This window comes from Streptomyces sp. NPDC058239, assembly GCF_042882185.1.
In the GTDB taxonomy this organism is placed as follows: Bacteria; Actinomycetota; Actinomycetes; order Streptomycetales; family Streptomycetaceae; genus Streptomyces.
Genome location: NZ_JBHVWS010000005.1, coordinates 177,305 through 292,647, shown reverse-complemented (window position 1 = coordinate 292,647; position 115,343 = coordinate 177,305). Strand labels below are relative to the sequence as shown.

The 115,343-nt window shown below is 69.8% G+C and carries 91 protein-coding genes and 3 pseudogenes (2 of these 94 running past the window's edge); 51 read left to right on the top strand and 43 right to left on the bottom strand.

Features of this window, described 5'->3' with window-relative positions:
- Together ACFVYE_RS09975 and ACFVYE_RS09970 are read right to left on the bottom strand one after the other, a co-directional pair.
- Positions 1-3,018: the 5' portion of a LamG-like jellyroll fold domain-containing protein gene (locus tag ACFVYE_RS09975; RefSeq protein WP_389604938.1), read on the bottom strand. Its footprint begins 264 nt before the window's first position; only the first 3,018 of its 3,282 coding nucleotides appear in the window; the start codon lies at positions 3,016-3,018; its stop codon lies off the left edge, out of view.
- A gap of 199 nt (positions 3,019-3,217) precedes the next feature.
- Positions 3,218-5,659 (bottom strand): GH92 family glycosyl hydrolase, encoded by a 2,442-nt coding sequence (locus ACFVYE_RS09970; RefSeq protein WP_389604936.1) that lies wholly within the window; start codon positions 5,657-5,659, stop codon positions 3,218-3,220.
- Positions 5,660-5,850: 191 nt separating this feature from the next.
- Here ACFVYE_RS09970 and ACFVYE_RS09965 point away from each other — a divergent pair, with 191 nt between their 5' ends.
- Positions 5,851-6,105 (top strand): hypothetical protein, encoded by a 255-nt coding sequence (locus tag ACFVYE_RS09965; RefSeq protein WP_383978032.1) that lies wholly within the window; start codon positions 5,851-5,853, stop codon positions 6,103-6,105.
- A gap of 106 nt (positions 6,106-6,211) precedes the next feature.
- Here ACFVYE_RS09965 and ACFVYE_RS09960 read toward each other — a convergent pair whose 3' ends face one another.
- The 10 genes from ACFVYE_RS09960 to ACFVYE_RS09915 all read right to left on the bottom strand — a co-directional run bounded on the left by ACFVYE_RS09960 (position 6,212) and on the right by ACFVYE_RS09915 (position 20,924).
- Positions 6,212-7,309, bottom strand: a complete 1,098-nt coding sequence (locus tag ACFVYE_RS09960; protein WP_383978029.1) for an NADH:flavin oxidoreductase/NADH oxidase — start codon at positions 7,307-7,309, stop codon at positions 6,212-6,214.
- A gap of 175 nt (positions 7,310-7,484) precedes the next feature.
- Complete coding sequence (locus tag ACFVYE_RS09955) at positions 7,485-7,865, bottom strand: hypothetical protein (RefSeq protein ID WP_383963599.1); 381 nt, start codon at positions 7,863-7,865, stop codon at positions 7,485-7,487.
- 28 nt (positions 7,866-7,893) lie between these two features.
- Positions 7,894-11,076, bottom strand: coding sequence for a glycosyl hydrolase 115 family protein (locus tag ACFVYE_RS09950; protein WP_389604933.1), 3,183 nt, complete (start codon positions 11,074-11,076; stop codon positions 7,894-7,896).
- Positions 11,077-11,169: 93 nt separating this feature from the next.
- Positions 11,170-12,705, bottom strand: coding sequence for a sodium:solute symporter family protein (locus tag ACFVYE_RS09945; RefSeq protein WP_383963594.1), 1,536 nt, complete (start codon positions 12,703-12,705; stop codon positions 11,170-11,172).
- Between the two features lie 61 nt (positions 12,706-12,766).
- Positions 12,767-14,035, bottom strand: a complete 1,269-nt coding sequence (locus ACFVYE_RS09940; protein ID WP_383963592.1) for a glucarate dehydratase family protein — start codon at positions 14,033-14,035, stop codon at positions 12,767-12,769.
- Between the two features lie 37 nt (positions 14,036-14,072).
- Positions 14,073-15,173: an endo-1,4-beta-xylanase gene (locus ACFVYE_RS09935; protein WP_383963589.1), complete on the bottom strand. Its 1,101-nt coding sequence runs from the start codon at positions 15,171-15,173 to the stop codon at positions 14,073-14,075.
- A 203-nt stretch (positions 15,174-15,376) separates the two neighbouring features.
- Positions 15,377-17,794 (bottom strand): glycoside hydrolase family 3 N-terminal domain-containing protein, encoded by a 2,418-nt coding sequence (locus ACFVYE_RS09930; RefSeq protein ID WP_383963586.1) that lies wholly within the window; start codon positions 17,792-17,794, stop codon positions 15,377-15,379.
- A 52-nt stretch (positions 17,795-17,846) separates the two neighbouring features.
- Complete coding sequence (locus ACFVYE_RS09925) at positions 17,847-18,740, bottom strand: carbohydrate ABC transporter permease (protein WP_383963583.1); 894 nt, start codon at positions 18,738-18,740, stop codon at positions 17,847-17,849.
- A 4-nt stretch (positions 18,741-18,744) separates the two neighbouring features.
- Entirely contained in the window at positions 18,745-19,674 is a 930-nt protein-coding gene (locus ACFVYE_RS09920) for a carbohydrate ABC transporter permease (protein ID WP_383963580.1), read from the bottom strand.
- Positions 19,675-19,676: 2 nt separating this feature from the next.
- On the bottom strand, positions 19,677-20,924 hold the full coding sequence (locus ACFVYE_RS09915) for an extracellular solute-binding protein (protein ID WP_383963614.1): 1,248 nt from the start codon (positions 20,922-20,924) through the stop codon (positions 19,677-19,679).
- A gap of 213 nt (positions 20,925-21,137) precedes the next feature.
- Between ACFVYE_RS09915 and ACFVYE_RS09910 the strand changes: the two genes are divergently transcribed.
- Positions 21,138-22,196: a LacI family DNA-binding transcriptional regulator gene (locus tag ACFVYE_RS09910; RefSeq protein ID WP_383963577.1), complete on the top strand. Its 1,059-nt coding sequence runs from the start codon at positions 21,138-21,140 to the stop codon at positions 22,194-22,196.
- An 87-nt stretch (positions 22,197-22,283) separates the two neighbouring features.
- On the top strand, positions 22,284-22,826 hold the full coding sequence (locus ACFVYE_RS09905) for a GNAT family N-acetyltransferase (RefSeq protein ID WP_389604929.1): 543 nt from the start codon (positions 22,284-22,286) through the stop codon (positions 22,824-22,826).
- Here the strand turns inward: ACFVYE_RS09905 and ACFVYE_RS09900 are convergent.
- Positions 22,814-23,530, bottom strand: coding sequence for a cupin domain-containing protein (locus ACFVYE_RS09900; protein ID WP_383963571.1), 717 nt, complete (start codon positions 23,528-23,530; stop codon positions 22,814-22,816). The genes ACFVYE_RS09905 and ACFVYE_RS09900 overlap by 13 nt on opposite strands.
- 183 nt (positions 23,531-23,713) lie before the next feature.
- On the opposite strand from ACFVYE_RS09900, the gene ACFVYE_RS09895 reads away from it, so the two are divergent.
- A complete protein-coding gene (locus tag ACFVYE_RS09895) occupies positions 23,714-24,802 on the top strand; it encodes a WD40/YVTN/BNR-like repeat-containing protein (RefSeq protein WP_383963568.1) in 1,089 nt (362 codons plus the stop codon).
- A 123-nt stretch (positions 24,803-24,925) separates the two neighbouring features.
- On the opposite strand, the gene ACFVYE_RS09890 is transcribed toward ACFVYE_RS09895, so the two are convergent.
- Complete coding sequence (locus tag ACFVYE_RS09890) at positions 24,926-25,852, bottom strand: formylglycine-generating enzyme family protein (protein WP_389604926.1); 927 nt, start codon at positions 25,850-25,852, stop codon at positions 24,926-24,928.
- A 56-nt stretch (positions 25,853-25,908) separates the two neighbouring features.
- On the opposite strand from ACFVYE_RS09890, the gene ACFVYE_RS09885 reads away from it, so the two are divergent.
- The 3 genes from ACFVYE_RS09885 to ACFVYE_RS09875 all read left to right on the top strand — a co-directional run bounded on the left by ACFVYE_RS09885 (position 25,909) and on the right by ACFVYE_RS09875 (position 29,639).
- Complete coding sequence (locus ACFVYE_RS09885) at positions 25,909-26,469, top strand: PadR family transcriptional regulator (RefSeq protein WP_389604924.1); 561 nt, start codon at positions 25,909-25,911, stop codon at positions 26,467-26,469.
- Positions 26,466-28,229 (top strand): sulfatase, encoded by a 1,764-nt coding sequence (locus ACFVYE_RS09880; protein ID WP_383963559.1) that lies wholly within the window; start codon positions 26,466-26,468, stop codon positions 28,227-28,229. Before ACFVYE_RS09885 ends, ACFVYE_RS09880 begins: the two co-directional genes overlap by 4 nt.
- Positions 28,230-28,319: 90 nt before the next feature.
- Entirely contained in the window at positions 28,320-29,639 is a 1,320-nt protein-coding gene (locus tag ACFVYE_RS09875; RefSeq protein ID WP_389604922.1) for an MFS transporter, read from the top strand.
- A 157-nt stretch (positions 29,640-29,796) separates the two neighbouring features.
- On the opposite strand, the gene ACFVYE_RS09870 is transcribed toward ACFVYE_RS09875, so the two are convergent.
- Positions 29,797-30,474 carry a uracil-DNA glycosylase gene (locus tag ACFVYE_RS09870; protein WP_383963552.1) on the bottom strand — a complete coding sequence of 226 codons (678 nt, stop codon included), beginning with the start codon at positions 30,472-30,474 and terminating at the stop codon, positions 29,797-29,799.
- Positions 30,475-30,690: 216 nt separating this feature from the next.
- Here ACFVYE_RS09870 and ACFVYE_RS09865 point away from each other — a divergent pair, with 216 nt between their 5' ends.
- Together ACFVYE_RS09865 and ACFVYE_RS09860 are read left to right on the top strand one after the other, a co-directional pair.
- Positions 30,691-31,746, top strand: a complete 1,056-nt coding sequence (locus tag ACFVYE_RS09865) for an N-acetylglucosamine kinase (RefSeq protein WP_389604919.1) — start codon at positions 30,691-30,693, stop codon at positions 31,744-31,746.
- 119 nt (positions 31,747-31,865) lie between these two features.
- The gene (locus ACFVYE_RS09860; RefSeq protein WP_383963547.1) at positions 31,866-32,789 is read left to right on the top strand and encodes a sirohydrochlorin chelatase; all 924 of its coding nucleotides are present in this window, start codon (positions 31,866-31,868) and stop codon (positions 32,787-32,789) included.
- A 98-nt stretch (positions 32,790-32,887) separates the two neighbouring features.
- Here the strand turns inward: ACFVYE_RS09860 and ACFVYE_RS09855 are convergent, their stop codons facing one another.
- The 5 genes from ACFVYE_RS09855 to ACFVYE_RS09835 all read right to left on the bottom strand — a co-directional run bounded on the left by ACFVYE_RS09855 (position 32,888) and on the right by ACFVYE_RS09835 (position 39,324).
- On the bottom strand, positions 32,888-33,958 hold the full coding sequence (locus ACFVYE_RS09855) for a lactonase family protein (RefSeq protein ID WP_383963613.1): 1,071 nt from the start codon (positions 33,956-33,958) through the stop codon (positions 32,888-32,890).
- 145 nt (positions 33,959-34,103) lie between these two features.
- Entirely contained in the window at positions 34,104-35,606 is a 1,503-nt protein-coding gene (locus tag ACFVYE_RS09850; RefSeq protein WP_383963544.1) for an FUSC family protein, read from the bottom strand.
- Between the two features lie 278 nt (positions 35,607-35,884).
- Positions 35,885-37,165: a sensor histidine kinase gene (locus ACFVYE_RS09845; protein WP_383963610.1), complete on the bottom strand. Its 1,281-nt coding sequence runs from the start codon at positions 37,163-37,165 to the stop codon at positions 35,885-35,887.
- Between the two features lie 25 nt (positions 37,166-37,190).
- Positions 37,191-38,354, bottom strand: coding sequence for an acyltransferase (locus tag ACFVYE_RS09840; protein ID WP_383963541.1), 1,164 nt, complete (start codon positions 38,352-38,354; stop codon positions 37,191-37,193).
- The gene (locus ACFVYE_RS09835) at positions 38,347-39,324 is read right to left on the bottom strand and encodes an alpha/beta hydrolase (RefSeq protein WP_389604916.1); all 978 of its coding nucleotides are present in this window, start codon (positions 39,322-39,324) and stop codon (positions 38,347-38,349) included. Before ACFVYE_RS09835 ends, ACFVYE_RS09840 begins: the two co-directional genes overlap by 8 nt.
- Before the next feature lie 229 nt (positions 39,325-39,553).
- Between ACFVYE_RS09835 and ACFVYE_RS09830 the strand changes: the two genes are divergently transcribed.
- Complete coding sequence (locus ACFVYE_RS09830) at positions 39,554-40,039, top strand: Lrp/AsnC family transcriptional regulator (protein ID WP_383963535.1); 486 nt, start codon at positions 39,554-39,556, stop codon at positions 40,037-40,039.
- A gap of 25 nt (positions 40,040-40,064) precedes the next feature.
- The gene (locus ACFVYE_RS09825; RefSeq protein ID WP_383963532.1) at positions 40,065-40,796 is read left to right on the top strand and encodes an HAD family hydrolase; all 732 of its coding nucleotides are present in this window, start codon (positions 40,065-40,067) and stop codon (positions 40,794-40,796) included.
- Here ACFVYE_RS09825 and ACFVYE_RS09820 read toward each other — a convergent pair.
- Positions 40,714-42,393, bottom strand: coding sequence for an AMP-binding protein (locus ACFVYE_RS09820; RefSeq protein ID WP_389604914.1), 1,680 nt, complete (start codon positions 42,391-42,393; stop codon positions 40,714-40,716). The two genes, ACFVYE_RS09825 and ACFVYE_RS09820, sit on opposite strands and share 83 nt — an antisense overlap.
- 128 nt (positions 42,394-42,521) lie before the next feature.
- Here ACFVYE_RS09820 and ACFVYE_RS09815 point away from each other — a divergent pair, with 128 nt between their 5' ends.
- From ACFVYE_RS09815 to ACFVYE_RS09800, 4 genes are all read left to right on the top strand, one after another.
- Entirely contained in the window at positions 42,522-45,107 is a 2,586-nt protein-coding gene (locus tag ACFVYE_RS09815) for a carboxyl transferase domain-containing protein (protein WP_389604912.1), read from the top strand.
- A gap of 140 nt (positions 45,108-45,247) precedes the next feature.
- Positions 45,248-46,432 (top strand): serine/threonine-protein kinase, encoded by a 1,185-nt coding sequence (locus ACFVYE_RS09810; RefSeq protein WP_383963608.1) that lies wholly within the window; start codon positions 45,248-45,250, stop codon positions 46,430-46,432.
- A gap of 146 nt (positions 46,433-46,578) precedes the next feature.
- Positions 46,579-47,142 carry a hypothetical protein gene (locus ACFVYE_RS09805; protein ID WP_383963520.1) on the top strand — a complete coding sequence of 188 codons (564 nt, stop codon included), beginning with the start codon at positions 46,579-46,581 and terminating at the stop codon, positions 47,140-47,142.
- Positions 47,143-47,393: 251 nt separating this feature from the next.
- Positions 47,394-50,873, top strand: coding sequence for a M28 family peptidase (locus tag ACFVYE_RS09800; protein ID WP_389604951.1), 3,480 nt, complete (start codon positions 47,394-47,396; stop codon positions 50,871-50,873).
- A 55-nt stretch (positions 50,874-50,928) separates the two neighbouring features.
- Here ACFVYE_RS09800 and ACFVYE_RS09795 read toward each other — a convergent pair whose 3' ends face one another.
- Entirely contained in the window at positions 50,929-52,374 is a 1,446-nt protein-coding gene (locus ACFVYE_RS09795; RefSeq protein ID WP_383963517.1) for a helix-turn-helix domain-containing protein, read from the bottom strand.
- A gap of 195 nt (positions 52,375-52,569) precedes the next feature.
- Here ACFVYE_RS09795 and ACFVYE_RS09790 point away from each other — a divergent pair, with 195 nt between their 5' ends.
- The 6 genes from ACFVYE_RS09790 to ACFVYE_RS09765 all read left to right on the top strand — a co-directional run bounded on the left by ACFVYE_RS09790 (position 52,570) and on the right by ACFVYE_RS09765 (position 57,495).
- A complete protein-coding gene (locus ACFVYE_RS09790) occupies positions 52,570-52,719 on the top strand; it encodes a hypothetical protein (RefSeq protein ID WP_383963514.1) in 150 nt (49 codons plus the stop codon).
- Between the two features lie 248 nt (positions 52,720-52,967).
- Positions 52,968-53,123, top strand: a complete 156-nt coding sequence (locus tag ACFVYE_RS09785) for a hypothetical protein (protein WP_383963511.1) — start codon at positions 52,968-52,970, stop codon at positions 53,121-53,123.
- Between the two features lie 188 nt (positions 53,124-53,311).
- Entirely contained in the window at positions 53,312-53,989 is a 678-nt protein-coding gene (locus ACFVYE_RS09780) for a DedA family protein (protein WP_383963509.1), read from the top strand.
- A gap of 173 nt (positions 53,990-54,162) precedes the next feature.
- Positions 54,163-55,299, top strand: a complete 1,137-nt coding sequence (locus ACFVYE_RS09775; protein ID WP_383963506.1) for a sensor histidine kinase — start codon at positions 54,163-54,165, stop codon at positions 55,297-55,299.
- Positions 55,299-55,934, top strand: coding sequence for a response regulator (locus tag ACFVYE_RS09770; RefSeq protein ID WP_383963602.1), 636 nt, complete (start codon positions 55,299-55,301; stop codon positions 55,932-55,934). The genes ACFVYE_RS09775 and ACFVYE_RS09770 overlap by 1 nt, the downstream gene beginning before the upstream one ends.
- 232 nt (positions 55,935-56,166) lie before the next feature.
- The gene (locus tag ACFVYE_RS09765; RefSeq protein ID WP_389604908.1) at positions 56,167-57,495 is read left to right on the top strand and encodes a geranylgeranyl reductase family protein; all 1,329 of its coding nucleotides are present in this window, start codon (positions 56,167-56,169) and stop codon (positions 57,493-57,495) included.
- 76 nt (positions 57,496-57,571) lie between these two features.
- Here ACFVYE_RS09765 and ACFVYE_RS09760 read toward each other — a convergent pair whose 3' ends face one another.
- From ACFVYE_RS09760 to ACFVYE_RS09750, 3 genes are all read right to left on the bottom strand, one after another.
- Positions 57,572-59,062 carry an esterase gene (locus ACFVYE_RS09760; RefSeq protein WP_389604906.1) on the bottom strand — a complete coding sequence of 497 codons (1,491 nt, stop codon included), beginning with the start codon at positions 59,060-59,062 and terminating at the stop codon, positions 57,572-57,574.
- Positions 59,063-59,333: 271 nt separating this feature from the next.
- Positions 59,334-59,531, bottom strand: coding sequence for a hypothetical protein (locus ACFVYE_RS09755; RefSeq protein ID WP_383963497.1), 198 nt, complete (start codon positions 59,529-59,531; stop codon positions 59,334-59,336).
- A gap of 28 nt (positions 59,532-59,559) precedes the next feature.
- Positions 59,560-60,321, bottom strand: a complete 762-nt coding sequence (locus ACFVYE_RS09750; RefSeq protein WP_383963494.1) for a LysR family substrate-binding domain-containing protein — start codon at positions 60,319-60,321, stop codon at positions 59,560-59,562.
- 58 nt (positions 60,322-60,379) lie between these two features.
- Between ACFVYE_RS09750 and ACFVYE_RS09745 the strand changes: the two genes are divergently transcribed.
- The 3 genes from ACFVYE_RS09745 to ACFVYE_RS09735 all read left to right on the top strand — a co-directional run bounded on the left by ACFVYE_RS09745 (position 60,380) and on the right by ACFVYE_RS09735 (position 63,353).
- On the top strand, positions 60,380-60,784 hold the full coding sequence (locus ACFVYE_RS09745) for a DUF5997 family protein (protein ID WP_383963491.1): 405 nt from the start codon (positions 60,380-60,382) through the stop codon (positions 60,782-60,784).
- A 638-nt stretch (positions 60,785-61,422) separates the two neighbouring features.
- On the top strand, positions 61,423-62,076 hold the full coding sequence (locus ACFVYE_RS09740; RefSeq protein WP_383963487.1) for a GntR family transcriptional regulator: 654 nt from the start codon (positions 61,423-61,425) through the stop codon (positions 62,074-62,076).
- Between the two features lie 89 nt (positions 62,077-62,165).
- Positions 62,166-63,353: an amidohydrolase gene (locus ACFVYE_RS09735; protein ID WP_389604903.1), complete on the top strand. Its 1,188-nt coding sequence runs from the start codon at positions 62,166-62,168 to the stop codon at positions 63,351-63,353.
- 222 nt (positions 63,354-63,575) lie between these two features.
- Here ACFVYE_RS09735 and ACFVYE_RS09730 read toward each other — a convergent pair whose 3' ends face one another.
- The 4 genes from ACFVYE_RS09730 to ACFVYE_RS09715 form a co-directional block, all read right to left on the bottom strand.
- On the bottom strand, positions 63,576-64,382 hold the full coding sequence (locus ACFVYE_RS09730) for a thioesterase II family protein (protein ID WP_383963481.1): 807 nt from the start codon (positions 64,380-64,382) through the stop codon (positions 63,576-63,578).
- 380 nt (positions 64,383-64,762) lie between these two features.
- Positions 64,763-65,917, bottom strand: coding sequence for a glycosyltransferase family 4 protein (locus ACFVYE_RS09725; protein WP_383978425.1), 1,155 nt, complete (start codon positions 65,915-65,917; stop codon positions 64,763-64,765).
- Between the two features lie 16 nt (positions 65,918-65,933).
- Positions 65,934-66,617 (bottom strand): FkbM family methyltransferase, encoded by a 684-nt coding sequence (locus tag ACFVYE_RS09720; protein WP_389604900.1) that lies wholly within the window; start codon positions 66,615-66,617, stop codon positions 65,934-65,936.
- A gap of 602 nt (positions 66,618-67,219) precedes the next feature.
- Positions 67,220-67,891, bottom strand: a complete 672-nt coding sequence (locus tag ACFVYE_RS09715; protein WP_383978430.1) for a response regulator — start codon at positions 67,889-67,891, stop codon at positions 67,220-67,222.
- A 710-nt stretch (positions 67,892-68,601) separates the two neighbouring features.
- On the opposite strand from ACFVYE_RS09715, the gene ACFVYE_RS09710 reads away from it, so the two are divergent.
- Positions 68,602-69,429, top strand: coding sequence for a serine/threonine-protein kinase (locus tag ACFVYE_RS09710; protein WP_389604898.1), 828 nt, complete (start codon positions 68,602-68,604; stop codon positions 69,427-69,429).
- A gap of 135 nt (positions 69,430-69,564) precedes the next feature.
- On the opposite strand, the gene ACFVYE_RS09705 is transcribed toward ACFVYE_RS09710, so the two are convergent.
- Entirely contained in the window at positions 69,565-69,918 is a 354-nt protein-coding gene (locus ACFVYE_RS09705; protein WP_389604896.1) for a hypothetical protein, read from the bottom strand.
- A 271-nt stretch (positions 69,919-70,189) separates the two neighbouring features.
- On the opposite strand from ACFVYE_RS09705, the pseudogene ACFVYE_RS09700 reads away from it, so the two are divergent.
- Positions 70,190-70,360 (top strand): annotated as a pseudogene (locus tag ACFVYE_RS09700) (transposase); the annotation flags it as partial.
- On the opposite strand, the gene ACFVYE_RS09695 reads toward ACFVYE_RS09700, so the two are convergent.
- Together ACFVYE_RS09695 and ACFVYE_RS09690 are read right to left on the bottom strand one after the other, a co-directional pair.
- Positions 70,333-70,404 (bottom strand): hypothetical protein, encoded by a 72-nt coding sequence (locus ACFVYE_RS09695; protein WP_389604949.1) that lies wholly within the window; start codon positions 70,402-70,404, stop codon positions 70,333-70,335. The pseudogene ACFVYE_RS09700 and the gene ACFVYE_RS09695 overlap by 28 nt on opposite strands.
- Positions 70,405-70,414: 10 nt before the next feature.
- Positions 70,415-70,768 (bottom strand): annotated as a pseudogene (locus tag ACFVYE_RS09690) (hypothetical protein); the annotation flags it as partial.
- Here ACFVYE_RS09690 and ACFVYE_RS09685 point away from each other — a divergent pair.
- The 3 genes from ACFVYE_RS09685 to ACFVYE_RS09675 all read left to right on the top strand — a co-directional run bounded on the left by ACFVYE_RS09685 (position 70,725) and on the right by ACFVYE_RS09675 (position 72,872).
- Complete coding sequence (locus ACFVYE_RS09685; RefSeq protein WP_389604894.1) at positions 70,725-71,126, top strand: hypothetical protein; 402 nt, start codon at positions 70,725-70,727, stop codon at positions 71,124-71,126. The pseudogene ACFVYE_RS09690 and the gene ACFVYE_RS09685 sit on opposite strands and share 44 nt — an antisense overlap.
- Before the next feature lie 193 nt (positions 71,127-71,319).
- Positions 71,320-71,844: an SMI1/KNR4 family protein gene (locus tag ACFVYE_RS09680; RefSeq protein ID WP_389604892.1), complete on the top strand. Its 525-nt coding sequence runs from the start codon at positions 71,320-71,322 to the stop codon at positions 71,842-71,844.
- A gap of 113 nt (positions 71,845-71,957) precedes the next feature.
- Positions 71,958-72,872 carry a tetratricopeptide repeat protein gene (locus tag ACFVYE_RS09675; RefSeq protein ID WP_383961395.1) on the top strand — a complete coding sequence of 305 codons (915 nt, stop codon included), beginning with the start codon at positions 71,958-71,960 and terminating at the stop codon, positions 72,870-72,872.
- A gap of 161 nt (positions 72,873-73,033) precedes the next feature.
- Here ACFVYE_RS09675 and ACFVYE_RS09670 read toward each other — a convergent pair whose 3' ends face one another.
- The 4 genes from ACFVYE_RS09670 to ACFVYE_RS09655 form a co-directional block, all read right to left on the bottom strand.
- The gene (locus ACFVYE_RS09670) at positions 73,034-76,570 is read right to left on the bottom strand and encodes an indolepyruvate ferredoxin oxidoreductase family protein (protein WP_383961397.1); all 3,537 of its coding nucleotides are present in this window, start codon (positions 76,568-76,570) and stop codon (positions 73,034-73,036) included.
- A 372-nt stretch (positions 76,571-76,942) separates the two neighbouring features.
- Entirely contained in the window at positions 76,943-78,619 is a 1,677-nt protein-coding gene (locus ACFVYE_RS09665; RefSeq protein WP_389604889.1) for an FAD-dependent monooxygenase, read from the bottom strand.
- Positions 78,616-79,131, bottom strand: coding sequence for a VOC family protein (locus ACFVYE_RS09660; protein WP_389604887.1), 516 nt, complete (start codon positions 79,129-79,131; stop codon positions 78,616-78,618). The genes ACFVYE_RS09665 and ACFVYE_RS09660 overlap by 4 nt, the downstream gene beginning before the upstream one ends.
- Before the next feature lie 97 nt (positions 79,132-79,228).
- Positions 79,229-79,795: a TetR/AcrR family transcriptional regulator gene (locus ACFVYE_RS09655; RefSeq protein WP_383961406.1), complete on the bottom strand. Its 567-nt coding sequence runs from the start codon at positions 79,793-79,795 to the stop codon at positions 79,229-79,231.
- A gap of 147 nt (positions 79,796-79,942) precedes the next feature.
- Between ACFVYE_RS09655 and ACFVYE_RS09650 the strand changes: the two genes are divergently transcribed.
- The gene (locus tag ACFVYE_RS09650; RefSeq protein ID WP_389604884.1) at positions 79,943-80,833 is read left to right on the top strand and encodes a fumarylacetoacetate hydrolase family protein; all 891 of its coding nucleotides are present in this window, start codon (positions 79,943-79,945) and stop codon (positions 80,831-80,833) included.
- Positions 80,834-80,974: 141 nt separating this feature from the next.
- Here ACFVYE_RS09650 and ACFVYE_RS09645 read toward each other — a convergent pair whose 3' ends face one another.
- Positions 80,975-81,940, bottom strand: coding sequence for an aldo/keto reductase (locus tag ACFVYE_RS09645; RefSeq protein ID WP_383961538.1), 966 nt, complete (start codon positions 81,938-81,940; stop codon positions 80,975-80,977).
- Positions 81,941-82,228: 288 nt separating this feature from the next.
- Here ACFVYE_RS09645 and ACFVYE_RS09640 point away from each other — a divergent pair, with 288 nt between their 5' ends.
- From ACFVYE_RS09640 to ACFVYE_RS09620, 5 genes and pseudogenes are all read left to right on the top strand, one after another.
- A complete protein-coding gene (locus ACFVYE_RS09640) occupies positions 82,229-83,698 on the top strand; it encodes an aldehyde dehydrogenase family protein (protein ID WP_383961412.1) in 1,470 nt (489 codons plus the stop codon).
- 55 nt (positions 83,699-83,753) lie between these two features.
- Positions 83,754-85,325: an APC family permease gene (locus ACFVYE_RS09635; RefSeq protein WP_383961415.1), complete on the top strand. Its 1,572-nt coding sequence runs from the start codon at positions 83,754-83,756 to the stop codon at positions 85,323-85,325.
- Between the two features lie 17 nt (positions 85,326-85,342).
- Positions 85,343-86,896, top strand: a complete 1,554-nt coding sequence (locus ACFVYE_RS09630) for a GMC family oxidoreductase (RefSeq protein WP_383961418.1) — start codon at positions 85,343-85,345, stop codon at positions 86,894-86,896.
- Positions 86,897-86,908: 12 nt separating this feature from the next.
- Positions 86,909-87,532, top strand: a pseudogene (locus tag ACFVYE_RS09625) (hypothetical protein); the annotation flags it as partial.
- A gap of 101 nt (positions 87,533-87,633) precedes the next feature.
- Entirely contained in the window at positions 87,634-88,002 is a 369-nt protein-coding gene (locus tag ACFVYE_RS09620) for a peptidoglycan-binding protein (protein WP_383961421.1), read from the top strand.
- Here ACFVYE_RS09620 and ACFVYE_RS09615 read toward each other — a convergent pair.
- The 3 genes from ACFVYE_RS09615 to ACFVYE_RS09605 form a co-directional block, all read right to left on the bottom strand.
- On the bottom strand, positions 87,968-89,845 hold the full coding sequence (locus tag ACFVYE_RS09615; RefSeq protein WP_389604881.1) for a transketolase: 1,878 nt from the start codon (positions 89,843-89,845) through the stop codon (positions 87,968-87,970). The two genes, ACFVYE_RS09620 and ACFVYE_RS09615, sit on opposite strands and share 35 nt — an antisense overlap.
- A 146-nt stretch (positions 89,846-89,991) precedes the next feature.
- Positions 89,992-90,747, bottom strand: coding sequence for a dienelactone hydrolase family protein (locus ACFVYE_RS09610; protein WP_389604879.1), 756 nt, complete (start codon positions 90,745-90,747; stop codon positions 89,992-89,994).
- A 199-nt stretch (positions 90,748-90,946) separates the two neighbouring features.
- The gene (locus ACFVYE_RS09605; protein ID WP_389604877.1) at positions 90,947-91,321 is read right to left on the bottom strand and encodes a DNA glycosylase AlkZ-like family protein; all 375 of its coding nucleotides are present in this window, start codon (positions 91,319-91,321) and stop codon (positions 90,947-90,949) included.
- 152 nt (positions 91,322-91,473) lie between these two features.
- Here ACFVYE_RS09605 and ACFVYE_RS09600 point away from each other — a divergent pair, with 152 nt between their 5' ends.
- The 6 genes from ACFVYE_RS09600 to ACFVYE_RS09575 all read left to right on the top strand — a co-directional run bounded on the left by ACFVYE_RS09600 (position 91,474) and on the right by ACFVYE_RS09575 (position 99,942).
- Complete coding sequence (locus ACFVYE_RS09600; protein WP_383961433.1) at positions 91,474-91,872, top strand: DUF6221 family protein; 399 nt, start codon at positions 91,474-91,476, stop codon at positions 91,870-91,872.
- A 253-nt stretch (positions 91,873-92,125) separates the two neighbouring features.
- Positions 92,126-93,397 (top strand): FAD-dependent oxidoreductase, encoded by a 1,272-nt coding sequence (locus tag ACFVYE_RS09595; protein WP_383961436.1) that lies wholly within the window; start codon positions 92,126-92,128, stop codon positions 93,395-93,397.
- A gap of 222 nt (positions 93,398-93,619) precedes the next feature.
- Positions 93,620-94,339, top strand: a complete 720-nt coding sequence (locus tag ACFVYE_RS09590; RefSeq protein WP_383961439.1) for an SDR family oxidoreductase — start codon at positions 93,620-93,622, stop codon at positions 94,337-94,339.
- 172 nt (positions 94,340-94,511) lie between these two features.
- Complete coding sequence (locus ACFVYE_RS09585) at positions 94,512-96,581, top strand: DUF4139 domain-containing protein (protein WP_389604874.1); 2,070 nt, start codon at positions 94,512-94,514, stop codon at positions 96,579-96,581.
- An 8-nt stretch (positions 96,582-96,589) separates the two neighbouring features.
- Positions 96,590-98,152: a DUF4139 domain-containing protein gene (locus tag ACFVYE_RS09580; RefSeq protein WP_383961445.1), complete on the top strand. Its 1,563-nt coding sequence runs from the start codon at positions 96,590-96,592 to the stop codon at positions 98,150-98,152.
- A 1,049-nt stretch (positions 98,153-99,201) separates the two neighbouring features.
- Positions 99,202-99,942, top strand: coding sequence for a class I SAM-dependent DNA methyltransferase (locus ACFVYE_RS09575; RefSeq protein WP_383961447.1), 741 nt, complete (start codon positions 99,202-99,204; stop codon positions 99,940-99,942).
- Positions 99,943-100,155: 213 nt separating this feature from the next.
- Here ACFVYE_RS09575 and ACFVYE_RS09570 read toward each other — a convergent pair whose 3' ends face one another.
- Positions 100,156-100,575 (bottom strand): secondary thiamine-phosphate synthase enzyme YjbQ, encoded by a 420-nt coding sequence (locus tag ACFVYE_RS09570; protein ID WP_383961450.1) that lies wholly within the window; start codon positions 100,573-100,575, stop codon positions 100,156-100,158.
- Positions 100,576-100,667: 92 nt separating this feature from the next.
- Here ACFVYE_RS09570 and ACFVYE_RS09565 point away from each other — a divergent pair, with 92 nt between their 5' ends.
- The 6 genes from ACFVYE_RS09565 to ACFVYE_RS09540 all read left to right on the top strand — a co-directional run bounded on the left by ACFVYE_RS09565 (position 100,668) and on the right by ACFVYE_RS09540 (position 106,157).
- Complete coding sequence (locus tag ACFVYE_RS09565; protein WP_350692898.1) at positions 100,668-100,751, top strand: putative leader peptide; 84 nt, start codon at positions 100,668-100,670, stop codon at positions 100,749-100,751.
- Positions 100,752-100,959: 208 nt separating this feature from the next.
- Positions 100,960-101,853, top strand: a complete 894-nt coding sequence (locus tag ACFVYE_RS09560) for an ABC transporter permease (protein ID WP_389604871.1) — start codon at positions 100,960-100,962, stop codon at positions 101,851-101,853.
- The gene (locus tag ACFVYE_RS09555; protein ID WP_383961456.1) at positions 101,826-102,596 is read left to right on the top strand and encodes an ABC transporter ATP-binding protein; all 771 of its coding nucleotides are present in this window, start codon (positions 101,826-101,828) and stop codon (positions 102,594-102,596) included. Before ACFVYE_RS09560 ends, ACFVYE_RS09555 begins: the two co-directional genes overlap by 28 nt.
- A gap of 53 nt (positions 102,597-102,649) precedes the next feature.
- Positions 102,650-103,678: an ABC transporter substrate-binding protein gene (locus tag ACFVYE_RS09550; RefSeq protein ID WP_383961459.1), complete on the top strand. Its 1,029-nt coding sequence runs from the start codon at positions 102,650-102,652 to the stop codon at positions 103,676-103,678.
- Positions 103,675-104,883: an LLM class flavin-dependent oxidoreductase gene (locus ACFVYE_RS09545; RefSeq protein ID WP_383961462.1), complete on the top strand. Its 1,209-nt coding sequence runs from the start codon at positions 103,675-103,677 to the stop codon at positions 104,881-104,883. The genes ACFVYE_RS09550 and ACFVYE_RS09545 overlap by 4 nt, the downstream gene beginning before the upstream one ends.
- A 131-nt stretch (positions 104,884-105,014) precedes the next feature.
- Positions 105,015-106,157 carry an NAD(P)-binding domain-containing protein gene (locus ACFVYE_RS09540; RefSeq protein WP_389604946.1) on the top strand — a complete coding sequence of 381 codons (1,143 nt, stop codon included), beginning with the start codon at positions 105,015-105,017 and terminating at the stop codon, positions 106,155-106,157.
- Between the two features lie 12 nt (positions 106,158-106,169).
- Here the strand turns inward: ACFVYE_RS09540 and mltG are convergent, their stop codons facing one another.
- Both mltG and ACFVYE_RS09530 read right to left on the bottom strand, forming a co-directional pair.
- On the bottom strand, positions 106,170-107,018 hold the full coding sequence (mltG, locus tag ACFVYE_RS09535; RefSeq protein ID WP_383961465.1) for an endolytic transglycosylase MltG: 849 nt from the start codon (positions 107,016-107,018) through the stop codon (positions 106,170-106,172).
- Positions 107,019-107,401: 383 nt separating this feature from the next.
- Entirely contained in the window at positions 107,402-109,207 is a 1,806-nt protein-coding gene (locus ACFVYE_RS09530; RefSeq protein WP_383961468.1) for an ABC transporter ATP-binding protein, read from the bottom strand.
- A 144-nt stretch (positions 109,208-109,351) separates the two neighbouring features.
- On the opposite strand from ACFVYE_RS09530, the gene ACFVYE_RS09525 reads away from it, so the two are divergent.
- The 4 genes from ACFVYE_RS09525 to ACFVYE_RS09510 form a co-directional block, all read left to right on the top strand.
- Positions 109,352-109,795, top strand: a complete 444-nt coding sequence (locus tag ACFVYE_RS09525; RefSeq protein ID WP_383961471.1) for a MarR family winged helix-turn-helix transcriptional regulator — start codon at positions 109,352-109,354, stop codon at positions 109,793-109,795.
- Between the two features lie 92 nt (positions 109,796-109,887).
- Positions 109,888-112,839 (top strand): FAD-binding and (Fe-S)-binding domain-containing protein, encoded by a 2,952-nt coding sequence (locus ACFVYE_RS09520; RefSeq protein ID WP_383961473.1) that lies wholly within the window; start codon positions 109,888-109,890, stop codon positions 112,837-112,839.
- 240 nt (positions 112,840-113,079) lie between these two features.
- A complete protein-coding gene (locus tag ACFVYE_RS09515) occupies positions 113,080-114,534 on the top strand; it encodes a Gfo/Idh/MocA family protein (RefSeq protein ID WP_383961476.1) in 1,455 nt (484 codons plus the stop codon).
- A 195-nt stretch (positions 114,535-114,729) separates the two neighbouring features.
- Positions 114,730-115,343, top strand: the start of a protein-coding gene (locus tag ACFVYE_RS09510) for an ABC transporter transmembrane domain-containing protein (RefSeq protein WP_383961478.1). It continues 1,297 nt past the right edge of the window; the window shows 614 of its 1,911 coding nt (coding positions 1-614); the start codon lies at positions 114,730-114,732; its stop codon lies off the right edge, out of view.

Sequence of the window (115,343 nt, the reverse complement as noted above, 5' to 3'; positions counted from 1 at the left end):
CTCCGCCCGGGCCCGGTGTCCGCCCGGCGTGCTGAACGCGAACGCGCCCTGCCCGTACTGGAGATAGAACGGATTCTCTGTGCGGCGGCCGTCCTGGCTGACCACGGTGGCGTAGTTGCCCGGGAGCGAGTGCATGGTGGCCCAGGCGGAGACCGTGTAGTTCTGGGTGGTGTCGACGACGGGGCCGCGGGTCTCGGCGTACTGTCCCTGGCCGTTGAACTCGAGCGCGGAGCCGTGTACGCCCGGCGTCCAGGTGGTGCCCTCGGTGAGGCTGAGCGCGCTGTGGTTGGGGCCCTGGTCGACGGCCGTGGTGCCCTTGCCCTCGTCGAGCCGCCAGTCGGCGCCGCCCTTCACCTGTTCACGGTCACCGGCGGCCGCACCGGCGGCGATGACCTGCTCATTGATCCGCCGCACCTTCTTCGGGTCGACCTTGATCTCGCGGCGGTCGTAGGTCCAGAGCCCGTTGAGTTCGTTCTCCAGGTCGGAGACCTGGGTGTACACGGAGCCGGACAGCTCGGCGCCCGCGGCCGCGAGGTAGTACGTGCGGGTGTTGTCGACGTATTTCGCCGTCAGGGCGTCCTTGTCGGCGACGCCGCTGTAGATGGCCGCGGGGGCGCCCGGCCACATGTGCCCGGGGGTACGGAGGGTGAAGCCGCCGTGCTCGCCGTCCATCGCGGCCCGGTCGTCCGGGAACGGTGCCTCACGGTTGAGGTAGTCGTGGTGGTCGATGATGTCGCCCTTGCCGGAATCACCCTTGGACGAGCAGCAGTTGACGCCACTGTGGGCGTTGACGACGCGGGACGGGTCGGCGGCCTTGACGGACTCGGCGATCTTCCCGGTCTCGGTGCGGTCCCACTCGCCCCAGCCCTCGTTGAAGACGATCCAGCCGCCGATCGAGGGCGAGTTGTGCAGCTGCTGCATCATCTGCTTGCCCTGGGTGAGGAAGGACTGCTGCCCCGCGGCATCGGTGATGTTGCTTGAGACGAAGTCCTGCCAGACCAGCAGGCCGAGCTTGTCGGCGTGGTAGTACCAGCGGGCCGACTCCACCTTGATGTGCTTGCGGACCGCGTTGAAGCCGAGCTCCTTCTGCGCCTTCAGGTCGAAGGTGAGTGCGGCGTCGCTGGGCTGGGTGTAGAGGCCGTCGGGCCAGAATCCCTGGTCCAGCATGGCGAGGGAGAAGAACGGCTTTCCGTTGAGTACGAGCTTCTGGTAGCCGCCGACCTTCTTGATCCCGATGGAGCGCATCCCGAAGTAGCTGTCGACGGTGTCCGTGGACCGGCCGTCCGTCAGGGTGACTTCCAGGTCGTAGAGGTAGGGGTCGTCCGGGGTCCACAGGTGCTGCTTCGCGACGGGCAGGCTCAGTGCGTGGTCGGCGGGGCCGGTCACCGTGCCGACGACATGGCCCTTGCGGTCGCGGGCGACGGCCTTGATCCGGGCGCCAGCCGACGCGTCGGCGGAGTTCACGGTCAGGGCGAGGCGGCCCTTGTCGATGTCGGGCGTGGTTGTCAGCGTGTCCACGGAGGCGGCGGCGACGGGCTCCATCCACACGGTCTGCCAGATGCCGGAGGACGCGGTGTAGACGATGCCGCCGGGGTTGCTCGACTGCTTGCCCATCGGCTGGTTCGGGCCGGTGGTGTCGGTGACGGCGACGACGATCTCCTGCGGGCCGCTGCCCTTGACGGCGTCGGTGATGTCGGCACTGAAGGAGGTGTAGCCGCCGGTGTGCTCGGCGACCTGCTTGCCGTTGACCCAGACCCGGGCCTGGTAATCGACTGCACCGAAGTTGAGTTTCAGCCGCTTTCCGTTACCGCTCTTGTGGCCGACGGCCCAGCTCTTCGGCACCTCGACCAACTTGCGGTAGAACATGTGGTCTTCATGGCGTTCGAGGCCGGACAGCTGGGACTCGACGGGGAACGGCACGATGATGCGCTCGTCGAGCGGCTTGCCGAAGACCGGCTGCTCGCCCGCCGCGGCACCTGCGAACTCCCAGGGCCCGTTGAGGTTCTTCCACTGGTCACGGACCTGTTGTGGACGGGGGTACTCGGGCAGCGGGTGGTTGCGGTCGAGCTTGTCGCCCCATGGAGTGGTCAGGCGGTGGGTGGACAGGTTCTTGGCCGTACGGCTGATCTGCGGGACCGCGGCGCCGCCTGCCCGGAGACCGCCCTCCCCGTCGTACGCGACCCTGACCTGCTGGTTCTTCTGGACGGGGGCGGCCAGAGTGACGATGAGGGCCTTGGGGTTGCCGGATGCCTTCGCTACCGACTTCACCGGCATCGGCGAGGTGTCGGCCTCGATCTTGAGGTGGTCCTTGACCTCGCCGAGATCGTCGATGCCGTCCTTGAAGGTCGCCTGCAGCCGCAGTCCGTCGTCGGCGACACTCAGCGCGACCGGGTAGACCTGGAAGTCGGCGGGCGGTGTGAATGCCGACTCGGGCACGATCTGTTTCTGGAGCTTCGCGCTGGACCAACGCAGGAACATGTTGGCGCCACCGGTGTCCTGGAACATCTCCAGCCGGAACTCATGGGGCTCCCCGGCGGTCAGCGCGACCGGCTTGCTGGTCTGCTCGACGTCCCAGTCGGGCAGCCAGTGGTCGATGACGGCCTTGCCGTCGATGTACAGCCTGAACCCGTTGTCGCCGCTCGCGGCGAACGTGTAGTCAGCGGTCTCGGGAGCCTCGATCCGGCCCGTCCAGCGAGCGGTCGTGTTCTCGGTACGCCCGGTCGTGGCCTCGAACGTGCCGGTGAGGCCGGGGAAGTTGATCTCCGGGTCGAGAGCCACGCCGCCGAACTCGGCGAAGTCACGGGCGCCCGGCGCGGACATGCGGAAGTACTCGCCCTTGAGCCCGTGTACATCGGTGGCCGGGTCGTCGGCCGCGAACGCGGTCGCGGTGGCGGCCGAAGCACGGGCGGGGGTAGCGGCCGAGGCCGGGACCAAGGTGGCCCCCAGTGGCATCAGCAGCGCGACGGCGCAGACCAGTGTTCTGAACAGTGCTCGGGGGCGGGATGGTTGTCGGTTCAAGGCGTCGTCCTCGTCGAGAGCAGGAGTGCCTCACACCTGTGAGGCGCAGCACACAATCGAACATTGAGCCACAACACCAAACACATAACAACGGTCATGCAGGCAGAATTTTCAACGATAGAAAGATGCTCCTGGCAGACAGACTCGCGCGGCATGCTCGTCTGTCTGCCGAGGACCGGAGTACCTCCGTCGCACGCTCCTACTGCGGCAGCCCCGAAGGCGCGGTGGCCCACGCAGTGTTGGGTTCCTCGGACAGCCGGTAGGCCATCGAGCCTCCTCGGGTGACCAGGTCCGCGTCCGTCCAGGACCGGTCGCTGGTACGGCCGTTGACCTTGACGGCATCGATGTACGGATGCGTGGCATCGGCGCCCGGGGCGCTGATCGTGATGTCCTTGCCGTGCGGCCGGCCGATCACCGCGTTCGGGAAGAGCGGGGCGCCCAGCAGCATCGTGGCGGTGCCCGGCGTCTGCGGATACAGGCCCAGCGCCGAGAAGACGTACCACGCGGACATGGTTCCCAGGTCGTCATTGCCGGGCAGGCCGCCGGGGCCCGTACCGTACACGGTGTCGAGGATCTGACGGACCGTCGCCTGCGTCTTCCACGGCTGCCCCAGGGCGTTGTAGAGCCACGGGGCGTGGATGCCGGGCTCGTTGGTCGGGTCGTAGCGCAGGGCGTCGCCGCCCTTCACCGACCATGATCCGTCGGGCTTGTGGAAGAAGCCGTCGAGCCGCTTCGCCGCGGTGTCCCGTCCGCCCATGGCCTCGGCCAGCCCCTGGACGTCCTGGGGGACCATCCAGGTGTACGTGGCACTGGTGCCCTGCGCGAAGCCGCGGTCGCTGCCCGGGTCGAACGGGGTCACCCATGAGCCGTCGAGGTTGCGCGCCTGGATGTAGCCGGTGGTCCCGGCGCCGTCGGTGGCCGCGGAGTTGAACACATTGCGCCACCAGCCTCCGCGCTCCTTGAAGGACTTGGCCTCGCCGTCGCGCCCGAGCAGTTCGGCCCAGCGGCCGAGCGCGGCGTCGGCCACCGCGTCCTCCAGCGTCTCTGCCGCGCCGCCCCAGCAGTGACACACGTCCTGGGGTGCGTAGTGCGACTTCAGGTACTGCGCCAGATTGGGCCGCTGGCCGGTGCACTGGCCGGGGCATCCCGCGTCCGAGAGTCCGTCGTCGACAGGGACGGTCGCCTGGCGGGCCAGCGATTCGTAGGCCCCTTCGTAGTCGAAGTTCCTCACGCCCATGGCGTAGAAGGTGGCCAGAGTGGCCGCCGTGGGGTCTCCGGTCATGACGTGCGTGGCACCGTTGATGTGCACCCAGCGATCCCACACCCCGCCGTTCTGCTGGGCGAAGTTGTACAGCGACTGGGCGAAGTCACCGGCGATCTCCGGCTTGAGCAGTGCGAGCAGCTGGATCTGGGCGCGGTACTGGTCCCACCCGGAGAAATTGCTGTACTGCGCCCCTTGCCCACGCTTCAACCGGTGCGGCGCGCCGTCCATGCCGGGGTAGCGGCCGTCGGTGTCGCTGATCAGGTTGGGCTGCATGAGGGAGTGGTAGAGCGCGGTGTAGAAGGTAGTGCGCTGTGCGGTGCTGCCGCCGCCGACGCGTACGGAACGCAGCTCGCGGTCCCAGGTACGGCCGGCCGCGGCCGCGACCTCGTCGACACCGGCGTGCGGGGCCACTTCCTCCTTGAGGTTGGCCTCCGCCCCGGCCTGACTGACGTACGAGATGCCGATGCGCATGTGGACATCGGTGCCGTCACCGGTGTCGAATCCGACCCAGCCGCCGGATCCCCGGCCGGCCCGGTCGGCGCCGGTGGCGTAGCCCTCGCCGCCGCTTCCCGTGGTCGCGCCCGGGGCGAGCGTGCCGTCCTTCCATGTACCGGTCGAGGTGAAGTCACGGTCGAAGGAGGCGCTGAAGTACAGCCGGTAATAGCTCTTGCGGTTGTTGGTGCCGCCATTGGCGCGGCGTCCGCAGAAGGCTCCGGTGAGGACCGAGCCGGTGACCTTGCGGTGCGCGGTGTCGATGGCGACCTGGGCATCCTCGCTGCCGTTGAGCGAGTTGGAGACGCGGAAGAGCAGGTTGGCGGGCTTACCGGCCGGGAAGCCGAAATCGGCCACGCCCGCGCGCCGGCTGACCGCCAGGTCTGCGGTGGCGCCGTTGTCCAGCCCGACGGTGTAACGGCCCGGTACGGCACGCTCGTTGTCGTGCGAGAAGTTGGCGGCGTAGACGGCGTCCTTGGTGTCGGCGGACGGCGACGAGGTGACGTCCCCGACGAACGGCATGATCGGTACGTCACCGGCGGCGCCCGGATTGCATCCGGCACCGTTGACATGGGTGAGGCTCAGTCCACGCAGCCGGGTGGTGCCGTAGTCGTAACCGTTGGCGGCGCCGGTGCTGGTCTGGTCCCCTCTGGTGCTCGTCGGCGACCAGCCGATCATGCCGTACGGGAGTGTGGCGCCCGGGTAGGTGTTGCCACCGTTCGAGGAGCCGATCAGCGGGTCGACGTAGGCGGTGGGATGTGTGACGAGGCCGGCGGTCGCCTCGGCGGCCGGGGGCATGATCGCGGCGGCGAGCGCGCCGGTGACGATCACGGCGGCCGTTCGCGCAGCGAAGCGCCTCGCCGCGGGCAACGGTCTGGGGGGCATGTCGCAGTACCTTCCGGGCAGTTGGACAACGTTGTCGAAGCTGAGGACCGGCTGGAACAACGTTGATCGATTCGCGGCCGAGAGTAGATGCCGACGACGTGGGAGGGAATGCTGCGAACGGCATACCTGGTGAATGAACGGTGAACGCAAGCAGTGGGCGGCCGCATTGCCGGCCGACATCCATATGCGCTGTGATCGACTACCGCGTCATCGCGGACGCCGCCGGGGCGGTCTCGGACTTCGATGCCGGTGCCACGACATGGCGGGAGGTGCTGATCGGCATCGACGACTCGGCGCTGGACACCGTGGGGCACAGCACCTACCCGCACGGCAGCGATCCGGAGGACCCGTTCATCGAAACGGTCTGGTGGGTCAATCGGGAACTGCTGTACCACGGAGTCGAGATCGCTCTGCTGCGCGACCCCTTCCGCGCCCGGCAGCGCTGACGGCGATGACGGCGCTCGCCTGGGGGCCAGAACCGTGGGCGGACGCACCCGGGCCCCACCGGATGTATGGCGGAGGCCCGGGTGCAGTGCCCTGCTGCGGCCGCCGTCAGACGGCGCGGAGGTACTGCTCCGGTGTGCGGATTTCACCGCCGAGTTCGCGGGCTGCGTGCTGGGCCCACGACGGGCTCCGCAGCAACTCGCGCCCGAGGAGGACCGCGTCCGCCCGGCCCTCTGTGATGATCTTCTCGGCCTGCTGCGGCTCGGTGATCAGGCCCACGGCCGCCACGGGGAGTGCGGTCTCCGCCTTGACCCGCTCGGCGAAGGGAACCTGGTAGCCCGGCCCGGTCTCGATGCGGGCGCGCGGGGCATTCCCACCGCTGGAGACGTCCAGCAGGTCGACGCCGTGGGCCTGGAGCTCCTTGGCCAGTCGTACGGTCTCGTCGACGGTCCAGCCCTCACGCTCGTCCTCGTCGTTCTCCGTGAGCCAGTCCGTCGCGGAGATCCGGAAGAGGACGGGCAGTTCCTCCGGCCAGACCTCCCGCACCGCGTCGACGACCTGCAGTGCGAAGCGGATGCGGTTCTCGAAGCTGCCGCCGTACTCGTCGTCACGCCGGTTGCTGTGCGGGGAGAGGAACTGCCCGACGAGGTATCCGTGGGCTCCGTGCACCTCGGCAACCTGGAAGCCCGCGTCGAGCGCGCGGCGGGCGGCCTCGCGGAACCGGCCGACGACGCCCTGGATCTCGTCCACGGTCAGCTCGTGCGGCACGGGGTGACCGTCGTCGAACGGCAGCGGGCTGGGGGCGACGGGCGTCCAGCCGTGCGCATCCGGCCCGACGGGACCGCCGCCCAGCCAGGGGGCAGCCGTCGACGCCTTGCGACCGGCATGGGCGAGCTGAATGCCGGGAACCGATCCCTGCCCCTTGATGAAGTCCGTGATCCGGCGGAAGGCGGCCACCTGAGTGTCGTTCCAGATGCCGAGGTCTGCCGGGCTGATCCGGCCCTCGGGGCTGACGGCCGTCGCCTCGGTGAGGATGAGTCCGGTGCCGCCGACGGCCCGCGCCGCGAGGTGGGCGAAGTGCCAGTCGGTCGCGACGCCCGCGTTCGGCCCCACAGGTTCGGCGCTGTACTGGCACATGGGCGCCATCCACACCCGGTTGGGAATGACGAGCGACCGCAGGGTGTAGGGCTCGAAGAGGGCACTCACATCGGACTCCGTTTCGACGGTGCGGAAGAATCGCTAGTACGATACATCTCGTACTACGACACCCGTCAAATTACGGCGTCTCTCGTACAAAGACGTGGACATGCGTGAGGCCCATTCCCGGTCCGTTTCCGACCCGGGAATGGGCCTCACGCGCCGCTGAGCGGCCGCATGCGGGCTATCCGCGACGCCTCAGTGTGATGTCGGCGTCCGCGTCGTAACCCTGGGTCCAGCTGCGCCCGGCGCCCGACTTCCAGGTGACGTAGGCGGTGGCCCCGTCGATCCTGACGGCTTCCACCGTCATGGCCCGGTCGCCGTCCCGAACGTCACCGCGGCGCAGCTCCTGCGCCGTGACGGTGACGGGCTCCGCCGACTGCGCGCTCTCCACCTCGTCCGCCGCACGGGCGAGAGCCGCGGCCAGTTCCCGGGACCGGGCAGGGGTGCAGATCAGTGAGAGCTCCCCCGCCGGACCCGCCACCCGGATCTCGATCCCCGCCCCAACGGGGGTCACGCCCAGGATCGCACCGTGTCCGTCGGCGTCCTCGATCTCACTCTTCATCGCTCTGCTCCCCTGCCCGTCCCATGGCTCACTTCAGCCGGAGACTCTCCTGCGGGCCCAGGTAGCTGGGCTTGAGGCCGCCGGTGTCGACCACCAGGTTCTGCAGCACCACCGTCGGGTCGACCATCCAGAATTTCAGCACATGCACACCGGCCCGGCCGATGTGGTGCACCGTACTGGTGACGTTGACGTTGTCGGAGGTGTTGCGGGCCCACTGGACGTTCATGGTGCCGTCGTCGGATCCCGTCACCGCAGTGACGTTCACGCTCTGCGGTGCGTCGTCGTCGAAGGAGACGGCGTACGTGAGGCCGTCGGAGGCCAGGGTGTTGTTACGGGGTGACAGGTAGGCGTGCACGGTGACCGGGCCGGTCGTGAACAGGGAGACCCGGTACTCCAGCCTCGGGCTGTTGCCGCCCGGGCTCTGGCGGGCGGCGGTGACCGGGAAGGGTTCCATGCCGGCGCCGGTCCGGCCGATGCCGGGGATGCGCTGCCAGGTGATCCCGCCGGCGCCGACGGAACGGGAGTAGTGGTCCGCCTCGATGGAGACGTATCCGTTGGCCTCGACGAACCCTTCGAGCTGCGAGCGCCGCTCCTTGGGGTGGTCGATCACGGCCTGGACGACGACCTGGTGGCCGTCCGGACCGCTGACCGTGATCGGCACCTCCGTCACACCCTTGGGCGCCCGTGACCAGTCGACGCGGAAGGTGATCCGGTCCTGCTTGTCGACCCGGCCCCTGACGCGGTCGGCGACGAGCCAGGAAGCCCCTGTCCGTATCCGGTAGTCGAACGGGGCGGCGCCCCGGTTGAACACCTCGATGTACTGCGCGGCCTGGCTCTGGTACGGGCTGAAGGCCGGCAGCACAGCCGGGGAGCTCTCCTTGGGCCACCACTTGTCCGAGCCGTCGACGGCCACGCCCATCTCGGCGCCGGCCGGGAGGTCGATGCGCTTGACCGCGGGGAACAGCACGTCCTTGATGGCGACATTGTTGAGCTCGGGCTGCTGCCAGGGGGCGTTCGGTCCGTAGCGGGCCACATCGCCGTAGTCGATGTGCGGCTGGGTCTGGAACCCCTGCCACTTCCCGTCGGCGACCTTCGTGTTGAAGCGGTCCGCCAGCGCCAGGTCGTCGGCGAGTCGGGCCTCGGCGGCGGCCGCCAGATCGTTGGTGAGGGCCCGGCCCTGCGCCGCGTAGTGCAGGTTCTTGAACTCGGCCTCACGCAGGGCGTAGAGGTTGGCGGTGGCCTGCACCTCGTAGCCGACCAGTTCGTACCAGGCGTCCTGGACGGAGGCGGGCAGCTTGCGGCTGATCCGTTCGGCGTCGGCCCCGAGCCGCTGCCACTCCTCGGTGACACGCTCCAGCTCGCGGTAGTCGGTCAGGCTGAACGGAGTGGCCTGGTCGTCGTAGACGATCGCCGACGCGTCCTTGGCGGGGTCCTTGGCCGGGTCGAGGGTGATCTTGCGGTTGAGCAGTTCGGGCTTGCGCCGGGACTGCAGCTGCGCGTACCTGCGGAGCACCTCGGCGATGTCCTCGGCCTGCTGCTCGCCGAAGTTCTGCCGGGCGTACTGCTCCTCCCACTCCGGCAGCCGGTCGAGGGTCCAGCGGTCGGGGTTCCAGGCGTACTCCAGGAAGAACTGCGTGGGCAGTTCGTTGCCCTTGAGGTCGCCGACGTTGGTGACCCAGAGGCCGTGGTTCCCGTAGGCGACGGACTGGTGGAGCTGGTCCCACATGTTGGGCAGCGAAGCGGTGTCCACCCACTTGTAGTTGCGGCCCACCCCGACGTAGTCGAAGTGGTAGTAGAGGCCGTAACCGCCGTCGCGCGCATCGTTCTTGAGGTCGGGGAGCTTACGGATGTTGGCCCAGTTGTCGTCGGTGAGGACGACGGTGACGTCGTCGGGCACCCGCAAGCCGCGGTCCCAGTACCGCTGGACCTCCTTGTAGAGGGTCCACACCTGCGGAATCGTGGTGACGTCCTTGCCGGAGACCTCGGCCAGTATCTGCCGCTGGGTGGCGATGATCTCGGTCATCAGCTCGATGCCGTCGCCGTCCGGCAGGCTGACATCGCCGTTGCCGCGCATGCCGAGGGTGACGACGCCCTCGAAGTCCTCGTCCTTCATCCGGCGGATGCCGTCGGCCCAGTACGCCTTGATCGCCTCGGCGTTGCGCCGGAAGGACCACTCGCCGGTGCCGCCGTAGGGGTCGTGACCGGGGGTGGTGATGTTGCCCGCGCCGTCCCGGACGGCGGCGACGGCGTGCCGGTTCCACTCCTCGATACCGCGCATCATCGGCGCCTCGTGCGAGGTGCCCATGACGACGCCGTACGCCTTCGCGGTGGCGTGGTTCTTCGGGTCGTCCTCGGCGAACGCGCGGCCCCAGACTGCCGGCCAGAGGTAGTTGGCCTTGAGGCGCAGCATCACTTCGAAGATCTTGGCGTAGAAGTCGGCGTTGAAGCCGCCCTCGAAGCCGGGGGCCTTGCCGGGGCCGAAGAACGCCGGTGCCCATGTGCCGAGCGCCGGGTTCTCGTCGTTGATGAAGAACCCGCGGTACTTCACCGCCGGGGTGCCCTGGGTGTGGCGGCCGGGCAGGACGTGCAGACCGTCCCGGTGTACGGGGGTGACGTCGTCCCACCAGTACCAGGGCGATACGCCGATCCCCCGGGAGACGTCGTACGTACCGTAGATCGTGCCGCGCTGGTCGCTACCCGCGATCACGAAGGCGCGGTCCACGCCGGGCAGCGGCTTCTCGACGACGGTCTGGAGGCTGGTCTCCCACTTGCCCTTGATACCGGAGACGTCGATCTTGCCCGCGGCGATCAGTCCGTCGATCAGCGGGCTGCGGCCGATGGTTCCGACGATGACGATCTCGCGGCCCTTCGGTGTCGCACCCCGCGAGAGAACGGGGCGGACACCGGTGACGCGCTCGATGTCGGCCTGGAGGTCACCGGCCACCCGGACGACGCCCGCGTGGTCCCGGTCGCTGACCAGGATCGGGGCCGCCGTGCCCGCTCTGAAGAGCGGGAAGCTGCCGGAGCGGGGCGTGAAGGAGATGTACGCGCCGGGGTCGGTCGGCAGTCCGGCCGTGCCCGGTGCGGCGGCCAGGGCCTCGGACGAGAGACCGAGCAGCGAGCCGAGAGGTGTTGCTGTCAGGGCGGTGAGCCCCAGTCCGAGCCCCAGAATCGATCTGCGGCTCGCGTGTTGCGGGAAGTGCCTGTCCATACTGCTCTCCCAGTTTTGTTCACACCCATGACAAATTGGACGGGTGTGCACCTTGACGAGTTGTCGGTAGGGGGTACGGGGTCCGGAGCCGCGTCAGTCGGAGGCGCCGGGCACGGCGGGCTGCGGTACCGCGGCAGCCGCCGGTTCGCTGTCGCCGCCGGGGGCGGGCGACACCGCGGCCACGATCGCGTCGGCCGTCGCGTCGGGCTCGGGGCTCAGCAGGCCGACCACCACGTACACCACCAGAGAGGTCACCAGCGGGGTCGCGATGATGGCGGTCTGGTCCGTGCTCTCCAGTACGAACTTCACCAGGACGTAGCCCAGCAGCCCGAGCGCCCAGGAGGACAGCGCGGCGCGCGGCCCGCACTTGCGGAAGACGGGCAGCAGACCGAGCAGCATCGGGATGGAGATCGGGCCCATCACGGCCGCGACCAGGCCGACGATGATGCCGAGCACACCGCCGAAGTGATCGGCCTCGATGGCGACGAGCATGCTCACGGTGATGAAGACGACCGTGCACACGCGGGCGATGAACAGTCCGGTCGCCGACGGCAGTTCCTTGGCGCGGCGCACGACCGCCGGGATGATGTCGCGGGTGACGACCGCGGAGACCGCGTTGGCGTCCGAGGAGGCCATGGCCATGGTGTGCGAGAACATTCCGGCGAGCGTCAGACCCACAAGTCCGGCCGGCAGGTACGACTCCGCCATCAGCGCGTAGACCTTCTGCGGTTCGGTGATGTCCGGCAGCAGCACGGCCGCGGCGACGGGCGGGAACAGCAGGACCGCCGGCCAGATCACGTACAGCAGCGCGGAGAGCCCGGCCGAACGGCGGGCGGCCTGCGGGGTGTCCGTGGCCATGTAGCGCTGGGCCAGGTTCCACATGCCGCCGTTGTACTCGAAGAGCTTCACGACGATGTACGCACCGAGGAAGGTTGCGGTGTAGGGGCCGACCAGCGGGTGGCCGTGGCCCTCGGGCAGCTTGTGCCAGATCGTGCCCAGACCGGATATGCCGTCGCCCAGACGGTCCAGCACCACCCAGACCATGGCGAGCGCCGCGATGCCCTGGATGATGAACTGGCCGAAGTCGGTGAGCGCATCGGCCCAGAGCCCGCCCACCGTGCAGTAGAGCAGGGTGACGACACCGGTGATCAGGATGCCGGCCGTCATCGACATGCCGGTGAACACATTGAGCAGTACGGCGACGGACGCCCACTTGGCGGCCACGTCGAACACCTTGAGCAGGGCGCCGCTCCAGGCGAGCGCCTGCTGGGTGGGAACGTTGTAGCGCTTGGCGAGATATTCGAGCGGCGAGGCGACCGCGTATCGCTGCCTCAGCCGGTTCCAGCGCGGTGCGAACAGCCAGGCGCCCACACCGGTGGCCAGCGCGAGCGGCAGGAACGCCCAGACGTAGACGGTGATGCCGACGCTGTACGCGATGGCCGCGTAGGCGACGAACACGGCGGCGCTGTAACCGGACATGTGGTGGGAGATGCCGGACAGCCACCAGGGCATCCGGCCGCCACCGGTGAAGTAGTCGCTCACATCACCGACGCGGCGGTGCGACCAGAGGCCGATGAGCAGCATCACCAGGAAATAGCCGCCGAGGGCGGCCCAGTCGAGCCAAGCCATGAATGCTCCTTGGAATGCTGTGATGCGCGGAGGTACTGCGGCGACCATGGGCCGCCGTCGCTCACCAGCGCGGAGTCTTCTTCTCGTAGTGGGGATCGATCCGCTGCATGTAGCCAGTGTCGTCCCGGTTGCGCAGACCGCAGCCGAGGTACTGCTCATGCAGGCGGGCGAGGGCGTCGCGGTCGAGTTCGACACCGAGCCCCGGCCCCTGCGGAACCCGCACGGCCCCGTCGGTGAACGTCAGCGCGCCCGGTTCCACGACTTCCTCGGTCTTCCACGGCCAGTGGGTGTCACAGGCGTAGGTGAGGTTCGGCGTGGCGGCCGCCAGATGGGTCATCGCGGCCAGGCTGATCCCCAGATGCGAGTTGGAGTGCATCGACAGCCCCATGGCGAAGTTGTCGCAGATGCCGGAGAGCAGCTTGGAGCGGTGCAGGCCGCCCCAGTAGTGGTGGTCGGAGAGCACCACCTGGACCGACCCCTGCTCGACGGCGGGGGCCAGATGCTCGAACGCGACCACGCACATGTTGGTGGCCAGCGGGATCGGCGTCTGCCGTGCCACCTGCGCCATGCCGTCCAGCTCGGGCGTCGGGTCCTCCAGGTACTCGAGGAAGCCCTCCAGTCGGCGGGCCACCTCGACCGAGGTCTCCACGCTCCATGCCGCGTTGGGGTCCAGTCGCAGCGGCACGTCGGGGAAGGCCTCGCGCAACGCCAGGACCGCCTCGACCTCCTCCTCGGGCGGCCGGACACCGCCCTTGAGTTTGATCGCGGTGAAGCCGTACTCGGAGATCATCCGGCGCGCCTGGGCGACGATGGCCTCCGGATCCAGTGCCGCACCCCAGTCGTCCGGCTCCTGTCCCGGGTGCGCGGCCCACTTGTAGAAGAGGTACGCGCTGAACGGCACGGATTCGCGTACCGCCCCGCCGAGCAGGTCGCTGACCGGGCGACCGGCAGCCTTGCCCTGGAGGTCCAGGCAGGCGACCTCGAAGGGGGAGAACACCCGGTCCACGGCGCTGCTGGTGGTGATCATCCCGGTCAGTCCGGAGCCGCCGACTCCGTTGTCCGAGGACAGGACTTCGGCGACCTTGCGGTGCATGGCACCGAGCGCGTACGCGTCCATTCCGACGAGGGCGTCCGCGGCTGCCCGCAGCCGGCGCAGATGCCCTTCGTCGGCGTAGGTCTCGCCGAGGCCGATGAGGCCCTCGCCGGTGTCGATCTCGACGATCGCACGCAGTGCGTACGGTTCGTGCACTCCGACCGCGTTGAGCAGCGCCGGGTCGCGGAAGGCGACCGGGGTGATCCTCACTGCGTGGATCCGGAGGCCGGCCGTCACCGCACTGCCTCCACTGTGCTGTTGATCATGGGCGCTTTCAGTCCCTGCCTGCGGCCAGCGTGAGGTCCTGGCTCATCGCGTTGTACGCGGCCTTGGCCTTGTAGTTCTCGTCGAGGATGTTCGCCGCACCCTCGCCCGTGAAGACGCCGGGAACCCAGGAGTACTTGTCGGTGAAGCCCCACACCGTGAAGTCGGTGCAGTGCTCGGTGAGCAGGCAGCCGCGCAGCAGTACGTCGTAGGCCTCCGCCTGCGCCTCCAGCTCGGTGTTGTCGGCGGGCATCGGGATGCGGACGTCCGCCTCGGTGATCGCGGTCTCCAGACCGAGGTCGTCGAAGCGCTTCATGTTGGTGGCGATGTCGTGCGGGGCGCTGTACTGGACGTCCAGGTGTCCCTGGATGCCGACGCCGTGAACCGGCACGTGCTCCTTGCGGAGCTGCGTGACGAGGTTGTAGAGGGCGGTGCTCTTCGCGTTGACGCCCTCGATGTTGTAGTCGTTGATGAAGAGCGTGGCCTTGGGGTCGGCCTGGTGCGCCCAGCGGAAGGCGTCGGCGATGTAGCCGGGGCCGAGCTTCTGCAGCCAGATGCTGTTGCGCAGGGTGCCGTCGTCGTTGAATGCCTCGTTGACGACGTCCCACTGCCAGATCTTGCCCTTGAAGTGGGTCACCTGGTCGGTGATGTGCTTGTGCAGGATCTCCCGCAGCTCATCGGCCGTGAAGTCGCCGTTGTTCAGCCAGGCGGGCAGCTGGCTGTGCCAGACCAGGGTGTGGCCCCGGACCAGCTGGCCGTTCTCCTTGGCGAAGTCCACCAGCTCGTCGGCGGGGGACCAGTTGTACGTGCCGCGCTGCGGTTCGACGGCCTCCCACTTCATGACGTTCTCCGGGGTGACCGAGGAGAACTCCCCCGCGGCCTTGGCCCGGTAGGGAGCGTCGGCGGCCAGCGCGGACATGTCGACGGCCGTCCCGATTCGCAGATCGGCCCGCTTGCCGAGGGCGCCGAGAGTCTTGGCCGCGGCGTCGCTCTTCGGCTTCGTGTGGTGGGCGGCGTTCTCGGGGGTGGCGCTGGCGGCGATGGTGAACGTGGAGACGAGCAGGGCTGCGGCGGCGGTGCCGACCACGAGCGCCTGGTTTGCCTTGCGCATGACAGGTCCTTTCGGTGGACGTGGTTTCCAGGGGGCCGGCCGCTCCCTGACGGAGAGGGCCGGCCCCTGACCGGGGTCGATGCGTGCGTTTCAAGAGGATGCGAAGTGGAGATTTCGAAAGTTTCGAGAACCTCCCAGCACAGCCGACAAGAAGGCCGAGATTCCGCGCGGGGAGGCTCTCGGAACGAGGGAAGGACGGTGCGTCAGTTCCCGGCCGTGGCCGGGGTCTGCACCGCCTCCTCGACAGCGGTTTCGCAGACCAGCCGGCGACGGTGATCGACCGTGCGCTCGGGGCCGGTGAGCCTCAGTCGTACCGTCTGCCGGATGTCGGAGACGGCACTCGATGTGGCGAGCCGCAGTTCCAGATCGCCTGGTTCGACGATCCGTCGGCCGCCGATGCCGGTGAAGGACACCAGATCGGCATGGAATTGGAAGCGGACCTTCCGGGCCTGCCCGGCGGCGAGCTCCACCCGGGCGTAGCCGATCAGCCGTGCCTGCGGGCGGGTGGTCTGGGCGACCGGGTCGTGGACGTAGAGCTGCACGATCTCGGCGCCTTCGCGGTCACCGGTGTTGCGGACGGTGACCTCGATCCCGGCGGAGCCGTCGGTGGGGATCTCGGCCGGAACGGGATCGCCGGGCTCCCAGGAGAAGGTGGTGTACGAGAGCCCGTGGCCGAATGGGTAGAGCGGTGTCGGGTCCAGGTTGCTGACCCCGTTCGCCAGGCCCAGCGGCGGCTGGAGGTAGGTCCACGGCTGGCCGCCCGGACCGTGCGGGACCCCGAGAGGCAGCCGTCCGGAGGGGTTGACCCGCCCGGAGAGCACACCGGCCAGCGCCGGACCGCCCTCCTCGCCGGGGAAGAACGCCTGCACGGTGGCGGCCGTCCGGTCGGCCCAGCGGCCCAGCGCGTACGGACGTCCTGTCAGCAGGATCAGGATCACCGGGGTTCCGGTGGCCAGCAGCGCGTCCAGCAGTTCGCCCTGGACACCTGGCAGGGAAAGGTCGGCGGCATCGCATCCCTCACCGGTGGTGCCGCGGCCGAAAAGGCCGGCCCGGTCGCCGAGCACGGCGACGCAGACATCGGCGTCCCGGGCGAGCTCCGCTGCGGCGGCGATGCCGGAGGTGTTCGCGCCGTCCACCTCGCAGCCCTGTGCCGAGGACAGCTTCGCCTCGGGGAACTCCGCGCGCAGCGACTGGAGCACGGTCGGGATGTCGATGCCCATCGGCACCTCTGGGTGCGAGACGCCGACATGGCTGGGAAAGGAGTAGCAGCCGAGCATGGCCAGGGCGTCGTCGGCGCGCGGCCCGACGACCGCGATCCGGCCGTCGCCGCGCAACGGCAGCGCGCCGCCGGGGTTGGCGAGCAGCACGACGGCCTGCTCGGCCAGGTTCCGGGCGAGCGCCCTGTTCTCCGGCGGGTCGAGGTCCACGGTGTCGCGCGCCTGCTCGGGGTCCGCCCCGGCCAGCACGGCGGGCAGCGGCGACCATTCCGGATCGAGCAGTCCGAGCTCGCACTTCTGCAGCAGGACCCGGTTCAGCGCCCGGTCGACCAGTTCCTCGGCTACGACGCCGTCCTGTACGGCGGCGACGAGCGCATCGCCGTAACTGCGGACGGTGGGCAGTTCGACGTCCACCCCTGCGGCCAGCGCGAGGCGGGCGGCGTCGGCACGGTCCGCGGCGACCTTGTGCAGGGTCTCCAGGAAGCCGATGCCGAAGTAGTCGGCGACGACGGTGCCGTTGAACCCCCAGGTGTCCCTGAGCAGTTCGGTGAGCAGCGCCGGGTCGGCCGCCGTGGGGACGCCGTCGATCTCGGTGTACGAGGACATCACCGAACGGGCGCCTCCCTCGCGCAGCGCCATCTCGAAGGGCGGGAGGACGACGTCGGCCATCTCCCGCGCTCCGGCCCGGACCGGCGAGAGGTTGCGGGCGCCCGCCGACGCGGCGTATCCGGCGAAGTGCTTGAGCGTGGCGACGATGCCGGCGGACTCCAGGCCCCGGACGTACGCGGTGCCGATGGTGCCGACCAGGTACGGGTCCTCGCCGATGGTCTCCTCCACGCGGCCCCAGCGCAGGTCGCGCACGACGTCGAGGACGGGTGCCAACCCTTGGTGGACACCCACCGACCGCATGTCGCGGCCGATGCGGTGGGCCATCTCGGTGATGAGATCCGGGTTCCAGGCGGCTCCCCAGGACAGCGGTACGGGGTAGGCGGTGGCCCCCCAGGCGGTGAAGCCTGCGAGGCACTCCTCGTGGGCGAGCGCCGGGATGCCGAACCGTCCGGCCGCCACGATCCGCTCCTGGGCGCGGGCCAGTGAGACGGCACCGACGCCGGGGTCCACCGGGGCAGTGCCGAACGGGCGGGTCAGCTGGCCGAGGCCGCGGGTGGTGAGTTCGTCCCAGTCGACCGGGTCGATCATGTCGTTCTGGTGCGGTGCGACTCCGTCGCCGTCGGCGTCGGCGCCCACCCAGACTCCATACAGCTGGGCGGCCTTCTCCTCCAGGGTCATCCGGGCGACGAGGTCGGCCACCCGCTCCTCGGGGGTGAACGAAGGGTCGCGCCAGGGGCCGTCGACCGCGGTAACGGGTTCGGTCTGTCGGGCATGCGGGACGGGGTGGATTGCCATGGCGGCAGGGGTTCCTCTCGTGAATGCGGCGGTACGGGGCGGCGTGGGAGAGCTACTTGCCGCCCACCCCCATCAGTCCGTTGACCAGCGCCTTCCGTGCCACGAGGTAGACGGCGAAGATGGGTACGACGGAGAGGACGATCGCGGCCAGAACGGCCGGGATGTTGACGCCGAACTGGGTCATGAAGTTGAAGAGACCGAGGGTCAGTACCCGGTTCTCCTCCGACTGCGTCAGGATCAGCGGGAACAGGAAGCCGTTCCACGCCTGGAGCGCGGTGTAGATGGCCACCGTGCTGATGCCGGCCTTGGACATGGGGACCGCCAGCTGCCACAGCATCCGCAGGGGCGAGGCGCCGTCGAGCGACATCGCCTCGTACATCTCCTCGGAGACATCGCGCATGGTGCCGCTGAGCACCAGCACTGCCACCGGCATCGCGAAAGCGGCGGTCGGCAGGATGATCGCGGGCAGGGTGTCGTACAGCCCCATCTTGCCGATGAGCAGATACAGCGGCACGATCACCGCCTGTGCCGGGATCGCCACGCCGAGCAGGAAGGTCCGGAAGGCGAGCGAGGAGAGCCGGCTGCGGGTGCGCACCGCCACATAGGCGACGGGCACCGAGAGCAGCAGCACGATGGCCACGGTGGACGCGGCGACAATCGCCGTGTTGGCGAGCATCGTGGAGAAGCCGCTGTTCAGCACGGTGTTGTAGTTGTCGAGCGTCGGATTCGTGGGGAAGGCCAGCGGGTCGCCGTTGAGCGCCTCGTCCTGGTGCATCAGCGACGAGGAGATCAGGGTGTAGAGCGGTACGACCACGATGATGAGCCAGACCAGCGAGCCCAGACCGGCCAGTGGGTTGCCCCAGCGCTTGCGGCGGCCGGCTGCTGCCCCATGGCGTCGGACCGCGGGCGACATGACCGGCGCCTCGGGGCGGGTGTCGATTGACATCTCGTCACATACCTTCCCGGGTGGACCGCATGTTCCCGAAGCCGCTGAAGCGGACCAGGATCAGCGACAGAGCGGTGGCCACCACGACCAGGGCCGTGGCGATCGCCGCGGCATAGCCGAGGTCGTAGGTCTGGAAGCCGGTCCGGTACATCAGATACGGCAGGACCGTGGTGTCCGTGCCGGGACCGCCCTTGGTCATGATCAGCACGGTGTCGAAGTACGTCAGCGAGCCGACGATCATCAGGACCGACGAGGTCGTGATGGTGTGGCGCAGCTGCGGCAGCGTGATGTGGAAGAACTGCCGGAACATGCCGGCGCCATCGATTTCGGCCGCCTGGTACAGCACCTCGGGGATCTGCCGGGCGCCGCCCTGGTAGATCAGGGTGTGGAACGGCATGAACTGCCAGCCGCCGACGAACGCCACGGTGAGCAGGGCGCCGGTGGAGGATCCCATGATGTTCGGGTCGATCCCGAACCAGGGCCCTATCTCCTTGATCACGCCGAAGTTGGGGTCCAGCAGGGCGTGGAAGAGCATGGCGATGGCGGTGGTCGAGAGCAGCAGCGGAACGAAGAAGACCGCGGAGAGCACGGCCCTGCTGCGCTGCCGGCCCGCCGCCCAGACACCGAGGAGCAGTGCCACAGGGGTCTGGAAGGCCCAGCTGACGGTGGTCAGCAGAAGGCTCAGCCAGGCGGCCTGGCGGAATTCGGAATCCTTGAACAGCCGGGTCCAGTTGTCCAGGCCTGCCGGGGTAGGGGAGTTCAGCCCGTCCCACCGGCAGAAGGAGAGATAGACGGCGATCGCCAGCGGGACGATCGCGAAGACGGCGAAGAAGAGGATGCCGGGCAGTGCCCAGCTGACCGGAGGACGGCCGACGTTGCCGACGGCCGTCTTCCTGCCCCCACGTGTCTTCACGTGCGGAGTGTGGTGGGACATGCCTACTTGACGGCCTTCATCGCTGCGACGAACTGCTCAGGGGTGGACTTGCCGGCGAACAGCTTGCTGATCTCGGTGAGCAGCGGGGTGGCGTACTGGGACTCCAGTGCCTGGTCCCACGAGAGCGTGAAGCTGGGCGCCTTCTGGACCAGGCTGTACTGGTCGTTGGCGAACTGCGGGTTGGGCGACGTGCTGAGCATCGAGGCCGCGTTGGACGTGGTGGGGATGTCGCCGTTGTCGACCAGGGCCTTGGCGTAATCCTGCGAGGCCATCGTCTTCAGGAAGGCGATCGCGGCGTCCTTGTGCTTGGTGCGCGCGTTGACCGACCAGTAGTTGGTCGGGTTGCCCACCACGTCCGCCGCGTCGCCGACGCCGCCGGCCACGGTCGGGAAGGCGGTCCAGCCGAGGTCCTTCTTGGCGAACTCCGGCGCCTTGCCCAGCTGGGTCGAGTACTCCCACGAGCCCATGAGGTGCATGGCGGCCTTGCCCTTGTTGAGGAGCGTGGGCGCGCCACCGTTGCCGTAGTCGACGGAGTTGAAGTTCTTGCCGAAGGCACCCTGGTCGACGAGCTCCTTGACGGTCTGGGCCGCCTTCAGCACCGCAGGGTCGCCCCAGCCGGAGGTGTCGCCGTTCTGGATCTTCTGGAAGACCTCGGGTCCGCCGATCCGGTCGAGCAGGTACTCCATCCACATCAGCTCGGGCCACTTGTCGGCGCCGCCGAGAGCGAAGGGCGTGATGCCCTTGGCCTTGAAGGTGGTGATGGCGTTCTGCAGGTCCTCCCAGGTCTTGGGGGCCTCGATCTTGTTCTCGGCGAAGAGCGACTTGTTGTAGAAGAGCATCACGGGCTGCATGCCGCGCATCGGCACCCCGTAGATCTTCCCGTCGAGGCCGCCCGCCGTCATGATCGACGGAAGGAATCCGTCCTTGAGCTCAGGGGTGCTGTTGACCGTCGACGTGAGGTCGACCAACTGCTTCGCGTCGACGTACGGCTTGATCGAGCCGCCGCCCCAGTTGAAGAAGACATCCGGAGCGCTGGGCGAGCCCATGGAGCTGCGAAGCTTGTTCACGTAGTCGGTGCCGGGGACCGACACCAGCTTGACCTTCACCTTGGAGGTCTTGTTGAAATCGTTCACCGCGGCCTGCTGAACCTTGACCGCGTCGTCTCCGTACACGTAGGCGGTGATCGTTCCGCCGTCGCTGCCGCCGTTCCCGCTGGAACCGCAGCCGGTCAGCAGCCCGGCCATGACCATGGCTGCACCCGCCGCGGTCCATCTCGCCGTTCGCGTACCGTGAGTGAAAATGCCCGCCCGCATGACCGCACCTCTGTCGAATGTTTCGGAGATTCGCTCGAATGTTGCCGGAACCGTACGGTCGCGTTTCGGGCACGTCAAGAGGCCTGACGAGGTATTTACCAAGCAGGACCGGCGCACCCGGTTGAGGCGGCGGGAGGCTACGATTCCTGCATGAGCCCCGCAAAGGTCCATCCCCAACAGGAGAAGACGCCGATCGGCGAACCGCCGGAAGGCAGCGCCACGCTGGCGGAAATCGCCCGGGCCGCCGGAGTCTCGGCTCCGACAGTTTCGAAGGTGCTGAACGGACGCGCCGACGTCGCCCCGGGTACCCGTACCAGGGTTGAGGAACTGCTGCTGCAGCACGGCTACCGCCGCAGGCGTGGCTCCACGGCGCAGTCCCAGCTGATCGACCTCGTCTTCCACGAGCTGGACAGTGCCTGGGCCATGGAGGTCGTCCGAGGCGTCGAGAACGTCGCCCGGGAGGAAGGACTGAGCCTGGTGCTCTCCGAGAGCGCCGGCCGGCTGACCCCAGGCCAGACCTGGGTGGACGGTGTGCTGGCCCGTCGGCCGGTCGGGGTGATCCTGGTGCTCTCCGACCTGACGGCCGCCCAGCGTGCCCAGCTGACCAGCCGCAACATCCCGTACGCCGTGGTCGACCCGGCGGGCGACCCGGGTGACGACGTGCCGTCGGTCGGGACCACCAACTGGCAGGGCGGGCTGGCAGCCACCCGCCATCTGACCGGTCTGGGACACCGCCGGATCGGCGTCATAAGCGGCCCGTCCCGCATGATGTGCAGCCGCGCCCGCGTCGACGGCTACCGGGCCGCGCTGGAGACCGCGGGCCTGCCCTTCGATCCGGAACTGATCCGGGAGGGCGAGTTCCACCACGAGGCCGGCTACGCGGCGAGCCTCGAACTCCTGCAACTGCCCGACCCGCCCACCGCTTTGTTCGCGGGCAATGATCTCCAGGCCCTCGGCATCTACGAGGCGGCCCGCGAACTGGGGCTGCGCATCCCGGAGGACCTGAGCGTCGTCGGGTTCGACGATCTGCCCCTCACCCGGTGGATCGGACCACCGCTCACCACGGTGCGCCAGCCCCTCATCGAGATGGCCGAGACCGCCGCCCGCCTGGTCCTCGACCTCGGCCGGGGCGGCCGGCCCGCGACCACCCGGGTCGATCTGGCCACCAAGCTGGTGGTACGCAGCAGCACCGCCGGGCCCAGCCGCTGATCCCTCCTGCCCGTACCCGCTCACCCGGTCCGACCTGCGCTTCAATTCCGTTGCGGGCCGGGCGGGAGCCACGTACCGTCCCCCGTCATGACGACCCCCACCCTGCACACCGGGCGGCTGCTCCTGGAGCCGTACACACCCGCGGACGAGGACGGCTTCGTGGCGCTCTTCCAGGACGCCCGGGTGTCCCGGTGGATGGGTGACGGACCCCGTACCGAGGCCGAGGACCGCGCCCTGTTCGGGCGGGTCTTCAGCAAGGTGTACGCACAGGAGCTCTTCGACGTATGGGCCGCGCGACAGGGCGGCCGTCTGGTCGGCCATGCGGAGATCAAGCCCTCCTCGTCCCCGGAGGTGGACGGCCACGAGATCGTCTACGCCCTGGCACCGGCCGCATGGGGACAGGGGTTCGGCACCGAGATCGCGCAGACACTGACTTCGTACGGGTTCGACGCCCTCGGGCTCACCGAGGTGCATGCGACGGTGGCCGCCGAGAACGCAGCGTCGCTGGCGCTGCTGAGCCGGATCGGCTTCCGGCACGTCCGGGACACGGTGGAGGACGACGGCAGCACGACCCGGGTCCTGACGCGCTCCGCAGACGCCGGCATCGCCGGGGCAGATCAGCCGCGGTAGACGTCCAGACGGCCGCACATGCCGAACTTCCCGTACGCCGAGGGCTGTTCGGCGTGCACACAGGCGTCGGCGAGGTATCCGCCGTCACCGCGCGCCAGAGCGTCCAGCTGTCCGCCGGTCACCTCGGACGCGGCAGCTGCTCCCTTCTGCCAGCGCCCCCGCCAGTCCTCGGTCCTCGGGCGTACGAGTGCGGCGGCGGCCCGGTGGAAGTCGGCGAGCGGTTCGGGGTCACCCGCCTCGGTGGCCCGGCGCAGCGCGAGAAAACCCTCGACGGCGAGGTCACGGCGGGCGCGGGCGGCCCGCTCCTGTTCCTCTTCGGAGCCGTCGACGGGAAGGGCGACCGCCACCCGGTAGGCGTCGGGGTCCGCGAGGTGGCGGGGCGGCAGAGTGAGTACGGCGTCACCGGCCTCGGGCAGCCCGCTGTTCTCCATGAGGACGACGATGCGCAGCCCGTCCTCGTTGACCAGGCGGTGGATCGTGCCCGGCGTGAACCAGACCAGGGCACCCGGGGCCAGTGGCGTCTGCCGGAACCCCGACGCGGTGAGGGTCTGCACCGAGCCCGTGCCCCCGACCACGACATACCCCTCGGAGCAGGTGAGGTGGAGGTGGGGCGTCCCGCCGCGCAGGCCGTCCGCGGTGGGCCAGTCGTAGACCCTCAGGTGGGAGACGGCAACGGCACCGGGCAGCCCTTCGAAGGTCGGCACAGCTACTCCTCGGTCTCTCTGCGTCGGCACGGGGCAAGCGCTTTCTACACCTGCTGCACCGTACCTTCGCCGACCGTGGAAGCAACAGGGTCCGGGCGACCGGAGCTGCCCTGCGGGCCACTGTCAGTGGTGGGGTGCAGACTGGCCCGTATCCGACACAACGACGTTTCGGGAGGTTCGGCCATGACCGACGTACTACTCACCGTGGGTACCCGCAAGGGACTCTTCATCGGCCGCAGGCGCGGTGGCGCGTGGGAGTTCGACGGCCCGCATTTCAATGCCCAGGCGATCTATTCGATCGGGATCGACACCCGCAGGCAGGTCCCCCGACTACTGGTCGGCGGGGACAGCGCGCACTGGGGCCCTTCGGTCTTCCGCTCCGACGACCTGGGCAGCACCTGGGTCGAACCTCAGCAACCGGCCGTGAAATTCCCTCAGTTCACCGAGGCATCGCTGGAGCGGGTCTGGCAGCTCCACCCGGCGGGCCCCGAGGCGCCCGATGTCGTGTACGCGGGGACCGAGCCGGCGGCGCTGTTCCGTTCTCAGGACGGCGGTGTGTCCTTCGAACTGGTCCGCCCGCTGTGGGAGCATCCGACGCGTTCGAAGTGGGTGCCGGGCGGGGGCGGCGAGGGTCTGCACACGATCCTCACGGACCCCAGGGATGCCCGGGCCGTGACGGTCGCGGTCTCCACGGCCGGGGTGTTCCGTACCAAGGACGGCGGCGCGAGCTGGGCTCCGTCGAACAAGGGAGTGTCGGCGGTCTTCCTCCCCGACCCGGATCCGGAGTTCGGTCAGTGCGTCCACAAGGTGGCCCGGGACGCGGTCGATCCCGACCGGCTCTACCTCCAGAACCACTGGGGAGTGTTCCGGAGCGACGACTCCGGGGACAACTGGACGGACATCGGCCGGGGCCTGCCCTCCGATTTCGGATTCGCCGCAGCAGCGCACCCGCACCGCGCGAACACGGCGTACCTCTTCCCGATCAACGCCGATGCCGACCGCGTGCCGGCCGAGCACCGCTGCCGGGTCTTCCGCACCGGCGACGCGGGCAGCACCTGGGAGCCGCTGTCGGCGGGGCTGCCCGAGGAGACGCATTACGGCACGGTGCTGCGCGATGCGCTGTGTACGGACGACGCCGACCCTGCGGGCGTCTACTTCGGCAATCGCAACGGCGAGGTGTACGCGAGCGCGGACGACGGGGACAGCTGGCAGCAGCTCGCCTCGCACCTTCCGGACGTCCTCTGCGTCCGGGCGGCGGTCATGGGCACGTGACCGGTGTGGTCATCAGCAGTGGAGCAGGGCCCGCGGCAGCAACTGCCCCGGCCTTGATGCAGTCGGTCAGGATGCAGAACTGCACGACGTGGCGACCGGCGCGTAGGCCGGAGTCGGTCGGATTCACCCCACAGTCCTGAATCCGCTGTTACCGCTGCTGGAGGCCGGGGTGTTGGACGACCGGGCGGCGACCCGGTAGCGGTGGCAGTAGGAGTGGTGGCACAGATATGAGCCGCCCCTGATCACCCGGCGTTCCCCCTGGGGCGGGCCTGTCGGGTCGGTGTGCGGCGAATCGGCGTAGTAGTCGGCGGAGAACCGGTCGGCGCACCACTCCCACACATTGCCCGCCATCTCGTGCAGCCCGAAGCCGTTGGGCGGGTAGACGCGGACGGGTGCGGTCGCCAGCCAGCCGTCGGCCCCCGTGTTGACGCGCGGGAACGCGCCCTGCCAGATGTTGCACAGCCAGCGCCCGTCCGGCGTCAGTTCGTCACCCCAGGGAAAGCGGCGGCCGGGCAGCCCACCGCGGGCGGCGTACTCCCACTCGGCCTCGGTGGGCAGACGCCGTCCAGCCCATGTGCAGTACGCCGTCGCGTCGTCCCAGGAGACGTGGACCACGGGATGGTCGGGCTCGGCCTCGGACAGCGGACCGTGCGGGTGCCGCCAGTCGGCGCCACGCACCTCCAGCCACCAGGGCACCACCGGGTCCGCCGTCAGTACATCGGCGGGCTCGGCGGCCACCGCCAGATGGAAGACCGCGGAGTGTCCGGACCGCTCCGCCTCGGTGCGATAGCCGGTCTCCTGCGTGAACGTCTCGAACATCGCGACGGTGACGGCCGTGACATCGATACGGAAGGGCGAGAGCCGTACGGCGTGGACGGGCGTCTCACCATCGTCCGCGTAGCCCTCCGCGAACGCGTCACCCATCCGGAACTCACCGCCCGGCAGCGCGATCTCGTCGTGTACCGGGGGCCGGGGAGCGGGGGCGATCGTGGCCGCCCCGCAAAGGCTCTGCCCGGATACGGGAGCGCAACAAGTTCTTGACTGCTTCATGGCGCGAGTATATGAATACCCTCACATACGTGCACTAGCACATAGGAGCCCGACCGGTGAAGCTCGATCACGTCCTGCTCGCGCTACTGTCCTTCCGCCCCTACAGCGGCTACGACCTCAGGAAATGGCTTGAGATCGAAGGCCAGTTCATCCGCTCGCGAGCTCACCACAGCCAGATCTACCGGGTGCTCGCGCGCATGATGGCGGACGGCTGGGTGGAGTACGAAGTGGACCCGCGCGAGGGTCGGCCCGACGCCAAGGTCTACCGGCTGACACCACTCGGCCGTGAGGAGCTACTGGCCTGGGTGCGCTCGCCCTACGAACCGGTCAGCCGATTCCAGGACGTGGACTTCCAGGCCAGATTCGGATTCACCGCGGCGCTGGACCGCGAGGCGGCGATCCGGATGGTCGACACCGAGCTGGACTACCGGCGCGCCCAGATCACCCGTAACCGCGACAGAGACCGCACGCTGCGATTCGAGAACCCGCTGCCCGAACTCGACACGCGTCTGGTCCAGCAGGTCTTCGACCGGATGCACACGCGTGGCGCCGCGTGGGCGGACCAGTGGGTGGAGTGGCTGGAAGAGATGAAGTGCTGGCTCGAGGAGGCCTCGTGAAGGCGATCATGGTGATGTTCGACAGCCTGAACCGGCACATGCTGCCGCCCTACGGGGGCGACTGGACGCACGCGCCGAACTTCGCCAGGCTCGCGCAACGGTCCGTGAGCTTCGACAGTTGCTACGCCGGATCGATGCCCTGTATGCCGGCCAGGCGGGAGATACACACGGGCCGGTACAACTTCCTGCACCGCAGCTGGGGTCCGCTGGAGCCGTTCGACGACTCGATGCCGGAGCTGCTGAAGCAGTCGGGTGTCTACACCCATCTGGTGAGCGACCATCCGCACTACTGGGAGGACGGCGGCGCCACCTACCACAGCCGCTACAACACGTGGGAGTTCTTCCGCGGCCAGGAGGGCGATCCCTGGAAGGGCCAGGTGGCCGACCCGGAGATACCCGAGGACCTCAAGCAGGTGCGTACGCCGTTGTACCGCCAGGACTGGGTGAACCGGCAGCACATGGCCACCGAGGACCGCCACCCGCAGACGCTGACCTTCGACGCCGGGCTGGAGTTCATGAACACCAACCACGCCCAGGACCGCTGGTTCGTCCAGATCGAGACCTTCGACCCGCACGAGCCCTTCTTCAGCCACCAGCAGTACAAGGATCTCTACCCGCACGACTACGAAGGGCCGCACTTCGACTGGCCCGACTACAAGGTCGTGACGGAGACGCCCGACCAGGTCCAGCACGCCCGCTACGAGTACGCCGCACTGCTGTCGATGTGCGACAGGTCGCTCGGCCGGGTCCTCGACGCCATGGACGAGCTGAACCTCTGGGACGACACGCTGCTGATCGTCTGCACCGACCACGGCCTCCTGCTCGGCGAGCGCGGCTGGTGGGGCAAGAGCGTGCAGCCCTGGTACAACGAGCTCGTCCACCTGCCGCTGTTTGCCTGGGACCCGCGGTCGGGTGCGGCGGGCGAACGGCGCGAATCACTCGTGCAGACCATCGATCTGGCCCCGACGCTGCTGGAGTTCTTCGGCCTCGACCGGCCCGGCGACATGCAGGGTGCGCCGCTCCCCGTCGCGGAGGACACCCCGGTACGGGAAGCGGGCCTGTTCGGCATGTTCGGCGGTCACGTCAACATCACCGACGGCCGCTATGTGTACATGCGCGCCCCCGCCACGGCGGAGAACGCCCCCCTGCAGGAGCACACGCTCATGCCCACACACATGCGCGGCCGCTTCTCCCCCGCCGAACTGGCCGACATCGAGCTGGCCGAGCCGTTCACCTTCACCAAGGGCGTACGGACCGTTCGGGTGCCCGGCCGGGTCTTCACCAACCCGCACCGGCACGGCACGCTGCTGTTCGACCTGGACACCGACCCCGAGCAGTTGGAGCCGATGGCCGACGACGCGGTGGAGCTGCGGATGGCCGGGCTGCTGGTGGAGCTCATGCGGGCCGGTGACGCGCCACCGAGCCAGTACGTGCGGCTCGGCCTGCCCGAACACGGCCCGGTCACCGAGGCACATCTGCTGGTGCGGGCGCAGCGCGCACACGCGGAACAGGCGAGGGAGCCGCTGCCCCGGGCCGAGGACTACCCCGAGGGCCGGTTCTCGCTGCGTACTCCCATCAAGGCGCTGATCTCCGACCCGGTCGCCGTCGAGGTGCTGCGCAGGCATCTGCCCGGCGTGGTCGATTCCGAGCTGCTGCAGATGGTCGGTGGGACGCCGCTGATCGCCGTGGCCGCCTTGGCGGGCGGCATGTTCCCGCCCGAGAAGCTCCGCTCGATCGCGGAAGAGCTCGCCAGGCTCTGACCGGTCGCCGACAGTCCGGCGCCGGTGACGGGGCTGCATCCCCGTCACCGGCCACACCTTCCCTCCTCCGGCAATGAAAGAGGTGGCGCGATGCCACAGTCTACCTGGGCCCCATCCGCCGAAGTCGGTGGGCGCTGGGGCAAACTGTCCCTGCTCAGCGGCACCCTGGTGGTCGATCAGACCGAATCCAGCCTGGTCGGCGGCCTGTTCCCGGTGATCCGGCAGTCGCTGGGCCTCTCCCTCGGCGCGCTCGGTGTGCTGACCGCCGCGGGCAAGATCGTCGGGGTCTTCACCGGTCCGTTCTGGGTGTGGGCAGCCCGACGCTGGTCACGCAAGGGCGTGCTGGTCCTGGCCACCGGCCTGTGGGGGGTCTGGGGCATCGCCGCGGGCTTCTCCCAGAACTTCGCCCAACTGCTGATCTTCTACACGATTCTCGCGGCCGGCTACGCCGCTGCCCAGCCGGTCGTCAGCGAGATCGTCGCCGACCTGTTCGACAGTTCCTCACGGGGCAGGGCCATCAGCTACCTCTACGGCGCGGTCGCGCTGGCAGCCGCGGTGCTCGGGCCGCTCAAGGGCCAGTTGGCCGACGTCGAGGAGGGCTGGCGCTGGGGCCTGTGGGGCATCGGCGCATTCAACATCCTTCTGGGGATCGCCATTTGGCTGTGGTTCCGCGACCCCGGACTGGGCGCGGCCGAACCCCAGCTCGCCGATCTGTCCCGCGAGACCCGCGAGGCGTACGCCAAGCTGACCTGGGGCCGCGCGGTGTCGCTCCTGCGCATCCCCAGCTTCGCGATCCTGCTCGGCTCGCGGCTGCTCTCCGGACATCTGATCGTCGGAACGTTCGGCGTGGTCTTCCTCGTGGATGTGTACGGCTTCAGCACCTCGGTCGCCTCCGTGGTGCTGCTGCCGATCGGCGTCGGCTTCCTCCTGGGCAACGTCCTCGGCGGCTTCGCCGGCGACTGGGCCGCCGGGCGCAGCCCGCGCTACGGGCTCGTCGGGGTACTCCAGGCGGCCCAGGTCGGCTTCGCGATCGTCGCCTACGTCGGCACCCAGTTCCACTATCAGTCGATCGGGCTGTTCTGTGTGTTCTTCGGTCTGATGGGTCTGATGCAGGGCGTCAACCCCGGTATCAACCGGCCGATGGTCATGGCGGTCGCCCCGCCCGAACTGCGCGCCATGGCATTCGCGATCTACGTCTCCGTCGTCGAAGCGATCGCCTTTGCCGCCTTCGGCCTCGGCGCCGGGCTTCTCGGCGACGCGATCGGACTCAAGGCCGTCTTCCTCTGGATACTCGTCGTCCTCATGCTGGCCAACGGCGCATTCCTGACCCTGCTCTACCGGCCGTACGCGCGCGATGCGGCCCGGGCCCAGCAGGAGCTCGACGCCCGTCGTCAGCAGGCTCTGGCCTGAGGGAGCAGCGGACGGCTGACGGCCTGTGCCGCAGGCTCGGACTCAGGGATCGCCACGCACTCCACGTGATGCGCAAGGGGCAAGGAAGTCGATGGCGAAGAACAGGAGGGAGCTACGCCTTCGCCGCCGCCGGTCCCGGACCGGCGGCGGCTCCGGCTCATGGCAGCTGCCAGTCCACCGGCTGGGCTCCCTGGCGGAGCAGGAGTTCATTGGTGCGGCTGAACGGGCGCGAGCCGAAGAAGCCGCGGTCCGCCGACATGGGCGAGGGGTGCGCGGACTCGATCGCCGGGAAGCCGTCGAGGAACGGCCGCAGATTACGGGCATCGCGCCCCCACAGCACTGGCACCAGGGGCTTGCCACGCGCGGCCAGGGCCCGGATGGCCTGCTCGGTCACTTCTTCCCAGCCCTTGCCGCGGTGCGCGCCCGGTTTACGGGGCGCCGTGGTGAGCGCCCTGTTCAGCAGCAGCACGCCCTGGCGCGTCCAGGGCGTCAGATCGCCGTTGGACGGTCGCGGTAGCCCCAGGTCCGTGTGCAGCTCCCGGAAGATGTTCTCCAGACTGCCGGGCAGCTGACGCACCTCGGGGGCCACGGAGAAGCTCAGCCCCATGGCCATCCCGGGTGTCGGGTAGGGGTCCTGACCGACGATCAGGACACGTACCTCGTCAAAGGGTTGCTGGAACGCGCGCAGAACGTTCGCGCCGGCCGGCAGATAGGTGCGGGCGGCTGCGACCTCCGCACGGAGGAAATCGCCCATCGCGGCGATGCGTCCGGCCACAGGGGCCAGCGCCTCGGCCCAGCCGGGCTCGACTACTTCATTCAACGGTCGTGGTGCCACGAAGCATCACTCTACCGGCGTACCGGACCCGCTCCCCGCCGCCGCCGCGGCTTCCGCGGCCGGTCTCCTGCGCCCCGAAGTCCCGCGTCCGGGACTCGGGATAGGCTGCCGCCGTCATTCCTCTTCTCACCTCTTCTGTGTCGGGAGCCGGTCCATGAGGTCACGCAGGCGTTCGCCGGAAAGCGGCGGTGCTCGTTGCGCCCGGTGGAGGCTGTCGTGACGGCGCAGACGGAGACGGACGCATCGGCCGGCCCGACGGGTACGTCGGGGCCGTTCGTGCTCGGCGTGGACTCGGGCGGTTCCGGGTTGCGGGTGGCGCTGGCCAACGTCGGCATGTCCGCCCCGGTGGGCACGACTGTCTGCGCCGAGCCAGTACGCACCGGACCTGCGGGAATCGATGCGGGCCATCTGCTGGAGCAACTGCTGCCCGCCGCCCGCCGGCTGCTGGAGCAGCACGGCAGCACTGACGGCACCGGGATCGCCGCCGTGGCGATCGGCGCCGCCGGCATGGCGACGCTCGGCGGACAGCTGCGCGCCGAGCTGCCTTCGGCCCTGGAGAGCGCATTCGGGACGCGGCGGCTGGCCCTCGCCGCCGACGCGGTGACCGCTTACGCGGGTGCGGTCGGTCAGCGCCCGGGCGCGGTCGTCGCGGGCGGCACGGGCATGATCGCGCTGGGTACGGATCTGACGAGCTGGCGCCGGGCCGACGGCTGGGGTCATCTGCTGGGTGACAGCGGCGGCGGCGCCTGGATCGGGCGGGCCGGGCTCGATGCGGCCATGCGCGCCCATGACGGGCGGCGCGGAGGGTCCGCCGCGCTGCTGGCCCGGCTGGAGGCGGTGTTCGGGCCGGCGCCCGAGCTGCCGGGACTGCTGTATCCGCGCACCGACCGGCCTGCCGTGCTGGCCTCGTTCGCGCCCGAGGTCGCCGCGTGCGCCGGGCGCGATCCGGTCGCCGCGGGCATTCTGCGCGAGGCCGCCGGGCATATCGCGGAGGCGGCCGCGGCGGTGTGCCCGAAGGCCGGGGCCGACGACGAGCCGTGCGAAGTAGCCCTGACGGGCGGCCTGTTCAGGATGGGCGATCCACTGCTCGTACCGTTGCGAGAGGAACTGTCCCGGCAGCTCCCGCAGGCACGGACGGTCCCCGGTTCGGGTGATCCGCTGACCGGTGCACTGTCCATCGCTCAGGCGTTGGCCGCCGGGGATCTGCGACTGCCGCGCCATCCGACGCTGCTCTGTGTACCCGGTCACGGGCCTGAACAGGAGCCCGGATAGGTGCCGACAGAGCAGGACAGTCGACCAGTAAGCCCCTCATCGGATAAAAGCGGACAGATAACGCCCTGCCGGGCCCTCCCCGAACAGAGGGGCACCCAAAACCAGTAGCATGCGGCGCCATGAGCACCCCCACTGGGCCCGCTTCCGGCCTGCCTGTACGAATGCCGCGACCTCGCCAGTCCGGACGGCACCGCCGCCCGGAGCCCGTGGTCGCACCTGAGGGCGCTGCCGCGCTCGTTCTCGCCGTTCCCGGTACCCCCTCTTCGGCCACGCGCAGCCTGGCCGAAGAGGTGATCAGCATCGCCCGTTCCGAGCTGCCCGGCCTCAATGCCCGGATCGGCTATCTCGACGGCGACGATGCCGAGTACCCGACGCTCTCGTCCGTACTCACCCACAGCGCCGCCGAGCGCATCGCGCGCTTCGAGCAGGCGCAGGCCGCGGGCCGCGAGGTCGCCGAGCCCGAGGGTCCGTCCGCCGTCGTGGTGCCGCTGCTCGCGGGGCCGGACAGCGCCCTGATCCGGCGGATACGGCAGGCCGTGATGGACAGCGGTACGCAGGTCGAGCTGACCGATGTGCTCGGCCCGCACCCGCTGCTCGCCGAGGCGCTGCACGTACGCCTCTCCGAGGCCGGTCTGGCCCGCGCCGACCGTGCCAGGCTCTTCACGGTGGCCACGGCCGCCGACGGCATCGTGCTGGCCACGGTGGGTGGCGAGGAGGCCGTGCAGGCCGCCGGGATCACCGGCATGCTGCTGGCTGCCCGGCTCGCGGTCCCGGTGATGGCCGCCGCACTCGATGTGGAGGGTTCCGTCGCGTCGATCGCAGAGCAGCTCACGGGCTCCGGCTCGGTGCAGCTCGCGCTGGCTCCGTACCTCGTCGGCCCCGAGGTGGCCGAGGGGCTGCTGGATGCCGCCGCGAAGGAGGCGGGCTGCGCGACGGCCGAGCCGCTCGGCGCGTATCCGGCGATCGGCAAGCTCGTGCTGTCGATGTACATGACGGCGCTCGGTATCACGCCGGCGACGCCGCAGGGTGCTCAGGCGCACTGACCCGGTGCCGGGTACACCCGGCAGCGGTCTGTCATCGATCGCCGGGCGGGCTTGATCTTTCCGGCCCGCCCGGCGATTCGGCTGTGCGTGGCGTGATGTCAGGCGAAGATCACGCAGGACGCGGCAGGGGCCTCCAGCGAGCCCACGCGGCGCGGGATGCCGGTCGCCGGGTCGACGGCGAACCAGCTGACGTTCCCGGACCGCTCATTGGCCGCGTACAGCCATCGGCCGGTGGGGTCGAGCGCGAGATCGCGCGGCCAGTGCCCGCCGCAGCCCACGGTCGTCACCAGCTTTGCCTTCTCGCCCGTTCCGTCGAGCGCGAGAACGGAGATGCTGTCGTGCCCCCGGTTGGCCGTCCAGAGGAACCGTCCGTCGTGCGAGACGACCACCTCGGACGGGTAGGTCGCCGTGTCCCCGCCACGCGTCGATTCCTCGGGCAGCACGGACGTCTCGGCGACCGGTTCCAGGACTCCCGCGGTGGCGTCCCACCTGCATATGGTGACGGTCGGTTCGAGTTCGTTCAGGACGTAGGTGTGGCTGCCCGCGGGATGGAAGGCCAGGTGGCGCGGGCCCGCGCCCGGCCGCAGGGCCGTCTCGCCGTGCAGCCGCAACGCCCCGGTGGTCGTGTCGAGCGCGCAGATCCGTATGGAGTCGGTCCCGAGGTCCACACTGAGCACCCAGTTCCCCGAGGGGTCCGGCAGCACCTGGTGTGCGTGCGGGCCCCGCTGACGGTCGGCGTCCGGACCGCTGCCTTCGTGCCTGAGCACGGAGGTGACGTCGCCGAGGGAACCGTCCTCCCGCACCGACAGAGCGGTGACGCTGCCGGAGCCGTAATTGGCGGTGAGCAGATGACCGCCTGCGAGCGCGAGATGGGTCGGACCATCGCCTTCCACCCGTCGGATCTCGCCGACCGGCTGCGGCACATCGCCGCTGATGTCGAGTGCGGCGGCCGCACCGTGCTCGGTCTCACTGACCGTGTAGAGCGCCCTGCCACCCGGACCCGGCCCGTGGCCCAGGACGAGATACGAGGGATCGGGAACGCTGTCCGTCGAGCCGAGGACGGTCAGGGCCCCGGTCTCCTGATCCACGGCGGCGGCGGTGATTCCCCGCCCGCCCGCCGAGGTGAACGACCCGATGAATGCCCGTCCCGCGCCGTTGTCGCTGCCCACCGCACTGCTCGTCACCGCACTGCCCCTCTCCGCCGACTGAGCACGACCGTTCGTACCGTCGTGATCTTCCCGGGCGACGGTAGCAGTCGGCCCATCGAGGTCTAGACCAAGGTCTCGGATTGCCGGCCGGCTCTGCGGAGGCGCTTCACACACCGATCAACGGGGCGCGCGGATCGCTGTGCAGCGGGGCGGCGAGCTCGGCGAGTGCCCGCTCCAGACCGTGCAGGTGGGCGAGAGCGGGCTCTGCGACGGCCTGGTGCGGCGGGATGCTCGGCATGCCCGCCCTCTCCGGATCCGGGGCCGTCAGCGCCTCCACGGAGGCTTCGACGCGCCAACAGGCAGCAGCGAGGCGGGCGTCGTGGGACGCTTCCGGGTCCGCAGCGACGGAGGCCAGACCGCGCACCTCGCGTGCGCATGTGTCCAGCAGGGCGAGCACCTGTCCTGCGCGGGCCTTCCGGGCGCGCAGTGGGCTCAGCGGATGCACCAGCGGGGCCAGGGACAGCCGCACCCGCCCGAGGAGCGCCTCCAGCTCGGCGATTCGGGGCGCCGGGTCGGCGGTCGTCGAACCGGAGAGTCGCGTCGCGGCTTCCGCGGTGCAGGCGTGCACGCAGCGCAGGGCCCGCTGGATCCATGCGTCGGTCGTGGCGTGCGTGGTGACCGGCAGCACGAGGAGCACCGCGAGCATCGCACCGAGCGCTCCGGCACCGGTCTCGGTGAGCCGCAGCACGAGCAGGGCCGGGTCCAGCACGCCGAGGAGTCCGTAGAGCGTCCCCGCCATCACCGTCACGGAGAACACCATCCAGGTGTACGAGACCGCAGCGGTGTAGAAAATCCCGAAGACGCCGATCGCGACGACGACCGCGCTGGGCACGGCAGCCCCGTGCAGCGGGACGACGACGGCCAGGCCGATGGGGATGCCGATCAGTGTTCCCAACACCCTGCGGAAGCCACGTACCAGTGTCTCGCCGCGCGAGGCGGTGTTCACGAAGACCCACCATGTGGCGCCCACGGCCCAGTACCAGCGCTGCTCGGAGAGGAGCAGCCCCGCCGTGAGGGCGAGGGCTCCGCCGACGGTCGCCTGAATCGCCTGGCGCGTGGTCGCACGGGCCAACCCCCTGCCGGTCGCCGGCGTGGGTACGGCGGCGGCGGGCAGCCGACGCTCGTAGCACCACAGTCCGAAGCGGACCGTCGACGAGGCGAGCAGGGAGAGGGCTACCGCGGAGTACAGCTCGGGCAACTGCCCGGGCAGTGTGTGGAGGAACTGCGTGGTGAAGAAGGCCATGAAGGCGAACACGCCCAGTGAGTGGCCGCGCGGCCCCCATCGTCGGGCGTACACGCCCAGGCCCATGACCGCGAGAAACGCCACGTCCCGTGCCAGCGGATGGCCGTGAAGCCCTGCGGCAAGGGCGAGCACGGGGAAACCGACGGCAGGCAGCAGGGCGGTGGTGATCGCCTGATCGCGCACCGTGGCGTCCAGCACCGTGAACAGGGCCAGCAGCGCGGCAAGCCCGCCGGTGACGGCCGCGACGAGCGAATGACCGGCCAGACCGCACACCGCGACGGCCAGCCCGATGCCGAGGACGGCCCGGAGACCGCTGCGCAGCCGTAGTCGGCCCGGGTCCGGGGAAACGAACATCCTCTTCAGCACGGCATGCTCCCGCTCCTGCACACCGGCCCTGCACACCGGCATGAAAAAGGCGCCGCGGGGATCCGCAGCGCCATCGACGGGTACATCACAACATCTCTACGACCCATGGCTCAAACGAGAGGGAAATCAATGGGCCATTGGCCCAGCCATTGGCCGCAGATGTGCACCATGGGTAGGCCAACGGACCGAAATGGGGCCGAACGCCGCCAGCAGCACCCCGGCACCTGTGTGGCCGTCGCGTGGACCAATGCCTCATGCCGCCCCGATAGGGCGGGAAGTCATCGGTGATGGGCAGGGGCCTGGGTGGGCAGTGCCGCAGTCACTTCGTAGCCGCCGTCAGGGGTGGCTCCGGTGGCGAGTTCACCTCCCAGCATCGCGGTGCGCTCGCGCATCCCGAGCAGACCGTGACCCGCGCCGGCCGAGGGCGGGGCGGCCCGGTCCGGCGGGGTGTTGGTGACCCGGACCGTGACGGCCGACGGGTGGTGGCCGATCTCCACCCGCACCTTCGCACCCGGTGCGTAACGCATCGCGTTGCTGAGAGCCTCCTGCACGATGCGGAACGCCGACAGCTCGACGCCCGGCGACAGCGGATGCGGCTCCCCGGTGGTCTCGGCGGTGACCGCGAGCCCGGCGCCGCGCGCGTTGTCGATCAGATCGTCCAGCCGGTCGAGGGTGGGCTGCGGGGCGTGCCTCGCCGCCTGTGGCAGGGGGTCCTCGGAGCGCAGTACGCCGAGCACCCTGCGCAGTTCGGTGAGCGCGCCGACCGCATTCTCGCGGATGCCCGCGAGGTTCTCCTTGAGCTCGTCGGACGGGTTCTCGACCAGGTGCGGGGCGACCTGTGCCTGGATGGAGATGACCGACATGTGGTGGGCGACCACGTCGTGCAGCTCGCGGGCGATCCGGTTGCGCTCCTCCAGAAGAGTGCGCCGGGAGCGCTCCTCGGCGGTGAGTTCCTCCTGTGCGACCAGCTGTGTACGCGCCACCCCGATGCCACGCAGAGCGGCGCCGACCACCACGGCGACGACGAGAACCGCGACGGCGAGGTGGACGTCGTTGCTGCGGCGCCAGGGGGCGGCCGCGCCGCAGGCAAGTCCCGCCACGACGCTGATCGTCAACGTCTCGGCGGCGATCCGGGGCCGGACCCGCAGTGAGAGCAGGAACAGCACCCCGGCCTGCAGCGCGATCCCGGCTCCGCTCCAGGGAAACATCATGCCGCCGGGACCGGAGGCTTTGGCGAAGGGGGTGATCACGACCGTGACGAGTATCGACACCCACCAGGCCGGGATGGGACGGAACAGTGCGCCGACGATCGCGGCCGACTGGATACCGGCGAACAGAATGCCGAGCTGTATGCCCATCCCGTACCCGAAGGCGTACTGGTTCGTGTTGGAGATGAGAATGCCCAGCGCGAACATCGCCAACGGCACCACGAGAGCCGGCCGCCACTCCAGCCAGCGCGGCCGCCGCGCATACGGGGTCGGGTCGGCCGCCGACGTCAACAGATCTTCGCGCAAGGTACGGGGCAATGCCCGCAGGGCCTGCGCCGACCGCCTCACCATGTCCCCCCGCTTCACAGAACTCACCTTAAGCGCGCCGCGACTCCGTCGACCGGACAGGATGCCCCTTGCGGACGACCATGCTCTTCTTTCGCGGCCGTCCCTGCTCGTAACCACGGAACGCCACCCAGCAGATCAGCAGCGCCACGGCGAACACGGGCAGCCAGGACAGCCGGGCGAGAACCCAGCCGGGGGCGTCGGGGACGGTGTGCAGACCCGGCAGGGTCCCGCCCGCCAACAGGCCGGTCGCGGTGACCGCGATCATCGCGGTCTGGTGCCACAGGAAAATCGTCATCGCGGAGAGGTTCACCGTCGCCACCACCGCCCAGACTGCCGGGCGTCGCAGCACCCGGCGCAGCGGGCCGAGCAGCAGCAGCGCCGCTCCGCACTGCGCGAGGCCGAAGGTGACCACGGCAAGGGTCGGCGGGTCGAGATTGGAAATCTCCAGGCCGGGCACCCCGACCATGGCTGCCGGGTAGCCGGCCCAGAGGACGAGTCCGGCGGTGGCGGCGGCTCCGCCGAGCAGCAGCGTCCAGCCGGTCCTGCGACTGTGCAGGTCACCCCGGGCCCAGGCCGCGCCCAGGCAGTACGGAACCAGCCAGCCGGCAAGCACGTTGACGGAGGTGAACCCGCCGGGCGCGTCCAGGCCGAACCGGTAGAGGTCGATGATCAGCACGACGGCGAACGGCCACAGCGGATGCAGCTTCGCCACCAGTGGGGTCCCCGCCGTCAGCGCTGCGAAGACCACCAGGAACCAGAGCGGGGACCACACGAGCTTGCACAGCGCGCGCACGGTGTCCTGGTCCGCTCCGGAGGCGAGCATCGTGCACGCCGCCACGGTCCATACGACCAGCACGACGACCACCGGTCGCAGCAGCCGGGTCATCCGCGTACGCAGCCACCGGCCGTAGTTCTCGCCACGGGCACGGGCGGAGGCGTAACTCTTCGCGCCGACCTGCCCGCCGACCAGGAAGAAGACGGCAAGGGTCTGGAACACCCAGGAGACCGGGGTGAATTGGGGCATGTACTGGAGCGGGCTGGAGCCGTGCATGGTGCCGCTGTCGACGACCAGTGCGGTCACCAGCCAGTGGCCGAGAACCACGCCGAGGATGGCGATGGCGCGCAGGGCGTCGATCGCGCGGTCGCGCTCGGCAGGAGTGGCGGAGTCCACCCGCCGGACGAAGTCACGCATGGAGCTCTCCCGAAGGCTGTGCGGACATGGCCGTTCCGGCCACGATCCGGGCGATGTTCTTCAGCGGTAAGGAACCGGGCTTCAGGTAGTCGCTGTGGCCGCCGTCGCCCGCCGCGAAGATCTCGGCGCCGAACTCGGGCGAGACCGGATCCGTTGCGAACCCGATGTCCGTAAAGGGAAGTTGGAGCTTCATGTGCGGCACATCGGCGATCCAGTCGTCGCTGCCGCGGCCCGCCCAGACGGTGGCCGGGGTGTGCAGGTCGGCGACGTTTCCGTAGCCGGTGCCGGGGCTCCCGTACAGGACGATGTCTGCGACCCGCAGTCCGTGCGCGGCGCGGGCGCAGACGACGGAGCCGTAGGAGTGGCAGACGAGGGAGGTCCGGACCGCAGGTTTCAGCCTCCTCAACTCCCCCATGAAGTAGCGCAGTTCGGAGGCCGCCTCGTCGGCCCGCCCCGAGGTCACCGACGTCGGGCTCACCGTCGTCGGCGTTTCGTATCCGAGCCAGGCGACGACGGCCGACCGCTCGCCCAACTCGCTGTGCAGTGCGAGCGCGCCGTTCCGCAGCCGCCAGTAGTGGTCGACGCCGATGCCCGCGCCGGGGACCAGCACCGCGATCCGTTCGGCGTGGGACAGGTCGCCGAAGATCTCGACGCTGCGGCCCCCGTCACGGCCGTCGAAGGAGAGGAAGCGGCGTGCGGGATCGGCCATGACGTGCAGCGCGGCAGCCCGCTTGCGGTCGCCGTGGTCGGCGGCTGCCCGCTCGGCCGCCCCGATGTCGGCGCGGGTCGCGGCGTACCGTGCGGCGAGGGCCTCGGTCGCAGCGGTACGCAACGGGCCCCGGACGGTCGGAGCCGGTGCCGGTACGGCCGCGGGGCCGGCCGCTCCCGCTATCGGCACGGCCACCGAGGCGGCCACCAGCGCGGCGAGCAGGGCGCGACACAGGCGGCTTCTGCTCGGATGGGACGACATGGCAGGTTGTTCCTTCCGTACCGGATGGCTGCACTGCTTGGGGTACAGAAGCTATGGAGAGGGCCTTGTAATCCGCGTCCCACCGGGGTGTGAACCTTTTTTGTAGCTCTATAGGACTACGGGTATGAGATGCGACTGAGGGTGCGTCGGATCGCTCCGTCGGGGCCGCTGCCGGGCCATTGGTACAGTCGCAGCCCGGATCGGCCTACCAGGAAGAGACCAACGGACCATGGCGGTGGACGCCCTCGACACCCGCATCCTGCGATTGCTCATCGAGCAGCCGCGCACCAGCGTCCGCGAGTACGCACGCATCCTCTCCGTCGCCCGGGGCACCCTCCAGGCCCGTATCGACCGGCTGGAGCGGGACGGTGTGATCACCGGTACGGGTCCGGTCCTGTCCCCTGCCGCGCTGGGTCACCCGGTGCTGGCCTTCGTTCATCTGGAAGTCACCCAGGGGCATCTGGACGAGGTCGGTGAGGCGCTCGCCTCGGTGCCGGAGATCGTCGAGGCCTTCTCGACCACGGGCGGCGGCGATCTGCTGGCCCGGGTGGTGGCCCGCGACAACGGGCATCTGGAGGATGTGATCCAGCGGCTGATCCAACTGCCCGGTGTGGTCAGGACGCGTACCGAGGTGGCGCTGCGCGAGCGGGTGCCGCACCGGCTGCTGCCGCTGGTCGAATCGGTGGGCCGCACGGCCGCCGGCAACCCGAAGTGATCACCGTCTTGGCATGCTGGACGGCATGAGCTCCCGGCGCATCCCCGTCCCCACCGTCGTCTTCGATCTCGACGCCACACTGGTGGACAGCGAGCCGAACTATTACGAGGCGGCGCGCCGCCTTCTGGAACGGTACGGCGTGCCCGGCTTCACCTGGGAGCATCACACCCGCTTCATCGGGATCGGCGTCCGCGAGACACTGACGGCCCTGCGCGCCGAGTACGGGATCGAGGCTCCCGTCGACGAACTGGTGGCGGGTCAGGACGCCCTGTATCTGGAGCTGGCGCGATCGTCGACCGAGGTCTTTCCCGAGATGCGGAAGTTCGTGGAGCGGCTGCACCAGGAGGGCGTCGGGATGGCGGTGGCGTCGGGTTCGTCCCGGGCGGCGATCGAGGCCGTGCTCGCGGGCACGGGACTCGACGCATATCTGAGCACGTATGTCTCGGCCGACGAGGTGGCGCACGGCAAGCCGGAACCGGATGTGTTCCTGGAGGCCGCCCGCCGCCTCGGCGCGGCGGCCGCCGACTGTGTGGTCGTGGAGGACGCGGCACCCGGCGCGGCCGCAGCGCATGCGGCGGGCATGCGCTGCATCGCGATTCCCTATGTGGCCGCGACGGCCTCCGATCCGGCGTTCACGGCAGCCGGTCTGCTCTTCGCGCGGGGGCAGAGCGAATTCACTGCGCAGGCCGCATACGACTGGCTGTTTCCGGGTGCAGGGCCCCGGCCCGCGCCCGTTCGGCCAGTTCCGCCTTCCTGATCTTGCCGGTGGCGGTCATCGGGAAGGCTTCGACCAGCTCGATGCCGGGGACCTTGTACGAGGCCATCGCCCCCACCGCCCATTCGTGCAGGGAAGCGGCGGTCAGCGTGGAGCCGGGGACGGCGCGGACGTACGCGTGGGGCCGCTGCCCGCGCTCCTCGTCGTCGACCGCGACCACGGCGGCGGCCATGACGTCCGGGTGCTGGGCGAGGAGGTTCTCTACCTCGGTCGGGAAGACGCTCATCCCCTTGACCTTGATCATGTCCTTGTCGCGGCCTAGGTAGTGCAGCGCGCCGTCCTCGTCGAGGCTGCCGATGTCGCCGGTGTGCAGCCAGCCGTCACGCAGTGCCGCGGCGGTCGCCTCGTCGGCGCGCCAGTAGCGGGTGAGGACGGAGGGGCCGCGGACGACGATCTCGCCGCGTTCGCCCAGCGGCAGCGGCTCGCCGGTGGTGAAGTCGACGACCACGAAGTCGGTGCCGGGCACGGGCAGTCCGCAGAAGACCGGGGCGGCCAGCAGATCATGGTCATCGTCCTGGAAGCCGAGGGTGTTGGTGTCGCTGGTGTGGGTCTCGCTCATGCCGTAGGACGCCTCGCGCAGCACGCTGTCCTGCCCTGCGGCCTTGCGCCAGCGGGCCCGCAGCGCGGGGGTGAGCTTGCGGATGAAGGAGACGGTGAGCGGGGCGGTGAGGCTGCTGAGGTCGGGGCGCGGCCCGTCGGCCGCTTCGAGCAGGCCCAGGAGTTCGAGGTAGTTCTCGACGGTCCCGGCCATGGTGGTGACCCGGTATTTCCCGATGGCTTCGAGGACGGTCACTGCGTCCCAGCGGGGCAGCAGCACGCTGGTGCCGCCGGAGACCAGCGGGGCGAGAATGCCGAGGTTCTCGCCCGCGATCCAGAAGACCGGCAGGAAGCACAGTGAGACGAGGCCGTCGTCCGCGCCCGGCATACCGTTCTGGATGGCGGTGGCCGTGTAGACCATGTGGCGTTGGGTGTGTTCGCAGCCCTTGGGCATCCCGGTGGTGCCGCCGGTGTAGTTGAGGGCGGCGAGTGCGTCGAGGTCGTCGGCGATCCGGCCGAACGGGGCGTGGTCCAGGAGCCGCTCCCAGTCCCGGGTCAGCAGCACCTCGCGTACGGGGGTGTCGGCCCGTATTGCGTCCAGTACCGGGAGCAGTTGCTCCTGGGTGATGACGACCTCCGGTCCCGCATCGCGGAGTTCGTGCCGCAGCTCGGCCGCCCGGAACATCGGGTTGACCGGGACATGGACGGCGCCGATACGGAGGACGGCGAGCATCGCGACCACGAAGTGGGGCGAGTTGGGGAGATGGACGCCGACCCGGTCACCGGCGCGCACGCCGAGGGAATGGAGTCGTCCCGCCAGGCGGCCGGAATCGGAGTCCAGTTGTCGGTAGGTCAGTTCCTCGCCCTCGAAGACGACGGCGGCCCGGTCCGGTGTCAGCTCAGCCCATCGGCGTACGTAGCCCGGCACGGTCAGCCATCCCGCCCGGTGGGCCGTGCTGTCGGGCTGCCGTCCCGCCCTGGCTCTCGTCTGACGGGCGCGCAGATCGCTCAGGTACTCATCGGTCACTACGGTGCGGCTCACTGCTGGCTCACTACTCCTTGCGTATGGCTCCGACTCCGAGCAGGTGCAGGTACATGGCGGTGACGTCGCGGACCGCGTCGTCGTAGGCGTCGGGCCGCTCGGCGACCAGCCGGGCGAACTGAATGCTCATGCCGCCGACCGCGCGCGCCACCGAGAGCGGTTCGACGACCGGCCGGGCTCCGCCAGCTCTGCGGATGGCCGCCGATGTGAAATACACCGGTCTGGGCACCTTCGAATTCCTGGTCTCCGGCGCCGAGTTCCATTTCATCGAGGCCAATCCACGGCTCCAGGTCGAGCACACCGTCACCGAGGAGATCACCGGAGTCGATCTGGTCGCGGTGCAGCTGCGGCTCGCGGCGGGCGAGACGCTCGACGCACTGGGGCTGGCGGGCCCGCCGCAGTCGCCGCGCGGTTTCGCGCTGCAGGCCAGGGTGAACGCGGAGGTGACCGGGCCGGATGGCTCGGTACGCCCTTCGGCGGGCAAGCTGACCCGGTTCGACGTACCGACCGGCCGGGGTGTGCGGGTGGACACGGCGGCGCGGGCCGGGCTGGAGATCGGCGTGCGGTACGACTCGCTGCTCGCCAAGGTGATCGTCCACGCACCGGACTTCGCTGCGGTGTGCGACCGGGCGCGGCGAGCCCTGGGCGAGTTCGCGGTGGAGGGCGTACGGACGGGGACGGAGCTGCTGCGTGCGGTGCTGGCCCATCCCGACTTCACGGCGGGCGGTACGGACACCGGCTTCGTCGCGGACCGGCTGGACACACTCATGGCGGACTTCACCCCGAAGCCGCGGCAGGGGACGGCGGACGGAACCCTGACCGCGCCGATGAGCGGCACGGTCGTCTCGGTCGATGTCGCCGTGGGCGATGACGTGCGTTCCGGGCAGCAACTGCTCGTCGTCGAGGCCATGAAGATGGAACATGTCGTACGGGCCGAATCGGCCGGTACGGTACGGGCGGTCGGGGCATCGGTGGGCGACACGGTCGGCGAGGGCCGCCCCCTGCTGGTCATCGACCCGTCGGACGGTCCGGCGGGCGCCGGGACGGTGGCGGACACCATCGATCCGGACGCGATCAGGCCCGATCTCGCGGAGGCCCGCCGGCGGCTGGGCATCGGTCTGGACGAGCAGCGGTCCGAGGCCGTCGCCAAGCGGCACCGGATCGGCCGACGCACCGCCCGGGAGAACATCGCGGACCTGTGCGACGAGGGCTCGTTCACCGAATTCGGCGCCCTCGCCATCGCCGCGCAACGCCGCCGCCGTTCACTCGACGACCTGATCGTCTCCACCCCGGCCGACGGCATGGTCACCGGCACGGGCACGGTGAACGGCGAACCGTGCGTGGCGATGTCGTACGACTACACCGTCCTCGCGGGCACCCAGGGCCATCAGAACCATCGCAAGACGGACCGTATGCTGCTGCTCGCCGAGCGGCGCGGGCTGCCGGTGGTGCTGTTCGCCGAGGGCGGCGGTCGCCCCGGGGACACGGACACCACGGCGGTCGCGGGTCTCGATGTGACGACCTTTCATCAGATGGGCCGTCTCAGCGGTCTCGTCCCGCTGGTCGGCATCGCGTCGGGACGGTGCTTTGCGGGGAACGCGGCGCTGCTCGGCTGCTGCGACGTGGTGATCGCGACACCGGAGGCCACCATCGGCATGGGCGGCCCGGCCATGATCGAGGGCGGCGGGCTCGGCACATACCGGCCGGAGGAGGTCGGACCGCTCTCCGTGCAGGTCCCGAACGGTGTCGTGGACATCGCGGTGGCGGACGAGGCCGAAGCGGTGGCGACGGCCCGTCAGTATCTGTCGTACTTCCAGGGTCCGCAGGCCGGCGGGGAGGCGCCCGACGGGCGGCTGCTGCGTCACACCGTGCCGGAGAACCGGCGCCGCGCCTACGACGTACGGACGGCGCTGGAAGGGCTGGCGGACGTGGGTTCCGTACTGGAGCTGCGGGCCGGTTTCGGGACGGGGATCATCACGGCGCTGGTCCGGATCGAGGGCCGGCCGATGGGCCTGATCGCCAACAATCCGCTCCATCTGGGCGGCGCCGTCGACCGGGACGCGGCCGACAAGGCGGCCCGTTTCCTTCAGCTGTGCGACGCGTTCGCGCTGCCCGTCGTCTCGCTGTGCGACACCCCCGGCTTCATGGTCGGCCCCGATGCCGAACGGACGGCGACGGTGCGGCATTTCTCCCGGCTCTTCGTCACGGGCGCCAATCTGGGTGTTCCGCTGGTCTCACTGATCCTGCGCAAGGCGTACGGTCTCGGCGCGATGGCCATGATGGGCGGCTCCACGCGCGCCCCGCTCGCCACGGCGGCCTGGCCCAGCGGGGAGCTGGGCGGGATGGGGCTGGAGGGCGCCGTCCGGCTCGGCTATCGCAAGGAGCTGGCGGCGATCGAGGACCCCCGAGGAACGCGAGCGGGTCTTCCAGGAGCGGGTCGCCGAGCTGTACGAGCACGGCAAGGCCGTCAACGCGGCGGCGGCGCTGGAGATCGACGCGGTGATCGACCCGGCGGACTCCCGGGCCTGGATCCTGTCGGCGCTCGACGGCCGGCCACCCGAGGAGGTCTCCGCCCCGGCCCTCTCTCCCGGCAGGCGCCGTCGGTTCGTCGACACCTGGTGAGGAATCCGCGGCGCTGCCGCCCGGCGGAGCCTCTGCGGACAGCGGGGCCGCTGCTCGGGGTGCCGTCGAGGTCCGACGGCCGGATATCCTGATCATGCCGCGCGCCCCCACCCCGCCCCGATCCCGGTCGGGTCGCCGCCGTGGCAGTCGAAGCGGCCCACAATTCGAGATTGGTGCACAGGTGCTGGTAGCTGGTCGGTACCGCTTGTTGTCTTCCATAGGCCGCGGCGGCATGGGTGAGGTGTGGCGCGCCACCGACGAAGTGCTCGGCAGAGCGGTGGCCGTGAAGCTGCTGCTCGGCGACCACGCGGACGAGTCGGCCACCGCCCGGTTCCGTCTGGAGGCGCAGACCGCGGCCCGCCTGAGCCACCCTCATCTGGTGGCCGTGTTCGACTTCGGGGCCTGGGAGGACCGCTTCTACCTCGTGATGGAGCTCGTCGAGGGCAGAAGCCTGGGCGATCTGCTCGCGGCCGAGGAGCGGCTCGGCGCCGAGCAGGTCGCCCGGATCGCGGGCCAGGCGGCCGCAGGGCTCGCCGCCGCCCATCGGCAGGGCATCGTGCACCGTGACATCAAGCCCGGAAACCTGATGCTGGACGCGGAAGGGTCCGTCAAGATCGGCGACTTCGGCATCGCCCAGTTCGTCGACGACCCTTCCGCCGCGCTGACCACCACGGGGCAGATCGTCGGCACCAGCCTCTATCTCGCCCCGGAGCGCGCCCTGGGCCGTACGGCCGGTGCGGCGTCCGACATGTACTCCCTCGGCTGCGTGATCTACCAACTCCTGCTGGGCGAGCCACCGTTCCGCTCCGACACTGCGACCGCCACGCTCTATCAGCATGTCGACACGGCCCCCGTGCCGCTCAGACAGCGGGGAGTCGACCTGTCTCCCGCCTTCGACTCCTATCTGCTGGGGCTGCTCGCGAAGCAGCCGGAGGACCGGCCCGGCGCCCAGCAGGTCGCCGACTGGTTCCAGAGCGATGCGTGGCGGGGACAGCCGGAGCCCATGCCCATGTACGCCCCCACGCCCCCTCCGGCAGCGCCGAGTGCTCCTTATGCCCCGGCGGCTTCCCCCGCGTTCGGCACAGCCCCCGTATCTGCCTCCGCTCAGCAGGCCGAGGGCGTGACGACATATCGCCTGCCGCAGGCCGGCGGCCACAGACGGCGTCCGGCGGACCGGTCCGTGCCGGTCCGGCGGCGCACCGGCGCCCGAGAGGCGATCAGACGTCGGCCCAGAGTGGCAAGCGCCATTGCCGGTACGGTCGCCTTCCTCGCGGCCGTGTACCTGGGGATGACCTTGTTCTCGCCGGACTCCAGCTCGGCCGGCACACCGGACACCGGCTCCACCGCGACCACCGGACCCGAATCACCGGCCCCCGACCAGCCGGCACAGGACAGCGGGGACGACGACGAGGACTGAGCCGCTCCCCGCTGCCGACCGACCCGTCGACCGTACCGTCCCTGCCGCGGCCCGTCCGTCAAGCACCCGTCAGGACCCGCGGCTGCGGCGTCAGCAGTTCATCAACGAACGCCGACGGGCCGGCACGCTTCCCTAACGTCGCTGCCATGGGACGACGTGACATCCGAGCTGTGCCCGGCCCGCACACCGGCCGAGCACACCCTCCGCCCGATACGACCGCCCACGACCACGGCTGGGCCGGGGACCTGTGGTTCGCGGTCCGCTGCGCCGTGACGCTGCTCGGGCTGCTCCTGGCCGTCGACACGACGGCCGGTCACCTCACCTGGCTGCGCGCACTGTTGTGGACGGGCCTGGCCGCCCTGCTGTTCGTGATCCTGGTGCCGCCGCGGATCCGCGCGGGTGCCGGGTGGCTGTCCTGCCGCAACCTGCTGCGGGAACGCATCGTACGCACCGACCGGCTGGTGTCGGTGCGCTGGTCGGACGGAGTCTCCCAGCGTCTGGTGCTCCGTGACGCGGACGGCGGCCGGGTCGAGGTCGATCCCCAGGTGTTCCTCGCCAATCCGGCGCTGTGGCACCGACTGGACGACGACGCCCGCGGCTGTGTGAAACGCGGGATGCTGCAGTGCGGGGTGACGGCGCTGCGGCAGTTGGCCGACCGTATCGACCGCCGGACCGCGCGTACGGTGTTCACGATCTCCGGCCTGGAGTAACCGCCCCGCACGCCCGGGTTGTTGTGCGATCCCACCATCGCGGCTTGACCAGACTTGCCAAGTCCCCCGGCAGCCCTCGCTGTTCATTGACGAGGCCATGACGACATGTGAGTGTTCGGTCGCTCGATCAGGGACGACGGCGACACGGGCGACGGGGCCGGCCTTCGACGGCCGGAGCAAGTGCGTCATCGTACGCCGCTGCCCGTGATCGAGGCCCCCCGACTCAAGGAGCCTCGATGAAACGCAGACCGATGACGGCCGGGACAACCCTGGCCGTCCTCGCCGGAATGCTGGTCGTCACCAGCGGCCAGCCAGCATCTGCCGAACCGTCTCCGCCCGCCCCGACCGCGCTCTCGGCCGCGGTGTCGGCAGCCGACCGGGCCGCCGCCAGTGGTCTCGACACCCTGGCGAAGGGGCCCGACGAGCAATACGAGCGGCAGATGGTGACCCCTTGGGTCAAGGGTATGTACTCCGTCGCCTACCAGCGCACCTACCGCGGTCTGCCGGTCGTCGGCGGGGACGCCGTCGTGGTGGCCGACTCCGAGGGCCGGGTACGCGGCACCCAGTCGGCAGTGTCCCGGCGGATCAACGTGCCGACCACACCGACCGTTTCCGCCAAGGCGGCCGAGACCCTCTCCCGCAAGAGACTCACCACCGTGAAACGGGTGGACTCGCACCGTCTGGTCGTGCGCGCCACGGACAGAACCTCCCGGCTGGCCTGGGAGACGGTGCTCACCGGGCGCAGCGCCAAGTCCCCCAGCCATCTGCATGTCTTCGTCGACGCGGGCACCGGCAAGGTGCTCGACAGCTACGACGACGTCAAGGCGGGCACCGGCAACAGTCAGTGGAACGGCCCGTCGCCGCTCTCCATCGACACCACCGCGTCGGGCGGCAGCTACTCGCTGCGTGACCCGAACCGGCCCGGCCTGAGCTGCGCCGACTACAGCACGGGCAGTGTCTTCAGCAAGTCGAGCGACTCCTGGGGCACCGGCAGCGCCTCCAGCAGGGAGACCGGTTGCGTCGATGTCATGTGGGCGGCGCAGCACGAGTGGAACATGCTGCGGGACTGGCTGGGCCGCAACGGGCACGACGGCAACGGCCGCAGTTGGCCGGTCAAGGTCGGACTGAACGACGTCAACGCCTACTGGGACGGCTCCTCGGTCTCCATCGGCCACAACAACGCCAACCAGTGGATCGGCGCCATGGACGTGGTGGGCCATGAGTTCGGCCACGGCATCGACCAGTACACGCCCGGCGGCGCCGACAACGAGTCCGGTCTCGGCGAGGCCACCGGCGACATCATGGGCGCCCTGACCGAGGCGTACACCAATGAGCCCGCCCCGTACGACGACCCGGACTACACCGTCGGAGAGAAGATCGACCTGGTCGGCAACGGGCCGATCCGGATCATGTACAACCCGTCGCAGGTCGGCGACCCGAACTGCTACAGCTCCTCCATACCCAACACCGAGGAGCACGCGGCGGCCGGTCCGCTGAACCACTGGTTCTATCTGCTGGCCGAGGGCTCGAACCCGGGCGGCGGCAAGCCGTCCAGCCCGACGTGCAACAGCTCCTCGGTCACCGGTGTCGGCATCCAGAGCGCCGGCAAGGTCTTCTACGGCGGCATGCTGCTCAAGACGAGCGGCATGACCTACAAGCGCTACCGCACGACCACCCTCACCGCCGCCAGGAACCTCGACTCCAGTTGTGTGCTCTTCGACCGGACCAAGGCCGCCTGGGACGCCATCGGTGTCCCCGCCCAGAGCGCCGACCCGACCTGTACCCCCAGCGGCAACAACGACTTCACGATGTCCCTGGACCCGGCGTCCGGCTCGGTGAAGCCCGGCAATTCGGTGACGGCCGCGGTGCGGACATCGGTCAGCTCCGGGAGTGCGCAGACGGTGAACCTGACGGCGAGCGGTCTGCCGGGCGGTGTCACCGCGTCGTTCAGCCCGTCGTCGGTGCAGTCCGGAGCGTCCTCGACGATGACCCTGTCCGCGTCGTCGGACGCCGCGCCCGGCGCGTACACCTTCACGGTGAAGGGTGACGGCACCCTGAGCCACACCGCGCAGTACACGCTGACCGTCGACAACGGCGGCAGTCCGGGCGGCAGCGCGCCCGACATCAGTGTCGCCAACGTGCAGTCCCATCTGGCACAGCTGAACACCATCGCTTCGCAGAACGGCGGCAACCGCCGGGCCGGCAGCGCCGGTTACACGGCCTCGGTCGCCTATGTGAAGGGCAAGCTGCAGGCGGCCGGTTACACGGTCAGCGAGCAGACCTGCACCAGCTGCACGTACCGCGGCAACAACCTCATCGCCGACTGGCCGGGCGGCCCCTCCGACCAGACCGTCATGTTCGGCGCCCACCTGGACGGCGTCGCGGCCGGCCCCGGGATCAATGACAACGGCTCGGGTTCCGCCACCCTGCTGGAGAACGCGCTCGCCCTGGCGCAGCAGAACCCGACGATGACCAAGCATGTCCGCTTCGCCTGGTGGAACGGCGAGGAACAGGGCCTGCAGGGTTCCCAGTACTACGTCGGCCAGCTCAGCGCCGCCCAGCGCAGCGCCATCAAGGCGTACTACAACTTCGACATGGTCGCCTCGACCAACGCGGGCTACTTCATCAACAACGTCGACTCGGCCGCCTCGGCCCCGATGAAGGAGTACTGGGATTCGCTGAACCTCGCTCCGGAGGAGAACGTCGAGGGCCAGGGACGCTCCGACGACTACTCCTTCCAGCAGGGCGGCATTCCCACCTCCGGTTACGCGACGGGCGCGAGCGACACCAAGTCGTCGGCCCAGGCCGCCAAGTGGGGCGGTACGGCGGGCAGGTCCTACGACTCCTGCTACCACCAGTCCTGCGACACCACGAGCAACATCAACGCGACGGCGCTCGACCGCAGCGCCGACGGTGTCGCCCATACGGTATGGAAGACGTCCGTCGGAACAACCGCGCCGGCCAATGACTTCTCCGTCGCGGTGCAACCGGTCTCCGGCAACGTCCAGCCGGGCGGATCGGTCGGCGCGAGTGTGTCGACGGCGACCACCAGTGGCTCCGCGCAGACCGTGAACCTGACGGCCTCCGGGGCGCCGAGCGGTGTCACGGTCGCGTTCGCCCCGGCCTCCGTGCAGTCGGGTTCGTCGTCGGCCATGACCGTCTCCGCCGGGGACCGGACCGCGCCGGGTACGTACACCATCACGGTGACCGGGACCGGTTCGGCCACGCACGCCACCACGTACTCGCTCGTCGTCGGTGGCGGCGGTACGTGCCAGGCGCGGCAGGTCGTCGCCAACGGCGGCTTCGAGGAGGGCGTCGCGCCGTGGACCCAGACGGACGGCGTGATCAGCAACCGGACGTCGGAGAAGCCCGCGCACAGCGGCGCGTACATGGCCTGGCTCGGCGGCTGGGGATCCACGCACACCGACACCGCCTCGCAGTCGCTGACCATTCCCACGGGCTGCTCCGCGTACAAGCTCTCGTTCCATCTGCGCACCGACACGGACGAGTCGGCGGGCGACCCGACCGCGTACGACACATTCACCGTGAAACTGGGCACCAAGACGCTTGCGACGTACTCCAACACGGACGCCGCGGGCTCCTACGTCCAGAAGACCTTCGATGTCGGCGCCTTCGCCGGTCAGACGGTCACGCTCGGGTTCACCAGCAGTGAGGACGCCTATCTGCAGACCAGCTTCGTCGTGGACGACGTGACGCTGAACGCGAGCTGATCCATCAGCAGGAAGCCGGGCGGGGCGTGTGTGCACACGCCCCGCCCTCGGTTTCTCAGCGGACGACGGCCGCCAGCCGACGGGTGAAGTCGTCCGTCTCCGGCCAATTGCCGTGCCGGGTCGCCAACCGGCTGTGCAGGCCGCGGAGTTCCTGGCCGAGCAGCGTGGATGCGGTCACCTCGGTGGTGTCCAGTACGGGTTCGGCGATGGCGATCGCGGCGAGCGGGTCCTGGGCGCAGGCATGGGCGTCGGCCATCCGAACCAGGAACAGCATCCGTGTCGAGTGCATCCCCGCAGGGAGCAGACCCAGCGCGGTACGGGTCGCCTCGACCGCGCGCAGCGCCAGTCGGCGGTCACCGGTCGCCGCGGCGAGGTCCCGCAGGGCACCGGCGGCACCCGACTCCACCCGCAGACGCACGGAAGCGACGGACAGCCAGGGCGCCTCCGTCTCGTCCTGCTCGCCGACCCGGTCCATCTGTGACCAGGCACGGTCGATATGGCCCAGGGTCTGCCGCGCGTCGCCCCGCACCGCATGCCCGCGCGCCTCGTACAGATCGCTCATGGCGCCCGCCCAGTGCCGGCCCACGGCCGCCTGCCGGATCGCGCCACCGTAGGCGAGGGCGGAAGGGCCGTCGCCCTCCAGCCGCGCCAGGGTGCTCATGTCGCTGAGCGCGGCCACCTCCGTTCCGACATGACCGGCCAGGCCGGCCCATACCAGCGACCGGTCGAGCCAGGCCATCGCTGTCGCGTTCCGGCCCCACAGCAGCCGAAGACAGCCGGCCGACTGTGCGTACTCGGCTGCAAGTGGTGCGAGTTGGCGTTGGTACGGCGCTGCGGGCAGGGCCATCCAGCGGAGCATCGCGTGCAGGGTGCGCTCGACCACGACGGTCGCTCCCGGCCAGGCGCGCTCCTCGTCGGCCCGCTGGCAGACGGCGAGCAGCGCCGTCAGGGCGTGCACGGTGTCGATGTCCAGCGGCGGACACGAAACGGTGGCCGGGCCCAGGGCGCAGAAGGCCGAATGCAGGGCGATGACGTCGGCGAGTGCGGGAACGGTGCAGCCGTCGCGGCCATGCACCGGACACACCAGCCCGTAGGTGGGCAGCCTCATGGGCAGGACGGTGTCCGGCGGCAGCATCGAGAGCAGGGCGCCGCCTGCGGGCTCGCCGGGCAGGGGGCCCGTCCGTGCGGTGGTCGCGGCCGGACGTACGCCACCGCTCCCCTCGCCCGTACCACCTGTCCCTTCGGCCTGCGCCGCCTCGCAGGCGTCGAGGAGGTCGCCGCCGGCCGTCAGCAGATCGTCCAGCCTGCGAGCGAGCGGCAGCGGCGTCCTGCGGGTGCCGTGCTCCAACTTGCTGATGGCGGTGTGGTCGTAGCCGACGCGGGCGCCCACCTGGGCCTGGGTGAGCCCGGCGCGCCTGCGCCACTGACGTAACCGGGTTCCGAAGGCCCTCCACGCCTGTGCGGTTCGGACATCCGGCGAGGGGCCCACGCCCTCGGTCACCCGGAACCCCGCGGAGCCCCGCCGGATCTCCCACCCGTGCCACGCTCATGACTCATGGCCGGGAGGATAGCGAGCGCGTGTGCGCGGTGTCCTCGGTGCCGCGGGAACATGGCTTCTTCCCGCGCCTTCTCTCATCGCCCCGACCGATTGCGTAACACTCTTGCCCGGTCGGCCGGTTGAGCCGGCCGGAGCCGCATGAAGGGGCGACCCACCGGGCATATGACCGGTGACCGACAGGAGGTGGTGGCAATGGGCCGCATCAAGATCGTCCGGCGTCCGCAGCTGCCGTCGCGGCCGCCGCCACTCGATCTGCGCACCCCGTCCGGCCGCCCGCTGCCGTACTGAGCACGGCCCGCGACCGAGCGGGACCGCACAATCTCTGCCTGCGGCCCGGGGAAGACACCGCACGCCACCACCGGGGTGAGCGCCTCCGAGGACATCGGGCTGCGCTTCGCGGTCCCGCCACCTGGCGACAGGCCCCCCTCGCCGGACACACGGTCCGTATCAGGCGGCGCGCTTCACCTTCACCTGGTGCGCAGGCCGGCGCCGGTGGCCGGTGGACATGGACGGCACACCGGCCCGTACGGCCGACGGTGCCCGACTCGGCCCCCATTCTGCGCAACGGCAAGAAGTACGACGTCGGACGGTCTCGGCGCACGGCCGAGACCGGGGCCTCCTTCACCACCCGGGACGGCAAGCAGATGACCTTCACTCCGGGCCGGGTCCGGATCGTCCTCGCGCCGCAGTGACGCGAGCGGCGTCGGCTTGATCGCCGCGGGGCTACGGGAGTTGAGGAAAACCGCAGGGTGGCGGGTGCGGAGAACATCACCCGGTTCGACGGCAATCCCCGTACCGGCGCCGGCCGGCAATTCCTAGCGTTGCCGGTGAGGCGCGACGGACTTCTCGTGCCTCTCCGCCACCGGCCAGGAGTCAGTTCATGGATCTCGTCACTCTGGGACTTCCCCAGGAACCCGCAGGCGGTGTCGCAGGCTGGGCAGCCGATCTCGTCGACACCATGGGGGGTCCGGGAGCCGGCCTCGCCATCGCCCTGGAGAATCTCTTTCCGCCGCTGCCCAGCGAGGTCATTCTCCCGCTGACCGGGTTCGCGGCGGGGCAGGGCGTCATCGGCCTGGCCTCCGCGCTCTTCTGGACCACGCTCGGTTCGGTGGTGGGCGCGGTGGTTCTGTACTGGATCGGAATGCTCTTCGGCCGCGACCGGATGCATGCGATCTGGGCGAGGCTTCCACTGGTCAGGAGTTCCGATCTGGAGCGTACGGAGCAGTGGTTCGCCGAGCACGGCAACAAGGCCGTCCTCCTCGGGCGCATGGTGCCGATCTTCCGGAGTCTCATCTCCGTACCGGCCGGCGTGGAGCGCATGTCGCTGCCGCTCTTCGTGACCCTGACCGCCGTGGGCAGCCTGCTGTGGAACTCGGTGCTGGTGATGGCCGGGTACTGGCTCGGCGACCGGTGGAATCTGGTGGAGACCTATGTCGGGGTCCTCTCCAAGGCCGTTCTCGTCCTGGCCCTGGCGGCCGTCATCGCGTACGTGGGTCTGCGGTTGCGCTCCCGTCCCCGTCCCCGTTCTGAGCGGGCGCAGCACCGTCGTAAGTCGTGAGCCACGAGCCGCTGTCCGGCGCTCTCCCGGTCTCCCCCGCCCGCCAAGGACGATCTTGCCGTGACGGTGCCGCGCGACTAGCCTCGGCATCCGTGCAGGGGGACTCCACAGACAGTGCGACCAGTCATCTCCCGGGGCCACTCGGCCCGAGGCGCGATGAAGGGGGCACCTCGGTGGCGCGGACCTCCCCCTGGCCCCGCAGAGTCACGGGCGCCCTGCTCGGCTGCTGCACCGCCCTGCTGGACCTGCTGTATTTCGCCGTGCCGGGCGCTCTGCTGGGCCCGTTCATTCTGTGGCCCCGTACGCGTCGGCGCACCCTGGCCGTGCTGAGTGCCGGGGCCCGTCGGCTCACGGAGCTGGAGCGGATCCGTCGCAGCGTCTTCTTCGGCGATGTGTTCCCCCCGCACCGCGCGTCCGACCGGAAAGTCCTTCGCTACCTCGCCACCCGCACCTGCACAGGGGTGCTGACCGGATTCGTGGCTGCACTGCTGGGGTGCGGGGTCGTACTGGCCGGACTGCTGGCGGCCGGGGTGGCACGCGCCACCACGAGCTGGCAGGAACTGCTGACCCAAGGGGTCCTCGGCGGTGTCCTCCTCTTCCTCGACATCCAGGGACTCTTCTCACTGGGCGCCCTCGACGCACGGCTGGCACGAGAACACTTCGGCCCGTCCGAGCGGGAGTTGCTGGAGCGGCGCATCGCGGAACTGGCCGCCAGCCGTGCCGGTGTGCTCCGGGCGGTCGACGTGGAGCGCAAGCGCATCGAACGCGATCTGCACGACGGCGTGCAGCAGCGGCTCGTCGCACTCGCCATGCTGCTGGGCCGGGCCCGCCGCAACCGGACACCCGAGCAGGCCGATCTGCTGCTCCAGCAGGCTCACAAGGAGTCCCAGGAGGTCCTCACCGAGCTGCGGGAGGTGGCCTGGCGCGTCTATCCGTCGGCGCTCGACAACCTCGGGCTGGAGGAGGCACTCGGCGGGGTGGCCCAGCGCTGCAGCATTCCCCTGCACATGGAGTTCGACCTGGCGCTGCCGTTGCCCCGGCCTGTGGAGACGGCCGCCTACTTCGTGGTGTCGGAGGCTGTGACCAACGCGGCCAAGCACTCCCGCGCGACCCGCATCTCCGTCAGCGTCAAGGGCGACGGGAGCGGAGTGTCCGTATGCGTCCGGGACAACGGCACCGGTGGAGCCGATCCCACGGGCAGCGGACTGGCCGGGCTGCGCAGCCGGGTGGACGCACTCGACGGCCGCCTGTACATCGACAGCCCTTCCGGGGGACCCACCACCATCATCGCGGAGCTGCTGTGCGCGTAATGCTTGCCGAGGACTCGACCCTGTTGAGAGAGGGCCTGGTCCGCCTGCTCGCCGAGGAGGGACATGAAGTCCTCGCCGCGGTGGGTGACGGGACGGCCCTCGTCCGGGCAGTCGAGGCGGACCCGCCGGACCTCGTCGTCGTCGACATCCGGATGCCTCCCACCCACACCGATGAGGGGCTGCGGGCCGCGCTGGAGATCCGTGAGCGCTGGCCCCTGGTCGGTGTGCTGGTGCTCTCCCAGCATGTGGAGCGCAACTACGCGGTGCGGCTGCTGTCCGCAAACGCCGAGCGGGTCGGCTATCTGCTCAAGGACCGGGTCGCGCAGGTCGACGAGTTCCTGGACTCGCTGGAGCGGATTCACGCGGGCGGCGCGTCCATCGACGCGGAAGTCGTACGGCAGTTGGTGGTCCGGACCACGCACAGTGACCCCTTGGCCAGGCTGACACCCCGCGAGCGCAGCGTCCTGCAGGAGCTGGCGCAGGGCCGCACCAACACGGCCATCGCCCAGCATCTGCACATCTCGCTCAGTTCGGTCGAGAAGAACCTCAACTCCGTCTTCGACAAGCTCGATCTGGCACGGACCACGGGATACAGCAGACGAGTGCTGGCGGTCCTGCGCTACTTGGAGTCGTAGACGCCGGCGCGTCGGTCCCCTTCGGGCTCGGGTGACATCACGCGGCCGTCGCCCGTCAGGACGACAACAGCTTCCGTGATCGAAGTTCCTCGCACAGTGACTGACGCTGCATCAGGCGGGTGCCGGACATCCGGGCCGGGTTCCGCACCGGCCCTCCTTGATCGATGATGATGCACAGGGCTGCCGTCCTCGGTGCGGCACCGCCTGTCCCAGGAACAGGAAGGGGTTCCCCATGCGGGAAACGACGCCGGACCATTCCCCGTCGGACGATCGGTCCGTCCACGGCTCGGACGAGGAAGCTCAGGTGATCGTGGTGGGGGCGGGGCCGGCGGGCTCGGCCGCGGCCTTCCACCTCGCCAGGGCGGGCGTCGATGTCCTGCTCCTGGAGAAGTCCCACTTTCCCCGGGAGAAGGTGTGCGGGGACGGTTTGACGCCACGAGCGGTGCACCAGCTCATCAGGATGGGCGTCGACATCAAGGCTCCGGGTTGGACACGTTCACGCGGGATGCGATGGGTGGCCGGGAACCATCAGGTGCACATCGACTGGCCCGCGCTCGGGCGTTACCCGGATTTCGGGCTCTCGCGCAGCCGGCACGACTTCGACGATATCCTGGCCCGGCACGCCGTCGCCGCCGGAGCCCGGCTGCGCAGCGGCGTGAAGGTGACCCAGCCCCTGACCGACCGCGCCGGTCGTATCACCGGTGTCACCGCCACGACCTCGGCAAAGGAGCCATTGGCCTTCCACGCACCGATCGTCGTCGCCGCCGACGGCGCCTCCGCCCGCCTCGCTCTCGCCATGGGCCTGCAGCGGGACAGGAGCAGGCAGATCGCGACGGCCGCCCGCCGCTACTACCGCAGTCCGGAGCGTTCCCAGGAGGAGTACCTGGAGCTGTGGGCCGACCTCCGCTTCCCGGGGAGCGATCACTACCTGCCCGGATACGGCTGGATCTTCCCCATGGGCGACGGCCGCGTCAATGTCGGTCTCGGTGCGCTGCCCCACCGACGGCACGGAAAGGCGGACCTTCGCGCCACGTTGGACGAGTGGCTGGCGCGCACCCCGCATGCTTGGGGACTGCGCGAGGAGAACGCGGAGGGACCTGTCCGCAGCGCGGCCCTTCCGCTGGGCTTCAACCGCCACCCCCTCTACACCCGCGGGCTCCTCCTCGTCGGCGACTCCGGAGGCATGATCAGCCCCTGGAACGGCGAAGGCATCGGCCAGGCCATGGAAGCCGGCGAAGTCGCGGCCGAGACCGCCGCGCTCGCCCTCGCACTCCCCCGGGGGCCCCGGCGGGAGCAGGTGCTGCGCGGCTACCCCGTCGAGATGAACCGCCGCTGGGGGCGCTACTACCGTCTCGGGAACACGGCTGCCGACCTCGTCTTCAGCCGTTCGGGTTTCCAGCCGGTCCTCAACCGTTACGTCATGGGGTCGCCGTTTCTGCTCAACACCCTGGCCCGGCTGCTGACCAACCTCACGGACAAGCCCTCGCACGACCTGATCGACCATCTGCTCAACGGCGTCGTGCGTCTCGTCCCGGAACCGAAGGTGCGACGCAGGCGCTGAACCGCGAGTCCCACGAGGGCACGAACAGCACACCGGGGAAAGCCTGTCGGCCGGCCCCGGAGCGCTGTGTCCCGTGCTACTCGTCGATCGTGGCCCCGTACGCCGCGTCCGGTGACGGAGCCCTGAGCGAGCCCGCGCCGTACGTCCACGAGCCGGTGGCCGTGACCCCGCCGGAGCCGGCCGAGAGCACCCACACCACGCCGTCGCCGGTGTTCTCACCGGGGGCGGAGGCCAGCAGGCCGAAGCGGCCGTCCCTGTTCGGGTCGGTCAATCTGACCTGGCCGCCCCAGCGGTCGCCCTTCTCCGCGGTGCCCGGCACTTGCGCGGAGTTCTGGTCCCACGACTTGGCACCGGTGGCCGTCAACCCGCCGGCTGTGCCGCGCAGCACCCACACCGCTCCCGCGTCCGCGACCGTGCCGATGTCCTCTCCGGACGCGCCGATGGCCACGTCCGCGTACCCGTCGCCGTTGGTGTCCGCGACGGAGAGGTCCGTGCCCCAGCCGTCACCGCGCTCGGCCGTCCCCGGAACACCGGGTGTGTTCTGGGTCCACCACTGCGGCGGGCTGTCCTCACCGTCGACGCCGAGCGGCCCGTCGGGGCTGCCGTAGTAGACGCCGACCAGACCGCCGGTCATCGATTCACCCCCGTCGTCGGGGCTGTGCGGTTCGCCGGTGACGAGGTCGTCGTAGCCGTCGTTGTTGATGTCGCCGGATGCCGCGACGGGGCCGCCCCGCAGATCGCGCTCGTACACCAGGCCCTGTGTCTGCCCGGAGAAGAACGACGACCAGCCGTGCCCCGGCTCGTCGCCGACGGTGACTCCGGAGACGATGAGGTCGGCCAGACCGTTGTCGTCGTAGTCGCCGGTGGTCAGGGACCCGGGCTGGATCCGGCGCTCCGCCGCACCGGCGGCGAGGCGGTTGCGCCCGGTGCGCTCCAGCGGTGCGGACTTCGGCTGCGGGGCTGTGTCGTACGCGTACAGCTCCAGGTCGTCGCGGCCGAGGACGGCCAGTTCGTCGCCCGGGGTGTCGGGGCTGAAGCGGGCCGCGGCAAGTGCGCTGCCGAACTTCGCGCCGGCCATGGGCTCCGCGGCCTCCAGCCAGTCGCTGTTCGCACCGACCAGGCCCCTCGACGACCCCCACAGAACGGTGATGCCGCCCGCGTCCGCGACCGTCCCGATGTCCTCGCCCGGGATGCCCACGATCGCGTCGTCGTAGCCGTCCGCGTCGAGGTCGCCGGTGGCCAGCGCCCTGCCGAAGCCGTCGCCCGTCTCGGCTCCACCCGGCACCCCGGTGGTGGACTGGCTGACGACCGCGGCCCTGCGGGTGCCGATACCCGTCGACGCGCCGTACTGCACGGTCACGTACCCCGCGCCCTTCTTTCCACTGACGGTTCCGCCCGGCGCGCCGATGAGCACGTCCTCGTAGCCGTCGCCGTTGAAATCGCTGTTGCGGTCACTTGCGTGCGTGCCGCCGGGGGTACCGGCGTATGCGGAGGGAGCGGCGATGGCTGCTCCCGCCATCAGGAGAAATGAGGCCGCGGCAATGGCGGCCGAACGGTACGTGCGCACGAGCGGCTCCTTGGTTCAAGGATGGCCGGGCGGGTGCGGGGGCGACGGCCGGAAAGGGCCCGTTCCTTCCTGGCGCCCTGTTTGACCGAGCATGAGGCAAAAGGGTTGTACAGCGGACACGCCGTGGGCGGGGTTCCGCCCACCCCTGAACCCCCGAGGCAGCCCCCGATGCGCTGGGGCCGCGACGCGGAACGGGGATGAGGCGATGTCGATGACCCGGGCCGCACCGGCGACCTCGCACCTTGCCGAATGCCGACTCCGCCGAGGCCGATCATGCCGACCGACGGAAGCGGCCGTCCTGGCGACGCTCACCGCCATCGACGACGTGGCCCCCGCGGGAGCCACTGGTGACCGCCCGGATCTCACGGACCGCCTCGCCGAGATCAGCACGGCGCTGCTGCTCCCGAAGGACGTACCCACCACCGCGCAGCCGCCCGGGTGCGCGGAGGCCGTGGCCAGGTCCTGTCACGCGGCGGACGGCAGTTCGACGACAGGATCTAGGACCGGCGGCGAGGCTTTCCTCGTTTGCCGCCCTTGGTGCCGCCGGAACCGCTCCGCGCGCTCTTCCCGGCCGCCTTGCCGGCTGCGGGCTTCCGCCGCGCACCGCCTGTTTCGGGGCGCTTGCCCTTCGGCTGCGCCGGGGTCTTGGGGCGGCCCCGTGAACTGTTGACGGTCCGCCCTCGGACGATCCCGATGAAGTCCTCCACCAGGTCCGTCGTCTCGTCCTCCAGCCACGACAGCGCGATGCGCGACTCGGGGGCGTCGGACACCGGCCGATACGTGAGGTCCTTGCGGTGGTGCAGGCGGGCGAGCGACTGCGGGACGACGAGAAGGCCCACTCCGGCCGCCACGAGCTCGATCGCGTCCGCCGTGGTGGCGGGCCGCTCGATCGCGGGCCGTCCGGGCCGGTGTTCCCATTCGAGGGTGTCGTCGAGCGGATGCAGCACGATGTCGTCGGCGAGATCCTCGGCGGATACCTCGTCGACCGCTGCCACGACGTGGTCCTTCGGGATCACGACCACCGTCGTCTCGGTGTAGAGGGGGATCGCGCTGAGGTCCGTCCGGTCGATGGGCAGCCGCACGAGACCCGCGTCGGCGCCGCCGCCCCGCAGCACATCGGATGCCTCGGCGGCCGGCACCCCGATGAGGGTCAGCGGGACGTCGGGCAGCCGCTCGTTCCAGATCCGCACCCACTTGGTGGGCGTCACCCCCGGGACGTACGCGAGCCGGAACGAAGGGGTTTCTTCCGAGCTTGTCACCCAGCCAGGTTACCGGCCCTGGTCAGAGGTAGCGCACATGCTCGATACCCTTGGCACCATGACGTCGCACAAGACCACCCAGACAATGAAGCCCGCAACCGCGGCAAAGAAGCTGGGTGTGTACCTCGAGGCCACCCCCGCCGAGTTCCAGGAGGGTGTCGTCTCGCGCACCGAGCTGAACGCACTGCAGTCCGATCCGCCCGAGTGGCTGCAGGAGCTGCGACTCAACGGCCCGCATCCCCGGCCGGTGGTCGCGGCGAAGCTGGGCATCTCCATCTCGGGTCTCGCCCGTGGCGGAATCACGGACGCCCTCACCACGGAGCAGATCGAGGCGCTGAAGAAGGACAGCCCCGACTGGCTCCAGCAGGAACGCGCCACCCAGGCCGAGGTCCGGAAGGAAGCGGTTCGCATCAAGGAGAAGAACGCAGCGCGCGCCGATCAGTCCCACGGTCCGCGTTCCTGACCTTTGTTCCTCGACCGTCCCTCGGCGTGCCGGCCCGGCGCCGGCTCCGCCTCGTTCGACGGTGCTGCGCCGACGACTGACGGTGCGGCCGGGACGACACAGGGTCTGGCCGCACGGTCACAGAGCGGAAAAGCCTTCGGACGGGCGGCACACGCCCAATAGCCTGCGAGTGGCAGCGGTGCACTCACGTGTGGGAGCGCGGCGGGTTCGTCGATCGGGGAGCTTCGTCATGCAGGGGCGGGCGCAGGGGGCAGACAGTGCTGTGGCGACGCGGCTCACCCGTCGTGCGGTGGAAGCGGCCGCGCCGCAGGAGCTGGAGCCGTTCGCGATGACGGCACAGGGGTTCCTCGGCGCTCCGCCGCGCAAGCGACTGCTGGTCAGGGGACGTGACGAGCCGTTGGGGCTCGGTGTGGGGGCGATTGCGGCTCTGCTCAGCACGGTGGCCCTCGCCGCGGCGGTCCAGGTCCTGGAACATCTGAGGCCTCGCGGCCGCCTTCTTCGGCATGCTGCTGCCGGCGCTCGGCATCCCGTTCTCCGTCCGGCCCCCGAGGAGTGCTCGCCGACGCGGGATCGACCCCGCTCCGAACGGAGCACGATCGCTTCCCTCGTTCGGAAGCGGGTTTGGGAGAATGATCGGTATGACAGGGTCTGAAGCTTTCGAGCCGGAGTCGGAGCGCGTCACTCGGCAGCTGCGGGACGACATTCTTGATGGGGTTCGACAGCCGGGCAGCAAGCTCGTCGAACGCGAACTCGCCGCAGAGCTCGGGGTGAGCAGACTGCCCATCCGCGATGCGCTCAAGGTGCTCGTGACCGAGGGCCTGGTCACTCCCCGGCCGCGGACGTGGGCGGTCGTCCGGGAGTTCACGTCCACGGACATCGCGGATCTCATCGAGATTCGTACGCCCCTTGAGCTGCTCACCTTCCGGCTTGCTGCTCAGCGGCGTACGCGGCCGGGCCTCGAAAGGCTTCGTTCGGACCTCGACGCCGAGCTGGAGGCCGCTCGTACGGGAGATGCCGTGCGTGCTCGACGGGCCGCCGCCGACTTCCACCAGACAGTGACCTCGTTGGCAGGCAATGAGCTGCTCGGTGAGCTGGAGCGGACGCTTCGAAGCAGGATGCGATGGCTGCTGGCGCAGCATGACGATCTCATGGCAGTCGCGAACGAGCACGAGGCCCTGTACGCCGCGATCGCGGAGCGGGATGTTCACCGAGTCGAAGAACTGGTCGTGAAGCACCTGGCGAGCAGCCGTAGCGCCGCCGCTGCGCGTCGGAGGCGGTCTCAGAGTTCCTGACGGAATGCGGCCTCGGGGCGATCCGTGATCGGCGCAGCCGGTCTTGAGCCGCATCACAGCTCGAAGCCATTCGGGATACCATTTCCTTCATGACCCATGTGACACTGGCGAACGTCCGCCCTTGGGGTGCGGCACCCGTGGACATCGTGATGTCCGGAGCCGGGATCCTCGCCGTCGTGCCCGCCGGGACCGCGGGCAATGACGGTGAACGCCTCGATGGCGGCGGCCTTCTCGCCCTTCCCGGCTTCATCAATGCGCACGCCCACGTCGACAAGAGCTGGTGGGGCCAGCCGTGGGTTTCCTATGGCGGAGAGGCCACGACTCAGGGGCGCATCGCCCACGAGCGCGCCATGCGCGACGGACTCGGTATCCCGAATGCGGCCTCGACCACCGCGGTGCTGGGCGAGTTTCTCCGGCACGGCACGACAGCGGTGCGCAGCCATGTGGATGTCGACCTCGGTGTCGGGCTGCGAGGGATCGAGGCCGTCCGCGAGGCGGTGGACGCCCTCGACGGCGCGATCGAGGTGGAGATCGTCGCATTCCCGCAGGACGGTGTGATGCGCCGTCCCGGTGTGCTGGAACTGCTCGATCAGGCAGCCGGCGCCGGGGCAACAAGCATCGGCGGTATCGACCCGGCTTCGATCGACCGTGATCCCGTGGCCCAGCTCGACGGTCTGTTCGACATCGCGCAGCGCCGTGGCGTCGGTCTTGATATCCATCTGCATGACGGAGGGGAGCTCGGCGCGTTCCAGTTCGAGCTCATCATCGACCGCGCCCGGCGTACGGGCTTGCGGGACAGGGTGACGATTTCGCACGGCTTCGCCCTCGGGGAGCTCTCGGTGAGCCGGCAGCAGGACCTGCTCGACGGCTGCGAGGAGGCCGGCATCGCGTGGGCAACCGTGGCCCCGCCCCGTACCGCGCCGCTTCCCTGGCGTGCGATGCGGGACCGCGGCATCCCGGTCGGTCTCGGCACCGACGGAATCCGCGACCTGTGGTCCCCGTACGGTGACGGCGACATGCTGCGCATCGCGCTCGGCTTCGCGCGGCTGCACGGACTGCGCACCGATGAGGAGCTCGCGCACGCGGTCGAGCTGTCCTCCACCCGTGCGGCCGGCTTTGTCCACCGCCGCGTCCACGACATCGTCGCGGGAGCACGCGCGGACATCGTTCTGGTGGACGCCGAGAACGTCCAGGACGCCCTCGTCCGCTCTCCGCGGCGCCAACTCGTGGTCGCGGGTGGGCGTGTGGTTGTCCGGGACGGTGAGCTTCAGGTCTGATGCCGGCCGGCGAGTGCGGCACGGCCTCGGCGGACACGTTCCGGGAGCGGTGCCCCCTCTGTATGCAGCACCGCCGTCCGTCGCCCGCGAGCCGCCGCGCCCGCAGGGCGACACTCGGCCGGCGAAGCAGCCGTCCTGGACATGGGTGCCCGCAGTGTTCGCCTCGGCCTTCCGTGCCTGAGTACTGCCCGCAGCCCGCCGCCCGCTGACGGGCGAGGGGGGTTACGAGGCACCGGGCGCCGTGATGATGCGTTCGGCGGCGGAGCGGGCCGCGCGCACCGACGCGGTGACGGTGCGGATCAGGGCAGCACGGTGGTCGTGCAGATAGAAGTGGCCGCCGGGGTAGAGGTGGACGCCCTGGAGGTGCGGGGAGTGGTCGGCCCAGGCCTTGAGCCTCCTGGGCTCCACGACAAGGTCCTGGTCACCGCCGAAGACGGTGAAAGGCAGCGGCGGTGAGCCGGTGGCGGGGTCGCGCGCCCAAGTGTCGACAAGTTTGAAATCGCTGCGGAACACGGGCTCGAACAACTGCCACAGATCGTCGTTGTCGAGCAGCTCGGCGGGGGTGCCGCCGAGCGACCGCAGCCAGTCACGCAGTTCGGCGTCGGAGCTCTCGTGCCGTCCTGGGCGGCGCCGGTACTCCGCGCCCCTGGGCGGACCGAAGGCGGAGAGCCCGAGCCAGACCGGCATCGGCCCGCCCTGCGCGGCGAGCCTCAGGGTCAGTTCGTACGCGGCCAGGCCGCCCATGCTGTGCCCGAAGAAGGCGAACGGCCGGTCGAACAGCGGCAGCAACTCCTGATGGAAGTGGTCGACCAGATCTTCGACGCGGTCGACGGCGGCCTGATCGCGCCGGTGCGCACGCCCGGGGGCGTTGAGCAGACACAGCTCCCAGTCCGGCGGGAACTCCGGTGCCCAGTCCCGGTAGAGCAGATGCGAGCCACCGGCGTGGTGGAAGAGGAAGAGGCGCAGGGACGGGTCGGCGACCGGGCTCGGACAGACGGCGGATCCACGGAACACGGCGGGATGTGTCATGCTTCGGCCCTTCCTGTGGCGGCACGGGGGCCGGGGCCGGTCAGGACCTGCTGTGCCCGGCACGGCTCGACTGACTCCAGCAACTGCACTCCCATCGTGGCAATCCTTTGTCGCACAGCGCGCCAAATGACGTCGCGGGGCGATTGTCGCATCGTCCTCGGACATCGGAGCCGACTTCCGTGGCGACATCGGCCGGGGTCTTTCGTCTGGATCAGGCCGGACCCCGCGAGCCCGGCGTGATCCAGACGAAAGACCCTGCACAGCGGCGGGGTGGTGGCCGGCCCGCGGACCGCATGAGGAGCAGCCCGAGCGGCGCAGGGCCCGGACTTCCCACCTGGGGTGGGAAGTCCGGGCCCTGCGCGTCGTATGTCGTGGCTCCCCTACTCCTGCCCCGGCACGACCGCCGGGATGCTCTCGGGGTTCAGCAGCTGTGTCAGATGGCGGGCCGATGCGTCCCAGGACCAGGACTCCTGGGCCCACTCACGGCCGGCGGCGCCCATCTCGGCGGCCTGGTCCGCGTCGAGCAGTATGCGGGTCAGCGCGCCCGCTATCGCCGCTGTGTCGGTGCCGTCCACGACCCGGCCGGTCCTGCCGTCGAGCACCGTGTCCGGGGCGCCGCCCGAGTCGCCGACGACCACCGGCAGTCCGCTCGCCGCCGCCTCCAGGAACACGATCCCGAGCCCTTCCGCCTCCAGACCGGCCTTCCTGGTACGGCACGGCATGGCAAAGACATCCGCCGCCGCGTAGTACTGCGGAGTCTCGGTGTGCGACTTTCCGCCCACGAAACGGACCGAGCCCTCGGCGTGCCGGTGCGCCAGCTTGCGCAGCCGTGCCTCGTCCGGCCCCCGGCCGACCACGACGAGCACCGCGTCGGGCACCTCCCGCCGGATCAGCGGCAGGGCCCGGATCAGCATGTCCTGGCCCTTGCGCGGGACCAGTCGGGCCACACACAGGATCACGCGCTTGCCGTGCAGGCCGAGCTCCGTACGCAGGTCGAATCCGGCACCGGCGTCGGGCCGGTACACCTCCGCGTCGACCCCCGGCACCAACCGGCTCATGCGCGCACGCGGGCCCAGGGACGGCCCTATCCGGGCACGCGTGTACTGACCGAGATACGTGACGACATCCACGCCGTCGCCGATACGGCGCATCATCTGACGCGGCCCCGGGGTCCTGGCCCACCAGATCTCATGGCCATGGGTGGTCGCCACCATGCGCTGGATCCCACTGCGGCGCAGGGCCGGCGCCATGAGGGCCAGCGGCGCAGCAGCCCCGAACCAGACCCGGTCGCAGCCATGGGCCCTGGCTATCTCGACGGCCCTCCGGGTGACCCGCGCGGTCGGCAGCAGCATGCCGCTGGAGTCCCGTACGACAGGGAACGGAAGGGCCGCGTCGTACGCGGTGTCGCCCGGCTCGCGCGAGGTGTACACGACCACGTCGTCGTCGGGTATGCGCGTGGCCATGGCGTGCACGAAGGTCTCTATGCCTCCCTGGCGCGGCGGGAAGTCATTGGTGATGACAAGGGTGGAGCCCATGAATGTGTTGGATCCTTCAGCTGGATGCGGTCGAGCGAGCCGAGAAGAGGTAGTTGCGGCAGTCGTCGGTCACGTCGGCAGAACGCTCCCAACCCAGGTTCCGCCAGCGGTACATGTCGTAGCCGAGCTCGCTGAGCCGGCTGACGAGGTCGCCAGACTTCGTGTCGTACTTCTCGAGGTGACGGTCCTCGATCTCGAGCAGGAGCGCGGGCCGGTGGCGCAGCAGTGTGCGCCGGGCCCCCGACAGCACGGCTGCCTCCGCCCCTTCGACATCGGCCTTGATGAAGTCGACGCGGTCGAGGCCCATGTGGTTGCACAGTCCGTCCACCGTCCGAACCGGTGTGGTCACGGGGCGGGAGGCGGGGAATTCGACGTTGGGTCCGGGGCCCGAGGCGCCCTCGGTGAGATAGGCGCGTCCGTGGACGGGCAGCAGACGGCGCCGCGGCAGGCTCATCGTTCCTTCGTGTGCCCGCGCGCCGAGAGCCATGCGGTGCACGGTGACGTTGTCGCAGCCGAGGGCGGCTGCCGTGGCCCTCAGCCATTTCGCGGGGCCGTGCAGCGGTTCGACGCTGTGCACCTTCCCCGACGGTCCGGCCAGCGCGGACAGGCTCCAGGTGTAGAGGCCGTACTCGGCCCCGATGTCGAGGCAGACAGCGCCCGGCCGCACCAGCGGCCGCAGGCCCGCCACTTCTTCTTCCACGAAGGGCCACCGCGAGGATGCCCAGCGAAGCGCGAGCGCGACGGACGACACACGCAGCCCCGGGTGCGGGCGACCGCCGGACCGGAGAATCGAGGGATCCGGACGACGCGTCAGCCTGCCTTGCATCAAACGCCTTTCAGCCTGCTTGGGCGTTCGGATCCTGCTGCCGGAACGACGCCACACTCGATCGGCATTCCATCGCATCATCAGATACGGGGTGATCCCATCCTTCTCCGGAAGCAGATTGGCCGGCATGTCAGACCTGAGATGTACATCTCAGGTCTGGCCCACAACCGATGAAGCCATCATGAAAGAGCGCAAATCACGGCTTCGCTTCTTCTCTCGGATGGTGATGCGGTTCGCGTCGGTGGCGGGCAGCGGGCGGGACCTCGGCTCGCGCCGTTCTCCATGCGCAGAGGCTGCTCGTGCACCGGTCGGCCCCACTGAACATTCACCATGAACCAGGGCATGGCCGACGAGTCGGACGACTCCCGCCACAGGGCCGACGCCGCCCGTCGTTCAGGCCCGCGGATGAATCGGGCTGCCACAGCACCCATGACGGACCGTCGGCCCGTTCCCGTGCTCGATGCGGCGGTGTCTCCTCAGTACCCGGCCGGGCGCACCAGGCCCGTCTCGTACGCGTGGATCGCGGCCTGGGTCCGGTCGCGCAGGCTGAGCTTGACCAGGATCCGGCTCACATGCGTCTTGACCGTCTGTTCGGCCACCACCAGACGCTGGGCGATCTCCGCGTTCGACAGGCCCTGCGCGATCAGGGACAGAACCTCCGTCTCGCGCTCCGTGAGGTTGCCGCTGCGGCCCTTGACCGGACCGCGGGGGACGTCGGACATCCGGGAGAACTCGGCGATGAGACGCTTGGTGATGTTCGGCGCGAGCAGGGCCTCGCCGGCCGCCACCACCCGTACTGCATGGGCGAGTTCCGTGGCCGACGCATCCTTCAGCAGAAACCCGGACGCGCCGGCGCGCAGCGCCTCGTACACATACTCGTCGAGGTCGAAAGTGGTCAGGACGAGGACCTTGGTGGAGGCGGCGGGCGATGCCGTGATGCGGCGCGTCGCCTCGATGCCGCCGACCCCGGGCATCCTTATGTCCATCAGTACGACGTCGGGGGTCAGTTCGGCGACCCTGGCGACGGCGTCGGCGCCGTCCACCGCCTGACCGACGACCTCGATGCCGGGTTCCGCATTGAGCAGGACCGTGAATCCCTGACGGACCATCATCTGATCGTCGGCGATCAGCACGCGGGTGGTCGTCACGGTCGGTCCTCCACAAGGTCGGCAGGTACAGCGGGAAGCTGCGTGGGCAGCATCGTGATCACTTCGTATCCCCAGTCGGAGGTGGCGCCGGAAGCCAGCGTGCCACACAGCATCGCAGCGTGCTCCCGCATACCGAGCAGACCGTGGCCGACGCACGGTCCGCCGCACCGGATCACGCGTGAGAGGCATCCGGGTCCGTCCGTCCACGATCCGGGCGATGTTCTTCAGAGGTACGGAACCGGAGGTGCGTTCCGACCTGGATTGTGTGGTCGTGGGCCTGCGTGCCAGCGTCGCGACGGATGAAGCCGAACGTCGCAGCGGTGCGGAGGTCGTCGAGAGCATGCTGCCGGCCGGGCCGTGCCCGGATCTCCGGCAAGCACGGTACGCAGCCCGAGCGCTTCGAGGTGGTGACCACCGCGATCGGGGACCAACCGGGCGAGCCCGCAAGGCTGTTCGCGGATGTCGGTCGCGCGGGCATCACCATCGAGGACGTCCGCATCGAGCACGCCACCAGCCGGTTGACCGGGCTGGTCCACTTCAGCGTCGCACCGGGCCCGGCGGTGCCCCGGAAAGAGGCTCTCCGGGCCCGGGGACGGCGGCTGCGCCGAGTGCAAGAAGCACCCGGCCCACGGACACCTCGCCACGTACCACGGGCGGTTGTGCGTCGATCGCCGGTCCGACAAGCGAGCGGATATGGCACAGTCGTGCCGGTGGAAGAGCTGCGACCTCAGGACCCCGCGCAAATAGGCGCGTACCGGATTCTCGCCCGGCTCGGCGCGGGCGGCATGGGGCAGGTATATCTCGGCCGGTCGCCCGGCGGACGGCTGGTGGCCGTGAAGGTTATCCGCGACGAGATCAACGATCACCCCGAGGCACTGGCCCGGTTCCGGCGGGAGGCCGCGACCGTAGAGGCCGTACGCAGCGCCTACACCGCCCAGTTGATCGAGGCGTCGCTCGACTCGTCGCCGTACTGGCTGGCCACCGAGTACGTGCCGGGGCCCACGCTGCGCGGCGCCGTGAGCACGGGCGGCCCGTTCCCGCCGGACAGTGCCCTGCGACTTTTCGCCGCGCTCGCCGAGGGGCTGGCCGCGGTCCATGTCCACGAGGTCACGCACCGGGACCTGAAGCCGCAGAACGTCATCCTCGCGCCACAGGGACCGCAACTGATCGACTTCGGCATCGCCCGGGGACTTGAGCAGACGATCCTCACCCGGGACGGAATGGCACCGGGAACGCCCGGGTACACGGCGCCCGAGGTCGTCCTGCGCAATGAGGTCGGCCCGGCGGCGGACGTCTTCGCGCTGGGGGCGACGATCGCACACACGGCGATTAGGCGGCCTTCGCAGGGACATGGCCCCGATACGCCAGAAACCCGCCACCAGATCCACGGAATTTTCTCAGCGAGTGTTGTCCGTTACCTTCGTTTCGCCCCATCCAGGCAGGTACCGGCATCTCGGCTCATAGAGTCCGTACACGGCTGCCACCGAACACCAGGGTGCCATCCTCGATTTGATCGCCTACACGGAGCGAACCGTTGAGGATATCGCGCGCTTGACCGTCGATTCTGGGACCATCTTCAAGGTCAAAGACATTTTGACGCCGTTGAGCGACAAGGTCGAGGCAGCCGTCGCTCAAAAATGAGCGCGGCGTTCCCTGCAGGTGTTCGCGTTGTCTTACGCGTAACCGACAGCCCAGGGGGAGCATGTATCTGGGGTCCTGGCGACATCGATGGTTACTATCGATCCCTCGGCCAAGTCAAGATCCCACATCCCGGTTGTGCCGTAGCCTGCGGGATTGGTGAGTGTGTGAACGGATCCATTGTTCACCCGGTAACAGATTCTGACCGCGTAGCCGTCCGCCAGCATGTCCTTCACGTAGAACTTGTCCCCGTTGCTGATGAATTGCCCGTAGGCCCCGTAGGCAGTCGCGTTGACATCTGTTCCGGCGTACGCAGCGGTGGATGCGAAAATCACCATGGCAACTCCACCTGCCCCAATGGCTATACCGCGCGAGATCAATTTCCTCATGCAACCCCTCCTTATGTGTCAACTATGGTCCCATTCAGGGAGGTTGCATGCAAGGCGAGGCGCTTGCAGAACATCGTGGTCAGGTCGTCACGGGCCCGCATCCGCGCCTTGTGCGCCGGGCACACCAGCGAGTAGTCCCACAGCCCCGGCGCGTCTGCGGCATCTTTCTCTCCTGCGAAGTCCGTCTACTGGGCTGCCCGACACCACACCGTACGGCGGGCCGGATCACCAGCGGCGCCCCGCCCGCACCACACGTCGTAGGGCCTGGCTCGCCGACCGCGTCCTGCGCCGCACAGCCCCGCCTCGTATGCCGGGCACCCGGGGCCGCCCGCCCCGCCACGGTGGCGAGTTCGTCTTCGGCGACCCGACCACCTGGAACACACCCGACGCGCAGACGGTCACCGGGACCCGTCTCTACGGCACCGCCACCACATGGGCCTGGACGATGACTTCGTGGCTGGTCAGCGGGCGGCCGCGCCAGTTCATGGTGATGTGCGAGAACAGCCGGCGCGGTGTCGGCGCTGACGCGGTGCCCGGCCCGGGTCAGCTCCCGCGCAAGCGTGCGGGTGGACTTCACCGTCCACTGCAGCGGCGAAATCGGCTCACCCCGCACATCCGGTTCGACCAGCGCCAACAGCGCCGACCGTAGACCCGGATCCAGATCCAGATCCGCGACCCGTTTGCGGCTCCCGCCCGGACGACGCGCCCGCCCCAGAGGCTCCTCGCCCGCCTCGAGTTCGAACACGCCCTTCCGGACCGTCGTCTCGCTGACCGCAGCGGCCTTCGCCACGGCCCGGACACCGCCGATGGACCTGCTGTCCTCCGTCTCGCACACCACCGGCTCGGACACCGCCTCGGTGGCGCTGCGTCCCAAGAATGCCGGCGAGGGAAAGCGGCCCGCGCCGTGCTACATCTCCGTGGGGGTGCAGCCCCCGCACGAGACCGACCGCGCCACCGGCCGGCCCCTTCGGTCCATGGGAAAGGGCATCGGCTTCACAAGCAAACCCGTCGACATCTACTCCCGGTGGTCCTCGGGCGGAACGATCGAACTCAAGTATCCCGACGACTTCCGGGCCCACTTCGGCAAGCGGACCGTCGACGCGATCCCGGTCGGCGACGACAGGGGCGACTGGACCGTGGTGCTGTACCACGTCGACGGCGGGCCCACGAAGTACACATCCGTCGTGTGCAACGGCTTCCACGCCTAGAGCCTGCTTGACCGGTCAGTGATGCGTGGCGGGGCCGGTTAGGTTGTGCTCAATACGAAGACCCTCACTCGGCCGTTCCTGCCACCGTTCAGGTGGGGATGACCATGTACGGACCCAGGGGGTCGAGGAGACTTTCTCCTGCACTGCAGTCAACTCCGAGACAGGTATCGGCTCGACGTGCCAGAAGGACCTAGTGGTGGCAAAGCTTCCAGAGATCACAGCCCTGTTGGGCGAACCCCGGTTCAACTGGCCGGATCCGGCTCCATGGATCGAACTGGAGCGGGAACTCGGTATCGAATTTCCTGCGGACTTCCGTGAGATCGTGGACGCCTACGGTTCGATCGAGATCAACAGGCAGTTGTATCTGAAGCACCCGGCCGGCCATCTTCTGCACAGTCTGGGAGAGAACATCCGGAGGGACCTCGAGCTCTGGCACGAGGAGGACATGGCGGAGTTCCTGCCGAGTCCGGTGGGGGCAAACCCCGGGGAACTGATGCCGGTGGCGTCGGCCACGACGGGCAAGGCGGTTTTCCTTCGCATTCCCGACAACCCCTCGTCGCCCTGGCGCGTCGTGGTCCAGGAGTTCGACAGTCCGGCCTGGACTCTCTACGAGATGACGTTCAGTGAGTGGTTGCTGGCCTATCTCAAGGGTAGGGACGTAACGGTGTGTTCTCGCAACTTCGCGCCTGACGGCCCGTTCTACGAATTCCTGCCCTGAAGACGACCGCGGTGGTATCTCCTGTCCTGGTGACAGGAGATACCACCGTGTGAAGACTTCCCCGTGATCACCTGGCCGGGGCGGACCCCAGCGCCCACTAGGCTCTGGTGGTCATGGACAGCACAACGGACATCGAAGCGGCACGCAGAGACGCAGGCTCATCCCTTCAGTACTACTGGGAGGCAGCCGAGTACGACACTCCCGAGGACCTGGAGGATGACGAAGCTGAAGTCCGGGAGGCGTGCGCTGCCATCCAGGAGGCACTTCCCGACGACGCCACCGGCTCCATCTGCCTGACGCTCTTGGAATTGGGAAAGCTGCGGGCGCACCTGAACGACGAAATCGGCACCGCAGACGACCACTTCGACGATGAACACAACCCACCCGCCGGATTGGACGAGGACGACCGGCGCGGCCGGGCGCTGGCCGCCGAAGTGGTACGGGCCGCGGAGTGCACTCTTGCCCTGCAAGGGACCAACAACCTCGCAGCCTTCTCGCGCGCGTGTGCCCTGCATTGGATGGGCGACCTCGACGCCGCAGCACAAGCCTATCGAGAGGCACTCCGTCTCGATCCCTACGATCACATCGCAAAGGCCCGCGTAGAGCAATTGGAGAACATCGAGCTCCCCGAGCCGCCGGGCGGGCTCGTCACCCACCATCCCCACGGCTTCCACCTGCTGGAGATGACCCACCTCGTGGGTCACAGCGGGAGCACCAAGGGCTGGGTCTGGCTGCTCAGCGATCCGTCCTCCGTCCGGAGCGCCGCGGACGGCCACCTGGCCGCATGGCTGGCCGACTGCGGCCACAGTCTTGACGACGAATTCAGCGTGTGGACTCATGTCCCCGACGGCGGACGCGAGGGATCCGAGCTGCGCAAGGCACTTCTTCGGACAGCTGAGGGACAGCCGTTCATCGACTGGTCGAAGGTTCCCCTGCCCGATCCGGGGCATGATCGCCTCCCGGTCGGCCAGCCGGTCCGATGGCTCGGACAGCTGTATTTCTTCGGCGGAACCGAGCACGACGATTAGACCGTGTCCATCGTGCTCACGACCGAAGCCATGACCGGATCTCGCAGCTGTCCCCGGATGGCACGGGAGGAACACCGACCCCGGCCCTTCGTCCGGACGAAGGCCGCCGACGAGATCCTCGGCGAAGTCGCCGCCTGTTGCCACCGAATCCCCGACTCAGGTCACCAGGTATCGGCACCAGTGCGTTCGCGGCCCGAGGACAGCCGGCCGACGAGTTCCGCGGACCGGGTCCTGTACCGGGCCACGGATGCCATCTTGATCTCCTCGTAGCCACGCACGATGTCGGGCAGCGAGGCGATCTCGACGGCAAGGCCGTGGGCGTCCATGTCGAGATTCCGGCAGACCTCGGTGATCGTGGCCTCGTACTCGACGACCAGGGCCCGTTCCGTGCGCCGCACGCGCGCCGCTCCGAAGGGGTCCAGGCGCGTGCCACGGAGCCTGCGCATCGCGGCGAGGGCTTGGAAGGCCGGCTTGAACCAGGGGCCGAGTTCGATCTTGCGGTTCATGCCGAGTGCCCGCAGAACGGGCGGGTGGAGACGGTAGGACATCCGTGCGCCGTCCCCGAAGCGGGCCTTCACCTCCCGCTCGACCTCGGGGTCGAGGGAGAGCCTGGCCACCTCGTACTCGTCCTTGTACGCCATCAGCTTGTGCAGATACCTGGCCACTGCCTCGGTGAGTGCGGTCGAGCCGGGGGCGCGCTCACATTCGGTCCGGCGGACCTGTTCGACGAAACGTGCGTACCTCGTCGCGTAGGCGGCGTTCTGGTACGCGATGAGATCCGGTACGCGGACCTCCAGGAGCCGGGCGAGTTCCGACCCGGGGGCGGCCCCGACCAGTTCGAGGGTGTGCCGGGCCTCGGCGGACAGGCCGCGCCCCGACTTCGCCGGGGTGACACGCCCCTCCAGGAGGTCGGCGAAGGCTCCGGGGTCGGCGACGGCCTGGCGGCCGAGGCGGAACGCCTTGATGTTGGCTTCGGCCTTGACGCCGTTGAGGGTGATCGCCTCCTCGATGGCGTGGGCCGGCAGCGGCAGCCCGCCGGTCTGGTAGGCCGCGCCGGTGATCAGGAGATTGGCGAACTGGTCCTCGCCCAAAAGGTCGTTCGCGATTCGGCGCGCGTCGAGGAAGACCGTGTCCTTGGCCTCTGCCCTGATCCGTTCCTTGAGAGGTCCGGCAGGCGGGAACGACACCTCCGGGTCGATCACCATCTGCCCGGTCGGGACCTCTGCCGTGGAGACGACCGCCATCGTTCGCGCCGGTGCGGCCGCGGTCAGATGTCCGGGTTCCGCGGCGACGAGCAGGTCACAGCCGAGGTAGAGATCGCACTCGTCCAGGGCCGCCTTGCCGGCCTGTTCCGTCGCCTCCTTGGTGATTTTGATGTCGGAGACGACCGCGCCGCCCTTCTGGGCCATGCCGGTCTGGTCGAGGGCCCGGACGTGCAGGCCCGCGAGCGAGGCCGCGGTGCTGAGGATCTGCGCGAGGGTGATCACCCCGGATCCTCCGACGCCTGTGATCCGGGTGGTGTGGGAAGCCGGTACGACGAGGTCCGGATCGGGCAGCGCCGCACCGTCCGGCATCGGGACGGGAGTGAAGTCGGCCTTTCCCCTGGCGGGGACGACGGTGAGGAAGGAGGGGCAGTCCCCCGCCAGACAGGCGTAGTCCTTGTTGCAGGAGGACTGATCGATCCGGGTCTTGCGGCCGTACTCGGTGTCGATCGGCTGCACGGAGAGGCAGTTGGACTGCTGTCCGCAGTCGCCGCACCCCTCGCACACCCGCTCGTTGATCACCACGCGCTCGGTGGGTTCGGGCACAAGGCCACGCTTGCGCTTGCGCCGGAGTTCCGTCGCGCATTCCTGGTCGTGAATGAGGAGGGTGACGCCGGGGGTCCGGGCAAGCACCTCCTGGGCCTCGGCCAGCCGGTCGCGGTGCCAGACGACCACGCCCTTGGGAAGCGTGACCTTCCGGTAGCGCTTGACGTCCTCGGTCGTGACGATGATGCGCTCGACGCCTTCCGCCAACAGCCCTTGGGCGATCGCGGGCACGGGCATGACGCCGACGGGCTGCTGTCCGCCGGTCATCGCCACCGCCGAGTTGTGGAGCAGCTTGTACGTGACGTTCACCCCGGCCGAGACCGCTGCCCGGATGGCGAGACTTCCGGAGTGGTGGAAGGTGCCGTCGCCGAGATTCTGGATCAGGTGGTCGCGTTCGAGGAACGGCTGCATGCCGATCCACTGGGCGCCCTCGCCTCCCATCTGGGTCATGCCGATCACGTCCCCGGCCTGGGAAGGGTCCATGAGTGTGACCATGGCGTGGCAGCCGATCCCCGCCCCGACGGCGGCGCCCTCGGGTGCCTTGGTCGAGAGGTTGTGGGGGCAGCCGGAACAGAAGTAGGGGGTGCGGCTCAGCACAGGCAGGAGTGGCAGTGTCTTGCGCCTGGCCGCTGCCCGAGTGGTGTCCAACCAGCTCTGTACGGTGGGGAGTTCGCCCAGCGCGTTCAGACGGGGCGCAAGCCGGGCGGCGACGGTGTCGGGATCGAGTTCTCCGTCGAGGGGGAACAGGACCGAACCGTCGGGTGCGCGCTTGCCGGAGACGGACGGCTGGTCGCCGCGCCCGTAGAGCAGGTCCTTGAGGGCGGTCTCGATGAGTGGCCGCTTCTCCTCCACGACAACAATGTGACGCAGCCCCCTCGCGAACCGTTCGACGATCGTGGGTTCCAGCGGATGGATCATGCCGAGGTGCAGCAGGCGCACACCGCGGCGCTCCAGTTCGCTGTCGTCGAGTCCGAGGATGCGCAGGGCCTGGCGGAGGTCGAGGAACGTCTTGCCTGCCGCGACGATGCCGATACGGTCGTCGGGGGCCATCCTGGTGATCCGGTTGAGGTGGTTCGCGACGGCGTAGCGGCGGGCTATCTCGAGGCGGGCGCCGTCCCTGCTGCGTTCCAGGTCGCCGAGGGCCGGTTGCACCATCCGGGTGCCGACCGTGTGGCGGTACGGCACTCCGTCGACCGTGAGGTCCGGGACGACCGGTGCGATCCGTCCGGCGCTCACGTCGACGGTGCCGGAACCGTCCGCGACCGCCGTCACGATTTTCAGCGCCACCCACAGGCCGGCTGCCCGGGACATCGCCACGCCGTGCAGTCCGAAGTCGAGCGCTTCCTGCGGGTCGGACGGGTAGAGCGTGGGCAGGCCCAGGTCGGCGAGGAGCAGTTCGGAGGCGCCGGGCACGGTCGACGATTTGGCGGCGGGGTCGTCGCCGACCAGGGCGAGCGCACCGCCGTCGGGGTGGGTGCCCATCAGGTTGTTGTGCCGGATGGCGTCCGAGGCGCGGTCGAGGCCCGGGGACTTGCCGTACCAGATCGCCGCGATGCCGTCGACGCGCTTGTCCGGCTGCGCCGCGGCGAGTTGGGTGCCCTGGACGGCCGTCGCCGCGAGTTCCTCGTTGACGCCGGGGCGGAAGACGATGTCGTACTCGTCGAGGAGGGAGCGGCAGCGGGCGAGCTCCATGTCGTATCCGGCAAGCGGCGAACCCTCGTATCCGGAGATGAATCCCGCGGTGCTGCGGCCCTCGCGACGGTCGGCGCGACGGATGTCGAGCGGCAGGCGGGCGAGTGCCTGGATGCCGGTGAGGTGGAAGGTGCCCTCCTCGCGCACGTATCGGTCCTGAAGCGTGGGACGGGGGCCGGTTGCTTTCTGAGGGGTCACCACTGTGTTCCTCCGGGTGGGGCATCTGTGGTCGTCGGGGCGGGCCAGGAGTCGGTCCCGTACAAGTGGGGCGGAGGCCGAGACGGCCGTGTCGGCGGGCGCAGCCGCGGTGCGTGGGTCGGGGTGGCGGGCGTCGGCCGGCACCGGTCGGCGCTGGTCCGATGCCGGTCGGCGCCGGCCGGAGCCGCGGCATCCGTGGGGCAGGCGTGGCAGGCCGGGCGACCGAACTCGGCCTTCCAGGCCCCAGAAGGCCGGAAGGCCGCGGTGAAAGTGCTCCGGGCGAGGGTCGGGAGCGCCGGGCTCGGGGCCCGGCGCTCCGCTCGCGGTTCGCGTCGGAACAGGGCCTGTCTTTCGGATCCGGCCGAACCGGCCCTAGGCGGACTGCCCTGCCGCGTCGAGCAGGGCGGCGAGCGCGGACGCAGGGGATGATCCCTCGGCGCTGTGCCACGCGATGTGGCCGTCCGGTCGGACGAGGAGGGCTCCGTCCTCACCGATCCTGAGCAGCTCCGGACAGTAGCCGTCCGGGCTGGTGACTTCCCGGCCGATCACGACAGTCCGTTTCGCCACACCTTCCCCGGTCTCCGCGAAGGCATCGGCCCAGGCGGCGCCCCGGGGCCCCGTGATGAGGGTGAAGCCCGGCATGAGGAGGTCGTGCGTCGACACCCGTTCCCCGTCACGTTCGACCCAGGCGTGCGGAAGTCGCGCTCCGGGGACGGCAGTCGGTGTGTAGTCGGTGGCCGAGAGCGGGGCTCCGCCGACGCCGCCGGCGTGCCGGCTCGCCCCGTAGATGTATCCGATCTCCTGGTTGAGCGCGTCGAAGTGCGGGCGCTGCAGAGGGACGGCTTCCGCGATCCGCCGGCGTTCCGCCGCGGCAACCGACGGGTCCGGGCTTTCGAGGCGTGCGGCGATCCCGGCCGTCTCGGGCCCTATGCCGACCTCGGCCATTCTGATGGCGTTGAGCACGCTGTGGCGAGCGTTGTCGACGGCGACCGGGCGACGTTCACGCTCGTAACTGTCGAGCAGGGCGTCGGAAGCGCAGCCTGCCAGCACGGCGGCGAGTTTCCAGCCGAGGTTGTCCGCGTCGGCGAGGCCGCTGTTCATGCCCAGGCCGCCTGTCGGCGGGAACTGGTGCGCGGCGTCGCCTACGAGGAGGACACGGCCGCTGCGGTAGGTCTCGGCGGTCCGGGCCGTCATGGTCCACGGCCCCACGGAGCGGATGTCCACGTCGAGTTCGGTGGTTCCGACAGCGTCCCGGATGATCTGGGCGCATCGTTCGAGCGGGTAGTCCCGCGGCGATTCGGCAGCCGGGTCGAAGCTCCGCTGGAAGGTCCACCGGCGAACGCCGTCCATCCCGATGAGGAGTCCCGGGGAGGCGCTGTTGATCAGCCAGATCAGCAGGGCGGGATCTTGCCCCATCCACGGGGACAGGTCGGCGTGGAAGTAGATGTTCAGCTGATGGCCGAGGACCGGGGAGTCGTCCATCGCGATGCCGAGCTTGTCGCGCATGCCGCCGGTCGCCCCGTCCGCCGCCACGGCGTAACAGGTGCGCAGGATCTGCCTCTTGCCCACGCCTTCCACGGTGACGTCGACCGAATCGCCGTGGTCCGTCACCTCCACGACGGTGGTGCTGTAGTGGACGGTGGCCATGCCCTGGGCGAGGACGGCGTCGAGGAGGTGCTGCTGCACACGGTCCTGGGCGCAGGAGGTGAGCTGCTCGGCCGAGGCGTGGATCCGACGCAGGAGTTGGTCCTCCGGCCCTTCGACGAGGTCGATCCGGCCCAGGGGTTCCCCGGTGAGGGTCTGTTTCCACAGGATCGTGCCGGCCCACGCCGGGTCGACCGCGTCCGCGCGGACGGCATCCGCGATGCCCCAGGTACGGAACAGTTCCATGGACCGGGTGTTGACGACATGTGCCCGGGGGTGCGGATTGACCCCGTCGTACTGTTCGAGGACCACGCTGCGGACGCCGTGCCGGCCCAGGACCAGCGCGGTGGCCAGCCCCACGGGGCCGGCTCCGATGATGACGACCGGGGTGTCGATGGCGGTCATGAGCGCCTGACCAGTTCGGCGAAGGACTCACCCGAATCGAAGCGGCGCACCAGGTCGTCGGGGTCGAACTCGACGCCGATCGGATTGGCTTCGAAGGCTCCGGACCGGAACCACTCGTCGAGGGCTTCCTCGGTGGCGAAGTTGTCGATCTGGAGCTCGATGTGATTGCCGTCGGGATCCTCGAAGTACATCGAGGTGGTCGGACCGTGGTTGATGCACCAGAAGGGGAGGATGCCGTCCCCCTTCAGCCGCTGGTACGTGCCGAGCAGATCGCCGATCGTGGCGTAGGTGAATGCCGCGTGATGCAGACCGGTGTGCGCGTCCGTCGGACGCTCGGACGCTCCGGTGGCGACCAGCGCGACACGGTGGTGTTCGTCGTCGTAGGTCAGGAAGGCGAGGGCGTCATTGGCGAAGGTGACACGGCCTTCGAGAACGCGTATGTACCACTCGGTCATGACCGGCAGGCGACCGGTGCGCAGGACGATGTGGGCGAGTTTGCCTGGAGAAGCCATGGGACAGCGACCTCCTCATCGAGGGCACGGCAGCCCTCTTGGCTGCCATACAAGAGAACCCTAAACGGGCTCTTGTATGGCAGTCAAGAGATCGCGCTCAGCGTGCCGCCGCGACAGCCACCAGCGCCTCCATGAGGAGGTCGATGAACTCTTCGACCGGCCGGTCCAGCTCCCGGGCACTGACCAGCAGCCCCTCGAACAGCACATGGGCCATGTCCGCCACAGGCGCGGCGTCGGCCCCCTCGGACAGCCGGCTCGCGACGGCCGCCAGAAGACGGCCCTCCAGCCACTCCCGCATACGGGAGTAGACGTCGGCGAGGGCCGGTGACTCATCCATGCGGTCGTACGCCTCACGGTGCAGCCCGCGATACGACTCCAGGTCGGCAAGGAATGTCACCAGCTGCCGTCGCGGATCACCTCCGATCGCGGGGTCCGCCTCGACGCGCTCACGCTCGCGCAGGAAGAGACGGTCCAGGGTGGCGGCGAACAGGTCGTCCTTGGTCGGGAAGTACCAGCGCACGGCATTGGCCGCGACGCCGGCCGCCTTGCCGACCTCGGTCAGGCTGGTCCCCTTGTACCCCTTGACGGCGAAGAGCTCCCAGGCACTGTCGACCAGGACGGCCTCGCGCTCGGCTTTCGGGATCTGCTGACGGTTCCGTGGCATAGCAACCCAGCCTAGGCGGCGCACCCTCACCCCCATCCGCGGCATCGGAGAACAGCAACCCGGCAGCCGATGAACTCTTGACTCCGAAACAAGAAAGCTCTTGACTCTTGACCAAGAGAAGGTGTCCCCAACACGCGGGAGTCCGTGATGCGCCTGTACAGCACAGCCCTGGGCATCGCCAGGGAGGAGAGCCCCGGCGAGCTCTCCGTACTCGATCTCCCCTTTGCCGACCTGGGCGCCCTCCTGCGCGGACCGGGTATCGACGCCGCACGCGCGGCGGCGGTCGTCCGGCGGGTCGCTCTCGACGAGGTCCGGGTGCACGCCCCCGTTCCCCGGCCCGGGAAGATCCTGATCGTCGGCCTCAACTACCGCAGCCACGCCGAGGAGGCCCTGGAGATGTTCGCCGCGATGGGGCGGCCCGGCATCACCCTGCCGACGGAGCCGAATTTCCAGGTGGTCGCCGGATCCGCGGTCACCGCTCCGGGCGGGGACATCCGCCTGCCGGCCGTCGCGGCCGGCCAGGTCGACTACGAGGGCGAGGTGGCCGCCGTGATCGGCAGGGCCGCGAGCGGCGTCTGCGCCGCCGATGCGGAGCGCCACCTCGCCGGCCTGACGATCGCCAACGACGTCTCCGCGCGCGATATCCAGCAGCGCGCCATGTCGGGCGATCCGACCGCGTCCATCGGCGTGGCCAAGAGCTTCGACACCTTCAAGCCGCTCGGCCCCTGCCTGGTCACCCCGGACGAGTTCGCCGACCCACTCGACCTGAGGCTGCGCACCCTGGTCAACGGTGACGTACGCCAGGACGACCGCACCAGCAGCTTCATCCACGGCGTGGCCGGGCTGATCTCCTACCTCTCCCGCTACCAGACCCTCGAACCCGGAGACGTGATCCTCACCGGAACACCGCGCGGCGCCGGCGTTTTCTCCGGTCGCCACCTGCGCCCCGGCGATGTCGTCGAGGTCGAGGTCGAGAAGATCGGCACGCTCCGCAACCGCGTGACGGCCTCCCCCGAGGACGGAAGCACGGGAGCATGACCGGCAGAACGCACCGTACGAGCCACTCCGCCCCGCCGGAGGCGTCACCGGGCTGATACCGCTCAATACGGGCAGCACCGAGCCGGGCGGTGCGCGGAGGTGAACCGCGTACCGCCCGACCCCGGAAATGGCGCCAGTGGATCAGGAGTAGAAGTTGCGCTGCCACCGGTGCTTGGCCAGCAGGGCGAGCTGGTCGGCGGTGAGCGCACGCCCGTCGCTCAGGGCCGTGTTGCGCTCGACATTGCGTACGGTGCGCATGCCGGGGATGACGGTGGAAACCGCCGGCGAACTCAGTACGAACCGCAACGCGTTCTCAGCGATCTCATCGGGTGCGATGCCGAGGTCGGCGATGATCGCGGCCACCCGCTGTTCGACCTGCGCCGGGCGGTCGTCGCGGAAGTAGCGGTTGCGCCAGTCGCCGTCGGGGAACGTCGTACCGGCGGTGATCCGGCCGGTGAGGCCGCCTTCGTCCAGCGCCACCCGCACGACGACACCGACACCGTGCTCCTCACAGGCCGGCAGCAGCGCGTCGGCGGGCGCCTGGTCGAAGAGGTTGTAGATGACCTGCACGCTGTCCACGGCACCGCTGCGTACGAGTGCGAGTGCGTTGTCGGGCTGGTGGTCATTGACGGAGACGCCGAACAGGCGGATCTTTCCCTCCTGTTTCAGCTCGGCGATCGTCTCCAGCCAGTCGCCACGGCCGACCCAGTCGTCGCTCCAGACATGAAACTGCAGTACGTCGAAGTGGTCCTGGCCGCTGGTGCGCAGACTGGTCTCCAGGCTCTCGCGGATGTGCTCGCCCGGGAACGTCTCGGCCGGGTCCAGGCCGTCGGGCGCCGGCCACGTGCGGTTCTTCGGCGGCACTTTGGTCGCGACGAGCACCTCGTCGCCGGCCCGCTCGCGGACGACCCGGCCGACGATCCGCTCGCTCTCACCGTAGCCGCGGGCGGTGTCGATGAAGTTCACACCGAGATCGATGGCCCGGTGCAGGGCGCGTACGGATTCGTCCTCCGTGGCACCCACCCAGGCGGACTCACCGATGCCCCAGGCGCCGTAACCGATCTCGGATACGGACACTCCACTGCGTCCCAGCTCGCGGTAGCGCACAGTCATCCTCCACGTCATGGTCCTCGCCCTGGACGGTCCGAGGCCTCCGCCAGAAATCACGTCGACGATAGGCGGCCGGGGCGACGGAGTCAGGAGGGTTTCCGCGTCGCCGCCCTCCGCGAAGGCCACCGCGTCGACAGGGAAGGCGCAGGGGCCCACGATGCCCGCGCGCTCCCCACCGGATCGTGTTACGTCTGGAACCTCGGAGCACCGCTTTCACAGGCCGGCGAGCACGCGCCGACGCCCTGGCGGCGGCGCGGATCCATGCCGCCCGCCTGGAGGTACGACATGCCTGACCTCTTCATCGGTGGCCGCTGGACCGCGGCCGTCGACGGACGGACCCGGGAGATCCGCTGCCCCGCCGACGGAAGTGTGGTCGCCCGGGTGGACGAAGCCGGTCCGAAGGATGCCGCGGCAGCGATCGCGGCCGCGCGGGAGGCGTTCGACCACGGCCCCTGGCCCCGCACCCCTGCGGCCGAGCGTGCCGGGCTTCTGCTGCGCGTCGCGGATCTGCTCGTCCGGGACAAGGACGCCCTGGCCCGTGTCGAGTCGCTCGACACGGGCAAGCGGCTCGTGGAGTCCGAGTACGACATGGACGACATCGCCAACTGCTTCCGATACTTCGGCAACCTGGTGGGCGCCGGCGGAGCGGACCGCGTCATCGACACCGGCGACCCGGCCGTGGACAGCCGAGTGGTCCACGAACCGGTCGGCGTGTGCGCGCTCATCACACCGTGGAACTACCCCCTGCTCCAGACGGCCTGGAAGGTCGCACCGGCGATCGGTGCGGGCAATACGTTCGTGCTCAAGCCCAGCGAACTCACGCCGCACACCGCGATCATGCTGATGCGGCTGCTGCGCGAGGCGGGGCTGCCGGACGGCACCGGGAACCTGCTGCTGGGGTCCGGCGCCGAGGCCGGTGCGCCGCTCACCGAGGATCCGCGGGTTGACATGGTGTCCTTCACCGGGGGTCTGGCCACAGGGCGGCGCATCATGGCCGCAGCGGCCCCCACCGTGAAGAAGATCGCCCTGGAGCTCGGGGGGAAGAATCCGAACATCGTCTTCGCCGACGCCGACTTCGACACGGCCGTCGACTTCACACTGATGGCCGTTTTCCTTCATTCCGGTCAGGTCTGCTCGGCCGGTGCCAGGCTGCTGGTGGAGGATTCGCTGCACGACAGGTTCGTCGACGAGGTCGTGGCACGGGCCGCACGTATCAGGATGGGCGGCCCGTTCGACCCGCAGGCCCGGACCGGCCCGCTGATCTCGGCGGCGCACCGGGACAAGGTCGAGGCCTACGTGGCGGTCGGCCTCGCCGAAGGTGCCGTCCTGCGACTGGGCGGCGTCCGGCCGGACGACCCGGCGCTCCAGGACGGCTTCTACTACCCGCCGACCGTCCTGGACGAGTGCACCGCCGCGATGTCCGTCGTCGCCGCAGAGTCCTTCGGCCCCGTGCTGACCGTCGAGCGGTTCCGGGACGAGGACGAGGCGCTGGCCCTGGCCAACGGCACGCTCTACGGCCTGGCGGGGGCGGTGTGGACCACCGACCAGGACCGAGCACGGCGGGTCGCGGACGGGCTGCGGGCCGGCACCGTCTGGATCAACGACTTCCATCCCTACGTGCCCCAGGCCGAATGGGGCGGCATGAAGCAGTCGGGAGTGGGGCGGGAACTCGGCCCGTCCGGACTCCACGAATACACCGAGGCGAAACACGTGTGGCGGAACACCGCTCAGGTACCGAAGCGCTGGTTCGAGTGACCGGCGGGCGGCCCCCGGGCCCGCCACCTGCCCGTACGGACCCAGGAGATACGTCATGCCGCCCGCTCCCCCACCCGAGTCCGGCCTGAGGACGGAAGCATCGTCCGACGACGACGCCCTCACGGAGCTGGGTTACAGACCCGAACTGAAGCGCACGCTGGGCAACTTCCACACCTTCGCCGCCGGAATCAGCTACATCTCCATCCTGACCGGCACGTTCCAGCTGTTCTACTTCGGTGTCAGCTTCGGCGGGCCCGCGTACTGGTGGTCCTGGCCGATGGTCTTCACCGGCCAGCTGATGGTCGCGCTGTGCTTCTGCGAGCTCGCCGGCCGCTACCCGGTCGCGGGCTCGGTCTACAACTGGTCCAAACGAATGGGCGGCCCGCACATCGGCTGGCTGGCGGGCTGGATGATGACGACCGCGACGATGGTCTCGCTGGCAGCGGTGGCCCTCGCCTACCAGCTGACACTCCCCCAGATCTCCAGCGTGTTCCAGATCATCGGCGACGGTACGGGGAAGTACGACGCGGCTGCCAACGCCGTACTGCTCGGCACGATCCTGATCGTCTTCACCACCTTGGTGAACGCCTTCGGAGTGAAGCTGATGGCCACCATCAACTCCTCCGGTGTGTTCGTCGAGCTGATCGCCGCCGTGGTGCTGGTCTTCCTCCTTGCCGCCCACATCACCCGCGGGCCGAGTGCGATCCTGGACACCCAGGGGCACGGCAAGGGCCATCCGCTCGGCTACTTCGGAGCCTTCCTGACCGCGTCGCTCGCCTCGGCATACGTGATGTACGGCTTCGACACCGCGTCCTCGCTCGGCGAGGAGTCCAAGGACCCGGCCCGCAACGCACCGCGGGCCATCCTGCGCGCGCTCGTCGCCTCGTTCGTCCTCGGCGGCCTGATCCTGCTCTTCGCACTGCTGGCCACCCCGGATCTGCAGGCCGGGCAACTCGCCGAACACGGCCTGCAATATGTGGTGAAGGCGACACTCGGGGAGTCGGTCGGGCTGGCCATTCTGTGGTGCGTGATCGTCGCGATCACCGTGTGCGCACTGTCGGTCCAGACCGCGGGGCTGCGGCTGGCCTTCGCGATGGCCCGGGACAACAACCTGCCGGCCGGCACCCACCTGGCCAGGGTCAGCCCGCGGTTCCGCACTCCGGTCCTGGCCACCGTTCTGATCGGGTTCGTGGCGATTCTCATCCTGGTGGTCAACATCAAGCAGCCGCAGATCTTCTCCGTCGTCACCAGCATCGCCATCGTCATGATCTACGTCGCGTATCTGCTGGTGACCACGCCCATGCTGGTCCAGCGGCTGCGCGGCACATGGACGCCGGCCGCCGGCCGCTTCTCGATGGGCCGAATGGGTCTGCCGGTCAACATCGCCGCCGTGCTCTGGGGAATCGCGATGACCGTCAACCTCCTGTGGCCGCGCGCCTCCGTCTACAACGCCACCGGCACCCAGCACTGGTATCTGCGCTGGGGCGGCGTCCTGTTCGTCGGCGTCGTCGCGGTCGGCGGGTTCACCTACTACTGGTTCGTCCAGCGCAAGCGCACCGGCGTGCTCGCCGAACACGCCGTCGGCCGGCCCCTGGCGGAGCCCGGCCCGGCGCACGGTGCGCCGTGACACGAAAGGGAGCTGACGTGGAGGAGTTCGACTACGTGGTGGTCGGCGGCGGCACCGCCGGCAACGTGGTGGCCGCGCGGCTGAGCGAGGACCCTGCCGTCACCGTCTGCCTGCTGGAGGCAGGGCCGTCGGACGTCGGCGACGACAACGTACTCCGGCTGGACCGCTGGTTCGGTCTGCTCGAATCCGGCTACGACTGGGACTACCCGGTCGAGCCGCAGCAGCACGGCAACAGCTTCCTGCGCCACGCCCGTGCCCGGGTGCTCGGCGGCTGTTCCTCCCACAACTCGTGCATCGCCTTCTGGGCGCCTCGCGAGGATCTCGACGGCTGGGCGGCAGCAGGCTGTACAGGATGGGGCGCCGCCGAGACCTACCCGCTCTACCGACGCCTGGAGAGCAATGACGCCCCCGGCCGGCACCACGGCCGCTCGGGCCCGGTGAAGATCCGTACCATCCGGCCGGACGACCCTTGCGGAAGCGCCCTGCTGGAGGCATGTGCGCAGAACGGGATCCCCACGACCACGTTCAACACCGGGGCAACCGTGGTGCGTGGCGCGGGCTGGTTCCAGATCAACTCCGACGAGAACAACACACGGCAGTCCTCCTCCGTGGCCTACCTCCACCCGATTCTCGGCAGACGGCCCAACCTGGAGGTACGGACGGAGGTACGGGCCAAGCAGCTGCTGATCGACGCGGACCGGCGCTGCACGGGCGTGTCGTACCTCGATCCGGACCTCGTCCACTCGCGCTCGGTCGCCGCCCGCCGGGAGGTCGTCGTCAGCTGCGGCGCGATCGACACCCCGAAGCTGCTGATGCTCTCGGGCATCGGACCGGCCGGGCACCTCCGCGAGGTCGGCGTGGACATCGTCCTCGACGCGCCCGGTGTCGGCGAGAACCTCCAGGACCACCCGGAGGGCGTCGTCATGTGGGACGCCAAGCAGCCCATGGTGACCACCTCCAACCAGTGGTGGGAGATCGGCATCTTCACCGACACCCGTCCCGGCCTGGACCGGCCCGACCTGATGTTCCACTACGGCTCGATGCCGTTCGACATGAACACCTACCGGCGCGGCTACCCGACGAGCGAGAACGCCTTCTGCCTCACACCGAACGTCACCCACGCCCGCTCGCGCGGCACGGTACGGCTGCGCACCCGCGACTTCCGGGACAAGCCCAAGGTCGATCCCCGCTACTTCACGGACGGGGAGGACGTGCGTGTGATGACCTACGGGCTGCGGCTGGCCCGCGAGATCGCCGCGCAGCCCGCACTGGCCGACTGGGCGGGCGCCGAGCTCGCACCGGGTCCCGATGCCGGGTCCGACGACGAATTGCTGGACTACATCGTCAGGACCCACAACACCGTCTACCACCCTTCGTCCACCGTGAAGATGGGCCCCGGCACCGATCCGACGGCACCGCTCGACCCACGTCTGCGGGTCCGGGGCATCCGCGGTCTGCGGGTGGCGGACGGATCCGCGATGCCGGAACTCATCACCGTCAACCCGTGCATCACCACCATGATGATCGGCGAGAAGTGCGCCGACATGATGAAGGAGGACGCGAGGAGGTAGGCCTTCGCCCACGCCCCGCTCGCGGTGATGGCCGAGCAGATCGACATCCTACGCAACGGGGTCGAGCAGAGTTACGAAGACCTGTTCGTGGAGACGGCGGCGCCCTGGGTGCTTCCTTGCCTCGGCGACCTCGTGGGCTTTTCGACTCTGCCCGGCTACGAGCGCGTCCTCACCACCGGTCTGCGGAGCGGGAGTTCGGCTGCCGCGCTGACGGAGGCGATCGCGCCGCGCCGCGACGTGGCCGCCACGGTCGCGAACCTGCGCCGCAAGGGCACGCTGCACCTGCTCGAAGAGCTCTGCGAGCAGGTGGCGGGATGGCCGGCGCGGGCGGTCGAACTGTCCCGGCTCGTCTCGCACCAGCAGCCGGTCAAGCTGTACGGGTACGGGTCCGGGTCCTCCGGGTCCGGGGACGCGGGCCGCGCGCGGCGCGGACGCCTCGCCGACCTGCGGGACGGATCCGCGCTCGACCTGGCGGGTTCCGCCTTCGGGACGGTGGCGCGCTCGGTCGACGTCCGGAGCGCCAACTCCCGCCACAGGCAGGGTGGTCTGACTCCCGTCGGGGTCGGCCTCTTCGTCTGGCGGCTGAGGGTGCACCCGCTGACGTCCTCACCCGCGTACTGCATCGACCGGGCCCGCCGGGCGGTGGCGGAAGCACCAAACCGCCGACCGAGCCCCGGCCCGAGTACGAGCCGTTCCCCGGCTCGGCCTTCTTCCGGGCCGGCCGCCACGACAAGCGGATGACCGCCATGGGCAAGCGCCTGGTCGCGGAGGGCTGCGGCCGTTACGAGGAGGGCCCCGGCCCCGATTGGACCGACGCGGACCGCAAGTCCTACACGGCGTGGCAGCACAAGCTGGGCTACCGGGGCAAGGACGCGGACGGCGTGCCGGGCAAGGTCAGTCGGGACAGGCTGAAGGTGCCGGCGTCACGGTGGGGCGCGCGCGGGGTCTGCCCGCCGAAGGACGGGCAGACCTGCCACCTGACCGCGGCGGCCGTGGCGCGGCGCTGTTCGACGGCGCGGTCGACGTCCTCGTCCCGAAGGCCGGTGCTGGTGGCGAAGGCTGCGGCAGCTCTCAGCGGGCTGCGAGGTCTTGGGCTGTTCGGATGATGTGGGTGCGCGAGATGCCCGCGATGTCGAGAAGTTCGGAGGGGGTTCCGGAGCCCGGCAGGTTACGCACGGCGAGGTGGACGACTGCGGGGGCCAGTCGCTGTGCGGCGAGTGCGGACAGTACGGCCTCGCCCAGACCGCCTTCGGGGTGGTGGTCCTCGACGACGACAAGTGCGCCGGTTTCCTGGGCGGCGCGGGCGATCGTGTCGAGGTCCAGGGGCTTGACGGAGTACAGGTCGACAACCCGGACGGGGATGTTCTCGGCGGCGAGCCGGTCGGCGGCGGCGAGGCATTCGTGGAGCGTGACGCCGGCGCCGATGAGAGTGACCTTGTCGCTGTCGCTCGCGCGCAAAGTCTTGGACCCGCCCACGGGGAAGGTTTCGTCGGGGGCGTAGAGGACGGGGTAGGCGCCCCGGGTGGTGCGCAGGTAGGAGATGCCGTCCAGGTAGGCCATTGCGGCGGTCAGAGCGGCAGCGGATGTGGCGTCGCTGGGGTAGAGCACGGTGGAACCATGGACGGCGCGCATCATGGCGATGTCTTCCAGGCCCATCTGGGAGGGACCGTCCGCGCCGATCTCGACACCGCAGTGGGTCCCGCACAGGCTCATGGAGATCTGGGAGACGGCCGCCATACGGATGAAGTCATGGGCCCGGGTGAGGAAGGCGGCAAAGGTGGTGGCGTAGGGGCGGTAGCCACGTGCGGCCATACCGACCGCGCAGGCGATCATCTGCTGTTCGGCGATGTACATCTGGAAGTACCGCTCGGGGTGTGCCTTGCCGAAATCCTCCGCGTGGGTGGAGTTGCCCACCTCGGCGTCCAGAGCCACGATGTCGGGCCGGGCGCCGATCGCGGCGAGCGCCTTGCCGAAGGCGACTCGGGTGGCGACGCTTTCGCCGGCCTTGAAGCGCGGCAGCGTCACCTCCACGGGAACGGCCGGGGCACTGGGGGTGACGGCGGGCGGCTGGGGGCCGCGGACGGTGAGGTGCCGGACGCCGCCCAGTTCGGTGATGGCGCGCGCGGCAAGATCGTCGGGCAGCGCCTTGCCGTGCCAGCCCTCGGCGTCCGCGACCTCGAAGACGCCCTGACCCTTGACGGTCTTGGCGACGATGACGGTGGGGGCCTGCCCGTCGCCCGCGGCGGCCAGGGCTTGTTCGACGGCCACGGGGTCATGGCCGTCGACGACCAGGGCGCGGCAGCCGAAGGCTTCGGCGCGGCGGGCGTAGGCGCCGGTGTCCCAGCCCAGCTCCGTGGGGCCGCTCTGGCCGAGGCGGTTGACGTCGATGATCGCGATGAAGTTGGCCAGCCGGTGGCGGCCCGCCTTGTCCAGGGCTTCCCACACCGACCCTTCGGCCATCTCGCTGTCACCGCACAGCACCCACACACGGTACGGCTGGTGTTCCAGGTCCCGTCCGGCGAGCGCGATGCCGACACCGTAGGCGATGCCCTGGCCCAGCGAGCCGGTGGCCGCATCCACCCAGGGCAGGACCGGAGTGGGGTGGCCCTGCAGTCGGGCGCCGTTGCGGCGGTAGGTGGTCATCAGTTCCTCTTCGTCGATCGCACCGGCGGCGAGGAACATCGCGTACAGCAGGGGGGAGGCATGCCCCTTGGAGAAGATCAGGTGGTCGTTGGCCGGGTTCTTCGGGTTCTGCCAGTCATAGCGCAGTTGGCGTGTCATGAGGACGGCCATCAGATCCGCGGCGGACAGGCTGGAGGTGGGGTGGCCGGAGCCGACGGCGGTGCTGGCGCGAACGGAGTCCACGCGCAGCTGCTGAGCCAGCTCGAAGACCTGGTCCAGGCCGCTGTCGGGCCCGAGGGAGACGGTGGGGGTGTTCTCGACCGACATCGCGGCTTCCTCTCGTGTCCTGCGTTCTGATCCGGTCGTCGACGGCTTGCCGGCTCGCGGGCCGCGCCCAGAGGCTGCGTGGGGCGCCTGCGCCCTTGCCGACCGTATGTCCGTGGTGCGGTGGCCGCGATCTGAACGCGCGCCGGTCAGAGGGTGCGGTCCAGGAGCGCGGTCAGTGCTTTCCAGTGGCGTTCGTCCGCCGTGCTGTCGTAGGCGGCGGTGTCTGCCTGGGTGAAACCGTGGTGTGCCCCGGTGTAGACCTCGCTGCGGTGGCGCACGCCCGCCGCGGTGAGGGCCTCGTCGAGGCGGTTGATCTGCTCGGGGGGCAGCGAGGTGTCCTGGTCGGCGTGGCCGAAGTACAGCTCCGCGGTGATCCGGTCGGCGACGAGGTGCGGGCTGTCGGCAGCTTCGGTGGCCAGGCGCCCGCCGTGGAAGCCGGCCATGGCCGCGACCCGCTCCGGGTAGGTACCGGCGGTGCGCAGGGCAAGGCCGGCGCCCATGCAGTAACCCGTGATACCGACCGGCCCGTCAGTGGCCAGGGGGCAGTCTGTCAGCCAGGTCAGGTAGGTGTCGGCGTCGCGCATCGCCAGACCGGGTGTCAGTGACTGCATGATCGGGCCGAGACGCTCGAAGATCTCCGGGCGTCGGGCCGGGTCGATGAAGTCGGGCAGCTCGACCACCGGCGCTCGCCCATGGCGGTAGAAAACGTTGGGGGCCAGGACGGTGTAGCCGGCCTCGGCGAGACGATCGGCCATCTTCTTCAGATGAGGACGGAGTCCGAAGGCGTCCATGTAGAGCAGGACCCCGGGATGAGGACTTCCGTCGTCGGGATGGGTCAGATAGGCGTCGGCGGTGCCGTCCTGTGTGGGGATGTCGACGGATGTTCCGCGCACGGCGGTCATGGGCGGTTCTCTTCTCTGCTCCGGTGTCCCTCCGCGCTCGGGGCGGGAGGAACGAAGGACTGTGGTTGCAGTCAGTGATCGTAAGCGGTCAGTGACCGCTCGGCCGATTGCCCGGTCGGGTCGACGGGAAACCCCACCGAGGGCTTCACCGCGGCCGCCGAGTGACCGACCGCGGCGACGTCTCGAAGCCGTTCTCGGCTCAGGACCGATGCAGCATGGGGCGCCACCGCCCGGGCACCGTGTCGCCGTACTCGATGCCGGTGGCGCCGATGAGGGCGGCCAGGTCGTCGAGTTGCCCGGTGACCGCCCGGCACAGCGCCCCTGTCGGCTTGATGTCGGTCTCCAGGTACAGGCCTTCGATCAGCAGGACTCCTCGACTCCGGTCGAAACGAGGAGCGGCCCGGCCGACCAGGCGGTCGCCGTGCAGGATCGGCAACAGGTAGTAGCCGTAATGCCGTTTGGCCTTCGGTATGTACATCTCGTTGCGGAAGGCGAAGCCCCACAGCCGTTCGGTGAGGCGCCGGCCGTTGATCAGGTTGTCGAACGGCGACGGCGGTCTCGATCGTCTCGGCACCTGGATATGGGTACTACGGGCGGTGTCCCGGGGGCGCCGGACTTTCGACTCGGTATCGTCGTCCGACATCCTCGGTGAACTGACAGAACCGGCACAGCGGGCAGGTGCGGTTTCCGGTAGGGAGCCATGACGGTGAAGGATTCGAAAGGCCGATGACAGACAACTCCGACATGATCGACTTCGTTCGGGCGCGTCTTGCTGAGGAAGAACAGATTGCGCAAGCGGCAGGCGGCGAGAGCTGGCGGTGCCCGGCCGACGTGCCCGGCGAAGTGCACGACCGGTCCGGCGCCATCGCGTTCAGCGTGCGGAATCTCGGCTTCGACCAGCACATCGCCTTCCAGGACCCTGCGCATACACGTCGCCGCATCGAGACGAGCAGAGTTCTTCTCAATGAGTACGCGGAGGTCGCCGACAGGGACACCGACCGCCCCGACCACGACTTCCCGTCCGGCCGCGCCGTCGGGCTCGGTTTCGCCGTCCGGCAGATGGCCGCAGAGCATGCCGGTCACCCCGACTACCGGGCCAAGTGGCTGCCACGGTTCATGCATTAGCGTCCGGCGACGGCCACCCCCCGGGGAGGCCGTCGTGGCCACCGGCACCCGGTTCGAGAGATTCGCCGACCGTCGCCGGGCGATCGCCTCCGCCCTCCGAAGGTGGTGCTGAGAAGTTGGGCAGAGGGATCGGCTGCCGGCTCGTAATGCCCCCAGGGGTACATTGCGCCTCCTCAGCGCGGATCCATCAAAACTCGGGGCATATGCCCAAATATGTCTCACTCGGGGATTTCACCGAAAGGGAGCGGTTGCCATGGAACGGACCACGTGCTGTGTGGTGGGCGCCGGCCCCGCCGGAATGATCCTCGGGCTGTTGCTGGCTCGGGCGGGGGTGGCGGTCACGGTCCTGGAGAAGCACGGCGACTTCCTGCGCGACTTCCGCGGTGACACCGTGCATCCGTCCACCCTGGCGCTGCTGGAGGACCTCGGACTGGCCGAGCGGTTCGCCCGGCTGCCGCAGCGGCGGGTGACGTCGGTCCAACTGCCGCTCGGCCCGGACCGTTCGCTCGTCACCGTCGGAAACATCGGCGCGCTACGGGGCAAGTACAACTACATCGCGATGGTGCCCCAGTGGGATCTGCTCAACCTCCTCGTGGACGAGGCCGGGCGGGAGCCGTCCTTCTCCGTGCGGATGAACACCGAGGCGACCGCCTTCCTGACGGAGCGCACGGGGGTCCCCTCTGGCCGAGCGACGCCGCGAGCTCGGGGGAGGGTCACGGGGGTCCGGTACCGCACGTCCGACGGCCGCACCGGTGAGCTGCGGGCCACCCTCACCGTGGCCTGCGACGGCCGGTCCTCGCTGGCCAGGTCGTTGCCCGAACTGGGACTGCGGAAGTTCGCCTGCCCGATGGACGCCTGGTGGTTCCGGCTGCCGCGGCGGGAGGGCGACCCGCACGGGCTCGTGGGAAGCGCCGGCGACCGGTTCCTCACCGCCATGATCGACCGCGGGGACTACTGGCAGTGCGCCGCACTGATCCCCAAGGGAACCGACACCCAGCGCCGCGCCGCCGGCCTCGACCGGTTCACACGCGAATTCACGGCCGCCGTCCCCTGGCTCGCGGACCGGGTGCACGCGCTCGGCTCGTGGGACGACGTGAAGCTGCTCGATGTACGGCTCGACCGCCTACGGCGCTGGCACCGCCCTGGACTGCTGTGCATCGGCGACGCGGCACACGCGATGTCGCCGGTCTTCGGCGTCGGCATCAACCTCGCCGTCGAGGACGCGGTGGCCGCCGCCCGGTATCTCGTCGAACCACTGCGCGGAGGCGCGGTCGGCCTGCGGACCGTACGCCGCGTCCAGCGCCGCCGCTGGCCCACCACCGCCGCGACACAGGCCCTTCAGCGCCTCGCCCACACGAACATCATCGAACCGGTCCTGTCGGGCCTCCCGGCGTTCGGCGACGCGAGGCGCGCCCAGCGGCTGAGCGAGCTCATCACGACCTCGCGGTGGCTGAACCGCCTGCCGGCGTACTTCCTCGCCTACGGCGCCCTGCGCGAGCGCCCACCGGCCGCGTCGGTGCGCTGAGCCGGACGCCTTCGGTGGGGCCGGCACCAGGCCCGCCCCGCTTCCGGGCAACGGCGCGGAAGCATGCCTGTGGAGCACCGCCCGGACAACCGGGCCGGGCGCGGTCCAGGTGGTGACGGAAACCCGGGCGATATACGTTCGGAGCGGGCGTCGCCACGCTGTCGCGCGGTATCGCGACCGCCGGTCTTCGGCCCTGCAACCCATCGCCGGGGAGGTCCTCCCATGAAGGTTCAAGGGTCTGTCGCTTTCGTCACCGGAGCAAACCGCGGGCTCGGTGAGCAATTCGTGCGGACGCTCTTCGAGGCCGGAGCAGCCAAGGTCTACGCGGGATCCCGCGACCCCGGAAAGGTCACCGTGCCCGGGGCGATCCCGGTCGCAGTGGACATCACCGACCATGAATCCGTGCGGGCGGCAGCCGACCGAGCCCAGGACGTGACACTCCTTGTCAACAACGCCGGTTCGACGACCCGGGCCGACGTGCTCGCGGCTGACCTGGACGCGTTCCGGACGGAGTTCGAGACACACGTTCTCGGCACCCTCGCCATGAGCAGGTCCTTCGCCCCCGTTCTCGGACGCAACGCCGGCGGCGCGGTGGTCAATGTTCTGTCCGTGCTGTCCTGGGTATCGATCCCGGCCAGCGCGGGATACTCCGCGGCCAAGGCCGCCGAATGGTCGGTCACCAACGCCTTGCGCGTGGCCCTCGCCGAACAGGGCACGCAGGTCACCGCCCTGCACGTCAGCTACATGGCGACGGACATGACCGCGAATCTGACCGCTCCGAAGTCCGATCCCGCCGCGGTGGCCCGCGCGGCCCTCGACGGTGTCGAGGCCGGACTGTACGAGGTGCTCGCCGACGACGCCAGCAAGCAGGTCCAGGCAGCGCTGGCCAAGGGCCCGGAGGCGTTGTATCCGCAACTGGCAGGCCGCCCGGCACTGATCTGACCCACTTGTCCGCAGCACCGCAGGGCATGCACCCCGCCCTCTGCAGGAGGCCGTGAAGCGGCTGCTCAGCGAAGGGCGTGGGTCCTGGACGCCATCCTTCTGATTCGACGCGGACGCGCAGACCGCCCGGGCGTAAGCTTCGCTCAGCATGGACGCAACGGGGGCGGAGCGCATGACGGCTGAGTCAACACCGAGGTGGGGGTCGACCCTCGATTCGGTCGTGGTGTACGCGCAGGGCGCGGTCTGCCGGCGCCTGGCCCGGGGCGGCGTGTCGCCTGACGGCCGGGTGCGGGTGACAGGGCTGCCCCGCTCGCTGGACCCGGGCTCGTTGCGGGCCCGTGTCCTGGGCGCCCCCGGGGTGCGCGTCACCGAGGCCCGGGTGGAGGTCGAGGCCGAGCCGCTCGTCACGGGCACGCCCGACGCGTTGCGGCGCGAGGTCGAGCGGCTGAGGGACGAGTACGCGGCGGCACAGGGACGCCGGGACCGACAGCTGAGCCTGATCGAGGAGGTCGGGGCTCTCCACCCGGTCCCACCTGCCCGCAGGCGCGAGGACCCGCACCGCCGCACCCCGGTCGACGCGTGGCTGGAGCTCGCCGACTTCGTCGATGAGCGGCTGACGGGACTGCACAACCGCCTCGTCGAGCTGGAGGAGGCACTGCGCAACGTCGAGCACGAGTTCACCGTTGCCGCCGACAGGCTCGCCCGCGCCTCCACCGACGCGCCGTCAGCGCACGTGGAGACCACGGTCTGCGCGGTCCTGACCCTCGACGGCACCGGTGATGCGGAGGTGGAGCTGGAGCTGGAATACGGGGTGCCGGGCGCCGTCTGGGTGCCGGCCTACCGTCTCACTCACCGTCAGGGCGACGACAGCGGCCGTCTGGTGCTGCGCGCCTCGGTCGCCCAGCGGACCGGCGAGGACTGGACCGGCGTGCGCATCGCCCTGGCCACCGCCGATCTTCGGCGCCGCACCGGCCTGCCGAGGCTCCGCTCGATCCGGATCGGACGCAGTCAGCCCGCCCCCGCGCCTTCTGGCTGGCGCGAGCCCCCGGCCGGGCTCGTCGACCTGTTCTCCGGGTACGACGCGGCAGGCCCCGGACCAGCCACGACCGCCGCACCCGCGGCTGTCGGGGCCGGCTCCGCGTCCGGTCCCGTTCCGCCGCCACCGCCTCCCCCGCCGCCGGCACCGCAGGGCTACGGCGGTCCGCCGGCCGCGCTACCGGCGCCCGGCGTCGCTCCCCCGGAAGTCTTCGGCGGCGGGATGCCCGCCCTCGCGCAGCCGGCCGGGTCGCGACCGGGCGACAGGCCTCGTACCGGCGGCGGTTCCTTCGCGGGTGCCCCCGCCCCCATGGCGCCCGCGGCTCCTGGCCGGGCTGCGCCGCCGCCCCCTCCGGCACCGGTGGCCGGCCCGCCGCAGCCGAGCGGCGCCGAGCTCGACTATGCCGCCCTTGTCCTGTGCGGCCCCGACGAGCAGGGCGGTCGCAGAGGCCGGCTGTTTCCCGACTCCCCCTTCGACCCGGTGGCGGCCGAGTACCGCCGCCGCGCCGAAGCGGTGGCCGCGCTGCCGTTGCCCGGACAGGCCGTGCGGCCCCGCGAGTCGGCGGGTTCCTTCGACCACCGCTTCGATGCCACCGCCCGCGCCGACATTCCGTCGGACGGCACCTGGCACACCGTCACCGTCGGCGAGATCCCGGTCGGCCTGCGTACCGAGTACCTCTGCGTGCCGTCCGTGGAGCAGACCGTGTACGCGACGTTGGTGCTCTCCAACGCCACCGACCAGGCACTGCTGGCCGACCCGGTGGAGGTCACCGTCGACGACGACTTCCTGCTGACCGCCGCACTGCCCACGCTCGCCCCCGGCGGTGTCCGCCGGGTGGGGCTCGGGCCGGCCGAGGGCATCCGGGTCACCCACCGTACGAACCTGCACGAGTCGACCTCGGGCCTGCGCAACAACACCACCGTGCTCGACCACCGCGTCCACGTGGAACTGGCCAACCGGCTCGCGAGGCCCGTCACCGTGGAAGTCCGCGAGCGGGTGCCGGTCACCTCCGATCCGGACGTCCGGATCGAGGAACGGGCCGACTGGACGGCACCCGAGGAAGGCGCGGGGCCCGATCGCCATGCGCCGGGCACCCGCGTCTGGCGACTGGAACTGCCCGCAGGCGCCACCGCCGCCCTCGACGGCGGCTACGAGATCCGCATCCCGACCGGCAAGGCCCTGGTCGGCGGCAACCGCAGGAGCTGACACACGCCATGTCCACGGCCCCGAAGCCGATCGCCCTCCCCGTCACCGCCGTCACGTGCCTCGAGGATCGCGCCCACATCGAGCGCGCCGTCGTGCTCGACCTGGAGGCCGGGGTCCAGCGGCTGCGTCTCGGGCCGGTCAGTGCGCTGGCCGTCGACCGGACCCTCCATGCCGAGCTGACCGCCGATCACCCCGCGACCGTGCTCGACGTGCGGATCGTCCGCAGCTGGACACCGCGCGGGCCACAGCCGTCCACCGACGACGACTCCGCCCTGCGCCACCGCGTACACATCCTCGAAGAGGAGCGGCTGGCCCTGGGGCAGCGACGCGACCGGCTGCATGCCCGCCTCGACCTGCTCGGCCGCCTCGCCGCCGATCTGCTGCGGGAGATCGGCGAAGGCGCCGGCTCCGGGGAGACCGAACGGCCCCGCTGGGCCCGCGAACTGGACCGGGTGGACGACGAGCGTGACGCGCACGGCGAGCAACTCCGCACAGTGGACGCCCGGCTGGCCGCCCTCGCTGTCGAACTCGGTGAAGCCCAGCGGGCCATGCATCTCTCCGAGGAGGAACCCGCCGAGCTGGTCGGCCATATCGAGTTGACCGTGGAGGCCGCGGCCGCCGGGCCGGTCGGGCTGCGCCTGAGCCACCTCACCCCGTGTGCGCTGTGGCGGCCCGCCTACCGGGCCGTGCTCGACGGGGACTCCCTGGCGCTGGAGACCGACGCGATGGTCTGGCAGCGCACCGGTGAGGACTGGTCGGACGTACGGCTGACGTTGTCGACGGCCCGCTCGGCGCTGGCCACCGATCCGCCATGGCTGGGCGAGGACCGGCTGACGCTGAAGGACCGCTCCGCAGCGGAGCGCCGCACGGTCGACGTCGAGCTGCGCGAGGAGGAGATCGGGGCCCTCGGACCGGCCCCGGTGCTCGGCCTGCCGGGGGTGGACGACGGCGGCGAAGCGCGGGTGTTGAGATCCCCCTCGCCGGTCTCGGTGCCCGGTGACGGCCGCGCCCACCGAGTGCTGCTCTCCGCGTTCACCACGGCCGCGCGCAGTGAGTACGCCTGCTCACCGGAGTTGTCCCCCCTGGTCACCCAGGTGGTGCGGTTCGACAACGTGTCCGGCCACGCGCTGCTCGCCGGGCCCGTGGACCTGATCCGCGGCAGCGGATTCAGCGGCCGCGGCACGCTGGACTTCACCGCCCCCGGCGCCCCCGTCGAGCTGGCCTTCGGCAGCCGCGACGACTACAGGGTGGTCCGGCATGCCGAGGAGTCCCGCGACACCGCCGGTATCACCCAGCGGACCGTGGTCACCCGCACGGTCCGACTGCACCTGTCCCGGTTCTCCGCCCCCGGGGAGCACGGCGAGCGGGTGGTCGTCCTTCGGGAGCGGATCCCGGTCTCCGAGGTCTCGGCGGTGGAGATACGCCTGCACAAGGATTCATGCTCCCCGGCGCCCGACGTGGTCGACGCCGAGGGCATCGCCCGCTGGGACGTCGCCCTCCCGCCCGGCGGCCGCCGCACGGTCACCCTGGTCTACGAGCTGTCGGCGAGCGCCAAAGTCACCGGGCTCTGAGTTCGGTGGGCCGTTGCCCGCCTGCTGGTGCAGGCCTGATCTTGGCTCCCGCCCCCAGCCGGGGCCGTCTCGCCCACCCGAAGGACATGAGGGCCGGTCACCGCTGGGGCCGCCGGTACGCGGCCTGTCGCCCGGTCGCTGCCGGCCGCTGCGAGGGCGGCCTCCCACCTGCCGACAGCACGTACGCCTCGACGTGTTCCTCGGCGGCCGGACGCACCGGGTCGGGCTGCTGGTTCCGCCGGCGGCTCGGCTACCGGGACCCCACGGTCATCACCAAGCTTCCCCACCGGCCGGATCTCCGGCAAGGGCATCGGGGACGAAGTGCCCCGGGCCGCCGCCCGCGCCGGCCTCCCGGCCCCGTCCGAGCTGCTGTCCGACCTCCCGTTCCGCTGGAGCGGGGACAGCCTCCACCGCGCCGACGGCGATGTAGCGCCGCTCCGGGTAGTCCTGGATGCGGTGCGCGGCCCTCGATACGAGGCGTTCCTAGCCGATCCCGTACGCAACCATCGGGCCCCACGCCACGAGTCCGAGCTGCACAGAGGAGCGGATCATGAGCGACGCACGTTGTCTCCGCCCACTCACCGGGCCGGCAGACCCCGGCCCGGGGCCTCGGCTCGCCGGGCCCGAACGAGCACGCCGCCGCGCCCGAGAACTCGCCGCCCCCTCCTTGCGGACAGCGAGCAAGCACTGGGCCAGGTCCCGTACGTCCAAAACCTGCGGGAACTCTTCCCCCCTCCCGGCCCAGGACAACACCCGAACCCTCACAACCCCTCACACCTCCCGGGCAGCCTCGACGAGCAGCAACCCTGTATTGACGAACGGCAAGGTCGGCTTCGGTTCGCTGTAGCAAGGGGCGGCCGAGGCTCGAAGTCGTCCTGGGTCGCTGCGCCCCACAGGCGCTGTTCATGGAGTTTTCCGGGGCCTCTCGTGGTCCCTGGCCAGGCGGTGCCCTGAAAGGTCTGCTCCCAGCCCCCGGGACCGCGTGCCCGGAGCCGGTGGAAGGTAAATACGTCGACAGCGCCCCTCCGCGCCCGGCAAAGTGGCCGCTCGTGACGAGCAGTGAACTGTGGACCCGTGCGACCGCCGACCGTTACGACGCCGAGGAGAGCAAGATGTCCTCGGGCGCTGTTCTCGGACCGACTCTCGATTTCCTCACCGAACTCGCCGGAGACGGCCGGGCACTGGAATTCGCCATCGGAACCGGACGAGTGGGCGTCCCGCTCCGGGAACGCGGCGTGCCGGTAGTGGGCATCGAACTGTCCGAGCACATGGCAGCGGTCCTGCGACGCAAGATCGACGAAGGCACGCTCCCGGTCACCGTCGGGGACATGGCCACAACTACCGTCCCTGGCAAGTTCACCCTGGTCTATCTCGTCTACAACACCATCACGAACCTGCTCACGCAGGACGAGCAGGTCGAGTGCTTCCGAAACGCCGCACGGCACCTGACGCCTGGAGGCCGGTTCGTCATCGAGCTGGGCGTGCCGGCGCTGCGGTTCCTGCCGCCCGGGCAGGTGGCGGTGCCGTTCGACGTCTCCGAGCGGCATCTCGGCTTCGACACCTTCGACCTGGTCGAGCAGATCCTCGTCTCGCACCACCTCACCCGCGACGGCGACGACGGCCGCTACCGCCGCAGCAGCTCCCGGCACCGGTACGTGTGGCCGGCGGAGCTCGACCTCATGGCACGGATCGCGGGGCTGGAGCTGGAACTGCGCGTTGCGGACTGGGACAGGGCGCCGTTCACCCAGGACTCCGCGAAGCACATCTCCGTGTGGCGCAAGCCGGCCTGAGTCGAGCCCCTCCCCAGCCCCCATCGGCCGGGCCGGGAACGATGAGGCCAGGCACAACAGGCCGGGCCGCACTTGATCATTCCGAACACTGTACCGGCGCCTTGGCTGTCGTACCAGGGCGGTACGGTCCCCTCCCGTGACATCAGGTGCAAGGGTGGGGGCGTGTGATGGATCCGCATGTGGGTCGGCCCTGAAGTCATGGCACCACCGGGCCTACCCGAGGAACGACAACCGGACCTGACGGTTGGGATTATCCCTGTTCGTGTCGACCAGACACACCGACTGCCACGTCCCCAGTTCCAGCCGCCCCCCGATCACCGGCAGCGTTGCGTGCGGCGGGACGAGGGCGGGGAGTACGTGGTCGCGGCCGTGGCCGGGGCTGCCGTGGCGGTGTTGCCAGCGGTCGTCGGCGGGAAGCAGGGTGTGGAGGGTGGCCAGGAGGTCGTCGTCGCTGCCCGATCCGGTTTCGAGGACGGCGATGCCGGCGGTTGCGTGCGGTACGAAGATGTTGAGCAGACCGTCCCTGGCGGCGGTCCGGCTGAGGAACTGTTGGCAGTCGCGCGTCAGGTCGGTGACGGTCTCCGTCGATCCGGTGGTGATGTGCAGGATGCTGGTGGTGAAGGCGTGGGGCATGCCTCCATCCTCTCGCTCATGCGGCGAGATCACGCGTCCACGTGCCGAGACACCATTGACCGTTTCAGCCGTGGATCGCTACGTTCAGCGCCATGTTCCGTTCAGCTCTGCTCACTTCGCGCGGTCACATCGACCTGCTGCGGGTGGCTTCCGCCGCGTGTCGTCGCGGCTGCTGACGTCCTTTCAGCGCACCTCCCCCGCCGGTGACCGGGCGCTCCGGCCACCCGTTCCCGCTGCCGTACGTGCCTGTTCGCATGTGCCCCGGCGTATTCCGTCTCGTCGACCGCGTGTCGTAGCCCCTGTGCCGTAACGGCAGCAGTGGTTCGCGCACGCGTGTGACCGGGGCGCACCTCCTCCTGTCCGTGGACTGCTCGTGGAGCCCTCATGACCATCGGCCATGCTCTCGCCCCACCGGATATATCATCAGAATCCGGTAAAATATCTGTTTCATCCTCCAGTCGGCCGCTCGATCTCGAGCCGGTTGTTCCGGCCTCTGCCCGGGGTGTGCGCCTGCGGGCGGTGCCCCGTTGGATCCGGCGTACCGTCGGGCCGTTGCTGCTTCTCGTGCTGTGGCAGGTACTCAGTGCCACCGGGTTCCTGCATCCCGATGTACTCGCATCGCCCGGCACCATCGCCCGTGCCGGGGCAGATCTGACCGCGGACGGCACGCTGACGTCGGCGATGGGGATCTCGTTGCAGCGGGTGGCCGTGGGGCTGGTGCTCGGCGGTCTCGTCGGCACGGCACTTGCGCTGGTTTCCGGGCTCTCACGGCTCGGCGAGGATCTCGTGGACGCGAGCGTGCAGATGCTGCGCACCGTTCCGTGGGTCGGGCTGATCCCGCTGTTCATCATCTGGCTCGGGATCGGTGAGGCTCCGAAGGTGGCGCTCATCGCGCTCGGTGTGGCTTTCCATCTGTATCTCAATGTGTACGCGGGCATTCGCGGGGTCGATGCCCAGCTCATCGAAGCCGGTGAGTCGTTGGGGCTCGGCCGATGGGGTCTGATTCGGCATGTGGTGCTGCCGAGCGCGCTGCCCGGGGCGATGACGGGGCTGCGCTATTCGCTCGCCACGGCATGGCTGGCGCTGGTCTTCGGCGAGTCCGTCAATGCCGATGCCGGGATCGGCTTCCTGATGAATCAGGCCCGGGAGTTCTTCCGTACCGACGTCATCGTCGTCTGCCTGATCGTCTATGCCTTCCTCGGCCTCGCCGCCGATGTCATCGTCCGCATACTCGAAAGGCTGCTGCTGCAATGGCGACCGACCTTCACGGGGCAGTGAGCTCCCCCGCTGCGGCCGACCGGCCCGAGACCGCCGTGCGGGTGGAGGGGCTGACCCGCTCCTTCGACGGCAGGGCCGTCGTCGACGGGCTCGATCTCACCCTGCGCGCCGGTGAGTTCACCGCACTCCTCGGACGCAGCGGCTGCGGGAAGTCGACACTGCTGCGGGTGCTTGCCGGGCTGGACCGTGAGATCGAGGGCACTGTGCTCGTACCCAAGCGGCGCGCCGTTGCCTTTCAGGCGCCTCGGCTGATGCCGTGGAAGCGGGTCTGGCGCAATGTGCTCCTGGGACTGCCAGGAAGGCCCGAACGGGCGGTTGCCGAGCGCGCGTTGGCGGAGGTCGGGCTCGATGAGCGGTCCGGGGCGTGGCCCAGGACGCTCTCCGGGGGTGAGGCACAGCGCGCCTCGCTGGCTCGGGCGCTGGTGCGTGAGCCCGATCTGCTGCTGCTCGACGAACCGTTCGGCGCACTCGACGCGTTGACCCGGATCAAGGCTCAGCAGCTGGTGGCCGAGCTCTGGCGGCGGCGCGGCTGCGCCGTGCTGCTGGTCACACACGACGTGGACGAGGCGCTGCTGCTGGCCGACCGTGCGCTGGTGATGCGGGACGGAGCGATCGCGTACGAAACTCCCGTCGCCCTGGACCGGCCGCGCACCGTGGGCAGTCCCGAGTTCGCCGCACTGCGCTCGCGGCTGCTGACCGAACTGGGTGTCGAGAGTGCCGCCGCTCCCGCCGAAGCCGCCTGAACAGTCATCCGCCTGCCACCGATTTCCAGCATGCCCCGATGAAGGAGAAGCCGATGAGAAGCCGTACCCTGCCCGCCCTGCTCCTCCCCCTCGCTCTGCTGCTGGCCGGCTGCGGCGGGGCCACGTCCGCCTCGACCAAGGACAACACCGACGGCAGGGGCAGCGTCACCCTCAATGTCGGTGACCAGAAAGGTGGTTACGAGGCAATCCTGCGCGCCTCCGGCGAGCTGGACGACCTCGACTACCGGATCAAATGGTCGACCTTCACCTCGGGCCCACCCCTCCTTGAGGCGGTCAGCGCCAAGGCTGTGGATATCGGGGGCGTCGGCAACACCCCGCCGGTCTTCGCCGCGGGTTCCGACTCCGAGATCGTCGTGGTGGGTGCCGGCCATGGCTCGTCGGCGGGCGAGGCGGTCGTGGTCCCGAAGGACTCGCCGCTGCGGAATCCGGCGCAGCTCAAGGGCAGGTCGATCGCCGTGGCTCAGGGCAGTTCGGCCCACTACCAGCTGGTGGCCTCGCTGAAGAAGGCGGGGCTCGGCATCTCGGACGTGAAGCTGAAATACCTTCAGCCGGCCGATGCGCTGGCCGCGTTCAGCCGGGGCAAGGTCGATGCCTGGGCCATCTGGGATCCGTACACCTCGCAGGTGCTCCGCAGCACGAAGGCCCGGGTGCTGACCACAGGTGAGGGCATTGTGAACGGTCTCAGCTTCCAGGTGGCCTCGCCCTCCGCGCTGAAGGACGCCGAGAAGTCCAAGGCCATCGGTGACCTGCTGCTCCGTCTGCAGCGGGCGCAGGGCTGGGTGTTCAAGCACCCGGAGGCGTGGGCGAAGGTCTGGGCGAAGGAGACCGGGCTGCCGTACGAGGTGGCCCTGGACGCGGTCAAGCGCAGCTACGGGACCCGGGTGCCCGTTGCCATCGATCCTGCCGCGATCGCCTCCGAGCAGGCGATCGCCGACACCTTCGCCGATCTGAAGCTCATTCCGCGGCGCTTCACCTTCAAGGACTACGTCGACACCCGTTTCAACCGCGATCTGCCCCCGTCCTCCGCAACTCCCCGTTCGTACGGAAAGGCCTCGTCGTGAATGTTCATCTGCACTGGTTCCTGCCCACCGGCGGTGACGGACGTACGCTCGTCGACCGGCACGCGTACACCGACGGCGGGATCAGGCGGGACCGGATCACTCCGGTGAGCGGGGTGCGCGCGCCCGACATCGAGTATCTGGCGCAGATCGCCAAGGCCGCCGAGCAGTTGGGCTTCGAGGCGGTGCTGACGCCCACCGGCACCTGGTGCGAGGACGCCTGGCTGACGACAGTGGCACTGGCTCAGCACACCGAGCGGCTGAAGTTCCTGGTGGCGTTCCGGCCGGGTGTGATCTCGCCGGTGCTCGCGGCGCAGATGGCCGCGACGTATCAGCGGATCACCCGGGGACGGCTGCTGCTCAATGTGGTGACGGGTGGCGACTCGACTGAGCAGCGGCGGTTCGGCGACCATCTGGACCACGACCGGCGCTATGCGCGGACCGCCGAATTCCTCTCGGTGGTGCGCGGTGCGTGGAGCGGGCGGCCTTACGACTTCGACGGTGAGCACTACCAGGTGGAGGGCGGACTGACCGCGCTGCCGCCGGACCCGCTGCCGGACATCTTCTTCGGCGGGTCGTCGGCAGCGGCCGGGCCGGTGGCCGCCGCGCATGCCGATGTCTATCTGACCTGGGGCGAGCCACCGGCCGCGGTGAAGGAGAAGATCGGCTGGATCCGCGGGCTGGCGGAGGAGCAGGGCCGTACGGTCCGCTTCGGTATCCGGCTGCACACCATTTCCCGTGACTCGTCGCGGGAGGCGTGGGCGACGGCCGACCGGCTGCTGGGCGATCTCGACCCCGAGACGGTCGCCGCCGCTCAGCAGGCGCTGGGGCGGAGCGAGTCGGTCGGGCAGCAGCGGATGCTGGCGCTGCACGGCGGTTCACGCGACAAGCTGGAGATCTCGCCGAATCTGTGGGCGGGCGTCGGTCTGGTGCGGGGCGGTGCGGGCACCGCGCTGGTCGGGAGTCATGCGGAGGTCGCCGACCGGATCGAGGAGTACCACGCACTGGGTGTGGAGCACTTCGTGCTGTCCGGTTACCCGCATCTGGAGGAGGCGTACTGGTTCGGCGAGGGCGTGACGCCCGAGCTGGCGGCGCGTGGTCTGCTGTCGACCGTACCGGCGTCGCCGTTGCTCGGTGTGCCTGCGGCGAACGGCAGGCCGGCGTCCGCGCCGGGCGGGGCTCCGCTGCTGATCGCCGGTGGACGCTGATCCTGGTGCTGCGGTGAGCCGGAAGGCCGGGCCGGCGGGCCGGTGCGTCGCCGTGCCGGTGTGTCGGCCGGTGTGAGGGAACCGCTATGGATCGCGGGAAGATCCTCACCCCCGAAGAAGTTGGTAGAAACGTGAACAACTTCGGGGTGGCCGCAACGCACACGGTCGATGTCGTCGTGGTGGGCGCCGGACAGGCAGGACTGTCCGGCGCCTACCATCTGCGACGCGCAGGAATGGAGCCCGACCGTGATTTCGTCGTACTCGACCACGCCCCGCGCCCCGGCGGCGCCTGGCAGTTCCGCTGGCCCTCGCTGACGTACGGCAAGGTCCACGGCATGCACGCCCTGCCCGGCATGGAACTCACCGGAGCCGACGTCAGCCGGCCCTCCTCCGAAGTGATCGGTGAGTACTTCGACATGTACGAGCGCGCCTTCGACCTGCGGGTTCACCGGCCGGTCGAGGTGAGCGCCGTGCGCGAGGGCGACGGCGGGCGGCTGCTCGTCGAGACGTCCGAGGGTACGTACGCCACCCGTGCCCTGATCAACGCCACCGGCACCTGGGACCGGCCGTTCTGGCCGCGCTACCCGGGCCAGGAGAGCTTCCGGGGGCGGCAGCTGCACACCGCGAGCTACCCGGGGCCCGCCGAGTTCGCCGGGCAGCGCGTGGTGGTGGTGGGCGGCGGCGCCTCCGGTACGCAGCATCTGATCGAGATCGCCGAGGTGGCGGCCGCGACGCACTGGGTGACACGTCGGCCGCCGGTCTTCCGGGAGGGGCCGTTCGGCGCGGACCAGGGGCGGGCCGCCGTGGCGATGGTGGAGGAGCGGGTGCGGCGCGGGCTGCCGCCGCAGAGTGTGGTGAGCGTGACCGGGCTGCCGCTCACCGACGCGATCCGGCGCGCCCGCGAGGAGGGGGTGCTCGACCGGCTGCCGATGTTCGACCGGATCACGCCGACCGGGGTCGCGTGGGACGACGGCCGGACCGTCGAGGCCGATGTCATCCTGTGGGCGACCGGATTCCGGGCCGCCATCGATCATCTCGCGCCGCTGAAACTGCGCGAGCGGGGCGGCGGCATCCGGGTCGAGGGCACACAGGCGGTACGGGACGAGCGCATCCATCTCGTCGGGTACGGGCCGTCCGCCAGCACGATCGGCGCCAACCGGGCGGGGCGGGCCGCGGTGCGTGCGATCACACGGCTGCTGGACAAGGCCGGCCCGGAGACCGAAGCGGAGACGGAAACAAGGACGGACGAGGAACTCACGCCGACCGTGGTGTGACGCCGCAGCGGCTCAGCCGCCGGACGCGCTGCGGCGGTTGCGGTTGAACTCCTCCACGTTCCTCTGCTGCTCCGCATAGCTGGCGGTGAAACGAGTGTCCCCCGGCGCGACCGTGACGAAGTACAGCCACGGTCCGGGGGTGGGGGTGATCGCCGCCATCATCGCCTGCTCGCCCGGGTTGCCGATGGGTGTGGGCGGCAGCCGCTTGCGCTCATAGCTGTTGTACGGACTGTCGATCTTGGTGTCGCCGGTGGTGGTGTCCAGGGTGCTGCGGTTCAGCGCGTAATTGAGTGTGGAGTCCATCTGGAGCGGCATGCCCCGGTCGATCCGGTTGTAGATGACCCTGGCGACCTTGCCCATGTCGCCCTCGGTGTCCGCCTCGGCCTGCACGATGCTTGCGATCGTCACCGTCTGGTACACCGAGACGCCGTTGCGCCGCGCGCCTGCGGTGATGTGGTCCGCGCCGAAGCGTTCGACCGCCGTGTCGACCATGTACCTGAGCAGGCTCTGCGGGGTGGAGTCGGAGGTGACGGGGTACGTCGCCGGGAAGAGGTAGCCCTCGGGATTGCCCTTCGCCTCGGCCGGAAGCGGCAGATCTGCCGTACCGGCCGCCTTCTCGGTGGTGCCGGATGCCACGGCCAGGATCTTGTCGACTGCGGCGTACACCTGGGACGCCCGCCACCCCTCGGGGATCACGAGCGGGCGAGCCTGCTCGACCTTCGGCCCCCGCGTCAGCAGCGGCACGAGGACAGCTGCTGCCACGACGAGGACAAGGGCGATGCCGATGAGCAGCACCAGACGACCGCGCCGGGTCGGGCGGAGAGTGCGACGGGGCGGGGTGTCCGGGGACTCGTTCACCATGCGGGCACGCTATCCCGCCGTTCGGAACCCCCACCCGGACGACACGGGTCCACACTCCATGAACAGAACACACGAACAGGGGATCGGGTGTTCGCTGGAACGCGTGATCGTTTCGCTGTTCGTTGCTCAACTCCCCTGCGGCAGATGATGATTACAGGGCGCAAGCGACGGGCTGCAGACCGCGACTGCGCAGTCCCACATATGCACCATGTACAAGGAGAAACACCGGATGAACCTCATCACCAACCTGCTCGCCGGCATCGTCCACTTCGTGGGTTGGCTCGTCTGACCATTGCTCCGCCCGGCGCCGTCGCTCCCCGTCCCACGGGAGTGGCGGCGTCGCCGCGTGTACGGCCTCGGCAGGGGCACGCCCGACCAGCCGATCAGCTTGGCGCGGGGGCCAGTTCACTGTCCCGCCGGACCAGGGCGGCATAGCGGCCGTCCTGTTGGAGGAGTTCGTCATGACTGCCGCGCTCGGCGGTTCGGCCGCCGTCCAGGACAACGATCTGGTCGGCGTCGCGGACGGTGGAGAGCCGGTGGGCGATGGTGATGGTGGTGCGTCCCGCGGAGAGTGCGTCGATCGCTTCCTGTACGGCGAATTCCGTACGGGTGTCGAGGGCGCTCGTGGCCTCGTCGAGCACCAGGACGGGCGGGTCGCGCAGGATCGTACGGGCGATGGCAAGGCGTTGCTTCTCGCCGCCCGAGAAGCGGTAGCCGCGTTCACCGACCAGGGTGTCGTAGCCGTCGGGCAGTGAGGCGATGTGGTCGTGGATCTGCGCCGCACGGGCGGCTGCCTCGATTTCGGCGTCGGTCGCATCCGGCTTGGCGAAGCGCAGGTTGTCGGCGACCGAGGCATGGAAGAGATACGTCTCCTGAGAGACCACACCCACGGCCCGCGCCAGGGTGTCGAAGTCCAGATCGCGCACGTCGACACCGTCGAGCGTGACCCGGCCGCCGGTGACGTCGTAGAGCCTGGGCACCAGATAGCTGAGCGTGGACTTGCCGGACCCGGTCGGTCCGACGACCGCCAGGCTGCCACCGGCCGGCACGGTCACATCGACGCCGCTGAGGGTCGGGCCGCTCTTCTCGTCGTAACTGAAATCGACGTCCTCGAAGCGGATCTCGCCTCGGATCTTCTCCAGCCGGACAGGGATCTCGGGCTCGGTGATGTCCACCTCGAGATCGAGGTATTCGAAGATCCGCTGGAAGAGCGCGAGTGACGTCTGCATCTGCACCCCGGTGGAGAGCAGGCTCACGGCGGGCCGGAAGAGACCCTGCTGAAGCGAGACGAAGGCGACGAGCGTACCGATGGAGACGGCGGGGCCGCCGGACTGCAGGGCCATGCCCGCCGCCCAGTAGATGACGGCGGGCATGGCGGCCATGACGATGCCGATCGTCGACATCCGCCAGCGCCCGGCCATGCTGGAGCGCACTTCGAGGTCGACCAGCTTCTCGGACTCCTCGGCGAAGCCCTTGGTGAGGGAGTCCGCCCGGCCCATCGTCCGGCCGAGCAGGATGCCGCTGACGGAGAGCGACTCGGTGACCGTGGCCGCCATGGCGGCCATCTGCTTCTGCCGCTGGGTGGTGATCTTCTTGCGCTCACGGCCGACCCTGCGGCTGATCCAGACGAAGACCGGAAGCAGGAGGAGCGAGACGAGGGTGAGCCGCCAGTCGAGCGCGAGCATGGCGACGACCGTGGCGACGACCGCGGTGAGATTGGAGACCAGTGACGTCGCGGTGGAGGTGACGGTCGCCTGCATGCCGCCGATGTCGTTGGCGATGCGGGACTGCACCTCGCCGGTGCGGGTCCTGGTGAAGAAGGCGAGCGGCATCCGCTGCAGCTGCGCATAGACCGCGGTGCGCAGGTCATGCATCACACGCTGGCCGACCGTGGTGGAGATCAGAGTCTGCAGGACACCGAAGACGCTGTTCATCACGGCGGTGAGGATCATGCCGAGGGCGAGCAGCGACAGCAGACCCGTACGCCCCTGCGGGATGGCGGTGTCCAGGATTTCGCGCAGCAGGAACGGCGAGGCGACCGACACCAGCGACGAGGCGCCGACGAGCAGCCCGACCAGGGCGAGCCGGCCTCGGTAGGGACGGAAGAGGCGCAGGATGCGGCGCAGCTCGGTGGGCGGGCTACTCCCGTCCCGGGGCGGGGGTGTCCAGGTGATTTCGTCGGGTTTCATGGGCTCCTTCGTCGGGCGCACGACAGCGAGGAATCAGACTGAGGACTCAGCCCGGGGACTCAGGCTGGGGGACTCGAACTTTTGAGAGCATAGCTCATTGTTACCTATGCTCACAATGCACTAGGTCCTGATATTGTTCCCCTCATGGACTCCTCCGACGCCGATGGCGTGCTCGCCGAGCAGTTGCTGCGGGTGACCCGCAGGCTCCAGCGGATTCAGAGCCGCCAGCTGGAGCCGATCGGCATAACTCCCGCACAGTTCCGACTGCTCCGCACCGTCGCGCATTACGACGGGCCGCCGCGGATGGCGGACCTCGCACAGCGCCTGGATGTCGTCCCTCGTGCCGTGACCAGTCTGGTCGACGGCCTGGAGGTGAGCGGCCGGGTGCGTCGCGCCCCCGATCCGGACAGCCGCCGGGTGGTCCGTATCGAAATCACCGAGGAGGGCCTCGCCACCCTCCGGTCGCTGCGCGACGCGCGCCGGGCCGCCGCGGAGGAGATCCTGGCCCCATTGACCGCCGATCAGCGCGAGGTGCTCGGCGGGCTGTTGTCCGCACTGGTCAACGGAATGCCGGAGCGCCGCTGCTGAACCCGTGCGGCACGCATACGCCGGATGGGTGCCGTGTGTGCCGTCGCCGTACCGAGTACCGAACCGAACCGAACCGCCGAGGAGAGCTGGACATGCCACTGCTGGAGCCGAAGCCGGAAGCACTCCGCCCTGGTGCGGTGCGTACCCCGTCCCTGGACCGGGTCCCCGACCGGCAGGCTCCGGGCACGCCCGAACCGCTGCGCGGCGAGCTGATCGACCTGCTGGGGCCGGAGAAGGTGCTGTGGAAGGTCTCCGACCTGGTGAAGTACGCCTCCGATGCCAGTCCCTACCGGTTCATCCCCCAGGTCGTCGTGGTCCCGGAGGACATCGACGACATCTCGGCGATCCTGTCGTACGCGCACGGCAAGGGCCGCGAGGTCGTCTTCCGGGCGGCCGGCACCAGTCTGAACGGCCAGGCCCAGGGTGAGGACATCCTTGTCGACGTGCGCCGGCACTGGGCGGGCATCGAGGTCCTGGACGACGGCGCGCAGGCCCGCATCCGGCCGGGTACGACGGTCCTGCGGGCCAACGCCACCCTCGCCCGGCACGGCCGGCTGCTGGGGCCCGATCCGGCCAGCGCCATCGCCTGCACGATCGGCGGAGTCGTCGCCAACAACGCCTCCGGAATGACCGCGGGAACGACCCGCAATTCGTACCGCACCGTCTCCTCCCTCACCTTCGTACTGCCGAGCGGCACGGTCGTCGACACCGCGGATCCGACAGCGGACGAGGACCTGGCCCATGCCGAGCCGCGGCTGTGCGAGGGGCTGCTGGCCCTCAAGGCGGAGATCGAGGCGGATGCCGGGCTCACCGCCCGGATCCGTGCCAAGTACGAGATCAAGAACACCAACGGCTACCGGCTCGACGCCTTCCTCGACGGCTCGACGCCCGTACAGATCCTGCGCGGTCTGATGGTGGGCTCCGAGGGCACCTTCGGCTTCATTTCCGAGGTCGTGTTCGACACACTGCCGCTGGACCGCCACATCTCCACGGCCCTGCTGTTCTTCCCCTCCCTCACCGCCGCGGCGGCCGCCGTGCCCCGCTTCAACGAGGCGGGGGCGATCGCCGTCGAGTTGATGGACGGCAATACGCTGCGTGCGTCGGTGAGCGTCCAGGGCGTGCCGGCGGACTGGGCCGAGCTGCCCAAGGAGACCGCGGCACTGCTGGTGGAGTTCCGGGCTCCGGACGAGGCGGGCCAGGAGGCCTACGAGCGGGCGGCGGCGACCGTCGTCGAGGGGCTCGACCTGGTCGCACCCGTTGCCTCGGTGACCAATGAGTTCACGCGCGAAGCCAAGGTCATCTCCGGCTACTGGAAGGCCCGCAAGGCGTTCGTCACCGCGGTCGGCGGCTCCCGGCCTTCGGGTACGACGCTGATCACGGAGGACTTCGCGGTGCCGCCCTCCCGGCTGGCCGATGCCTGCGAGGCCCTGCTCGGACTTCAGGCGGAGCACGGCTTCGACGCCGCCGTCGCCGGCCATGCGGCGCACGGCAATCTGCACTTCCTGCTCGCCTTCGACGCGGCGAAGCCGTCCGATGTCGACCGCTACGCCGCGTTCATGGACGACTTCTGCCGGCTGACGGTGGAGCGCTTCGACGGCTCCTTGAAGGCGGAGCACGCCACCGGCCGGAACATCGCCCCCTTCCTGGAGCTGGAGTGGGGCCCGAAGGCGACCGAGCTGATGTGGCGCACGAAGCAGATCATCGACCCCGACGGGGTGCTGGCGCCCCGGATCGTGCTCGACCGCGACCCGAAGGCCCATCTGCGCGGGCTGAAGACCATCCCCGGGGTCGAGCTGATCGCCGACCCGTGCATCGAGTGCGGCTTCTGCGAACCGACGTGTCCCAGCGAGGACTTGACCACCACTCCGCGCCAGCGGATCGTGCTGCGGCGGGAGATGATGCGGCAGCCGGACGATTCACCGGTGGAGGCGCAGCTGCTCGACGCATACGGCTACGACGCCGTCGACACCTGCGCGGGCGACTCGACCTGCAAGCTCGCCTGCCCGGTCGGCATCGACACCGGCGCCATGATGAAGGACTTCCGCCACCAGCGGCACTCGCCACGCGAGGAGCGGATCGCGGCGCTCACCGCGAAGAACTTCAAGGCGGTGGAGGCGGCGGCACGGCTCGCGGTCGCCGCCGCCGACCGGATCGGCGACCGGATCGGTGACGGGCCGCTGGAGAGGCTCACCGGGCTCGCCCGCAAGGCCGTGCGTCCCGATCTGGTGCCCGAGTGGCTGCCCGAGATCCCCGGCGCCGCCGCCCGGAAGCTGCCCCGTACCTCCCGTGTCGGGGCGAGCGCTGTCTATTACCCGGCGTGTGTGAACCGTATCTTCGGCGGTCCCGAAGGCCATCGCGGCCCGTCGCTGCCGCAGGCCGTCGTCGCCGTCTCCGCCCGCGCCGGAAAGCCGGTATGGATCCCGGACGATGTCGCGGGGACCTGCTGCGCGACGATCTGGCACTCCAAGGGGTACGACGCGGGCAATGCCGTGATGGCCAACCGCATCGTGGAAGCGGCCTGGGGCTGGACGGCGGGCGGCAAGCTGCCGCTGGTCGTCGATGCCTCGTCGTGCACGCTGGGCATCGCCCATGAGGTGGTTCCCTATCTCACCGACGACAACCGGGAGTTGCACCGGGAGCTGACCATTGTCGACTCCCTGGTCTGGGCGGCCGACGAACTGCTTCCTGAGCTGACAGTCCTCCGCAAGATCGACTCGGCGGTCCTTCATCCGACGTGTTCCATGCAGCATCTGGACGACGTGGAGCAGCTGCGCACGGTCGCGGAGGCCTGCGCGGAGGAGGTCGTGATCCCGGACGACGCCGGGTGCTGCGCCTTCGCGGGTGACCGCGGCATGCTGCACAAGGAGTTGACGGCCTCCGCGACGGCGAAGGAGGCCGCCGAGGTGAATGCGCGGGAGTACGACGCGTATCTCTCGGCCAACCGGATGTGCGAGATCGGTATGGACCGGGCCACGGGACAGTCGTACCACTCGGTGCTGATGGAGCTGGAGCGGGCCACCCGGCCGGGGGCTGTGGTGCGGTGATCACCGGGGCCGTCCGGCGCCCGATTCGTCCTCGGCGGGCCGGCGGGCCCTACGACGCTCTCAAATAGCCGGGCGGGCTCACTTTCCGAGCCCGCCCGGCTTTTGCGTGGGCACAAAAGTCCATGGTTTCGAAGCAGGAGTCCAATCGCTCCCCTTGCGCATCAGCAGTCCCAACTACCAAGGTCCTTACCGAGGTTCATTCACCAGCCGCGCACGTCAGACCCCCCTTCTGGAGGATCGATGAACGACGCAGCACAGCAGGACGACGGTACGCAGGACGGCGACGAAGGCTCGATGAGCCGCCGCTCGGTCCTGTGGACGACCGCCTCGGCGGCCGGTGCCGGGCTCGGACTCGCCGGTCTCAGCAGCGGCACCGCGGCCGCTGCCGCTCCCACCCGGAGCCCGGAGGCCACTGCCGCGGGACAGGCGGTCGCTCCGAAGCGCCAGGGGCGCACCATGGTTGGGGTGCCGTTCGACCGGCGCTCCACCGTCCGGGTCGGCATCGTCGGCCTCGGCAACCGCGGTGGCAGCATGATCGATCTATTTCTCGCCGTCACCGGCGTACAGGTCGTCGCCGTGTGCGACCCGGTCAAGGCCAAGGCCGAACGGGCGGCGGCGAAGGTGACAGCCGCCGGCCAGCCGGCGCCCGCCGTCTACACCAACGGCGAGGACGACTACGAAAATCTCTGCAAGCGCGGGGACATCGACTTCGTCTATGTGGCGACGCCCTGGGACTTCCACTTCGAGATGGCGAAAACCGCCATGCTGAACGGCAAGCATGTCGGCGTGGAGTGTCCGATCGCTCTCCAGCTCGACCAGCTCTGGGAGTTGGTCGACCTCTCCGAGCGCACCAGACGCCACTGCATGCAGCTGGAGAACTGCTGTTACGGGCAGAACGAGATGCGGGTGCTGCGCATGGCGCATGCCGGTCTCTTCGGCGATCTGCTGCACGGCGCGGGCGCGTACAACCACGATCTGCGCGGCCTGATGTTCGACCCGGGGTACTACGAAGGTCCCTGGCGCAGGCTCTGGCACACCCGGTTGCGGGGCGATCTCTACCCCAACCACGGGTTCGGTCCGGTCGCCAACTACATGGACATCAACCGTGGCGACCGTGCGGTGAGCATCACCAGTGTCGGATCCCCGTCCCTGGGGCTCGCCGAGTACCGCGAGAAGAACATGCCGGCCGGTGATCCGAGCTGGAAGGAGACCTATATCGAGAGCGACCGGACGATCAGTCTCGTCCAGACCGCCAAGGGACGGGTCATCCGACTGGAGCACGATGTGTCCACTCCGCATCCGTACTCGCGGATCAACAGTCTCGGCGGTACGAAGGGTGTCTTCGAGGACTACCCGGCCCGTATCTACATCGAGCCCGACCACACGGACGACAACTGGGGTGACTTCGCCAAGTACGCCGAGTGGGACCACTGGCTGTGGAAGGAACACGCCAACCCGCCCGGCGGTCACGGCGGTATGGACTACATGCTGGTGTTCCGGCTGATGCAGTGCATGCGGCTCGGCCTCGTCCCCGACTTCGATGTGTACGACGCGGCGACCTGGACGTCACCCGTTCCGCTCAGCCATCTGTCCATCAAGGCGAAGGGCGCGCCGCAGCAGATTCCGGACTTCACCCGCGGTGAGTGGAAGAAGGCCCGCTCCGGCATGGACTCGGAGAATCCGGAAAAGGCCTGACGGGCCGGCACGACGGGCTGCGGGGCCTCCGGTCGAACCGGCCCCGCAGCAGCTCCCCCGCCCGCATCGTGACCATGGCGCGATAAGTGCCGTTCCTGGAGAAAACCAATTGCTCCGACGGACGTCCTGGGGCGAACCTTGCACGGTTTGAGTCATTCACCGAACAAACCGACGCACACCGAACCATGGGACGTCATGCAGATTCGCGATCTTCCGTACCCGGATCCAGGCGATCCCGATGTCCGGTCAGGCCCACGCTTCCTGTTCTGGCTCGGCCGCAATCAGCTGGGCGGCCAGCTCAAGTCCATGTCCTGGGGCCTTCTGCACCAGTGCTCCCTTGCCGGGCTGCCGCCTGCCGTCGGCTTCGCCGTGCAGGCGGTCGTCGACCGTTCCGGCAGCCGGCTCGCGTGGGCGGGCGGCCTGATCGCCGTCCTGGGTGTGCTGATCGCGCTGGGCGACACCATGCTCCACCGGACCGCCGTCACCAACTGGATCACTGCCGCCGCGCGCGTTCAGCAGCTGCTGGCCCGTAAGACCGCGGAGCTCGGCGCGGCGCTGACCCGCCGGGTCGCCGCGGGCGAGGTCGTCGCGGTGTCCACCGGCGACGTCGAGAAGATCGGCTGGTTCGTCGAGGCGCTCTCCCGCTTCGCGGCGGCCGCTGCCGCCCTCGTACTGATCTGCGTGGGGCTCATCCTCTATCTGCCTTCGCTGGGCGTCCTGGTGGCACTCGCCATGCCGTTGCTGGCACTGGCCGTGCTGCCGCTGCTCCCCCGGGCCACCCGGCGCGCCGACCTCCAGCGCGAAAAGGC

Coding starts and splice junctions, on each gene's coding strand:
- ACFVYE_RS09525 (WP_383961471.1), top strand. CDS start 109,352: ATGGACTCCTCCGACGCCGATGGCGTGCTCGCCGAGCAGTTGCTGCGG.
- ACFVYE_RS09555 (WP_383961456.1), top strand. CDS start 101,826: ATGGCGACCGACCTTCACGGGGCAGTGAGCTCCCCCGCTGCGGCCGAC.
- ACFVYE_RS09745 (WP_383963491.1), top strand. CDS start 60,380: ATGACGTCGCACAAGACCACCCAGACAATGAAGCCCGCAACCGCGGCA.
- ACFVYE_RS09725 (WP_383978425.1), bottom strand. CDS start 65,917: ATGGGCTCCACCCTTGTCATCACCAATGACTTCCCGCCGCGCCAGGGA.
- ACFVYE_RS09810 (WP_383963608.1), top strand. CDS start 45,248: ATGGGTGAGGTGTGGCGCGCCACCGACGAAGTGCTCGGCAGAGCGGTG.
- ACFVYE_RS09650 (WP_389604884.1), top strand. CDS start 79,943: ATGCGCCTGTACAGCACAGCCCTGGGCATCGCCAGGGAGGAGAGCCCC.
- ACFVYE_RS09600 (WP_383961433.1), top strand. CDS start 91,474: ATGACAGACAACTCCGACATGATCGACTTCGTTCGGGCGCGTCTTGCT.
- ACFVYE_RS09920 (WP_383963580.1), bottom strand. CDS start 19,674: ATGTCCCACCACACTCCGCACGTGAAGACACGTGGGGGCAGGAAGACG.
- ACFVYE_RS09660 (WP_389604887.1), bottom strand. CDS start 79,131: ATGGCTTCTCCAGGCAAACTCGCCCACATCGTCCTGCGCACCGGTCGC.
- ACFVYE_RS09565 (WP_350692898.1), top strand. CDS start 100,668: ATGTTCCGTTCAGCTCTGCTCACTTCGCGCGGTCACATCGACCTGCTG.
- ACFVYE_RS09580 (WP_383961445.1), top strand. CDS start 96,590: ATGTCCACGGCCCCGAAGCCGATCGCCCTCCCCGTCACCGCCGTCACG.
- ACFVYE_RS09910 (WP_383963577.1), top strand. CDS start 21,138: ATGAGCCCCGCAAAGGTCCATCCCCAACAGGAGAAGACGCCGATCGGC.
- ACFVYE_RS09570 (WP_383961450.1), bottom strand. CDS start 100,575: ATGCCCCACGCCTTCACCACCAGCATCCTGCACATCACCACCGGATCG.
- ACFVYE_RS09955 (WP_383963599.1), bottom strand. CDS start 7,865: ATGAAGAGTGAGATCGAGGACGCCGACGGACACGGTGCGATCCTGGGC.
- ACFVYE_RS09730 (WP_383963481.1), bottom strand. CDS start 64,382: ATGACACATCCCGCCGTGTTCCGTGGATCCGCCGTCTGTCCGAGCCCG.
- ACFVYE_RS09615 (WP_389604881.1), bottom strand. CDS start 89,845: ATGTCGGTCGAGAACACCCCCACCGTCTCCCTCGGGCCCGACAGCGGC.
- ACFVYE_RS09560 (WP_389604871.1), top strand. CDS start 100,960: ATGACCATCGGCCATGCTCTCGCCCCACCGGATATATCATCAGAATCC.
- ACFVYE_RS09840 (WP_383963541.1), bottom strand. CDS start 38,354: ATGCGTGACTTCGTCCGGCGGGTGGACTCCGCCACTCCTGCCGAGCGC.
- ACFVYE_RS09800 (WP_389604951.1), top strand. CDS start 47,394: ATGACGGCCGGGACAACCCTGGCCGTCCTCGCCGGAATGCTGGTCGTC.
- ACFVYE_RS09930 (WP_383963586.1), bottom strand. CDS start 17,794: ATGGCAATCCACCCCGTCCCGCATGCCCGACAGACCGAACCCGTTACC.
- ACFVYE_RS09610 (WP_389604879.1), bottom strand. CDS start 90,747: ATGACCGCCGTGCGCGGAACATCCGTCGACATCCCCACACAGGACGGC.
- ACFVYE_RS09530 (WP_383961468.1), bottom strand. CDS start 109,207: ATGAAACCCGACGAAATCACCTGGACACCCCCGCCCCGGGACGGGAGT.
- ACFVYE_RS09620 (WP_383961421.1), top strand. CDS start 87,634: ATGACCGCCATGGGCAAGCGCCTGGTCGCGGAGGGCTGCGGCCGTTAC.
- ACFVYE_RS09705 (WP_389604896.1), bottom strand. CDS start 69,918: ATGAGGAAATTGATCTCGCGCGGTATAGCCATTGGGGCAGGTGGAGTT.
- ACFVYE_RS09635 (WP_383961415.1), top strand. CDS start 83,754: ATGCCGCCCGCTCCCCCACCCGAGTCCGGCCTGAGGACGGAAGCATCG.
- ACFVYE_RS09935 (WP_383963589.1), bottom strand. CDS start 15,173: ATGCGCAAGGCAAACCAGGCGCTCGTGGTCGGCACCGCCGCCGCAGCC.
- ACFVYE_RS09890 (WP_389604926.1), bottom strand. CDS start 25,852: ATGAAGCAGTCAAGAACTTGTTGCGCTCCCGTATCCGGGCAGAGCCTT.
- ACFVYE_RS09515 (WP_383961476.1), top strand. CDS start 113,080: ATGAACGACGCAGCACAGCAGGACGACGGTACGCAGGACGGCGACGAA.
- ACFVYE_RS09860 (WP_383963547.1), top strand. CDS start 31,866: ATGAGCACCCCCACTGGGCCCGCTTCCGGCCTGCCTGTACGAATGCCG.
- ACFVYE_RS09835 (WP_389604916.1), bottom strand. CDS start 39,324: ATGTCGTCCCATCCGAGCAGAAGCCGCCTGTGTCGCGCCCTGCTCGCC.
- ACFVYE_RS09905 (WP_389604929.1), top strand. CDS start 22,284: ATGACGACCCCCACCCTGCACACCGGGCGGCTGCTCCTGGAGCCGTAC.
- ACFVYE_RS09915 (WP_383963614.1), bottom strand. CDS start 20,924: ATGGTCATGGCCGGGCTGCTGACCGGCTGCGGTTCCAGCGGGAACGGC.
- ACFVYE_RS09945 (WP_383963594.1), bottom strand. CDS start 12,705: ATGGCTTGGCTCGACTGGGCCGCCCTCGGCGGCTATTTCCTGGTGATG.
- ACFVYE_RS09950 (WP_389604933.1), bottom strand. CDS start 11,076: ATGGACAGGCACTTCCCGCAACACGCGAGCCGCAGATCGATTCTGGGG.
- ACFVYE_RS09685 (WP_389604894.1), top strand. CDS start 70,725: ATGGACCTGCTGTCCTCCGTCTCGCACACCACCGGCTCGGACACCGCC.
- ACFVYE_RS09590 (WP_383961439.1), top strand. CDS start 93,620: ATGAAGGTTCAAGGGTCTGTCGCTTTCGTCACCGGAGCAAACCGCGGG.
- ACFVYE_RS09825 (WP_383963532.1), top strand. CDS start 40,065: ATGAGCTCCCGGCGCATCCCCGTCCCCACCGTCGTCTTCGATCTCGAC.
- ACFVYE_RS09830 (WP_383963535.1), top strand. CDS start 39,554: ATGGCGGTGGACGCCCTCGACACCCGCATCCTGCGATTGCTCATCGAG.
- ACFVYE_RS09735 (WP_389604903.1), top strand. CDS start 62,166: ATGACCCATGTGACACTGGCGAACGTCCGCCCTTGGGGTGCGGCACCC.
- ACFVYE_RS09665 (WP_389604889.1), bottom strand. CDS start 78,619: ATGACCGCCATCGACACCCCGGTCGTCATCATCGGAGCCGGCCCCGTG.
- ACFVYE_RS09790 (WP_383963514.1), top strand. CDS start 52,570: ATGAAGGGGCGACCCACCGGGCATATGACCGGTGACCGACAGGAGGTG.
- ACFVYE_RS09740 (WP_383963487.1), top strand. CDS start 61,423: ATGACAGGGTCTGAAGCTTTCGAGCCGGAGTCGGAGCGCGTCACTCGG.
- ACFVYE_RS09770 (WP_383963602.1), top strand. CDS start 55,299: ATGCTTGCCGAGGACTCGACCCTGTTGAGAGAGGGCCTGGTCCGCCTG.
- ACFVYE_RS09815 (WP_389604912.1), top strand. CDS start 42,522: ATGCCGCCGACCGCGCGCGCCACCGAGAGCGGTTCGACGACCGGCCGG.
- ACFVYE_RS09585 (WP_389604874.1), top strand. CDS start 94,512: ATGACGGCTGAGTCAACACCGAGGTGGGGGTCGACCCTCGATTCGGTC.
- ACFVYE_RS09970 (WP_389604936.1), bottom strand. CDS start 5,659: ATGCCCCCCAGACCGTTGCCCGCGGCGAGGCGCTTCGCTGCGCGAACG.
- ACFVYE_RS09895 (WP_383963568.1), top strand. CDS start 23,714: ATGACCGACGTACTACTCACCGTGGGTACCCGCAAGGGACTCTTCATC.
- ACFVYE_RS09925 (WP_383963583.1), bottom strand. CDS start 18,740: ATGTCAATCGACACCCGCCCCGAGGCGCCGGTCATGTCGCCCGCGGTC.
- ACFVYE_RS09595 (WP_383961436.1), top strand. CDS start 92,126: ATGGAACGGACCACGTGCTGTGTGGTGGGCGCCGGCCCCGCCGGAATG.
- mltG (WP_383961465.1), bottom strand. CDS start 107,018: ATGGTGAACGAGTCCCCGGACACCCCGCCCCGTCGCACTCTCCGCCCG.
- ACFVYE_RS09805 (WP_383963520.1), top strand. CDS start 46,579: ATGGGACGACGTGACATCCGAGCTGTGCCCGGCCCGCACACCGGCCGA.
- ACFVYE_RS09845 (WP_383963610.1), bottom strand. CDS start 37,165: ATGGTGAGGCGGTCGGCGCAGGCCCTGCGGGCATTGCCCCGTACCTTG.
- ACFVYE_RS09520 (WP_383961473.1), top strand. CDS start 109,888: ATGCCACTGCTGGAGCCGAAGCCGGAAGCACTCCGCCCTGGTGCGGTG.
- ACFVYE_RS09640 (WP_383961412.1), top strand. CDS start 82,229: ATGCCTGACCTCTTCATCGGTGGCCGCTGGACCGCGGCCGTCGACGGA.
- ACFVYE_RS09875 (WP_389604922.1), top strand. CDS start 28,320: ATGCCACAGTCTACCTGGGCCCCATCCGCCGAAGTCGGTGGGCGCTGG.
- ACFVYE_RS09655 (WP_383961406.1), bottom strand. CDS start 79,795: ATGCCACGGAACCGTCAGCAGATCCCGAAAGCCGAGCGCGAGGCCGTC.
- ACFVYE_RS09780 (WP_383963509.1), top strand. CDS start 53,312: ATGGATCTCGTCACTCTGGGACTTCCCCAGGAACCCGCAGGCGGTGTC.
- ACFVYE_RS09550 (WP_383961459.1), top strand. CDS start 102,650: ATGAGAAGCCGTACCCTGCCCGCCCTGCTCCTCCCCCTCGCTCTGCTG.
- ACFVYE_RS09675 (WP_383961395.1), top strand. CDS start 71,958: ATGGACAGCACAACGGACATCGAAGCGGCACGCAGAGACGCAGGCTCA.
- ACFVYE_RS09765 (WP_389604908.1), top strand. CDS start 56,167: ATGCGGGAAACGACGCCGGACCATTCCCCGTCGGACGATCGGTCCGTC.